Below are 115,343 nucleotides of genomic sequence, written 5' to 3' on the forward strand. Positions count from 1 at the left end.
CTGGTCTGACAACGTTTATAACTTGGTAACCAAACGTGCTAAAGCTTTGAAAGATGCGACTGTTGAGTGGATTGATGGAAACTTGGGTGCCAAAACGACGATGAAATATCCATCTGTTTACCTAGATGGAGAAGGTGCGCGTGGGACTATGCTTTCGATTGCCTTTGCCAATGCAGGGCAACACCAAGATACTGGTGCCAAGATGATCCACAATGCTCCACATACGAGCTCGTCTATCGTCTCTAAATCAATCGCTAAAGGCGGTGGTAAGGTAGACTACCGTGGACAAGTGACTTTCAACAAGAACTCTAAGAAATCTGTTTCTCACATCGAGTGTGATACCATTATCATGGATGACTTGTCAGCATCAGATACCATTCCATTTAATGAAATCCACAACTCGCAAGTTGCGCTTGAGCACGAAGCCAAGGTTTCTAAGATTTCAGAAGAACAACTCTATTACCTCATGAGTCGTGGCTTGTCAGAATCTGAAGCAACTGAGATGATTGTCATGGGATTTGTAGAGCCCTTCACCAAAGAACTTCCAATGGAGTATGCAGTTGAGCTTAACCGCTTGATTAGCTATGAAATGGAAGGATCAGTAGGATAAGGGCAAAAAGGAGACGCAAATGGGATTCTTAAAAAATTATTTGGTAATATTGAGAAAGCGAATAAAGGCGAAATTTCTGCCGAGGAAATTGTTCCACCTTTCACAATTGATCTAGCAGAAGAAGCAGATGATTATTGGAGACAAATGGAACAAAATCTCCTTATAAACGCTGTCAAGGCTGTTGGTGGTCCCGATGCGGTAGAACGTGCTTTTGTTCTTACCAATTTTAAGAAAAATCAAGAAACCTTTGAGCTCTTTTATCAGGTAGATGGTCAATTACTTTCTTGGCGAGAGATGGACGCAAGTGCTGTAGATAAAATCAGCAATCAACTTCTTCCACAAGCATCAGAAGTTGCCCAAGCAGTAAATGAAAATTATGAAGAGGCAAATGTACCAGTAATCCAGTACGCTATGCTTCAGTTTGAAACTGCAACCATGGCTTGGTTTGGACGGAAGCTTACAACAGCTTCTCCTGAAGCTCAATTGACTTTTGAAGAATTGGTATCTGGTTGGCGCGCTATTTTGGAAAAAGAAATATCAAATCGTCCATTAGATAGTGACCGTCCTTTCCCATACTACGAAATTTAAAGAACTGATAAGTAATCATTATGAATAAAAACTGAGCAAATTCTAAATTTGTTCAGTTTTTTTGATACAATTTTATAAATATTCACAAAAACCATTATTTATGGTAAAATAAAACAATTATAGTTAGTGGAGATGAAGAATGAATATTTTTAGAACAAAAGACTTCAGTCTAAGTAAAACAGAGATGCATCGTCATTTAAAATTATGGGATTTAATTCTCTTGGGAATTGGTGCCATGGTAGGAACAGGTATCTTTACTATTACAGGAACAGCTGCAGCAACATTAGCGGGTCCTGCCCTTGTTGTATCTATCGGAATTTCAGCTATCTGTGTTTCCTTATCGGCGCTCTTTTTTGCAGAATTTGCTTCTCGTGTTCCAGCAACTGGTGGGGCATATAGTTATTTATATGTGGTTTTGGGAGAATTTCCAGCCTGGATTGCAGGTTGGCTAACTATCATGGAATTTATGACAGCAGTCTCTGGTGTGGCTTCAGGTTGGGCTGCCTATTTTAAGGGTTAGCTTAGTCATTACGGAATTACCTTGCCACAAGCCTTTAATGGAACTTTTAATCCTGAGCATGGTACTTATATTGATTTTTTGCCAATTTTAGTAATTATGCTTGTTACAGCAGTCGTCCTCATGAATTCGAAAGCAGCTCTTCGTTTTAATTCTATTCTTGTTGTTTTAAAATTTTCTGCTCTTGCCTTATTTATCCTAGTTGGTATTTGGTACATTAAACCTGAAAATTGGTCAGATTTTGCACCATTTGGTTTTGGTCAGATTTATGGAGGAAGCACTGGAATTATGGCAGGTGCTTCACTCATGTTCTTTGGATTCTTAGGTTTTGAGTCCATTTCTATGGCAGTTGATGAAATTCAAAATCCACAAAAGAATATTCCACGTGGGATTGTTTTATCATTAATCATTGTAACTATTCTATATGCCATGGTTACCTTGATATTGACAGGTATCGTTCACTATAGCAAGCTCAATGTTGATGATGCAGTGGCTTTTGCGCTGAGAAGTATCGGTATTGGTTGGGCAGCTAATTATGTTTCACTTGTTGCAATTTTTACCTTGATTACGGTATGTATTTCAATGACCTATGCCTTGTCACGAATGATTTATAGCTTGGCCCGCGATGGACTATTGCCTCAAAGCTTCAAACAAGTAACCAAGATTAGTCGCGTTCCAAAGAATGCAACCATTTTAACAGGTGGAGTTTCAGCGATTGCAGCGGGTATCTTCCCTTTGGCAAGTATCGCAGCTTTTCTCAATATCTGTACCTTAGCCTATCTTATTCTCTTAGCCTATGGAATTATCAAATTGAGAAAAGATAAGGGTATGCCCAAAGAGGGAGAATTTAAAACGCCCTTGGTTCCTTTTCTACCAATCTTATCGATTCTGATTTGTCTGTCCTTTATGCTTCAATACAATCTTGAAACTTGGATAGCATTTGTATTAGCCTTAGTAGTAGGAGTTATTACTTACTTTACTTATGGCTATAAGCATTCGATTGTAGCTGAAAATGAATAAAGAAAAATCGCGAGTTATCGCGATTTTTTTATAATTTTTCATTGACGAATCGGATGAAGCGATTCCACCAAACTTTTAAGAAGAAGGCTTTCTCTACATTTTTATCAGAAATCATTTCAAAGGTTGGTTTGTCAGTGGTGATATAACCTTGACCAACTAAGTCCTTGTCATCATAGGTCAGATGTCCAACGACTGTACCTGCTTCAAGTGGTGCAGTATGCTCAGTACTATCAGGTGTGTAAGTAACAGATGACTGTGCTCGACTACCGAGACGCTGAACAATTTTTATATCTTCTTTAGCAACTGCTGTAACCGTATCTTGCTTTCCGTCATAAACTGGAGATTTGCTATCTTGGTAGCTTTCTCCTTGATTGACGATTGTTTGAAGAGCGAAATTAGATGAGATATAATCTAGAAGAGCTGAAGTTGCTGTGAAACGAGCGTAGGGATTGGTATCTTGGTTGTCAGCGTTAAGGACAACTGTAATGATTCGCATTCCTTTTTCTACAGTTGTTCCGACAAAGGATGCTCCAGCTTTATCAGTCGTACCAGTTTTAAGACCATCAACACCACCACGATAGGCAGGTAATCCCTCTAACATATAGTTTGTAGAATGAATAGTCATCCCTGCAAAAGTAGAAGAAGGTTTCTTGGTGATTTCTAAAACCTGTGGGTATTTGAGGATAAGATTACGAGCGACAACTGCAACATCATAGGCACTCATCTTGTTTTCGTCATCTTTCTTAGAGCCAGGATAGATATTATCTCCAAGAGTTTCATTATTTAGACCAGTTGAATTGACGAGGGTAGCATCTTGAATTCCCCATTCAAGAAGTTTGGCTTTCATCATATCGACAAAGTCTTTTTCCGATCCAGCAACCTTTTCTGCCAACGCGATAGCTGCACTATTGGCACTAGATACCAATGTTGCTTCTAACAACTCTTCAACAGTATAGTTACGAGCTTCCATAGGAACGTTACTTGCCGCAGAATTGGTTGTCAACTGGTAGGGATAATCTGAAATTTCTACCGGAGTGGAAAGAGTGATTTTCCCTTGTTCTAGGGCCTCATAGACCAAGTAAACAGTTAGCAACTTACTGATAGAGGCAATCTCTACAGGTTGAGTGGCATCTTTTTCATATAAAATCTTACCAGTATTAGCTTCAACAGCGATGGCGTGTTTTGCTGCGACATCAAAATCCTGAGCAAAAACAGTAGTAGCCGAACCAAATGAAATAAGTGTTAGTAATGTTAAAAATAATTTCTTCATAGTAATTGTATTCTATCATAAAGACAAAAAATATTCTTGTTTTTATAATGAAGGTTATCAATCTTTTTGGAAATATGGTAAAATAGGAAAAAGAGGAGGTGGCTTATGTTTCGGAGAAATAAATTGTTCTTCTGGACCACTGAGATATTATTAATTACCTTAATTTTCTACTTATGGAGAGAAATGGGTGCTATTATTACACCGTTTGTAAGTGTCGTAAATACAATCATGATTCCCTTTTTACTAGGTGGATTTCTATACTACTTAACAAATCCAATCGTCATCTTTTTAGAGAAGGAATGTCGCATTAATCGAATCATTGGGATTTTGTTAACCCTTTGTGTCCTCATTGGTTCTCTGGTGATAGGTGTAGTATATCTTTTACCGATTTTAATCAATCAGTTGAGTAGTTTGATTAATTCTAGCCAAGGTATTTATGGTAGACTCCAAGATTTAGTAATAGAATTATCAAAATATCCTGCTTTTCAAGAGCTAGATATTCAACAAACAATCCAACAATTAAATCTTTCCTACATCGATATTTTACAGAATATCTTGAATAGTGTGACAAATAGTGTGGGAAGTGTCCTTTCAGCTTTGGTAAGCACTGTTTTAATTATCATTATGACACCGGTTTTCTTGATTTATTTCCTTTTAGATGGTCATAAATTCTTACCGATGCTAGAAAGAACTATTTTAAAGCGAGACAAACTTAATATATCTGGCTTAATAACAAACTTGAATGAGACTATTTCCCGTTACATAAGTGGAGTATCAATCGATGCATTCATTATCGGGTGTTTGGCTTTTATCGGTTATAGTGTGATTGGCTTAAAATATGCATTAGTATTTGCTATTTTCTCAGGTTTAGCAAATTTGATTCCTTATGTTGGACCGAGTATTGGACTAATTCCGATGATTATTTCAAATCTGTTTACGGATCCTCAAAAGATGATTATAGCAGTTATCTATATGCTGATTATCCAACAAGTAGATGGGAATATCCTATACCCTCGTATTGTTGGTGGAGTCATGAAAGTTCATCCGATTACAATTCTCGTGCTATTATTGTTGTCAAGTAATATCTATGGTGTCGTAGGTATGATCGTTGCCGTTCCTACCTACTCAATTCTCAAAGAAATATCCAAATTCCTAGTCCGACTTTATGAAAAACATAAAGAAGTACAAGAAGTGGTAGAAAAATAAAGATTTTAAAAAGAAACGGATTCATCTGTTTCTTTTTTTATCAATAAATCGACAACTTATAGTAAGAACAAGAATAATTAATAAAAACTTTGTAAAACACTTGCAATTTAGCTAAAATTTGATAAAATAGTAAGGAAAGTTAGACTGTATTGCCTACTGTCTATCTATAAAATATATTTTATTGGAGGCTTTTACTCAAATGGCAAAAGAAAAATACGATCGTAGTAAACCACACGTTAACATTGGTACTATCGGACACGTTGACCACGGTAAAACTACCCTAACTGCAGCTATCACAACTGTTTTGGCACGTCGCTTGCCTTCAGCAGTTAACCAACCTAAAGACTATGCGTCTATCGATGCTGCTCCAGAAGAACGCGAACGCGGTATCACTATCAACACTGCGCACGTTGAGTACGAAACTGAAAAACGTCACTATGCTCACATCGACGCTCCAGGACACGCGGACTACGTTAAAAACATGATCACTGGTGCCGCTCAAATGGATGGAGCTATCCTTGTAGTAGCTTCAACTGACGGACCAATGCCACAAACTCGTGAGCACATCCTTCTTTCACGTCAGGTTGGTGTTAAACACCTTATCGTCTTCATGAACAAGATCGACTTGGTTGACGACGAAGAATTGCTTGAATTGGTTGAAATGGAAATCCGTGACCTTCTTTCAGAATACGACTTCCCAGGTGACGATCTTCCAGTTATCCAAGGTTCAGCTCTTAAAGCTCTTGAAGGTGACTCTAAATACGAAGACATCATCATGGAATTGATGAACACTGTTGATGAGTACATTCCAGAACCAGAACGTGACACTGACAAACCATTGCTTCTTCCAGTCGAGGACGTATTCTCAATCACTGGACGTGGTACAGTTGCTTCAGGACGTATCGACCGTGGTACTGTTCGTGTCAACGATGAAATCGAAATCGTTGGTATTAAAGAAGAAACTTCAAAAGCAGTTGTTACTGGTGTTGAAATGTTCCGTAAACAACTTGACGAAGGTCTTGCAGGAGATAACGTAGGTGTCCTTCTTCGTGGTGTTCAACGTGACGAAATCGAACGTGGACAAGTTATCGCTAAACCAGGTTCAATCAACCCACACACTAAATTCAAAGGTGAAGTTTACATCCTTACTAAAGAAGAAGGTGGACGTCACACTCCATTCTTCAATAACTACCGCCCACAATTCTACTTCCGTACTACTGACGTTACAGGGTCAATCGAACTTCCAGCAGGTACTGAAATGGTAATGCCAGGTGATAACGTGACAATCGACGTTGAGTTGATCCACCCAATCGCCGTAGAACAAGGTACTACATTCTCTATCCGTGAGGGTGGACGTACTGTTGGTTCAGGTATGGTTACAGAAATCGAAGCTTAATTCGATTTAGTTCCCAGAAGAACAATTATTTAAGTCAGACATTAAAAGAATCTTGCTATGCAAGGTTCTTTTTTTCTAGTTACACAAAGACAAAATAAGACAGTATGATAGTTGATTAGGAATATAGAAACTTAATTAAATAAATATCTTATTTATTAACGAATGTATATCCAAGTTTTTCAGAATAAATTTTTATTAGGTTAAAAAGCTTTTCACAAATGCCTGTTTTTTTGATAGAATAGAAGGAAGAAAAAAAGAAATGAGTTCGTCATGTCAAAAGGATTTTTAGTCTCTTTAGAGGGGCCAGAGGGAGCTGGTAAAACGAGTGTGCTTGAAGCTATCCTTCCTTTGTTAGAAGAAAAGAATATTGAGTTTTTAACAACACGTGAGCCAGGTGGTGTTTTGATTGGTGAGAAGATTCGAGAAGTCATTTTAGATCCTAGTCATACTCAGATGGATCCAAAGACAGAGTTGCTTCTCTATATTGCAAGTCGTAGACAGCACCTAGTAGAGAAGGTCTTGCCAGCACTTGCAGCTGGAAAATTGGTCATCATGGATCGTTTTATTGATAGTTCAGTTGCTTATCAAGGCTTTGGTCGTGGTTTGGATATTGAAGCTATTGACTGGCTCAATCAATTTGCGACAGATGGTCTTAAACCAGATTTGACACTTTATTTTGATGTTGAAGTGGAGAAGGGGCTTGAAAGAATCGCGGCAAATAGCGATCGCGAAGTCAATCGTTTAGATTTGGAAGGTTTAGACCTGCACAGAAAAGTTCGTCAAGGCTATCTTTCTCTTCTTAAGAAAGATGGTGAACGCATTGCTAAAATCGATGCAAGTTTACCGCTAGTTCAAGTTGTTGAAAATACTAAACAAGTTTTGTTTGACAGAATGGGGCTGACAGAATGAATCAAGAGCAATTAAAAGCTTGTCAACCACAGCAATTTGACCGTTTTGTTCACATCTTAGAACAAAGACAGCTGAATCATGCCTATCTCTTTTCAGGGTATTTCGGAAGCATGGAGATGGCCTTATTTCTGTCTAAGAGTCTATTTTGTACAGATAAGCAGGGTGTCTTACCTTGTGAGTCTTGCCGAAATTGTAAGTTGATTGATCAGGAAGAATTTCCTGATGTCACTATTATTCGTCCGGTAAATCAAATCATTAAAACAGAACGAATCCGAGAATTAGTTGGCCAGTTTTCTCAATCAGGAATCGAAAATCAACGTCAGGTTTTTATTATTGAACAAGCAGAAAAAATGCATGCCAATGCCGCCAATTCACTACTAAAGGTCATTGAAGAACCGCAAAGTGAAACCTATATTTTCTTCTTAACCAATGATCAAGAGCAGATGTTACCAACTATCCGAAGCCGGACTCAAAATTTCCAATTTAAGAAGCAAGTCGAAAGCCTTAGGAATCAACTTGAACAAGCAGGATTGGTCAAAAATAAAGCAATGCTTTTAGCTGAATTTAGTCAATCGCAAGCAGAAGCCGAAAAACTGACAAATCAAACAAGTTTTTGGACTCTAGTTGAAGAAAGTGAACGATTCTATTCTTGGTTAGATGCTGGGAAAAAGGAATCTTATTTACAGGTCTCAAAATTAGCTAGTTTAGCAGATGACAAAGAAAAACAAGACCAAGTTTTTAGAATTTTAGAAGTTTTAGCAGGCCAAGAGATTCAAAAAAATGCAGCACGTACAATATTGCAAAACCTTCTCAAAGCCAGAAAAATGTGGAAAGCAAATGTGTCTTTCCAGAATTCTTTGGAATACCTAGTTTTACAATAAAATGAACATGAAGACAGAAAAAGAAAGGGCTGTTCATGAACAAGAAAGAATTATTTGATGCCTTAGATGATTTTTCTCAACAGTTGTTGGCAACCTTGGCAGATGTCGAAGCCATCAAAAAAAATCTCAAGAGTGTTGTAGAAGAGAATACAGCTCTTCGCTTAGAAAACGATAAACTGAGAGAGCGCTTGAGTGAGGAAGAAGAAACAGCTCCAACTAAGACCAAGCATGTTAGAGAAAACGTGAGCCGAATCTATGACGACGGTTTTCATGTGTGTCGCGACTTTTATGGCCAACGTCGTGAACAAGATGCAGAATGTATGTTTTGTGATGAATTGTTGTTTAGGGAGTAAGCATGCAGATTCAAAAAAGTTTTAAAGGGCAGTCACCTTACGGTAAGTTATATCTCGTCGCAACTCCGATTGGGAATCTAGAGGATATGACCTTTCGTGCTATTCAGACTTTGAAAGAAGTGGACTGGATTGCTGCCGAGGATACTCGTAATACTGGTCTATTGCTCAAGCACTTCGATATTTCAACTAAACAATTCAGTTTTCATGAGCATAATGCCAAGGAAAAGATTCCTGATTTGATTGGTTGGTTGAAACAAGGTCAAAATATTGCTCAGGTCTCGGATGCTGGTCTACCTAGCATTTCTGACCCAGGTCATGATTTAGTCAAGGCGGCAATTGAAGAAGATATAGCAGTTGTCACAGTTCCAGGTGCTAGCGCAGGAATTTCTGCCTTGATTGCCAGTGGTTTAGCTCCACAACCCCACATTTTTTATGGATTCTTACCTCGAAAATCGGGACAACAAAAGCAATTTTTCGAATCAAAAAAAGAGTATCCTGAGACCCAGATTTTCTATGAATCTCCACATCGTGTGGCTGATACTCTAGAAAATATGCTAGAGGTCTACGGTGATCGTTCAGTTGTCTTAGTTCGAGAATTGACTAAGATTTTTGAAGAATACCAACGGGGGAATATTACAGAGTTACTAGAAAGCATATCTGAAACACCGCTCAAGGGCGAGTGCCTTCTCATCGTAGAAGGTGCTAGTCAAGAAGTAGAAGATAAGGATGAAGAAGATTTATTCTCTGAAATACAAAATCGTATCCAAGAAGGTGTTAAGAAAAATCAAGCCATTAAGGAAGTTGCTAAAATATATCAGTGGAACAAAAGCCAGCTCTATGCATCTTATCATGAATGGGAAGAGAATCAATCGGATGACTAAACAGGGAAGTTTGCCTTCTTCCCTTTTTTTGTTATACTAGTAAAAGAAAAATTAGAAAGATTTGTGGGTGTCAAACAGTCCAGTAGCTTGTTTTTATTTGGACCTAGGTTCCACCCAAAGAGGTATTAGTGTCGTGTCTCAATCTTATATTAATGTTATCGGAGCAGGTTTAGCGGGGTCTGAAGCTGCTTACCAAATCGCAGAGCGTGGTATTCCAGTTAAACTCTATGAAATGCGTGGTGTCAAATCAACACCTCAGCATAAAACAGATAATTTTGCAGAATTAGTGTGTTCCAACTCATTACGAGGAGATGCTCTTACAAATGCTGTCGGGCTCCTTAAGGAAGAAATGCGTCGTCTTGGTTCTGTGATTTTAGAATCGGCAGAAGCAACGCGTGTTCCTGCTGGTGGTGCTCTCGCGGTTGACCGTGATGGTTTCTCTCAAATGGTTACTGAAAAGATTGCCAATCATCCTTTGATTGAGGTCGTTCGTGACGAAATCACAGAATTGCCAACAGATGCTATTACAGTTGTAGCAACTGGTCCTTTAACAAGTGATGCTCTTGCTGAGAAAATTCATGCACTCAATGGAGGAGATGGTTTTTATTTCTACGATGCTGCAGCTCCAATCGTAGACGTCAATACCATTGATATGAATAAGGTCTACCTAAAGTCTCGTTATGATAAAGGAGAAGCAGCTTATCTCAATGCTCCAATGACCAAGCAAGAGTTTATGGATTTCCATGAAGCTTTGGTCAATGCAGAAGAAGCACCCCTTAATTCTTTTGAAAAAGAAAAGTACTTTGAAGGGTGTATGCCAATTGAAGTTATGGCTAAACGTGGCATTAAAACCATGCTTTATGGCCCTATGAAACCAGTTGGTCTAGAATATCCAGAAGACTATAAAGGACCTCGTGATGGCGACTTTAAAACTCCTTACGCAGTCGTTCAGCTTCGTCAAGATAATGCGGCGGGAAGTCTCTACAATATCGTGGGATTCCAGACTCACCTCAAATGGGGAGAGCAGAAGCGTGTCTTCCAAATGATTCCAGGTCTTGAAAATGCCGAGTTTGTCCGTTATGGCGTTATGCACCGCAATTCTTATATGGATTCTCCAAATCTTCTTGAGCAAACATATCGTTCTAAGAAACAGCCAAATCTTTTCTTTGCTGGTCAGATGACGGGCGTGGAAGGTTATGTTGAATCAGCAGCATCAGGGTTAGTAGCAGGTATAAACGCAGCTCGTCTTTTCAAGGGAGAAAGCGAAGCTATTTTCCCAGAGACTACAGCTATTGGTAGTTTAGCTCATTATATTACGCATGCTGATAGCAAACACTTCCAACCTATGAATGTAAACTTTGGTATTATCAAGGAATTAGAAGGTGAACGAATCCGTGATAAAAAGACTCGTTATGAGAAAATCGCAGAGCGTGCATTGTCCGATTTAGAGAAATTTTTATCTGTCTAATTTTTTTGAAAGAATTGCTCATGATACTATAAAAATCTTTGAAATTGTGATAAAATAGGTAGGATAAAAAAAGGAGAGAGAAAATGGTAGAACCTAAGTATAAACGTATCTTAATCAAGCTATCTGGTGAAGCCCTTGCTGGCGAACGTGGTGTCGGGATTGATATCAAAACTGTTCAAAGTATGGCTCAAGAAATCAAGGAAGTTCACGAGTTAGGAATTGAAATTGCCTTGGTTATCGGAGGTGGAAACCTTTGGCGTGGCGAACCTGCAGCAGAAGCTGGTATGGATCGCGTTCAGGCAGATTACACTGGAATGCTTGGGACAGTTATGAATGCTCTTGTGATGGCAGACTCATTGCAACAAGCTGGAGTTGATACTCGTGTACAAACAGCCATTGCTATGCAACAAGTAGCAGAACCTTATATTCGTGGACGTGCCCTTCGTCACCTCGAAAAAGGTCGTATCGTTATCTTTGGTGCAGGAATCGGTTCACCATATTTCTCAACAGATACTACAGCAGCTCTTCGTGCAGCTGAAATTGAAGCAGACGCTATTTTGATGGCTAAGAATGGTGTAGACGGTGTCTACAATGCAGATCCTAAGAAAGATAAGACTGCTGTTAAATTTGAAGAATTGACTCACCGTGATGTTATCAATAAAGGCCTTGGTATCATGGATTCAACAGCTTCAACGATTTCAATGGATAACGACATCGACTTGGTAGTCTTTAATATGAACCAACCTGGTAATATCAAACGTGTTGTATTTGGTGAAAATATCGGTACAACAGTTTCAAACAATATCGAAGAAAAGGAATAGGAAAAATTATGGCTAACGCAATTGTAGAAAAAGCTAAAGAGAGAATGACTCAATCTCACCACTCACTTGCTCGTGAATTTGGTGGTATCCGTGCAGGTCGTGCTAACGCTAGCTTGCTTGACCGTATTACTGTTGAATACTATGGTGTCGAAACACCTCTTAACCAAATCGCTTCTATCACAATTCCTGAAGCGCGTGTCTTGTTGGTAACACCATTTGATAAATCTTCATTGAAGGATATCGAGCGTGCTTTGAACGCTTCAGATCTTGGTATTACACCAGCTAACGATGGTTCTGTTATTCGCTTGGTTATCCCAGCTCTTACAGAAGAAACTCGTCGCGATCTCGCTAAAGAAGTGAAAAAAGTTGGTGAAAATGCTAAAGTAGCTATCCGTAATATCCGTCGTGACGCTATGGATGAAGCTAAAAAACAAGAAAAAGCTAAAGAAATCACTGAAGATGAATTGAAGACTCTTGAAAAAGATATTCAAAAAGCCACAGACGATGCTGTTAAACACATCGACGAGATGACTGCCAATAAAGAAAAAGAAATCTTGGAAGTCTAAGAAATAAACAGAAAAACTCAGTTGGCATTGCTGGCTGAGTTTTATTCGAAAGAAGGAAACATGAATACAAATCTTGCAAGTTTTATCGTTGGACTTGTCATCGATGAAAATGACCGTTTTTACTTTGTTCAAAAGGATGGTCAAACATACGCTCTTGCTAAGGAAGAAGATCAGCATACAGTTGGTGATAATGTTAAAGGTTTTGCCTACACAGACATGAAGCAAAAACTTCGCTTGACAACTCAAGAAGTGACTGCAACTCAAGATCAATTTGGTTGGGGAACGGTAACAGAGGTTCGTAAGGATTTAGGTGTTTTTGTTGATACAGGGCTTCCTGACAAGGAAGTCGTTGTGTCACTGGATATCCTACCTGAACTGAAAGAGCTTTGGCCTAAGAAGGGCGATAAACTTTATATTCGTCTAGAAGTAGATAAGAAAGACCGTATCTGGGGAGTTTTGGCTTATCAGGAAGACTTCCAACGTTTGGCACGTCCAGCATACAACAACATGCAAAATCAGAACTGGCCTGCAATCGTTTATCGTCTTAAGTTATCAGGAACTTTTGTCTATCTACCAGAAAACAACATGCTTGGATTTATCCATCCAAGTGAGCGCTATGCAGAGCCACGTTTGGGCCAAGTGTTAGATGTGCGTGTCATTGGTTTCCGTGAAGTTGACCGAACGCTTAATCTATCGCTAAAACCTCGCTCTTTTGAGATGTTAGAAAATGATGCACAAATGATTCTGACTTACTTGGAAAGTAATGGTGGATTTATGACCTTAAATGACAAATCATCACCAGATGACATCAAGGCTACCTTTGGTATTTCTAAAGGTCAGTTTAAAAAAGCTCTTGGTGGTTTAATGAAAGCTGGAAAGATTAAACAAGACCAATTTGGTACAGAGTTAATTTAGGGAGGCTTATGCGAAAATCATTTTATACTTGGCTTATGACAGAGCGTAATCCTAAAAGTCATAGTCCCAAAGCAAATTTAGCGGATCTTGCCTTTGAGGAGTCAGCCTTCCCAAAACATACGGATGATTTCGATCAGGTGAGCCGATTTTTAGAAGAACATGCTAGTTTTTCCTTTAATATGGGAGACTTCGATCGTATCTGGCAAGAATATTTAGAACATTAAAAAGGGCATTGGTGTTAAGGATAGCAATTTCTAATTGCCTTTGCTATAATAAAAAGAAATTAAAGAGTTAGAGAGGTTCTTTATTTGAAGGAACATTCAATAGACATTCAGTTAAGTCATCCAGATGACCTGTTTCATCTTTTTGGTTCCAATGAACGCTATCTTCGCTTGATGGAGGATGAGTTAGATGTTATCATCCATGCTCGTACAGAGATTGTACAAGTCTTGGGAGAGGAGTCTTCTTGTGAAGAAGCACGACAAGTAATTCAAGCCTTGATGGTCTTGGTCAATCGTGGCATGACAGTAGGAACTCCGGATGTGGTGACAGCCATCAATATGGTTAGAAACAATGAAATCGATAAGTTTGTTGCCCTCTATGAAGAAGAGATTATCAAAGACAATACTGGTAAGCCGATACGTGTAAAGACACTAGGTCAAAAACTTTATGTAGATAGTGTTAAGAACCATGATGTGACCTTCGGGATTGGGCCAGCGGGGACAGGTAAGACCTTCCTAGCAGTGACCTTGGCTGTTACAGCTCTCAAACGTGGCCAAGTCAAGCGTATTATCCTGACTCGTCCAGCAGTAGAAGCTGGAGAAAGCCTAGGATTTCTACCTGGTGATTTGAAAGAAAAAGTAGACCCTTATCTTCGACCAGTCTATGACGCCTTGTACCAAATTCTTGGGAAGGACCAAACAACTCGTCTCATGGAGAGAGAAATTATTGAGATTGCGCCTTTGGCCTACATGCGTGGACGTACCTTGGATGATGCCTTTGTCATCTTGGATGAAGCCCAAAATACAACCATCATGCAGATGAAGATGTTCTTGACACGTCTTGGATTCAATTCTAAAATGATTGTCAATGGGGATATTAGCCAGATTGACCTACCACGTAATGTTAAATCAGGTTTGATTGATGCCCAGGAAAAACTTAAGAACATTCACCAGATTGACTTCGTTCATTTTTCAGCTAAGGATGTGGTTCGCCATCCAGTCGTTGCTCAGATTATCAGAGCCTATGAACCTCGACCTGTCAAAGCTGAAGAAAATCAAGAAGAAACAGAATAAAGAAAAAGAGCAGTTGAAAAACTGCTCTTAATTTTTTGAATTTCTTATTAGACAAGTTCACTGATAGGTGTGAAGTCACGTTCTAAACCTTCAGCAACTGGTTGGCTGGTGAGTTGACCTTGATAAGTTGTTACACCTTCAAGCAAGCCTGCGTCTTCAAGGATTGCTTTCTTAAATCCTTTTCCTGCCAAGGCTTCGATATATGGAAGAGTCACATTTGTAAGGGCGATAGTAGAAGTACGAGCAACTGCTCCAGGAATGTTAGCAACTGCATAGTGGAGAACACCGTGTTTTTCATAGACAGGCTCATCATGGGTTGTCACACGGTCAGCTGTTGCAATAACACCACCTTGGTCTACAGCAACGTCTACGATGACAGAACCAGGACGCATTTGTTGAACCATGTCATCTGTCACTAATTTTGGAGCTTTGGCACCAGGAATCAATACTGCACCGATAACAACGTCTGCTTCACGCACACTTGCTTCGATATTAAATGGGTTAGACATGAGTGTTTGGATTTGGTGACCAAAGACATCTTCAAGTTCAGAGAGACGTTTAGCGCTGATATCAAGAATAGTTACTTGAGCTCCTAAACCAAGAGCGATACGTGCTGCGTGTGTACCAACGACACCACCACCGATAATGGTTACTTTTCCTTTTGGTACACCTGGGACACCACCTAAAAGAACTCCAGAACCACCAGCTTGTTTCGTCAAGAAGTGAGCTCCGATTTGGACAGCCATACGACCTGCAACCTCACTCATTGGAACCAATAGAGGAAGTTGACCTTCAGTATTGCGTACAGTTTCATAAGCAACACCAGTTGTTTTCGCTGCAAGCATAGCATCCGCTAATTCTGGGGCTGCTGCCATGTGCAAGTAGGTGAAGAGAAGTAAATCGTCACGCAAGAACTGGTACTCACTAGCAAGGGGTTCCTTGACTTTAACAACTAACTCTGCAGCCCAGGCTTCAGCAGCAGTTGCGACAATCTCAGCTCCTTGCTTTTCATAGTCAGCATCAGCAAAACCAGATCCAAGTCCAGCATTTGTTTCAATGAGGACTCGGTGACCACGACCGACAAGACTCTGTACACCAGCAGGTGTCAAAGCAACACGATTTTCATTGTTTTTAATTTCCTTTGGAATTCCAATTAACATAGAGATTAGCTCCTTATTTAACATCTAGGTTCTTATACGAAATCATCACAGGAAGAACCCAGTCTTTTCTTGTGATGTTCTTATTTTATATGAAACCGCTATAAATTGCAAGAAAAACTTGTAAACCTATTTCTTTTATGTTATTCTTTTACCAACTTATTTTAGGAGGTACAATCATGGAATTATTATTTATCAAACTAGCGAAGCATCAAATTATCGAAACAGAACGCTTAGTACTTAGACCAGTAACACTTGATGATGCAGAAGCCATGTTTGAATATGCTTCAGACAAGGAAAATACACGCTACACTTTTCCAACCAATCAAAGTCTGGAGGAAACCAAGAATAATATTGCCCAGTTTTATTTAGCCAATCCATTGGGCCGATGGGGAATTGAACTAAAAAGTACTGGAGAGTTTATTGGAACTATTGACCTGCACAAGTTGGATACTGTTCTTAAGAAGGCAACCATTGGTTATATTATCAATCAAAAATATTGGAATCAAGGTTTGACAACTGAAGCCAATCGAGCTGTAATTGAACTGGCTTTTGAAAAGATAGGAATGAATAAGTTAGATGCCTTTCATGATAAGGATAATCCCGCATCAGGAAAGGTCATGGAGAAATCAGGAATGCGTTTCTCTCACGAAGAACCATATGCTAGAATGGATAAAAATGAACCTGGAAGATTCGTAACAGATGTCCATTATGTCTTGACCAAAGAAGAATATTTTGCAAATAAGTAAGCAGTTGAAAAGTTTTTTCAGCTGTTTTTTCTTTCTCTTACGAATAAGCTAAGAGAGGAGAAGATATGGAAGAACTTATTGAGAAAATCAAAGAATATAAAATCATTGTCATCTGTGCTAGTTTGGGCTTGGTCTTAGGTGGATTTTTCCTCCTAAAACCAGTCGCTCAAACGCCTGCTAAGGAGAGTAATTTGCAGACTGAAGTTGTAGCTGTTTCAAAGGATTCGACGGATGAAAAGGAAGATAAAAATCAGAAGGAAGAAGTAGTGGAGCAAGATCTAATTACTGTCGATGTCAAAGGTGCTGTTAAATCACCTGGAATCTATGATTTGCCAGTTGGAAGTCGTATCAATGATGCTGTCCAGAAAGCGGGTGGATTAACAGATAATGCAGACAGTAAGTCTATCAATCTTGCCCAGAGAATTAGTGATGAAGCACTTGTTTATGTTCCGACTAAGGAAGAAGCTACCAACCAAGAGCCACATTCAAATGCTTCCAACACCAAAGAAAACAAGAAAGTCAATCTCAATAAAGCCAGTTTAGAAGAACTTAAACAAGTCAAGGGGTTGGGAGCCAAACGTGCTCAGGATATCATCGACCACCGTGAGTCTAACGGTAAGTTTAAGTCAGTTGATGAACTCAAAAAGGTTTCTGGTATTGGTGCAAAAACGATAGAAAAGTTAAAAGAGTATGTCACAGTGGATTAGTCGATTTCCCATCCCCAAAATCTATCTCAGTTTTCTCCTGCTTTGGCTCTACTATGCTATCTTTTCAGCAAGCTTTTTAGCACTTTTGGGCTTTGTCTTTTTACTGCTTTGTCTCTTTTTTCAATTTCCATGGAAGACTGTGGTCAAGGTTCTCTTTGTTTGTGGACTATTTGGTAGCTGGTTTATATTTCAAAAATGGCAACAAGAAGAAGCGAGTCAACATCTTGTTGACTCCGTTAATACGGTACGAATCTTGCCTGATACTATCAAGGTGAACGGTGATAGTCTAGCCTTTCGTGGGAAGGCTGATGGCAGACTCTTTCAGGTCTATTATAAATTCCAGTCAGAGGCTGAAAAGGAAAGGTTTAAAGAGTTATCTGAACTGCACGAGATAGTAATAAAAGGAAAGCTAGCTATTCCTCAAGGAGCAAATAATTTTGCTGGATTTGATTATCGAAACTATCTCAAAACACAGGGAATTTATCAGACCTTAACTATATCAGAAATTGTCGAATTAAAGAAAGCATCCAGCTGGGATATAGGAGAAAATCTATCCAGCCTGCGGAGAAAAGCAGTTGTCTGGATAAAAAGGAATTTTCCTGACCCCATGCGTAATTATATGACAGGTCTTTTATTAGGGCACTTGGACACCGACTTTGAGGAAATGAATGAACTCTATTCAAGTCTAGGGATTATTCACCTTTTTGCTTTGTCAGGGATGCAGGTTGGTTTCTTCATGAATGCTTTTAAAAAGTCACTCTTACGATTAGGTTTGACGCAAGAGAAGTTCAAATGGCTTGCCTATCCCTTTTCTTTGGTCTATGCAGGTTTGACAGGGTTCTCAGCTTCTGTTATTCGTAGTCTCTTACAAAAACTTTTGGCTCAACATGGCTTCAAGGGGCTGGATAACTTTGCTTTGACAGTCCTTGTCTTGTTCATCGTGATGCCGAATTTCTTCCTAACTGCTGGTGGAGTACTCTCCTGTGCCTATGCCTTTATCCTGACCATGACTGGTGAAGAAGTAGGAGGAATAAAAGGTCTGGTGAGAGAAAGTTTCATTATTTCCTTAGGAATCCTGCCAATTTTATCATTCTATTTTTCTGAATTTCAACCTTGGTCCATACTCTTAACCTTTGTCTTTTCTTTTTTATTTGACATGGTCTTGTTACCACTTTTATCAATGCTCTTCTGTCTGTCATGGATATATCCTATTACCCAGTTTAACTTTCTCTTTGAATGGCTAGAGAACATCATACGATATGTTTCTCAGCTATCTACTAGACCCTTTATTTTTGGTCAACCTAATCTCTGGGTTTTGGTATGTCTATTAGTCTCTTTGGCGCTGATTTATGATTATCGTAAAAATTTGAAGAAAGCGCCTTTGCTTATCCTTTTTATCGTTTCCCTTTTCTTAGTAACCAAACATCCACTGGAAAATGAAATCACAGTCCTAGACATGGAGCAGGGACGGAGCATTTTCCTAAGAGACATGACAGGAAAGACAATATTACTGGATGTCGGTGAAAAGTTAGCAGTTGAGAAAAAAGAAGCTTGGCAGGAGAAAGTCACCTCGAGTGTTGCCAAACGGAGTTTAATTCCCTATCTGAAAAGTAGAGGAGTGGCAAAGATTGATCAGCTTGTTTTAACGGATAGTGAACCTAAGCAGCTAGACCATCTACTAGAAATTAGTAAAGCCTTCAATCTTGGAGAGATTCTAGTAACTGAAGAAACTCTTTCTAAAAGAGAATTTATGGATAAATTAAAGGAAAGTAACTTGAAAGTGCGTCCTATTAAAACAGGAGAGCAGTTAGTTATTTTTGGGAGTAGTTTAGAAGTAATCGAAAATCAAAACAGTGATAGTAAAACCTCAATAGCCATGTATGGAAAACTACTAAATCAAACTTTTCTAGTCACTGGAAATATAGAGGAGAAGTTCTTAAACAAGTCTTATCCAAAAATCCAAGCAGATGTAGTGCTAACTCATCAGCAAGCATCGAAGAAAAAGACAGATGTCGAAGTCTTCGAAATATTTCATCCTAAAATCACTGTCGTTTCTGTAGACAAGAAGAAAAAATTTAAAGAAAAAAATGGGGAGAACAACCATGAATATGGGAATTCGATTTACAAAACGGATCAAAAGGGGGCCGTTCGTTTTAAAGGTTGGAGTGCTTGGCAAATAGAAACAGTTCGCTGAGCTTAGCTTTTCAAGAAAATTAAAATTGTCTAAACAATCAATCAAAACTTGATTTTAGAACCTTTTTGCTATAAAATGGTAAAGATTAGTGTCAAACTTTTATATTGTAAATAGGAGAAAACATGACAAAAACTTTGAAACGTCCTGAGGTTCTATCACCTGCAGGAACACTTGAAAAACTAAAAGTAGCTGTTCAATATGGAGCAGATGCTGTCTTTATCGGTGGTCAGGCCTATGGTCTTCGTAGCCGCGCGGGTAACTTCACTTTCGAACAAATGGAAGAAGGAGTACAGTTCGCGGCTAAGTATGGAGCTAAGGTATATGTGGCTGCCAATATGGTTATGCACGAGGGAAATGAAGAAGGGGCCGGCGAATGGTTCCGTAAATTACGTGATATTGGGATTGCAGCGGTTATCGTGTCTGATCCAGCCTTGATTATGATTGCTGCAACAGAAGCACCAGGACTTGAAATCCACCTTTCAACACAAGCAAGTGCGACCAACTATGAAACTCTAGAATTCTGGAAAGAACTTGGCTTGACGCGTGTCGTTTTGGCGCGTGAGGTTTCTATGGAAGAATTGGCAGAGATTCGCAAACGTACAGATGTTGAGATAGAAGCCTTCGTTCATGGAGCTATGTGTATCTCATACTCTGGTCGTTGTACTCTATCAAACCACATGAGCATGCGTGATGCCAACCGTGGTGGATGTTCACAATCTTGCCGTTGGAAATATGACCTTTACGATATGCCGTTCGGTAAGGAACGTAAGAGTCTCAAGGGAGAAATTCCTGAAGAATTCTCTATGTCTGCGGTCGATATGTCTATGATTGACCATATCCCAGATATGATTGAAAATGGTGTGGACAGTTTGAAGATTGAGGGCCGTATGAAGTCTATCCACTATGTTTCAACAGTAACAAACTGCTACAAGGCTGCTGTTGATGCCTATCTTGAGAGCCCTGAAAAGTTTGAAGCTATTAAGCAAGACTTGATTGATGAAATGTGGAAGGTTGCCCAACGTGAGTTGGCTACAGGTTTCTACTACGGAACACCATCTGAAAATGAGCAACTTTTCGGAGCTCGTCGTAAGATTCCAGAATACAAGTTTGTTGCTGAAGTAGTAGCTTATGATGCTGCGACTCAGACTGCAACCATTCGCCAACGCAACGTTATCAACGAAGGTGACCAAGTTGAATTCTACGGTCCAGGTTTCCGTCATTTTGAGACTTATATAGAAGACCTTCACGATGCTAAAGGAAATAAAATCGATCGTGCCCCAAATCCAATGGAACTTTTGACTATCAAGGTTCCTCAACCAGTAGAAGCTGGTGACATGGTACGTGCTTTGAAAGAAGGTCTCATCAATCTTTACAAAGAAGATGGAACAAGCGTCACAGTTCGTGCCTAGATAAGGAAAAAGAATGGTTCAAGCTCATGGCTTACTAGTAGATCATGAAAGCAGATGTGTTCATTACCATAGTGATAAGGATATCGTAGCACTTCAGTGCTATGAGTGTCAGAAATACTATGCCTGTTATCAGTGTCATAATGAACTGGAGTCGCACATATTTTCTCCCTATCCTTTAAATCTGAAAGAGGATAGACCTGTCTTATGTGGATCCTGTGGGAAAATACTAACGTATGAGGAGTATACAGAGACGGGCACTTGTCCATTTTGTAATGCTGCATTTAATCCAGCTTGTCAAAATCATTACTCAATTTATTTCAGATAAGAACTGACAAATCCGAGTTGTAAAACTCGGTTTTTTTATTTTCAGAAAACAAGGAAAGGTAGCGAAAGTGGTATGAAAAGACAATAAAATTTTCTATATAATTGTCTTGAAAATCGTAAAATTAGAAATAAATGATTCGAAACGCTTTCATTACTAGTAAAAAGTTGACAAAAGCAAATTTTAGGACTAAACTAGGGAGGTAAATTTAATTTAAAAAAGGAGAATTCGTCATGAATTTAACATTTTTCGGTCTATGTCTTGCCTGTATGGGTGTATCTCTTGCAGAAGGATTTTTGATGAACGGTTTGTTCAAATCTGCAGCACGCCAACCAGATATCATCCCTCAATTGCGTAGTTTGATGATCATGGGGATTGCCTTTATCGAAGGAACATTCTTTGTAACCCTAGCGATGTCATTTGTCATTAAATAGACAACTCTATTTAGAAATGGAGGTGTCAAACCATGGAAGAAAGTTTGAATCCAACCGTTAATATTGGACCAATATCCTTTGATTTGACCCTGCTTGCCATGTCTCTTGTAACTGTTTTGATGGTTTTTGCCTTTGTCTACTGGGCAAGTCGAAAAATGACCATCCGTCCAAAGGGCAAACAAAATGCTCTTGAGATGATTTATGACTTTGTGATTGGTTTTACCAAACCAAACATTGGAGAATCATACATCAAGGACTATTCCTTGTTTCTGTTTTCTCTATTTCTGTTTATCTTGGTAGCCAACAATATTGGCTTAATGGCAAAAGTACAAACAACAAACGGTTATAACTTGTGGACTTCCCCAACAGCTAACCTTGGATACGATTTATCCCTCTCATTATTGATCACTTTGATCGCTCATGTAGAAGGAGTTCGTCGTAGAGGCGTTAAAGAATATTTGAAAGCATTTGTTACACCTGGCTTTATGACTCCGATGAACATTTTAGAAGAGTTCACCAATTTTGCTTCCTTGGCGATTCGGATCTACGGAAATATTTTTGCCGGTGAGGTCTTAGCTGGATTGCTATTGGCCTTGTCACAAAATGCTTTGTATTGGTATCCTTTTGCCTTTATCGCAAACATGTTATGGACAGCCTTTTCAATTTTCATTTCATGTATTCAGGCTTATGTATTTACCATGTTGTCATCAATGTACATTGGTAAAAAAATAAATGAAGGGGAAGAGTAAGTAGAGGAGGATTAGAAGATGGATTTAACTATTAGTACCATTATCGGTGACTTTATTCTTATCGCTGGTTCCTTCCTTTTATTGATCTTTTTAGTGAAGAAATATGCTTGGGGAAATATTTCCAGCATCTTAGATGAACGTGCTGAAAAGATTTCTTCAGATATTGATGGTGCCGAAGAAGCCCGTAAAAAGGCTGAGGAACTAGCTAGCAAACGTGAAGCTGAGTTAGCAGGTAGCCGTACCGAAGCTAAAACGATTATCGAGAATGCAAAGGGAACTGCTGAGAAAAGTAGAGCCGATATTTTAGCCGAAGCTAAACTTGAAGCAGGGCGCTTAAAAGAAAAAGCCAACCAAGAAATTGCTCAAAATAAAGCTGAAGCTTTACAAAGTGTTAAGGGAGATGTAGCTGACTTAACAATCAGCCTAGCTGAGAAAATTCTCTCTAAAAACCTTGACAGTCAGGCCCATAAAGAACTCATTGATCAGTATATCGATCAGCTAGGAGAAGCTTAATGGACAAAAAGACTTTAAAGGTAATTGAAAAATACAGCATGCCTTTTGTCCAATTGGTGATTGAAAAAGGAGAAGAAGACTCTATTTTTTCAGACTTGACTCAAATCAAGCAAGTTGCTGAAGAAACTGGCTTACCTATTTTTTTAGCGCAAGTGGAAGTAGATGAGTTGGATAAAGAAAAAACAGTTCGTTTTTTCCAAGGTTCTGTGTCACCTTTAATGCAAAACTTTATCGAGGTTATACTTTACAATCATCGATCCAATCTTTTTTATGATGTGATTGTAGATTGCTTGAATCGTCTTGAAAAAGAAACCAATCGTTTTGAAGTGACTATTTTGTCTGCACATCCTTTGACTGACGAACAGAAAGAACGACTAATTCCTCTCATCGAGAAAAAGATGTCTCTAAAAGTTCGTAGCATTAAGGAAAAAATTGACGATAGTTTAATCGGTGGTTTTGTTATTTTTGCCAATCACAAGACAATTGATGTGAGTATTAAACAACAACTTAAAGTTGTTAAGGAAAATTTGAAATAGAAAGTGGTGTTCTTTTGGCAATTAACGCACAAGAAATCAGCGCTTTAATTAAGCAACAAATTGAAAATTTCAAACCCAATTTTGATGTGACTGAAACAGGTGTTGTAACCTATATTGGTGACGGGATTGCGCGTGCTCATGGTCTTGAAAATGCCATGAGTGGTGAGCTGTTGATTTTTGAAAATGGCTCTTATGGTATGGCGCAAAACTTGGAATCAACAGATGTCGGTATTATCATCCTTGGGGACTTTACAGATATCCGTGAAGGCGACACCATTCGTCGTACAGGGAAAATCATGGAAGTTCCAGTTGGTGATAGCTTGATTGGACGTGTTGTCGATCCCCTTGGTCGTCCAGTGGATGGTTTGGGGCCAATCAACACAGATAAGACTCGTCCAGTTGAAGCACCAGCTCCTGGTGTCATGCAACGTAAGTCTGTATCAGAACCATTGCAAACAGGTTTGAAAGCTATTGACGCCCTTGTTCCAATCGGTCGTGGCCAACGTGAATTGATCATCGGTGACCGTCAAACAGGGAAGACAACTATCGCTATTGACGCTATCTTGAACCAAAAAGGTCAAGATATGATTTGTATCTATGTAGCGATTGGACAAAAAGAATCAACAGTTCGTACACAAGTAGAAACACTTCGTCAGTACGGTGCCTTGGATTACACAATCGTTGTGACAGCCTCAGCTTCACAACCTTCTCCATTGCTTTTCCTTGCTCCTTATGCAGGGGTCGCTATGGCAGAAGAGTTCATGTACCAAGGGAAGCATGTGTTAATCGTTTATGATGACCTATCTAAACAAGCGGTAGCTTATCGTGAACTTTCTCTCTTGCTCCGTCGTCCACCAGGTCGTGAGGCCTTCCCAGGGGATGTCTTCTACCTTCACAGCCGTCTACTTGAGCGTTCTGCTAAAGTTTCAGATGAGCTTGGTGGTGGATCTATCACGGCTCTTCCATTTATCGAGACCCAAGCAGGAGATATCTCAGCTTATATCGCGACAAACGTAATCTCTATTACGGATGGACAAATCTTCTTAAGCGATAGTCTCTTTAATGCTGGTATTCGTCCAGCTATTGATGCGGGTTCTTCTGTATCTCGTGTTGGTGGTTCTGCTCAGATTAAAGCCATGAAGAAGGTTGCTGGTACTCTTCGTATCGACCTTGCTTCATACCGAGAGTTGGAAGCCTTCACTAAATTTGGTTCAGACTTGGATGCAGCTACACAGGCTAAATTGAACCGTGGTCGTCGTACTGTAGAAGTATTGAAACAACCTGTTCATAAACCACTACCTGTTGAGAAACAAGTAACCATCCTGTATGCCTTGACTCATGGATTCTTGGATACTGTATCAGTAGATGATATTGTTCGTTTTGAGGAAGAATTCCATGCCTTCTTTGATGCGCAACATCCAGAGATTTTGGAAACTATTCGTGAAACAAAAGACTTGCCAGATGAAGCAGTCTTGGATGCTGCGATTACCGAGTTTCTCAACCAATCCAGCTTCCAATAAGAATAGAGGTGTCAGATGGCAGTATCTCTAAATGATATTAAAACAAAAATCGCCTCAACGAAAAATACTAGTCAAATTACTAACGCCATGCAGATGGTTTCTGCAGCTAAGTTAGGTCGTTCTGAAGAAGCTGCACGCAACTTCCAGATTTATGCTCAAAAAGTCCGTAAACTCCTTACAGATATCCTTCATGGAGATGGTGCTGGCGGATCAACGAATCCAATGTTGATTAGTCGCCCTGTCAAAAAAACAGGCTATATCGTCATTACATCTGACCGTGGTCTCGTTGGAGGATATAACTCTTCAATCTTGAAGGCAGTTATGGAACTGCAGCAAGAATACCATCCTTCAGGTGATGATTTTGAAGTCATCTGTATCGGTGGTATGGGAGCAGACTTCTTTAAAGCTCGTGGTATTCAGCCAATTTATGAATTGCGTGGTCTAGCCAGTCAACCAAGCTTCGATGAAGTTCATAAGATTATTTCAAAAACCATTGAAATGTATCAAAATGAACTTTTCGATGAGCTCTATGTTTGCTACAACCACCACGTGAATACACTGACAAGTCAAATGCGTGTGGAGCAGATGCTTCCAATTGTCGACTTGGACCCAAATGAAGCAGATGATAACTATAGCTTGACATTTGAGCTTGAAACAAGTCGAGAAGAAATCTTGGAACAACTATTGCCACAGTTTGCAGAAAGTATGATTTACGGTGCTATTATTGATGCTAAGACAGCTGAAAATGCGGCAGGGATGACGGCTATGCAAACCGCTACAGATAATGCTAAAAAAGTTATCAATGATTTGACTATCCAGTATAACCGTGCCAGACAGGCGGCGATTACACAAGAAATTACAGAAATCGTAGCAGGAGCTAGTGCCTTAGAATAGGCTCTAGTCCAGCTCGTATGAAAATGAACTTATACTCAATGAAAATCAAAGAGTAAACTAGGAAGCTAGCCGCAGGCTGTACTTGAGTACGGTAAGGCGACGCTGACGTGGTTTGAATTTGATTTTCGAAGAGTATTAGGACCTAGTTGAGCTAGGAACCGACAGTATCTTATACAGAATAGGAGAAGTAGATGAGTTCAGGTAAAATTGCTCAGGTTATCGGTCCTGTTGTAGACGTCATGTTTGCAGCAGGTGAGAAACTACCAGAGATTAATAATGCACTTGTCGTCTACAAAAATGACGAAAGAAAAACAAAAATCGTCCTTGAAGTAGCCTTGGAGTTGGGAGATGGTATGATTCGTACCATCGCTATGGAATCAACTGATGGCTTGACCCGTGGTTTGGAAGTATTGGACACAGGCCGTCCAATCTCAGTACCAGTTGGGAAAGAAACTCTAGGACGTGTCTTCAACGTTTTGGGAGATACCATTGACTTGGAAGCTCCTTTTGGTGAAGATGCAGAGCGTCAGCCAATTCATAAAAAAGCACCAACTTTTGATGAATTGTCTACCTCTTCAGAAATTCTAGAAACAGGGATCAAGGTTATCGACCTTCTCGCCCCTTACCTTAAAGGTGGTAAGGTCGGACTCTTCGGTGGTGCCGGAGTTGGTAAGACCGTATTGATCCAAGAATTGATTCACAACATTGCCCAAGAACACGGTGGTATCTCAGTATTTACTGGTGTTGGGGAACGTACTCGTGAAGGGAATGACCTTTACTGGGAAATGAAAGAATCAGGCGTTATCGAAAAAACAGCCATGGTATTTGGTCAGATGAATGAGCCACCAGGAGCACGTATGCGTGTTGCTCTTACTGGTTTGACAATCGCTGAATACTTCCGTGATGTAGAAGGTCAAGACGTTCTTCTCTTCATTGACAACATTTTCCGTTTCACACAAGCTGGTTCAGAAGTATCTGCCCTTTTGGGTCGTATGCCATCAGCCGTTGGTTATCAGCCAACCCTCGCAACAGAAATGGGTCAATTGCAAGAACGTATCACGTCAACCAAGAAGGGTTCTGTAACCTCTATCCAGGCTATCTATGTGCCAGCGGATGACTATACTGACCCAGCGCCAGCAACAGCCTTCGCTCACTTGGACTCAACAACTAACTTGGAACGTAAATTGGTTCAATTGGGGATTTACCCAGCCGTTGACCCTCTTGCTTCAAGCTCACGTGCCTTGGCACCTGAAATTGTTGGAGAAGAGCACTATGCAGTAGCTGCTGAAGTGAAACGTGTTCTTCAACGTTACCATGAGTTGCAAGATATTATTGCCATCCTTGGTATGGATGAACTTTCTGACGAAGAAAAGACTTTGGTTGCTCGTGCACGTCGTATTCAGTTCTTCTTGTCACAAAACTTCAACGTTGCGGAACAATTTACAGGTCAACCAGGATCTTATGTTCCAGTAGCTGAAACTGTTCGTGGCTTCAAGGAAATTCTTGACGGTAAATATGATCATTTGCCAGAAGATGCCTTCCGTGGAGTAGGTTCAATCGAAGATGTTATTGCTAAGGCTGAAAAAATGGGATTTTAAGAGGTGATCTATGGCACATTTAACTGTCCAGATCGTGACACCAGATGGCCTCGTCTATGATCACCATGCCAGCTTTGTATCGGTACGAACTCTGGATGGTGAGATGGGGATCTTGCCACGACATGAAAATATGATTGCGGTTCTAGCAGTTGATGAAGTAAAGGTAAAACGAATCGATGATGATACTCATGTGAACTGGATTGCAGTAAACGGAGGAATCATTGAGATTGCTAATAATGTCATTACCATTATTGCTGACTCAGCTGAACGTGCGCGCGATATTGATGTTAGTCGTGCAGAACGTGCTAAACTTCGTGCAGAACGTGAAATCGAAGAAGCACAAGACAAACACTTAATCGACCAAGAGCGCCGTGCTAAAATTGCATTGCAACGTGCTATTAACCGTATCAATGTCGGAAATAAATTATAAAATAAAAAATGAACTTGTTAAATCAAGTTCATTTTTTATTATTTCTTATTTAGTGAAACTTATGCAGACTGCTTCAGGAACCTGAAATTCATTAGAGAGTTCTGCCAGTCTACCAGTCTCAGGATTGCGCTTAAAGACAGTCGCATTATCAGAATCCTGGTGAACAGCGATAAGGAATTCTTGGTCAGGTGACAAATCAAAATCACGTGGATTATTCCCATTGGTTGGAACAATCTCTAATAATTCCAAGCTTCCATCTGCTAAAATGCTATAAACAGCGATAGAATCATGGCCTCGATTAGAAGCGTAGATGAATTTGCCATCTTTAGAAAGACGAATAGCCGCAGTACCATTAAAGCCACTATAGTCATCTGGTAAGGTTGAAATGACCTGCATTTGTTCAAATTCTCCGACTCCATCGTAAATCAAAACTTCAATCGTACTGTTGAGTTCACAGATGAGATAAGCAATCTTGTAGTGGTGGTGGAAAACAAGGTGACGAGCACCAGCACCAGGATTACAATTATAAGTTGCTAGTCTAGTCAACTTTCCTTCTAGATTGATATCATAGGTAATGACCTCGTCAGTACCTAAGTCACAAGTTACCAAATATTGGTCTGGTGTTAAATCTGTGTAGTGTACGTGGGGAGAAGCTTGGTTTTCATGTGGACCATGGCCAGTGTGTTGAACTTTGTCTGCCAATTCAAGACTGCCATCTTCTTTACGTTTATAGACTAGAACTTGACCTTTATGATAGTTAGCGCCATAGACTAGACTCCGTGTCTCATCGACTGCAACATAGCAGTGAGGAGCACCTTCTTCAACGACGTGATTCAGGAGGACACCATCAGTTTTATATGCTGCGATTCCACCTTTGTCATCATGGCTTCCGACAGTATAGAGATGCTGATGCTGATCAAAGGCTAGGTAGGTTGGACTTGGCTCGGTTGCAAATAGTTCTAGATTTGAGAGTTTGCCAGTCTCAGTATCAAAATCAGCCTTGTAAATCCCTTGAGAAATACGTCGTGTATAGGTTCCAAAATATACTATTTCTTTCATATTCATACCTCTAGAAAAAGATAATTCAATTATAACATAAAAAGGCCTGCTAGATGAAAAATCTAGGTCAGAAAAAACAGCTCTTCCCTTGTCAAGAAGACAAATTTATCCCTTGCTAAAAGACTATAAAAAACCCTTATTTTTCTTAAAACATGATATAATGTTAGGACAAAGGAAAGGAAGAAAAAATGGAACAAAAAGAGAAACACTTTACCTTATCTTGGTTTTTTAAATGGTTTTTAGACAATAAAGCGATCACTGTTTTCTTGGTGACCTTGTTATTAGGTCTCAATATTTTTATTCTCAGTAAAATTAGCTTTTTATTTTTCCCAGTTATAGACTTTTTATCAGTAGTGATGTTGCCGGTTATCTTATCGGGTCTACTTTTTTACCTCTTGAATCCACTAGTAGATCTGATGGAGAAGTACAGGATTAACCGTGTCTTAGCCATTAGTATTATCTTCGTCATTATTGCAATACTCTTGATTATTGGACTAGCCGTTGCAATTCCAAACCTTCAACGTCAAGTAGTAATTTTTGCGCAAAATGTCCCAAGTTATCTCGAGGATGCTGATAGAGTCATTAATGACCTTGTAACCAAGCGTTTGCCAGATGACTTTAGACCCCAACTGGAGCAAGTTTTAGCTAATTTTTCAACACAAGCAACTGCTTGGGCAAGTAATATTTCTTCTAAAGCTGTTAACTGGGTAAGTGCTCTTATCAGTGGAACGTCACAGGTCATTGTCGCTCTGATCATCATGCCATTTATGCTCTTTTATCTCCTTCGAGATGGAAAAGGACTTAGAGACTATATTACTCAATTCTTACCAAATAAATTGAGAGAACCAGTAGGTAAGGTTCTATCAGATGTGAACCAACAACTTGCTAACTACGTTAGAGGACAAATTACGGTCGCTGTAATCGTAGCTATCATGTTTATTATCTTCTTTAAGATAATTGGGCTTCGATATGCAGTAGCGCTTGGTGTTACTGCAGGTATTCTCAATTTAGTTCCTTATCTAGGTAGTTTTCTTGCAATGATTCCAGCCCTTGTTTTGGGTTTGATTGCTGGTCCTGTTATGCTCTTAAAAGTTATTATCGTTTTCATTGTAGAGCAAACTATTGAAGGACGTTTTGTTTCTCCACTGATTTTGGGTAGTCAATTAAATATTCACCCAATTACCATTCTTTTTGTACTATTAACTTCAGGATCCATGTTTGGTATTTGGGGTGTATTGCTAGGTATTCCAATCTACGCTTCCGCAAAAGTAGTCATCTCAGAAATTTTTGATTGGTACAAAGAAATTAGTGGACTTTATGAACCGGTAGAGGAGACTGATAGTGAACAATAGTCAACAAATGCTCGAAGCTTTAGAACAACAAGATTTATCAAAAGCAGAATCTTTTTTCCAAAAAGCCCTAGAGGAAGATTCAGATGAAGTTCTTCTTGAACTTGCCGCATATCTCGAAGGGATTGGTTTCTTCCCGCAAGCTTCACAAATCTACGAGAAATTAGCACCGCAGTTTCCAGAAGTCTATATCAATTTAGCTGCCATAGCTGGTGAAGATGGACTTATCGAAGAAGCTTTTGATTACTTAGAGAATATTGGTCCGGAAAGTGAATGGTACGTATCAGCTCTTGCCTTAAAAGCAGATTTATATCAAATGGAAGGATTGACAGATGTTGCGCGTGAGAAGCTCCTAGAAGCTCGTAGCTACACTGATGACCCTCTCCTAATATTTGGACTAGCCGAGCTAGATAGCGAGCTAGGAAACGATTTAGAAGCCATTAAAGGCTATGCTCAATTAGATAATCGTGTTATCTATGATCAAACTGGAATTTCGACTTATCAGAGAATTGGTCTTGCTTATGCGCGTTTAGGTCAGTTTGAATCTGCAATAGAATTTCTAGAAAAAGCCTTAGAATTAGAATATGATGACCAAACAGCCTTTGAGCTTGCAAGTCTCTATTTCGACCAAGAGGACTACCAAAAAGCAACTTTATTCTTTAAACAATTGGATGCTATTTCACCAGATTTTGAAGGATATGAGTACGGATATGGTCAAGCGTTGCATAAAGAGCATCAAACAGAAGAGGCTCTTAAAATAGCTCAACAAGGATTGTCAAAAAATCCTTTTGAAACTCGGCTCTTACTCCTTGCTTCTCAGCTATCTTATGAGTTGCATCAACCTGAGCAAGCAGAAGCTTATCTGCTACAAGCACAAGAGAACGCTGATGACCAAGAAGAAATTTTGCTACGCTTAGCAACTATCTACCAAGAACAAGAAAGATACGAAGATATTCTAGCTTTAACAGTCTATGAACCTGAGAACCTCTTGACTAAATGGATGATTGCACGAAGCTATCAAGAGACTGAAGAATTGGATGCAGCCTATGATCTCTATAAGGAACTTGCTACTGAACTCAAGGATAATCCAGAGTTTTTGGAACAATTTATTTATTTGTTAAGAGAGTTAGGTAAGATAGAGGAAGCTAAAGACTCCATTCAAACCTATCTACAATTAGTACCCGATGATTTACAAATGCAAGATTTGTATGATTATTTATCTTAAATACAAAAGAAAATCACCAAGCATAGGTGATTTTCTTTTTTTATTAAAAAGAAGTGTAAATTGCCTTAAATTTAGGCGGATATAGTATGAATTTTTGATAATTTTTTGATATAATTGTTGTAGTTATAAGTGAATAATCAACATTAGTAAAAATAGAAAGATTGGAAATATGACAAAAGTAAAAATTGTAACGGATTCTTCGGTTACTATTGAACCAGAAGTGGTTAAAGAATTTGATATTACTATTGTTCCACTATCTGTAATGATTGATAGTGTCCTGTATTCGGATGCAGATCTTGAAGAAGGAGAATTTCTTCGCTTGATGCAAGCTAGTAAAAATCTTCCTAAGACTAGTCAACCACCAGTGGGACTCTTTGCAGAAATTTTTGATGATTTGGGTAAGGATGGTAGTCAGATTCTAGCTATTCACATGTCCCATGCTTTATCAGGAACTGTTGAAGCGGCTCGTCAAGGAGCAAGTTTATCAACAGCAGATGTTACTGTTTTGGATAGTTCATTCACAGATCAGGCATTGAAGTTCCAAGTTGTAGAAGCTGCTAAACTAGCTCAAGAAGGAAAAAACCTTGAAGCCATTCTAGAGCATGTAGAGGACGTAAAAAATAACACTGAACTCTACATCGGTGTTTCAACTTTAGAAAATCTTGTAAAAGGTGGTCGCATTGGTCGTGTTACTGGTTTGTTGAGCTCTTTACTGAATATTCGAGTAGTCATGCAGATGAAAGATAATGAATTGCAACCGATTGTCAAAGGACGTGGTTCAAAAACCTTTAAGAAATGGTTGGATGAGTTAGTAGCCACTCTATCAAATCGTTCAATAGCTGAGATTGGAATTTCTTATGCAGGGACTAATGAATTTGCAAACGAGATGAGAGCTGTTCTACAACCTTACGTTGAAAAACCGATTTCAGTCCTAGAAACAGGCTCAATTATCCAAACTCACACCGGGGAAAACGCCTGGGCGATCTTAATTCGCTATAATTCCTAAAAAAATTGAGAAAAATCAATAAAAACGTGTTTTTGACTTGACCTAAAAGGAATTTTAGGTTATGATTATAAGTGTTAATTAGAAATAATTTTGGAGGATTCATTAACATGGCAAACAAACAAGATTTGATCGCTAAAGTAGCAGAAGCTACAGAATTGACTAAGAAAGATTCAGCAGCAGCAGTTGACGCTGTATTCGCAGCTGTAACTGAATTCCTTTCAGCTGGTGAAAAAGTTCAATTGATCGGTTTTGGTAACTTCGAAGTTCGTAAACGTGCAGCTCGTAAAGGTCGCAACCCACAAACTGGTAAAGAAATCAAAATCAAAGCTTCTAAAGTTCCAGCATTCAAAGCTGGTAAAGCTCTTAAAGAAGCAGTTAAATAATGATTTTATAAAAAACCTATTAATCAAGCGTCAAGCTTGGTTAGTAGGTTTTTTTGTTTTATAGAGGACTTGTTACGAAAGTAGAAGTAGAAATAAGAATTAGGACCATTATAAGCTATAAAAAAATTAAAGCTTGAAAAAATAAAAGAAACAAAAAAACAACTCCGAATCGAAGTTGTTTTCGTTTAACCGTATACAAGTGATGCGGTTGATTATTTGAGACCGTATTTTTTGTTGAAACGATCCACGCGTCCATCTGCTTGAGTGAACTTTTGACGTCCAGTGTAGAATGGGTGTGAGTCTGATGAAATTTCCACACGGATCAATGGGTAAGTTTCGCCTTCGAACTCAACTGTTTCGCTAGAGCGTTTTGTTGAACCGCTAAGGAATTTGTAACCAGTAGTTGTGTCCATGAAGACAACTGGGCGATATTCTGGATGGATATCTTTTTTCATTTTGCAATATTTCCTTTCTGCCATGGTCTCTTTGCGAGCCATAGATTGTTACCATACTAGTCTATCAGATTCTGAAAAGTTTGGCAAGCTTTTTATCTATTTTTCAGCAAGTTTTTTAATTTTTGGTAGATGAGCTCATTCTCTTCTAAACTATAGGAATTAGCTCCACTAGCAAGAGGATGCCCACCGCCATCATGTTCTTTTGCAACTTCATTGATTGGGACAAATTTACTGCGAAGACGTACGCGGTAGTGACCATCTGCTTGCTCCACAAAGATTCCCCAAAGGCTAATAGTATCAATACGGCCTGGAGCTCCAACGATGGCTGCTGTTTCCGCATCAGTAACGTCGTATTTCCTCAAGATTTCTTGAGTCAGAATAACACGTGCAGCACCATTTTCATCAACTTCTAAGTGGTCATAAACATAACCTTGGAGTTTGGCAATCTTAAAGCTCATAGTATCCATTTTACGTGTCAATTCAGCGTAGTCAAAGTTATGTTCTCTGAGTTGACTTGCTATACGAAGGGTACGAGCAGAGGTAGAAGGGTAGAGGAAGCGACCTGTATCACCGATAATACCGGCACAGAGCATTTTTGCAGCATAGTCGGATAATTCAAGATTAGTTGCTTCAGCAAAGAGAGCAATCATCTCACTCGCACTACTAGAGTTAGTATCTACCCAAACAAGATCGCCGTAAACTTCGTCATTTGGATGGTGGTCAATTTTGATAATTGTCTCGGCATTAAGATAACGTTTATCATCAATACGTGCTGTGTTTGCTGTATCACAGATAATGGCAAGTGCACCTTGATAGTCTGTGTCCTCTACCTGATCCATTTTAGCAAGCCAAGTTAAGGTTGGTTCATTAAAACCAACTACTTTTATCGTTTTTTCTGGAAAATGATGCTCAAGCAAGGCTTTTAAACCTACCTGACTCCCCAGAGCGTCAGGATCTGGTTTCATATGACGGTGGATGATAATAGTATTGTATGCTTTGATTTTTTCTAAAATTTGGTGACAAATCTCCATAATGAACCTCAATTCTTTCTCATATCATTGTAGCACAAGAGTTTTTATTTTTAAAATGAAAAAGATGTGATATAATGGAGGAAGATTAATTGAGGAGGACCTTATGGCATTAGCAAAAATTGTATTTGCCAGTATGACCGGTAATACTGAAGAAATCGCTGATATTGTAGCAGATAAATTAAGAGAATGTGGTTTAGAAGTAGATGTTGATGAGTGTATAACCGTTGACGCTTCAGACTTTTTAGAAGCAGACATCGCCATTGTCGCAACCTATACCTACGGAGATGGAGAATTACCAGATGAGATGATGGACTTCTACGAAGATCTAGCAGACCTCAACTTGAGCGGTAAAATCTATGGTGTAGTCGGATCAGGTGATACTTTCTACGATGAATTCTGTAAAGCTGTTGATGACTTCGACCGAGTATTTATCGCCACTGGAGCTGAAAAGGGTTCAGAGTGCGTTAAAGTTGACCTTTCTGCAGAGGAAGAAGATATTGAACGCTTGGAGCAATTCGCAGAAGAATTAGCTGCTAAAGTAGGATAAGCATGAAGTGCACTGATGAAAATTGTCAGTGCAGTTTTTATTAAGCAGGATTAGGACTTTACTAGCCTATTTAGTACTTTTTTTGTACAATAGTTCAATTAAAAAAGGAGACTCTATGGATTTAGATAATATTCGACAAGAAATCGATAAAATCGATGACCAGATCGTTCAACTTTTAGAAGAGAGGATGCATTTAGTTGAAGGAGTAGTTGCCTATAAAAAAGCTTCAGGAAAACCTATTCTAGATACTAAAAGAGAAGAAGTTATCTTTGAAAAAGTCAAAAATCGTGTAGGCAATAAAAAATACGAAGATACAATTGTTGAGACTTTTTCAGATATTCTCAAACGTTCACGTGATTATCAGGATAAAACGATCAAATGAAAAAAGAAAAATTTTACCCTCTAGGAATCTTTCTAGCTGGTATGCTGGGAGGAATTGTGCGTTTTCAGATTTCGAGATGGTTGCCATCTAGTCCAGACTTCCCTTGGGGAACACTAGTAGTCAACTATTTAGGAATTTTTTGCCTTGTCTACCTTGTAAAAGGTTATCTGGTTTATAAGGGAAGTAGTAAAGGTACTATTCTAGCGCTTGGAACAGGATTCTGTGGTGGTTTAACGACATTTTCTAGTCTCCTATTAGATGCTGTGAAATTACTGGACACAGGGCGGTACCTTAGTTTGGTGACCTATTTGCTTTTGAGCATCGGCGGTGGGCTTCTATTTGCTTATTGTCTAGGGAGGAAGAAATGGTAGTATTTTATCTAGCGCTTGCTTGTGGACTGGGTGCTCTTGTGCGTTATTTCTTTTCACGTTATAATCAGGGTTCAGTGCTACCACTAGGAACACTCATAGCTAATCTTCTAGGTTGTTTTTTGATTGGATTATTTTATAATCATGTGGAATCAAAAGAAGTCTATCTTATTCTTGCAACTGGTTTTTGTGGTGGTTTGACTACTTTCTCAACTTTGAATGATGAACTCCAAAGACTGATCAATGACAAGAAGGCATTTTATAGTTATTTATTATTAACCTACTTGCTTGGTTTTCTTGCAATTTTTTTGGGAATTTTGCTTTAAATTTCTTTACTTTTTCTAGGAAATTTGATAAACTGTATCTTGTGTGTAATGGACGCACAAAAATACAGTTTATCCGCTGAGGAAGTTTCCTCAAGATTGACAAAGATAGGAGAATAAAATGAATCCATTAATCCAAAGCTTGACTGAAGGTCAACTTCGTACAGATATCCCTTCATTCCGTCCTGGTGACACTGTTCGTGTACACGCGAAAGTTGTCGAAGGAAACCGTGAACGTGTTCAGATCTTTGAAGGTGTTGTTATTGCACGTAAAGGTGCTGGCATCTCAGAAAACTACACAGTTCGTAAAATCTCTAACGGTGTAGGTGTTGAACGTATCTTCCCAATCCACACTCCACGTGTTGAAAAGATCGAAGTTGTTCGTTACGGTAAAGTACGTCGTGCGAAATTGTACTACTTGCGTGCTCTTCAAGGTAAGGCAGCTCGTATCAAAGAAATCCGTCGTTAATTCGATGAACAAAACTCTGCTGCAAGGCAGGGTTTTTCTCTAGCTCCCTTAGTTCAATGGATATAACAACTCCCTCCTAAGGAGTAGTTGCAGGTTCGATTCCTGCAGGGGGCAGAACAAGAAACAAAAACACTGGATAACCAGTGTTTTTTCTTTGACCAAATTTTGAACCATTCATAAGATATCCATGGTGTGTTATAATGGACATAGAATGTTCAGGAGAAAAAGATGAAAAAAGGTTTATTAATTGGCTGTTTATCCATAGTTATACTATTTGTAATGTTCATAATCCTTAGTCCTATTCTTGCAATGATGGATATGTGGGGTCTATTTGCCCATGCAAGTCGGAATGAACTTGAGCAAGCTGTACATCGTTCTTATGAGAACTACGGTCTTACAGGTCAGTTTGAGTTAGAAAAATATGAAAAAAACTATACAAGCGTTGGAGGATTTGTTATTCATGGAACATACACTGAAAATATAGATGGTAAAACCTATCAAGCTAATTCCCGTTTTGAATACTATACTCGTCCTTCGGAAAACAAAAAGTATAAAAAGACGGATGCAGAAGTAGATTATGAACAAAACAAAAAAATTTATCAGGCTTTTCCAGAATTAGCTTATTTAGGAATTGAGATTAGTCCAGGTACCAGCGAATTTTTAAAAAAATTGGATACTTCAATAACAGATTCTAAAATGACTGCTTTGAAGTACGAAGGGATTGATTTTCAATTTAATAGTAAATCTGGTAATATCCACCTTTATGATGAAATCTTAGAGGAAAATCAAAGAAATGGACAAGCATTACAAGGGATGTATCCTATGGATGCTCAATATCTTTTCCAAAAAGATATTTTTATACCAGAATTTCAATTTCGATACTACACTCCAGAAGACAAGAAGGATCAGTTATATGATGCCTATCTTGAAGATCTTGAATCGCAAATGAAAGAATTTTTTAACAATCAACCCCTTCCAAGCGGTCTTTATGCTGTAAAGATTGATAGATATGAAGGGGATAAACTTGTCAATAATAGCGGTGGCTATTATGTGAAGATTGAGAATCATCAAGTTGTAAAGTTTATCAAAGATTTACAGCAGGAGTCACTGAACTAATGCTTTTCAGCTGTATAGAGTTTAGAGAAAAGAGGTAATATATCAGAAGTCCCAAGAAGAATACCTTCGACTAAAAAAAGAATATAAAATTCGCTTAGTCTTAGTAATAGTTCTATTCGTATTATTTTCTATCCTAAGTATCTTGCTCATCATAAATCTCAATAGATTTATCCCACTAGGCGCGACAGCCATGGCTACAGTTGTGCCATTTAACCATTTTTTACTCGTTCCACTTTGGGAAGAGAAAAAAGCGATTGAAGCAGAGCATCCTGAATGGAAGGACCTTAGTACAAGCGGAGCCAAGATCCCTTCGATAGAAGCGAGTAAGCGAAACATAGCAACTGTTGGGAGCGTTGTTGCCTTGTTCTTCTCGTTTGCTTTACTCTATAGGCCTGCTAAGGTATACCAGAAGGTATCTACTGCCGATGAACTAAAGAACCTTCCCAAGATTGAGAACAAGGACATTCCTAAACTGGATAATAAAAAAATTCCAAAAATAAAAAGGGAATCAGAAGAATAATCCGTAATTTAAAACACCCCAGGAGTTAGTTTTTGATATCTAACTTCTGAGGTGTTTTTTATATTCTAATAATGTTACAAGACCCAAGTACGGATAGCATGGGCTACACCAGATTCGTCATTTGTTTTGGTGATGTATTTGGCGATTTTTTTGAGTTCTGGGTTTCCGTTTTCCATAACAACGGGATTACCAACGACTGCTAGCATGGCACGGTCATTTTCTTCATCCCCAATCGCCATGGTTTCATCCTTACTTAGTCCAAGTTTCTCAGCTAGGTGAGTGATAGCAGATCCCTTGTCTACATCCTTTTTAAGGAGTTCTAGGTAAAATGGAGCAGATTTGTTGATAGAGTATCGCTCGTAAAATGTTGCTGGAATCTTTTCAATAGCAGCATCGAGAATCTCTGGTTCGTCGATAAACATACATTTGACGATTTCTTTATCAGCCATCTCTTCAGGTGTACGGTAAAAAATTGGCATGCTGACGAGAGTTGACTCGTGTACGGTGTATTTTCCGATATTGCGATTGGCAGTGTAAATGCCGTCTTTGGTAATAGCATGCATATGGACTCCCAGTTTACGGCTGAGAAATTCCATATCCAGATAGTCCTCGTAAGTCAAGGATTCACTGATAATCTCATGGCCATTAGCGGTTTCTTGGACAAGGGCACCGTTGAAGGTTACAACATAGTCACCTTCGTCTCTCAACTGCAAGTCGTCAAGCAGTTTGGCAACACCAGCGATGGGGCGTCCTGTTGCAATGACAACCTTGACTCCAGCTGCTTTGGCATCTTGGATAGCTGCAAAAACTTCGGGAGTAATTTCTTTTTTGCTATTAACCAGGGTACCATCAATATCGACGGCGATTAGTTTTATACTCATAAATTTCCTCTGTTATTTCTTATCTGGATTAAAATGATCATTCTCAATCAAATGTGAAAATTGTTGAATGATATTCGTGAAAATACTGTTTTGCTTAAGCATTTCTTTAGGGAAGTAGAAACGGTTGTCACCATGACGGCTTCCTGCAAGAGATTGGACGATAGGAGATAGGCTAGAAAGTTCTGCCAGCTCGCCATTCTTTTGGACAATCTCGATTTGTGTTCTAGGATTTTCAGACTCTGGTCGATAAATATCGTAAGGAAGGTCAAAATTCTTATGAATAGCTGTGTAGTAGTTGGGGTCAAAACCAATTTCTTCTACGAAATTTCGCATGATTTCAAGCTGGTCTTGATCGTCCTCAGAAAAAGTAATAGATTTGAAGACCTTACGGTTGATAAAACGTTGTGATAAGTCAGCCAAAATCTTGTCTGTACTAGTCATCCAGAGTTGGAAATAGGTATTCATAACCCCGTCGTCAAGTGCAAGATAGTCAGATAAGGTCACCTTCTTCTCAAAAAATGGCAGTAGATGAGGGGATGTAAGGGCAAAGAAGTCCTTATTTTCAGGATAGAGCTCCTTAGCACGTTTGAGAAGATTTTGCAGAAGGACTTCCATGGCGCGTGTGGCTGGATGGAAATAAACCTGCATATACATCTGGTAACGACTGAGTACATAATCCTCGATAGCATGCATCCCATTACGCTGAAAGGCAATGCCATATTCAACAGGACGAATGACACGAAGAATACGTGTCAGATCAAACTGGCCATAAAAAGCACCGGTGAAGTAGGAGTCGCGAAGGAGATAGTCCATACGGTCTGCATCAATCTGACTAGAAATGAGCTGAACCACTTGTTTGTTTGGATAAGTGTGATCGATAACGCTGGCTACTTTTTTTGGAAAGTCCGGTGCAACCTGCAAAAGGACCTGATGAATCTCTGTATCAGGGCTTTGGATAATTTCCTGGGTAATTGCCTCATGGTCGGTGTCAAAGAGATTTTCAAAAGTATGAGAGTAGGCACCGTGTCCGAGATCATGTAGAAGAGCCGCAGTCATGGTTAATAGTGACTCGTTAGAATCCCATTCCTCAGGATATTTCTCCTCAAAAATCTTAGTGATTTGACGAGCAATTTCGTAGACACCCAAACAGTGAGAAAAACGACTATGCTCTCCACCATGGAAAGTATAGCTAGATGTCCCAAGCTGTTTGATGCGACGGAGCCGCTGAAATTCTTTGGTATTGATCAGGTCATATATGACTTGATTATTAACGTGGATATAGTTGTGAACTGGGTCACGAAATACTTTTTCATTCATAAGACCATTATAGCAAATTCCTTGCCTTTTTGGTAAAATAGTAGGGATAAGTGAGAAGAAAGAGGAATAGATGTGAAGATTAGAATGAGAAATACCATCAAGTTCGATGAACAATTGGAAGTAATCGATCAACTTTATGATGTTGAATTACGTGAAAAGGGCGATTTTTCCTATCTCCTTTTTTACAATGAAGACCAAGAAAAAGTAGTTTTGAAATTTAATGGGGAGGAACTGGTCATGTCACGTTTCTCAAATCCCAAGACCATCATGCGTTTTCTGAAGGATTATGATAGTTTAGCCTATATTCCAACACCTATGGGACTGCAGGAGTTTATCATCCAAACAAGCCACTATGAAGTTAGTGAAGAGAAGATCGAACTAGCCTATCAACTACAAAACAAAGAAGGAGTTCCATTTGCCAACTACCGTTTAGAAATTACTTGGGGATAAGAAAAAGAGGCTGGGACAAAAGTCCTAGCCTCTCAATTGTCTTTGGATTGTCGAGCAAGACGCAGTGGTTGAGTGGGCTCTACTACGCTGATTTCATCAGCTTTTACAGCCCTACTCAACTGTGCGGAGGTGGGACGACGAAATCGAATTCTAACGAATTACCGATTTCTGCCCCACTCTCATTTGATATACAGTTCCTGATTTTTCAAGACAATTTCACGTACACTTGCAAATTTCTTAAGTTTTTTAAGCTCTTCTGGATGTGTCACAAGAGTGATGACATAGCCTTCTTTACCCATGCGTCCTGTACGACCCGCACGGTGAGTGTAAGTTTCCTTGTCTCTAGGGACGTCAAAGTTAATCACGCATTCCAAGCTATCAATGTCTATACCACGAGCGAGAAGGTCTGTCGCAAGAAGTAAGGTCAGTTGATTATCTTTGAATTTTTCTAGAATAACTTTTCTAAATTTAACGTTGACATCGCTAGCTAGCGAAACTGCTAAAACATCACGATATTGTAATTTTTCCTCTGCACTTCCAAGGTCTGACAAGCTATTAAAGAAGACAAGACCACGGAAATCTTCAACCTGTGCCAGTTTACGAAGCATATCTACTCTGTGACGTTGGTCTACTTGCATGTAGAAGTGTTGAATATTGTCTAACTTTTGGTCTGATAGATCAATGATGCGCGTGTTAGGTGCAATCTTATCTTGGTCAAATTTGGTAGTGGCACTCATGTAAATAAGTTGATGGTCACGAGGTGCATAGTGGGTAATCTTTTCTACAAAGTGGATTTGAGAATCATCTAGCAACTGGTCGAATTCATCAAGAATGATTGTTTCCACGTTCATCATCTTGATTTTTTTCAATTTGACTAGTTCAAAGATACGACCAGGTGTTCCAATCAGAATTTCTGGTCCTTTTTTAAGTCGTTCAATTTGGCGTTTCTGGCTCGAACCGGATAGAAATAGCTGAGCTGTTAATCCGATGGCCTCACCCCAGGTTTTAGTGACTTCAAAAATTTGTCCAGCAAGTTCAGTATTAGGTGCTAAAATCAATAATTGTTGGGCTTTTTTCTTTTGCAGTTTGAGAAGACTAGGTAGGAGATAGGCTAAAGTCTTCCCTGTACCAGTTGGACTGACTCCAAGTAGGTTTTCACCTTCTGTTATAGGTTCAAAAAGTTGAGTTTGAATGGGAGTAAATTCTTGGAATCCCAGTTGATCAATCAATTCTTGCCATTCGGTAGGTAGTTTGGTTTTCATTTTTCTGCCTCAAATCTAATGCCAGCATCTTGGCGCATGGTATAAAGAACTTGATGAACATCTGTTGCATCAGTAAGCCATTGCTGATAGAGAGTCTGGTCTGGTTGGTTAATCATATGTGCAAAAGCAGCAACTTCCTCCGTCATAGTGTGAGGAGCCTGATGGATAGGAAGTTGAACTTCATTTCCTTGATGGTCTGTAAAAATAGCTGATTGGACATGCTCGATTGTATTAAGTGTCAAGGTTCCATCAGTAGTATAAATCTCACAAGGAAGATTAGAAGTGATATTCTTTCCTGCTTTGATGTGTACTTGATAGTTAGGATAGTAGAGCATGCCATCCCCATTTAAATCAATGCTATTATCTAGTTTCTGAGCTTGATAGGTTGCATGAGTCGGTTTTCCAAATAAGCGAACAGCTGCATAAATAGGATAAATACCAAGATCCATAAGTGCACCACCAGCAAAACGGTCTGAAAAAACGTTAGGAGTATCGCAAGCAAGTAGGTTAGGCATCTTAGAAGAATATTTAGCGAAGTTAAAGTCTGCACCAAGAATTTGTTTGTTCGCAAGAAAGTCTTTGATTGTGGCAAAAGCATCTTCATGATAGTTACGTGCTGCTTCTAAGATAAAACATTTATTATCTTTAGCCGTTTGAACTAATTCCTGCCATTCTTGTGGTTGAGTGACAGCTGGTTTTTCAAGGATAACATGTTTTCCAGCAGATAAAGCCATCTTTGCCTGACTAAAATGCAGGGAATTCGGACTAGCAATGTATACCACATCGAATGAATCATTAAAGAAATCATTTAGCTGATCAAATAGCTTAACGCCTTGATACTGTTCAACAAACTTTTCTGCGGTTTCTATTTTTCTAGAATAGACTGCACCCAGTTGAAATTCCCCGCTAGTATGGGCAGCCTCTAGAAAATGATGGCTGATTGAACTAGTTCCTATGATACCAAGTTTTAGCATAGTTACTCCTTTTCCACAAGTAATGATTGATTTCATTATATCATAGAAAGAGCCAACTCGTTTCCTTGAGACAATTCTTTTGCTTTGATACTTCGAAATTTCTAGAAAAAATGGTACAATAGTTACAGTAAATTTAGGAGTTTAGTATGAGATTATTACCTATGAGAAAAATTTCTCGTCATTCAAAAAGATTGGCGCTTTTTTTGACTTTTTGCGCAGGTTATGTCGATGCCTATACGTTTATTGTAAGAGGAAATACCTTAGTTGCTGGGCAAACGGGGAATGTGGTATTTCTATCAGTCGGAATCGTTCAGAGAAATTTGGCTGATGCTGAAATAAAGATATTGACACTTTTATCTTTCATGTTAGGCGTTTTTATGTTGACGATTTACAAGGAAAAACTTCGCATTGTAAAAAAACCCATTCTATCACTTGTTCCATTAGCTATTTTATCATTGATAATCGGCTTTATTCCATTGAGTGTTGATAACATGTTTATTGTTCCGCCTTTGGCTTTTTGTATGGGTCTCGTTACAACAGCTTTTGGAGAGGTTTCTGGAATTGCCTATAACAATGCCTTTATGACGGGAAATATCAAACGCACCATGTTAGCTTTTGGTGAATACGTCCGGACCAAGCATACAGCCTTTTTAATGGAGGGATTGATTTTTGTGAGCCTACTTGTTAGTTTCGTTCTAGGAGTAGTATTTTCAGCTTACTTAACGATTATCTTCAGCGAAAAAACGATTTTAGGTGTCCCCGTCATGATGAGTATTTTTTATCTAAGTATGGTTTTATCTTCTTTGCAAAAAAAGTCTGATAAAAGGCTGAATTTTGAGTGAAAATACTTGTCAAAAATTTGGAATCATGCTATACTTGTAGAGTTGACTATGCACGATCCTGTGCAACCGCACGAACATCGTTGCTCGTCGTATAACAAATTTAAACTTTGTCATTATCGCCTTGCCTAACACAAGTTATGTCTTCGGCTCAATTCCTAGTTTATTCTTTGTTATACTAAGAGCTCTTCTTTTAAGTGGTTCGTCCCACGATGCTAGGCGAGTCTTCACAAAAATTCGGGGAAACCCCAAAAAATCATAGGAGGTGCATAATGAGCACATACGCAATTATCAAAACTGGCGGAAAACAAGTTAAAGTTGAAGTTGGTCAAGCAGTTTACGTTGAAAAATTGAACGTTGAAGCTGGTCAAGAAGTTACTTTTAACGAAGTTGTTCTTGTTGGTGGTGAAAACACTGTTGTCGGAACTCCACTTGTTGCTGGAGCTACTGTAGTTGGAACTGTTGAAAAACAAGGAAAACAAAAGAAAGTTGTTACTTACAAGTACAAACCTAAAAAAGGTAGCCACCGTAAACAAGGTCACCGTCAACCATACACTAAAGTTGTCATCAACGCAATCAACGCTTAATTTTAAGGAGAACACATGATACAAGCAGTCTTTGAGAGAGCCGAAGATGGCGAGCTGAGGAGTGCGGAGATTACTGGACACGCCGAGAGTGGCGAATACGGCCTAGATGTCGTGTGTGCATCGGTTTCTACGCTTGCCATAAACTTTATCAATTCCATTGAGAAATTTGCAGGCTATGAACCAATCTTAGAATTAAACGAAGATGAAGGTGGCTATCTGATGGTTGAAATTCCAAAAGATCTTCCTTCTCACCAGAGAGAAATGACACAATTATTCTTTGAATCATTTTTCTTAGGTATGGCAAACTTATCGGAGAACTCTTCTGAGTTCGTCCAAACCAGAGTTATCACAGAAAACTAACACGGAGGAAAACATTATGTTAAAAATGACTCTTAACAACTTGCAACTTTTCGCCCACAAAAAAGGTGGAGGTTCTACATCAAACGGACGCGATTCACAAGCTAAACGTCTTGGAGCTAAAGCAGCTGACGGACAAACTGTAACTGGTGGATCAATCCTTTACCGTCAACGTGGTACACACATCTATCCAGGTGTAAACGTTGGACGTGGTGGAGACGATACTTTGTTCGCTAAAGTTGAAGGCGTAGTACGTTTCGAACGTAAAGGTCGCGATAAGAAACAGGTTTCTGTTTACCCAATCGCTAAATAAGCATTAAAAAAGGCTTTCCGAGATTTTTGGAAAGCTTTTTTCTTGAACAATATTTGTATCAGTTATTTTTTAAGTTTACTTGAGAAATTGTTTTAAATCAATAAAATCTTAAGGAGCTTATTTGATTTATTATGATAGATAATAAGAAGGAAATATGGTATAATATAGGGTGAGACCTTATGAATAAATAGTGAAAGAGTATAAAAAAAATAATGAAAAAAATAGTCATTAACGGTGGACGTCCATTAAAGGGTGAGATAACCATTAGCGGAGCAAAAAATAGTGTAGTTGCTCTGATTCCTGCTATTATTTTATCAGATGATGTAGTTATTTTGGATTGTGTTCCAGATATCTCCGATGTCGCTAGTTTGATTGATATTATGGAAATTATGGGTGCGAGTGTTAAGCGCTATGATGACGTTCTAGAAATTGATCCTCGTGGTGTTCAAAATAAACCAATGCCATACGGTAAGATTAACAGTCTTCGCGCATCCTATTATTTCTACGGTAGTCTTCTTGGACGTTTTGGTGAAGCAACAGTAGGTTTGCCTGGTGGATGTGACTTGGGTCCTCGTCCTATTGACTTGCACTTGAAAGCTTTTGAAGCTATGGGTGCTAAGACAACCTATGAGGGAGATAATATGAATCTCTCAACTAATGGTTCTAAGTTACAGGGTGCTAGTATTTATATGGATACTGTAAGTGTAGGAGCAACTATTAATACGATGCTTGCAGCAGTAAAAGCTCAAGGACGTACAGTCATTGAAAATGCTGCTCGAGAGCCTGAAATTATTGATGTAGCTACTTTGTTAAATAATATGGGAGCTCATATTCGTGGTGCAGGTACGGATATGATTACTATCGATGGTGTTGAATCTCTACACGGCACACGTCATCAAGTTATTCCAGATCGTATCGAAGCTGGTACTTATATTTCTTTAGCTGCTGCTGTGGGACAAGGAATTCTTATTAACAATGTACTTTATGAACATTTAGAAGGTTTTATTGCGAAACTTGAAGAAATGGGTGTTCATATGACTGTTTCTGAAGATAGTATCTTTGTTGAAGAGCAGAAAAATCTAAAAGCTGTTAATATCAAGACTGCTCCATATCCAGGATTTGCTACAGACCTTCAACAACCGATTACACCACTTTTGTTGAGAGCAGAAGGACGAGGGACACTGATTGATACCATTTATGAAAAACGTGTCAACCATGTCTTTGAATTAGCTAAAATGAACGCAGATATTACAACGACTAATGATCACATTATCTATAAGGGTGGTAATTCTTTACACGGTGCAAGTGTAAGAGCGACTGACTTACGTGCAGGTGCAGCCTTGGTTATTGCTGGATTAATGGCTGAAGGTAGAACAGAAATTACTAGTGTAGAGTTCATCCTACGAGGCTACTCAAATATTATTGAGAAATTACGTAAGCTTGGAGCAGATATTGAGCTAATCGAAGATTAGCCATTTTGAGGAACACAATGAATATCCTGACAAAATTAGCAATGTATTCTTTCTATGAGACGGAACGTTTGTATTTCCGTCCATTCTTTTTTACGGATGTAGATGACTTTCATGCTCTAGCATCAGACCCTGAAAATCTCCAATTTATTTTTCCTACGCAAGCCAGCATTGAGGAAAGTCAATATGCTCTTGCTAACTACTTTATGAAATCACCTTTGGGAATTTGGGCGATTTGTGATAAGAAAGCACAGAAGATGATTGGAGCCATCAAGTTTGAAAAGCTGGATGAAATCCGTAAAGAAGCAGAAATTGGCTATTTTTTAAGGAAAGATTATTGGTCTCAAGGATATATGACGGAAGCAGTGACTAAATTACGCGATTTGTCTATGGATCAGTTTGAATTAAAGCAACTTTCTATTGTGACGCATTTAGAAAATAGTGCTAGTCAAAAGGTTGCACAAAAATCAGGCTTCGTTCTATATCGTCGTTTCAAGGGTAGTGATCGATATACTCGTAAGATGCGGGATTATCTAGAATTTCGCTATACAAAAGGAGAGCTAAATGAGTAAACACCAAGAAATTTTAGCTTATTTAGAAGAATTACCAGTCGGAAAACGGGTCAGTGTTCGAAGTATTTCAAATAGGCTGGGAGTGAGTGATGGTACAGCTTATCGTGCTATCAAAGAAGCTGAAAATAGAGGATTGGTTGAAACACGTCCTCGAAGTGGAACTGTCCGTGTCAAGTCCAAAAAAGTTGCCATTGAGAGATTAACCTTTGCAGAAATTGCAGAAGTCACTGGTTCAGAAGTTTTAGCTGGCCAAGCAGGTTTGGAGAGAGAATTCAGTAAATTCTCCATTGGAGCCATGACAGAAAAAAATATTCTTTCTTATCTTCATGATGGTGGTCTACTTATTGTCGGTGATAGAACACGGATCCAATTATTGGCACTTGAAAATGAAAATGCTGTCTTGGTAACGGGTGGATTTGAAGTTCATAAAGATGTTTTGGATGCTGCTAATAAAAAAAATATCCCAGTGTTACGCAGTAAACATGATACATTTACCATTGCAACCATGATTAACCGAGCTTTGTCAAATGTACAAATAAAGACAGATATTTTAACGGTTGAAAAAATCTATCGCACTTGTCATGAATATGGTTTTTTACAAGAAACGGATACTGTGAAAGATTATTTAGATTTAGTTCGTAAAAATAGAAGTAGTCGATTCCCTGTTATCAATCAGCATAAGGTTGTTGTGGGTGTCGTGACCATGCGTGATGCTGGAGATAAATCACCAGGGACTACCATCGATAAGGTCATGACAAGAACTGTCTACATGACCGGTTTAGCCACAAATATTGCTAACGTGAGCCAAAGAATGATTGCTGAAGATTTTGAAATGGTACCTGTTGTACGGAGCAATCAAACCTTGCTTGGTGTCATAACTAGACGTGATGTCATGGAAAAAATGAGTCGTTCTCAGGTCTCAACTTTACCAACCTTTTCAGAACAGATTGGACAGAAGCTATCTTATCATCATGATGAAGTTGTTATTACAGTCGAACCCTTTATGTTAGAAAAAAATGGTGTTCTGGCTAATGGTGTTCTTTCGGAAATCTTGACTCATATGACGCAAGACTTGGTCGTTAATAGCGGGCGTAACCTTATCATTGAACAAATGTTGATTTACTTCTTACAGGCTGTTCAGATTGATGATGTTCTACGGATTCAAGCTAGAATTATTCATCATACGAGACGATCGGCTATTATTGATTATGACATTTATCTCAATCATCAAATTGTATCAAAAGCAAATGTAACTGTAAAAATTAATTAGAATCTAGGAGAAAACATGATTACATTAAAATCAGCTAGAGAAATCGAAGCTATGGATAAGGCTGGTGATTTTCTTGCAAGTATCCACATTGGCTTGCGTGATATCATTAAGCCAGGTGTTGATATGTGGGAAGTAGAAGAGTATGTTCGCCGTCGTTGTAAAGAAGAGAATTTCCTTCCACTACAGATTGGTGTTGATGGGGCAATGATGGACTATCCATATGCAACCTGCTGTTCGCTCAATGACGAAGTAGCACATGCCTTCCCTCGTCATTATATCCTCAAAGAGGGTGACCTCCTCAAGGTTGATATGGTTCTTGGTGGGCCAATCGCGAAGTCTGACCTCAATGTTTCTAAACTCAATTTTAACAATGTTGAGCAGATGAAAAAATATACTCAAAACTTTACGGGTGGTTTGGCTGATTCTTGTTGGGCATACGCAGTTGGTAAACCATCAGAAGAAGTTAAAAACTTGATGGACGTGACCAAGGAAGCTATGTATAAGGGGATCGAACAAGCTGTTGTTGGCAATCGCATCGGCGATATTGGTGCAGCGATTCAAGAATATGCTGAAAGTCGTGGATACGGCGTTGTTCGTGATCTTGTAGGACACGGTGTTGGACCAACCATGCATGAAGAACCAATGGTTCCAAACTATGGTATCGCAGGTCGTGGCCTTCGCCTTCGTGAAGGTATGGTTTTGACAATCGAACCTATGATTAATACAGGTGATTGGGAAATTGATACAGACATGAAAACAGGCTGGGCTCACAAAACTATCGACGGTGGTCTATCATGTCAGTATGAACACCAGTTTGTTATTACCAAGGATGGACCTGTAATCTTGACAAGTCAAGGTGAAGAAGGAACTTATTAATCAAAAGGGAGCTGAGCTCCTTTTTTTATTTTTAGTTGAAATCAAATTTGCGTAGCAGATATCTTACAAACGTTTTCTTTTATAGTAAAATAAAAGATGACTATATGAAAGAAGGTTCTTAATTGGAAAGTATTATATTTTTTATCTCTGTATTTTTAGCTGGGGTTTTATCTTTTTTCTCACCCTGCATATTTCCTTTATTACCAGTCTATGCAGGTGTTTTGTTAGATGATCAAGAGCAGTCAAAGACATTTCGGTTTTTAGGTAAAGATGTTGCCTGGTCAGGATTAATTCGGACATTCTGTTTTATCGCAGGTATCTCACTAATTTTCTTTATTCTAGGGTTTGGAGCAGGATTTCTCGGCAATTTACTCTATGCTGATTGGTTTCGTTATGTTATGGGTGGTATTATTATCATACTAGGCTTACATCAGATGGAAATCCTTCATTTACGAAAATTAGAGTTCCAAAAAACAGTAAGATTTGATCAAAAACAGTCTAGTAAATATCTATCAGCCTTTCTATTAGGTATCAGCTTCAGCTTTGGTTGGACTCCATGTATTGGTCCAGTTTTAAGTTCAGTTTTAGCATTAGCTGCCTCAGGAGGAAATGGAGCTTTTCAAGGGGCTTTATTAACCCTAATTTATACACTTGGAATGGCGCTTCCATTTTTAGTATTGGCCTTGGCATCAGGTCTGATCATGCCTTATTTTAGTAGAATTAAATCTCACCTACTCTTATTGAAAAGAATTGGTGGTTTACTAATTATTCTCATGGGAATTTTATTAATGTTGGGACAGTTAAATGTCTTATCTGGAATATTAGGATAAAAGGAGTTATCTATGAAAAAAACAATCTATTTTGGACTTAGTTTCTTATCTATCTTTCTTTTGATTGCTTGTGGCAAGGAAGAGAAGGATTCAAGTCAGGAAAACCAAAAGACTCAAACTCAGCAACAAGCAACGGTTAAGCAAATAGCTGTAGGAGCAGAAGCACCGGATTTCACGCTCCAATCGATGGATGGAAAAGAAGTCAAACTATCTGATTTTAAAGGTAAAAAAGTTTATCTAAAATTCTGGGCTTCTTGGTGCGGACCATGTAAAAAAAGTATGCCAGAACTAATGGAACTTGCTGCAAAAGAAGATCGTGATTTTGAAATATTATCTGTTATTGCACCCGGCCTTCAAGGCGAAAAAACGATCGACCAATTTCCAAAATGGTTTGAGGAGCAGGGCTATAAGGATATACCTGTCTTATATGACACTAAGGGAACTACCTTCCAAGCCTATCAGATTCGAAGTATCCCAACTGAATACCTAATTGATTCAAATGGTAAAATTGCTAAGATTCAGTTAGGTGCAATTAGCAATGCAGAAGCTGAAGCAGCTTTTGCACAAATGGATTAACGTTATAAAAAATGTCTAGACTGTTTTGTCTAGACATTTCTTTTTTTTAAAATTAAATTGAATTAGTTTTTAGAAGCAGCTTGGAATTCTGGGTTTTTCCATGCTTCGTCAATAATTTCTTGCAATTCACGAGCAGAAAGTTGCATTTTTTGAGTTTCAGCATCGTTCAATGGGATGTTAACTGGGCGAACGATACCATGCGCACCAACGATAGCTGGTTGACCGATAAAGACGTTTTCAACTCCGTATTGTCCTTCTTGGAAGACTGAAAGTGGAAGAACCGCATTTTCATCATCAAGGATAGCTTTTGTGATACGAGCAAGAGCAACTGCGATACCGTAGTATGTAGCACCTTTTTTGTTGATGATTGAGTAAGCAGCGTCACGAACTGAGATGAAGAGTTCAACAAGATCCGCTTCATTCAAGTCACGGTTAGCTTGTAACCATTGTTCCAATTTAACACCGGCAACGTTAGCGTGTGACCAAACTGCAAATTCAGAGTCACCGTGCTCACCCATGATGTAGGCGTGAACTGAACGAGCATCAACACCGATAGTTTCAGCAAGTGCTTGACGGAAACGAGCTGAGTCAAGTGAAGTACCTGAACCGATAACACGTTCTTTAGGGAATCCTGAGAATTTCCAAGTTGAGTAAGTTAAAATGTCAACTGGGTTAGCAGCAACAAGGAAGATACCGTCAAAACCAGACGCAACAACTTGTTCAACGATTGATTTGTTGATAGCAAGGTTTTTACCAACAAGGTCAAGACGAGTTTCACCTGGTTTTTGTGGAGCACCGGCAGTGATAACTACAAGGTCTGCATCCGCACAGTCTTCGTACTTAGCTGCATAGATTTTTTTAGGTGAAGTAAAAGCTAGCGCGTGGCTAAGGTCTTCGGCATCACCAACTGCTTTTTCAAACAATTGAGGAATTTCAATGATACCAAGTTCTTGTGCAATTCCTTGTGTTACGAGGGCAAAAGCGTAAGATGAACCTACGGCACCGTCACCGACGAGGATAACTTTTTTGTGTTGTTTAGTTGCTGTCATTTGTCTAAACATCTCCTTTATTTTATTAAGGGGGAACCCCATTTGATTTCATTCTATCACTTTTGCTAGGCTTTGTCACGGATATACCTTCGGGATAAATATGTAAACGTTTTACACGTGTTGTTAGACTGTAAAATAGTCCAAACTATGGTATAATATATGTAATTACTAATAGTGAAACGAGGCATTTGTTAATGCAAGATAAAAATTTAGTGAATGTCAATCTGACCAAGGAGATGAAGACTAGCTTTATAGACTACGCCATGAGTGTAATCGTATCGCGTGCTCTTCCTGATGTTCGTGATGGGTTGAAACCTGTTCATCGTCGTATTTTGTACGGAATGAACGAATTAGGAGTTACGCCTGATAAACCTCATAAAAAATCTGCCCGTATTACAGGGGACGTAATGGGTAAATACCACCCACACGGTGATTCATCTATTTACGAGGCTATGGTCCGTATGGCACAATGGTGGAGTTATCGCTACATGCTTGTAGATGGACATGGAAACTTTGGTTCCATGGATGGTGATGGTGCTGCCGCGCAACGTTATACCGAAGCTCGTATGAGCAAGATTGCCCTTGAAATGCTTCGTGATATCAATAAAAATACCGTTGATTTTGTTGATAACTATGATGCCAATGAGCGCGAACCGGTAGTTTTACCAGCTCGTTTCCCAAATCTATTGGTAAATGGTGCTACAGGTATCGCCGTTGGTATGGCGACCAATATTCCACCTCATAATTTAGGTGAAACCATTGATGCTGTTAAACTCGTCATGGATAATCCTGAAGTTACAACTAAAGATTTGATGGAAGTTTTGCCTGGTCCAGATTTTCCAACCGGTGCCCTAGTTATGGGGAAATCAGGTATTCATAAAGCATACGAGACAGGTAAGGGATCTATTGTTCTTCGTTCTCGAACAGAAATCGAGGAAACAAAAACTGGTCGTGAACGTATCGTTGTTACTGAATTCCCATATATGGTCAACAAAACCAAAGTACATGAACATATTGTGCGTCTGGTTCAAGAGAAACGTATTGAAGGAATTACAGCTGTTCGTGATGAATCTAACCGTGAAGGTGTTCGCTTTGTTATTGAAGTTAGACGCGACGCATCAGCTAATGTTATTTTGAACAACTTATTCAAGATGACTCAGATGCAGACTAGCTTTGGTTTTAACATGCTTGCTATCCAAAATGGTGTTCCAAAGATTTTATCGCTTCGCCAAATCTTGGATGCATACATTGAGCACCAAAAAGATGTTGTGACTCGTCGCACTCAATTTGATAAAGAAAAAGCTGAGGCGCGTGCACATATCTTGGAAGGTTTGTTAATTGCTCTGGATCATATTGATGAAGTCATTCGTATCATCCGTGCCAGTGAGACTGATGAAGAAGCTCAATCAGAATTGATGAGCAAGTTCAAGCTATCTGAACGTCAAAGCCAAGCAATCCTAGACATGCGTCTCCGTCGTTTGACTGGCTTGGAGCGTGATAAGATTCAATCTGAATATGATGACCTCATTGCTTTGATTGCCGACTTGGCAGATATTCTTGCAAAACCAGAACGTGTTGCGCAAATTATCAAAGAAGAATTGGATGAAGTGAAGCGCAAATTTGCTGATAAACGTCGCACAGAGTTGATGGTGGGAGAGGTTTTGACGCTCGAAGATGAAGACTTAATTGAAGAATCTGATGTTCTCATCACACTATCGAACAAAGGCTACATCAAACGTTTGGACCAAGATGAGTTCACAGCTCAAAAACGTGGTGGACGTGGCGTACAGGGAACTGGAGTTAAGGACGATGACTTTGTGCGTGAATTGGTTTCTACTAGCACCCATGATCACTTGCTCTTCTTTACCAACAAAGGTCGTGTCTATCGTTTGAAAGGTTATGAAATCCCAGAATATGGTCGTACAGCCAAGGGATTGCCAGTAGTTAACCTCTTGAAACTGGATGAGGGAGAAAGCATCCAAACTATCATTAATGTCGAATCAGAACGTAGTGATGATGCATACATCTTCTTTACGACTCGAGCAGGTATTGTTAAGAGAACTAGCGTTAAAGAATTTGCCAACATTCGTCAAAATGGTCTAAAAGCCTTGAATTTGAAAGATGAGGACGAATTGATTAATGTTCTTCTTACTCAAGAAGATACTGATATCATCATCGGTACTAAGTTAGGCTATGCAGTTCGTTTCAACCAGTCTACTGTTCGTAGCATGAGTCGTAGTGCTACTGGTGTTAAAGGAGTAAATCTTCGTGAAGGCGATGCTGTAGTTGGTGCTAGAGTGATTACCGATCAAGATGAAGTTCTTATCATTACTGAAAAAGGATACGGTAAGCGTACAGTTGCCACTGAATACCCAACTAAAGGTCGTGCTGGTAAAGGTATGAAGACCGCTAATATTACAGATAAGAATGGTCATCTTGCTGGTCTTCTAACAGTAAAAGGTGATGAAGATTTGATGGTTATCACTGATACCGGTGTCATGATTCGAACAAATGTTGCTAATATTTCACAAACTGGACGTTCAACTATGGGAGTAAAAGTTATGCGTCTAGATGAGAATGCTAAAATTGTAACCTTTACAACAGTTGCGGCAGCAGAGAAAGAAGAAGTTGGGACAGAAAACGAAACAGAAAGTGAAGAATAATGTCTCAAAAAAGAATAAAAAGTAAAAAAAATAAGCGTAAGAATCTGCTGATTAATATTTTGGCTGGATTTCTAATCCTTTTGTCTCTAGCTTTGATTTTTAATTCGAAGATACGTGATGCAATTATGATTTGGAATACCAATAAATATCAAGTAAGTCAGGTTTCAAAAGAGGAAATTAAGGAAAATAAAACTGCTACTGGAAATTTTGATTTTGACTCTGTAAAATCTTTATCTTCAGAGGCAGTACTTTCAGCTCAGTGGAATTCCCAACAACTTCCAGTGATTGGGGGTATTTCTATTCCAGAACTTGAAATGAATTTGCCTATTTTTAAGGGGCTGGATAATGTGAACCTGTTCTATGGTGCTGGAACGATGAAAGCTAATCAAGTTATGGGGCAGGGAAATTATTCATTGGCAAGTCACCGTATTTTTACTGGTAAAGATGCAGATCAGAAGCTATTTTCACCCTTAGCACGTGCTACTAATGGAATGTTCATTTATCTAACAGATAAAGAAAAAGTTTATAAATATGAAATAGTAGAAGTTAAAAAGGTAACTCCAGATCGCATCGATGTTATTGAAGACAGAGAAGGGATTGACGAGTTGACTTTAGTAACCTGTGAAGATGCTAATGCTACAGAACGGATAATTGTTAAAGCAAATTTGAAGGAAGTTAAAGACTATTTAGAAGCTTCTCCAGAAATATTGCAATCATTTACTAAACCATATAAACAATTTTATGAATAGTAGAAGAGGTTGGGACAAAAGAGCCCGACCTCATTTTTTATTAGCAATCAAACTTTGACGCGGTAGCTGATTGAACTTTTTGTTCGTCTTTTAGACTCCAAAAAGCTCCTAATCATCCTCGCGGGGCTGGGACTACGAAATCGAGACTTTGTCTATCGATTTCTGTCCCACCGCCTTTTCTTGTCAATTTCAGAAAATAGATAAGGTAAAGACTTTTCAATTTTTCTAAAAAGTAGTATAATGTTTCTATTATAGAAATTTTTAGAAAATTCCAAAAGAGGTTTGTTATGGGATATACAGTTGCTGTTGTTGGTGCTACAGGTGCCGTTGGTGCTCAAATGATCAAAATGTTGGAAGAATCAACTCTTCCAATTGATAAGATTCGCTACCTTGCGTCTGCACGTTCTGCAGGAAAGGTCTTGCAATTCAAGGGTCAAGATGTAACTATTGAAGAAACAACAGAAGAAGCTTTTGAAGGAGTTGATATCGCTCTCTTCTCAGCTGGTGGTTCAACTTCTGCAAAATACGCACCTTATGCTGTTAAAGCTGGGGCAGTAGTAGTAGATAACACTTCTTATTTCCGTCAAAATCCAGATGTGCCATTGGTTGTTCCTGAAGTAAACGCCCATGCTCTTGATGCTCACAACGGGATCATTTCATGTCCTAACTGTTCAACTATTCAAATGATGGTAGCTCTTGAGCCAGTTCGTCAAAAATGGGGCTTAGACCGTATCATCGTTTCAACTTATCAAGCTGTTTCAGGTGCAGGTATGGGAGCCATTCTTGAGACACAACGTGAATTGCGTGAAGTATTGAATGATGGTGTAAATCCACGTGATTTGCATGCGGAAATCTTGCCATCAGGTGGCGATAAGAAACATTATCCAATTGCTTTTAATGCCCTTCCTCAAATTGACGTCTTCACTGATAATGACTACACTTATGAAGAAATGAAGATGACAAACGAAACTAAGAAAATCATGGAAGACGATAGCATTGCCGTTTCAGCAACTTGCGTGCGTATTCCTGTCTTGTCAGCTCACTCTGAGTCTGTTTACATTGAAACAAAAGAAGTAGCACCAATCGATGAAGTCAAAGCTGCTATTGCTGCCTTCCCAGGTGCAGTTCTTGAAGACGATGTTGCTCACCAAATCTATCCTCAAGCAGTCAATGCTGTCGGTTCACGTGATACATTTGTCGGACGTATCCGTAAAGACTTAGATGCTGAAAAAGGGATCCACATGTGGGTAGTATCTGATAACCTTCTCAAGGGTGCTGCTTGGAACTCAGTTCAAATTGCAGAAACCCTTCATGAACGTGGTTTGGTTCGTCCAACTACAGAATTAAAATTTGAATTGAAATAGGGAGCAAAACAGAAATCAGTAACTCGAAGATTTTGATTTCTTCCTCTTATTTTATGTACAGAACAGGAGGCAAAGGCAAGTAAGCCCCAGCCTCTTTCTTATATAGAGAAAGGTTTTTTCTATGTCTTATCAAGATTTAAAAGATTGTAAAATTATCACTGCTTTTATTACCCCTTTTCATGAAGATGGCTCCATAAATTTCGATGCGATACCAAAATTGATTGAACATCTATTGGCACATCATACTGATGGTATTCTCTTGGCAGGGACGACTGCTGAGAGTCCGACTCTTACTCACGATGAGGAGTTGCAGTTGTTTGCAGCTGTTCAGAAGGTTGTTAATGGACGTGTTCCTTTAATTGCTGGTGTTGGTACTAATGATACACGCGACTCTATTGAGTTCGTTAAAGAAGTGGCAGAATTTGGAGGCTTTGCGGCTGGACTCGCAATTGTTCCTTACTACAATAAACCATCTCAAGAAGGAATGTATCAGCACTTTAAGGCTATTGCAGATGCCTCTGATTTGCCAATTATTATCTATAATATTCCAGGTCGTGTAGTAGTTGAGTTGACACCAGAAACCATGCTTCGCTTAGCAGAACATCCAAATATCATTGGTGTCAAGGAATGTACTAGCCTTGCAAATATGGCTTATTTGATTGAGCACAAACCAGAAGAATTCTTGATTTACACTGGTGAAGATGGAGATGCTTTCCATGCTATGAACCTTGGTGCTGACGGGGTTATCTCTGTTGCTTCTCATACCAATGGTGATGAAATGTATGAAATGTTCACTGCGATTGAAGAGAGTGATATGAAGAAAGCGGCAGCTATTCAACGTAAGTTTATTCCCAAGGTTAATGCTCTCTTCTCATACCCAAGTCCTGCACCTGTTAAGGCAGTCCTCAACTATATGGGATTTGAAGCTGGTCCAACCCGCCTCCCATTGGTTCCTGCACCTGAAGAGGATGCTAAACGCATTATTAAGGTTGTTATTGACGGAGACTATGAAGCAACTAAAGCGACTGTCACTGGAGTTCTTCGACCTGATTACTAACATAAGAAAGATAAATAGAAACTTCCTAACAAGTAAAATTGTTGGGAGTTTTTTTCTTTTTCTACGAATATATAAATAGAGAGAGGATGACAAGGAGTTAATAATGAAGATTAAGATTGACAATTTTGAGATTTATAAATTGAAGAAAGCAGGTTTAAGTAATCAGCAGGTTCTGAAAGTACTTCAATACGGAGAAATTTATGATCAGGAATTGAGTTTAGAGAAAATCGCTGAAGTATCGGAGTGTCGTAATCCAGTCGTTTTTATGGAGCGGTACCATAAACTGACTTTTGAAAGCATGGAACGTCTCCAGAAAGAATTTGAAAAGTTCCCATCATTTTCAATTTTGGATGATGTTTATCCCATTTCACTCAGTGAAATTTATGATGCACCTGTATTGCTTTTTTATAAAGGAGATTTAAATCTCTTGAAATTACCCAAGGTTGCTGTTGTTGGTAGTCGCTCTTGTAGTCAAACCGGAACCAAATCAGTCCGTAAAATCATTGAAGAATTGGAAAATGAATTAGTTGTGGTGAGTGGACTTGCTAGAGGAATTGATACAGCAGCCCATATGTCTGTTCTACAAACTGGGGGCAAAACGATTGGCATTATTGGGACTGGTTTAGATGTCTATTATCCACGCTCCAATAAACGCCTTCAAGAATATATTGGAGAACATCATTTAGTACTAAGTGAGTACGGTCCAGGAGAAGAACCTTTGAAATATCACTTTCCTGCCAGAAATCGAATTATTGCGGGATTGTGTCGAGGAGTCATCGTTGCAGAAGCTAAAATAAGATCTGGTAGCTTAATCACTTGTGAGCGTGCCATGGAGGAAGGTAGAGATGTCTTTGCGATTCCAGGTTCCATTTTAGATGGACGCTCAGACGGCTGTCATCATTTAATCCAAGAAGGAGCAAAGTTGGCAACATGTGGGCAGGATATACTAGCAGAATTTGAATTTTAATAAATGAAATGATTTCATTTAGCAAACTTTTCTTCTATTATATGGGTGTTATGTCTTGACAGGTTTTTAAAAATGGTTTACACTTTATAAAGTTTAATTACTTTGAGAAGGTGTGATACTGTGGTAACGGCAACCAAAAAGAAAAAATCAACAAGTAAAAAAAATCTTGTAATCGTGGAGTCGCCTGCTAAGGCGAAAACGATTGAAAAATATCTAGGACGTAATTATAAGGTTTTAGCCAGCGTAGGACATATACGTGATTTGAAAAAATCCAGTATGTCAGTTGACGTGGAAAATAATTACGAACCGCAATATATCAATATTCGTGGGAAAGGTCCTCTCATCAATGATTTGAAAAAAGAAGCTAAGAAAGCCGATAAAGTCTTTCTTGCAAGTGACCCGGACCGGGAAGGGGAGGCTATTTCATGGCATTTAGCGCATATTTTAGATCTAGACGAGAATGACACCAACCGTGTTGTTTTCAACGAGATTACCAAAGATGCAGTAAAAAATGCCTTTAAAGAACCTCGTAAAATCAATATGGATTTGGTCGATGCCCAACAAGCCCGTCGTGTTTTGGACCGTTTAGTGGGGTATTCAATTTCACCAATTCTTTGGAAAAAGGTTAAAAAAGGCTTATCAGCAGGACGTGTTCAGTCTGTTGCTCTTAAGCTAATCATTGATCGTGAAAATGAAATTAATGCCTTCCAACCAGAAGAATATTGGACGATTGATGGTGTCTTTAAAAAAGGTACCAAGCAATTCCAAGCTTCTTTTTATGGAATGAATGGCAAGAAGATGAAGTTGACTACCAATGATGAAGTCAAAAAAGTTTTATCTCATTTGAACAGCAAGGATTTTACAGTTGATCAAGTAGATAAAAAGGAAAGAAAGCGTAATGCTCCTCTTCCATATACAACGTCTTCTATGCAGATGGATGCTGCTAACAAGATTAATTTCCGTACTAGAAAGACGATGATGGTTGCTCAGCAACTCTATGAAGGAATCAATATTGGTACAGGTGTCCAAGGTTTGATCACCTATATGCGTACGGATTCTACTCGTATCAGTCCAGTTGCTCAGAATGAAGCAGCAAGTTACATCAATGAACGTTTTGGTAGTAAGTATTCTAAACATGGTAGCAAGGTGAAAAATGCCTCTGGCGCTCAAGACGCCCACGAAGCTATTCGTCCTTCAAGTGTCTTTAATACACCTGAGAAAATTGCTAAGTATTTGGATAAAGACCAGCTAAAACTTTATACCCTTATCTGGAACCGCTTTGTAGCGAGTCAAATGACTGGTGCAATTTTTGATACCATGGCTGTTAAACTTTCGCAAAATGGTGTTCAATTCGCGGCGAATGGTAGTCAGGTTAAGTTTGATGGTTATTTAGCCATTTACAACGATTCTGATAAAAATAAGATGCTGCCTGATATGGAAGTAGGAGATGTGGTCAAACAGGTTAATAGCAAACCTGAACAACATTTCACACAACCACCGGCACGTTATTCTGAGGCTACTTTGATTAAGACCTTGGAAGAAAACGGAGTTGGACGCCCATCTACCTATGCTCCAACCATTGAAACAATCCAAAAACGTTATTATGTAAGACTAGCATCTAAACGCTTTGAACCAACTGATTTAGGACAAGTCGTTAACAAGCTGATTGTTGAATACTTCCCAGACATTGTTAACGTGAAGTTTACCGCTGAAATGGAAGGTAAACTGGATGATGTTGAGGTCGGAAAAGAAGAGTGGCAACGGGTTATTGATGAATTTTACAAACCATTCTCTAAAGAGGTTGCAAAAGCTGAAGCAGAGATGGAAAAAATTCAAATCAAGGATGAGCCAGCTGGATTTGACTGTGAAGTTTGTGGCAGTCCTATGGTGATTAAGATTGGACGCTTCGGTAAGTTTTACGCATGTAGCAATTTCCCAGATTGTCGACATACACAAGCTATTGTCAAAGAAGTCGGTGTTACATGTCCAAATTGTCATCAAGGGCAAATCATCGAACGCAAAACCAAACGTAATCGTATTTTCTATGGATGCAATCGTTATCCAGAATGTGAGTTTACCTCTTGGGATAAACCTGTTGGACGTGATTGTCCTAAATGTGGTCATTTCCTCATGGAGAAAAAAATCCGTGGTGGCGGAAAACAGATTGTATGTAGCAATGGTGACTACGAGGAAGAGAAGATTAAATAAAAATAATTAGGGCTGAAATGATAATTTCAGCTCTTTTTAATTTAAACTTGACAGAACTCATCATTTTATGGGAAACTAGAAGAAGATTATTCTTACTTAGGAGTAGATATGCGCATCATTTATCTCAGTATCGGATTCATTTCACTAGCTTTGGCAATCGTTGGAGTTGTCTTGCCACTATTACCGACAACACCCTTTCTCTTGTTGTCAATAGCTTGTTTTTCAAAATCTTCTAAACGTTTTGAAGATTGGCTCTATCATACCAAGCTCTACCAAACTTATGTTGCGGACTTTAGAGAAACTAAGTCTATTGCGCGTGAACGTAAGAAAAAGATTATCGTATCGATTTATATTTTGATGGGAATCTCCATTTATTTTGCTCCGCTCTTACCTGTAAAAATTGCTTTAGGCTGCTTAACAGTATTTATAACCTATTATCTCTTTAAGGTAATTCCAGATAAAGAATAGCTAAAAAAGTCATGATTTTCCTTGATAAAAAGTAGGGGTTACTTAAAACAATATGATATAATAATATCAAAGAAACCTTCAAGGAGTATCAAATGATTTACGAATTTTGTGCTGAAAATGTTACCTTGCTTGAAAAGGCTATGCAAGCTGGAGCTCGCCGTATTGAACTCTGTGATAATTTAGCGGTTGGTGGAACGACACCAAGCTACGGAGTAACCAAGACAGCTGTTGAACTTGCATCAAACTACGACACGACTATCATGACGATGATTCGTCCACGTGGTGGTGACTTTGTTTACAATGACCTCGAGATTGCTATTATGCTCGAGGATATACGTCTAACTGCTCAGGCAGGTAGCCAGGGGGTTGTCTTTGGTGCCTTAACAGCAGATAATAAATTGGATAAGACTAACCTTGAAAAGTTGATTGCTGCATCTAAAGGTATGGAGATTGTCTTCCATATGGCTTTCGATGACTTACGTGACCAAGATCAACTAGAAGCTATTGATTGGCTCAGCCAGGCTGGTGTAACACGTATTTTGACTCGAGCAGGTGTATCTGGCGATTCGTTAGAGAAACGTTTTACTCACTACCGCAGAATTCTAGAACATGCTGCAGGAAAAATTGAAATATTACCTGGAGGAGGGATTGATATGGACAACCGTCAAACCTTTATTGACCAACTGGGTGTGACACAATTACATGGAACTAAGGTTGTCTTTTAAAAAATAGAAAGGAACTGCTAGCTTTTGGTAGCAGTTTTCACTTATGTTTGAAATTTTTAAGGCCTATCAGTTTAATAGTAAAAAGGCTAAAGAGTATGGATTTATAGAAAATCAAGGTGTATGGACCTATAGTTCGACTATCTTGCAGGGTGATTTTCTTATGAAGATTACAGTTGAGGATGGGGACTTAAGTTTTCAAGTTTATGACCAGGAAACTGGTGAACTATATCCTCAAGTCCACATGGAAAGTATGAGAGGTACTTTTGTTGGAACTGTTCGAGAGGCTTGTTTAGAAGTTCTTTATGGCATTCGAAAGGCTTGTTTTGAGGTACAGGAATTTCTCTGTCCACAGACCAAGAGAATCATGGCGCTTGTTCAAGAAAAGTATGGCAAACAGCTGGAATATCTATGGGAGAAATCACCTGATACGGCTGTTTTGCGCCATGAAGATAATCAGAAGTGGTATGCTATTTTAATGAGAATTCCTTGGAATAGGCTAGATAAGGGGAGAGAAGGGCTAGTGGAAGCAGTCAACCTCAAACACGATCAAGTAGCTGACTTGCTTTCACAAAACGGGATTTATCCAGCCTTTCATATGAATAAACGCTATTGGATTAGTCTTCCACTCGATGATACTCTAACTGACGAAAAGGTCCTTGAATTATTTGAGAGAAGTTGGTTCTTGACTTCTAAGAAATAAATAAATATATTTGAGTTTTCAAATACTTTCAATTCGCAAAATATTCTTTATTGAAGAAATTTTCAGAAAATATTGGATTTTTTCTTGACAAGTTATTTTTCCTATGCTAGAATACTAAACAAGACATCAAACAAAGGAGAAAGCCAAACATGAAAACAGCTAAGTTTAATCAATTTGCTTTGTTGTTGAGGTACTCGGACTAGTGCAAAAGCATTAGTCCTGTTTGGCTTACCAAGCGGGAGTAAATCAACATCTCGCTTGGAACTCCGAGCGAGATGTTTTTTCTATATCGAAAATGTGAAGGGAGAATTCTCATGCGTGTAATTGAGTTTTTAGATACCAGTCTCCGAGATGGTGAGCAGACACCAGGTGTCAATTTTTCAATAAAGGAAAAGGTTGCTATAGCAAAACAGCTAGAGAAATGGGGAATCTCAGCAATTGAAGCTGGTTTTCCAGCTGCTAGTCCAGATTCATTTACAGCTGTTCAAGAAATTGCTAAGGCTATGAAAAAAACAGCCGTGACAGGCTTAGCTCGTTCTGTTAAATCAGACATTGACGCTTGTTATGAAGCACTTAAAGATGCAAAGTATCCTCAAATTCACGTCTTTATCGCTACCAGTCCGATTCATCGTAAGTATAAGCTCAATAAGAGTAAGGAAGAGATTTTGGAAGCGATCAGTGAACATGTTTCCTATGCCCGGAGGAAGTTTGAAGTAGTAGAATTCTCTCCAGAGGATGCGACTAGAACTGAGCTGGACTTTCTCCTACAAGTCGTTCAAACTGCAGTCGATGCGGGTGCGACTTATATCAATATTCCTGATACAGTAGGTTTTACAACTCCAGATGAATACGGAAGCATCTTTAAATATTTGATTGACAATGTCCAAACAGACCGTCAGATTATCTATTCTCCTCACTGTCATGATGACCTCGGAATGGCAGTAGCAAATAGCCTCGCTGCTGTTAAGAATGGTGCAGGACGTGTCGAAGGAACCATTAACGGGATCGGAGAACGAGCTGGGAATGCTGCTTTAGAAGAAATAGCAGTAGCTCTCAATATTCGCCAAGATTATTACCAAGCAGAGACAAGTATTGTCCTAAACGAAACCATCAATACTTCTGAAATGGTTTCTCGCTTTTCAGGAATTCCAGTTCCTAAAAATAAGGCAGTTGTCGGTGGAAATGCCTTCTCTCATGAATCAGGTATTCACCAAGACGGAGTTCTTAAAAACCCACTTACCTATGAAATTATTACACCTGAATTGGTGGGTGTTAAAAGTAATAGTCTTCCGCTTGGAAAATTGTCAGGTCGCCATGCCTTTGTAGAAAAACTGAGAGAACTGACCTTAGACTTCACAGAAGAGGATATCAAGTCACTCTTTGACAAATTCAAATCACTTGCAGATAAGAAGCAAGAAATCACAGACGCCGATATTCGAGCTCTGGTAGCTGGAACCATGGTTGAAAACCCAGAAGGCTTTCACTTTGATGATTTACAACTTCAAACTCATGCGGAAAATGAAATCGAAGCGACTGTCAGATTGGCTAATTTGGATGGTGAGAAAGTCGACTTTAATGCGACTGGACAAGGTTCTGTTGAAGCTATCTTTAACGCTGTTGACAAGTTCTTTAATCAATCTGTTCGCCTGGTATCCTACACCATTGATGCGGTAACGGATGGTATAGACGCTCAGGCAAGGGTTTTGGTTACCGTTGAAAATAGAGAAACAGAAACAATCTTTAACGCAGCCGGAATTGATTTCGATGTGTTGAAGGCTTCAGCTATTGCCTACATCAATGCCAATACTTTTGTTCAAAAAGAGAATACCGGAGAGATAGGTCCAAATGTTTCCTATCGCGACATGCCTAGTCTTTAAAGGAGAATACCATGACAAAGAAAATTGTTGCCCTAGCAGGTGATGGGATTGGACCAGAAATCATGGAAGCTGGTTTAGAAGTTCTAGCATCTATAGCCAAAAAAACAGACTTTGACTTTGAGATAGTCAGACAACCTTTTGGCGGTGCAGGAATTGATGCCACAGGACACCCTTTACCAGAAGCAACACTCAAGGCTGCTAGGGAAGCGGACGCTATCCTCCTTGCTGCAATCGGTAGTCCTCAGTATGATAATGCTACAGTTCGACCCGAACAAGGGCTTTTGGCACTCCGCAAGGAACTTAATCTTTATGCCAATATTCGTCCAGTTAAAATTATTGATAGTCTTAAGCACTTATCGCCTCTCAAACCTGAACGAATTGCTTGTGTTGACTTTCTTGTAGTACGTGAGTTGACAGGTGGGATTTACTTTGGTGATCATATCCTTGAAGACCGAAAAGCGCGTGATATCAACGACTATAGCTATGAGGAGGTAGAGCGGATTATTCGTAAGGCTTTTGAAATCGCAAGAAGTCGGAGAAAAATCCTGACCAGTATTGATAAGCAAAATGTTTTGGCGACCTCAAAACTTTGGCGAAGAGTGGCTGGGGAAGTCGCAAAGGATTATCCCGACGTAACCTTGGAGCACCAGCTAGTCGACTCAGCTGCCATGCTCATGATTACCAATCCTGCCAAGTTTGATGTTATAGTGACAGAGAATCTTTTCGGAGATATCCTCTCGGATGAGTCAAGTGTTCTATCTGGTACACTTGGGGTTATGCCATCAGCCAGTCACTCTGAGAATGGACCGAGTCTCTATGAACCCATTCATGGTTCGGCGCCTGATATAGCAGGCCTAGGAATCGCCAACCCTATTTCTATGATTTTATCAGTTGCTATGATGTTGCGAGATAGTTTTGGACGATATGAGGATGCGGAGCGTATCGAGCGTGCTGTTGAAGCAACTTTGGCTGCCGGAATTTTAACGAGAGATATAGGAGGACAGGCTTCGACCAAGGAAATGACGGAAGCCATCATTGAAAGATTATGAAGATAAATCAAGGAATTACTTTTGCTATTTTGATTTGGAATCTATTGGTATTTATGATTTATGGTATTGACAAATCCAAAGCAAGAAAAGGTGCTTGGCGCATCCCTGAAAAATATTTATTATCATTTGCATTCTTGTGTGGTGGTTTTGGTGCTTGGTTGGCAGGTGTTACCTTTCATCACAAGACTAGAAAATGGTATTTTAAAACGGTTTGGTTCCTAGGAATAGTGACTACACTAGTAGCTTTGTATTTGATATGGAGGTAATGAATGACAGAACAATCGATTTTTGATAAATTATGGGACCTCCATGTGATTACAGGAGAAGAAGGACAGCCTCAACTCATGTATGTAGATCAGCACTATATTCACGAGGTGACCAGTCCTCAAGCTTTTCAAGGATTGCGAGATGCAGGACGCAGATTGAGACGACCAGATTTAACATTTGGGACCTTTGACCACAATGTCCCGACGGTCAATATATATGATATTCGAGATGTAATATCCAAAGCACAGATTGATAAGTTAGCTGAAAATGTTGAAGAGTTTGGAATCGAACATGCTGCCCACGGTTCAGAAAAACAAGGTATCGTTCATATGGTTGGTCCAGAAACAGGAAGAACACAACCTGGGAAATTCATTGTCTGTGGTGATAGCCATACTGCAACTCACGGAGCTTTTGGAGCGATTGCCTTCGGTATTGGAACCAGTGAGGTTGAACATGTCTTTGCTACTCAAACCATTTGGCAGGTTAAACCCAAGAAAATGTTGGTAGAATTTACTGGTGTCCCTAAAAAAGGAGTCTATTCTAAGGATTTCATCTTAGCCTTGATTGCCAAGTACGGTGTTGCTTGTGGTGTTGGCTACGTGGTGGAGTATCGAGGTCAGGCCATTGATGCACTTAGCATGGAAGAGCGTATGACTATCTGCAATATGTCCATCGAATTTGGTTCCAAAATGGGAATCATGAATCCAGATCAGACCACTTTTGCCTATCTAAAAGGACGAGAGTGCGTTCCCAAGGATTTTGATGCAGCAGTAGCTGATTGGAAAAGACTGGTTAGTGATGAAGATGCCGTTTATGATAAGGTTATTCGTTTGGATGTCTCAGAATTGGCTCCTATGGTGACTTGGGGTACTAATCCCGCTATGGGTGTTGACTTTGATTCTAGCTTCCCAGAAATAAAGGATATGAATGATGAACGAGCCTATCATTACATGGATTTGCAACCAGGTCAAAAACCAGCAGATATCCAACTAGGCTATGTCTTTATTGGTTCTTGTACCAACGCTAGACTTAGTGATTTGCAACTGGCGGCTCGCTTTGTAGAAGGGAAGAAGATCGCCCCTAACTTAACAGCTATTGTGGTACCTGGTTCTCGACCAGTCAAGCGAGCTGCTGAGAAGTTGGGCTTGGACAAGGTTTTTCTAGATGCTGGTTTTGAATGGAGAGACCCAGGGTGTTCTATGTGTCTAGGAATGAATCCTGATAAAGTACCAGATGGTGTTCATTGTGCCTCAACTAGCAACCGTAACTTTGAAGATCGACAGGGCTTTGGTGCTAAGACTCATCTCTGTAGTCCAGCTATGGCAGCTGCGGCAGCAATCGCAGGGCGATTCGTAGATGTACGGCAAATGCCAGAAGCTCAGTAAGGAGAGGATATGGAGAAATTTACAGTTTATACAGGAACAACCGTTCCTCTCATGAATGATAACATCGACACCGACCAAATTCTTCCCAAACAGTTTCTGAAGTTGATTGACAAGAAAGGCTTTGGTAAGTACCTCATGTATGCTTGGCGTTATCTGGATGATAACTACACTGAGGATCCAGATTTTGTCTTTAATCGGCCAGACTACCGTAAGGCTACTATCCTTATCACGGGAGATAACTTCGGGGCTGGTTCTTCGAGGGAGCACGCAGCTTGGGCATTAGCAGATTATGGTTTTAAGGTCGTAATTGCAGGATCTTTCGGTGACATTCATTACAATAATGAACTCAATAATGGCATGTTGCCAATTGTTCAACCAAGGGAAGTTAGAGAAAAACTCGCCCAGCTCCAACCAACTGATCAAGTGACGGTTGACTTGGAACAACAAACAATCATCTCACCAGTTGGGGAATTCACTTTCGAAATTGATAACGAATGGAAACACAAGCTCTTAAATGGTTTGGATGATATCGGTATTACCATGCAGTACGAAGATTTAATTGCTGCTTATGAAAAACAACGCCCAGCCTACTGGCAGGATTAGAAAAAATATAGAAAAGGAAATAGAACTATGACAAAACACATTCAATGGGACGGAACACTTTCACAAGAAGGCTACGACATTTTAAAAGGTGAGGGCGGATGTATCGTTTGTCCTACTAAAGTCGGTTACATTATCATGACTAGTGACAAGGCTGGACTTGAGCGTAAGTTTGAAGCCAAAGAACGTAACCGTAACAAACCAGGTGTTGTCCTCTGTGGTAGCATGGACGAGCTATGCGCTTTAGCACAGCTAAATCCTGAAATCGAAGCTTTCTATCAAAAACATTGGGACGAAGATATTCTCCTTGGTTGTATTCTTCCTTGGAAACCAGAAGCTTTTGAAAAATTGAAAGCATACGGTGATGGACGTGAAGAACTCATGACAGACGTTCGTGGTACTAGCTGTTTTGTCATCAAGTTTGGTAAAGCTGGTGAACAATTAGCTGCCAAACTTTGGGAAGAAGGGAAAATGGTCTACGCTTCATCTGCAAACCCTTCTGGAAAAGGAAATCGTGGTAAAGTGGAAGGAATTGGGGAGCGTATCGAAGGAGCAGTGGATCTTGTCATCGAAGCAGACGACTATGTTGCTTCAATCCAGCCAGACAAAACAGTTGAAACTCGCTACGAGCAAGGTGTGATGGTGTCTATGGTTGATAAAGACGGCAAGCTCATTCCAGAACAAGGTGGAGCACGTTCAACTTCACCAGCACCAGTTGTGATTCGTAAAGGACTTGACATCGATAAAATCATGATGCATCTGTCAGAAACCTTTAACTCATGGGACTACCGTCAAGGGGAGTATTATTAAGACTAAACATAAATTAGAGAGTCTATAAACTCTCTATTTTTTGTGAAATAACGAGTAAAATCCGAACATAATAATTTTAATGTTTCAAAATGTTTGACAAAAACTTTACCTTAGTTTATAATCTTTAAAGGAAACGTCGGAAAAGACGTAGTGATGCGAAAGCATAGGTAGGTCATTATAAAAGAAACGAGACATCGAAATGTTAAACGAATTTCCGATTTTTGACTATGAAGATATTCAGCTAATTCCTAATAAGTGTGTTCTTAAAAGTCGTGCAGAAGCTGACACACAGGTGACACTAGGGAAGTACACCTTTAAATTACCAGTTGTTCCTTCAAATATGCAAACTATCTTGGATGAAGATGTTGCAGAACAACTTGCAAAAGGTGGTTATTTCTATATCATGCATCGCTTCGATGAAGCTGGACGCATTCCTTTTGTAAAACGCATGCATGAAAAAGGGTTGATTGCTTCTATCTCTGTTGGTGTTAAGGATTATGAGTATGACTTTGTTAGTCAATTAAAGGAAGATGCCCCAGAGTATATCACTATTGATATCGCTCATGGACATGCCGACAGTGTGATTTCAATGATTCAGCACATTAAGAAAGAATTGCCAGATACCTTTGTCATCGCTGGTAACGTTGGTACTCCCGAGGCAGTTCGTGAACTTGAAAATGCTGGAGCAGACGCTACTAAGGTCGGGATCGGTCCAGGTAAAGTATGTATTACTAAGGTTAAAACTGGTTTTGGTACTGGTGGTTGGCAGTTAGCTGCCCTTCGCTGGTGTGCGAAAGCTGCGCGTAAACCGATTATTGCTGATGGTGGTATCCGTACACACGGAGATATTGCCAAGTCAATCCGCTTTGGTGCAAGTATGGTTATGATTGGTTCTTTATTTGCAGGCCATATCGAAAGCCCTGGTAAAACTGTCGAAGTCGATGGTAAACAATTTAAAGAATACTATGGTTCTGCTTCAGAATACCAAAAAGGTGCCTATAAGAATGTCGAAGGCAAGAAAATTCTTCTTCCTGCCAAAGGACACTTACAAGATACCCTAACTGAGATGGAACAAGATTTGCAAAGTTCGATTTCTTATGCTGGAGGTCGAAAGGTAGCTGATCTTAGACATGTAGATTATGTGATTGTGAAGAACTCTATCTGGAATGGAGATGCTCACTAAAAATATGATTACTTATTTATGTCGCGAATTGGCGTGGCGTTTCTACAAGGTACCGTAAATACCTAACAATGAGTAAGTCGAAGAGAGATAAAAGAATCAGGGATATCTGTTTCAATCTTTCTAAGGGGCTTACTATGTAAGTCCCTTTTTATTTCGGAGGTTATTGTGAAATTACTAGAGGAACGTATTTTAAAAGATGGGAATATTCTAGGTGAGAATATTCTTAAGGTGGATTCTTTCTTGACTCACCAAGTGGATTTTTCCTTAATGCGCGAGATTGGTCGCACCTTTGCAGAATATTTTAAAAATGCAGGTATTACCAAAGTCGTAACCATTGAAGCATCAGGAATCGCTCCAGCTCTATATGTTGCAGAACAATTAGATGTACCTATGATTTTTGCTAAGAAGGCAAAAAATATTACCATGAATGAAGGAATTTTAACTGCAGAAGTATTTTCTTTCACTAAACAAGTTACTAGTACCGTATCCATTGCAGGGAAGTTCTTATCTCCTGGAGATAAAGTATTAATTATTGATGATTTCTTGGCTAATGGTCAAGCAGCTAAAGGTTTGATTCAGATTATCGAACAAGCTGGTGCTACAGTCGAGGCCGTCGGGATTGTGATTGAAAAATCTTTCCAAGATGGTCGTGAACTGTTAGAAAAATCAGGTCATCAGGTCGTATCACTTGCTCGTTTAGAGCGTTTTGAAAATGGAAGAGTTATCTTCAAGGAGGCAGACATCTAATGAATCAAAAAGAAAATCACTCAAAAGCAGCCGTATTGGGCTTGCAACACTTACTTGCTATGTACTCAGGTTCAATCCTGGTACCAATCATGATTGCAGGTGCCCTAGGTTACTCACCTCAACAACTGACATACCTTATCTCTACAGATATCTTTATGTGTGGGGTCGCAACTCTCTTACAATTGCAACTTAATAAATATTTTGGTGTTGGTTTACCTATTGTTCTTGGGGTAGCCTTCCAGTCTGTTGCTCCACTTATTATGATTGGACAAAGTCACGGTAGTGGTGCTATGTTTGGTGCCTTGATTGCTTCTGGTATTTATGTCGTTCTTGTAGCTGGCGTATTTTCTAAGGTTGCCAATCTTTTCCCTTCAATCGTAACAGGTTCTGTCATTACAACAATTGGTTTAACTTTGATTCCTGTAGCTATCGGAAATATGGGAAATAACGTCGAAAAACCAACGGGACAAAGTTTGGCATTAGCAACAATCACTATTCTCATCATTCTTTTGGTCAATATCTTTACAAAAGGATTCATTAAGTCAATTTCTATTTTGATTGGTTTGATTGCAGGTACTATCATCGCTGCGACTATGGGCTTGGTTGATTTCTCTCCAGTAGCAGAAGCTCCACTTGTTCATATCCCAACTCCATTCTACTTTGGTGCTCCACAATTTGAGATTTCTTCTATTGTAATGATGTGTATTATCGCTACTGTATCAATGGTAGAATCAACTGGTGTATATCTTGCCCTTTCTGATATTACTAAAGATCCAATTGATAGCACTCGTCTCCGTAATGGTTATCGTGCTGAAGGTCTTGCTGTTTTACTTGGTGGACTTTTCAATACCTTCCCTTATACAGGTTTTTCTCAAAACGTTGGTTTGGTGAAACTTTCAGGTATTCGTACACGTTTGCCGATCTACTATGCTGCAGGTTTTCTTATCTTACTTGGTCTCTTGCCTAAGTTTGGTGCCTTGGCACAGATTATCCCTAGCCCTGTTCTAGGTGGAGCCATGCTCGTCATGTTCGGTTTCGTTTCACTTCAAGGGATGCAAATCTTGTCTCGTGTGGACTTCGAACATAATGAACACAATTTTCTCATTGCAGCAGTTTCTATTGCTGCTGGGGTTGGATTAAACGGAAGCAACCTCTTCAATACTATACCAACAGAATTACAGATGTTCTTCTCAAATGGTATCGTCATTGCAAGTACAGTGGCCATCATTTTAAACGCTATTTTGAATCGGAAAAAATAAAAATAAGTGAGAAGGATAGAAATATCCTTCTCATTTTGTTTTTTAGAGCTTGAGTATTGTTTCTATGGTCCTTTTTATGGTAAAATGGTTCTATGAATGAAAGAATGAAAGAGCTCGTTGAGTTGCTCAATCGCTATGCGACAGAGTATTATACAAGTGATAATCCATCTGTATCTGATAGTGAATATGATCGTCTTTATCGTGAATTGGTAGAGTTAGAAAAAGCTCATCCAGAGCAAGTCTTGCCAGATAGTCCAACCCACCGTGTTGGCGGTAAGATTCTAGATGGATTTGAAAAATATAGCCATCAGTATCCTCTCTATAGTTTGCAGGATGCTTTTTCACGTGAAGAACTCGATGCCTTTGATGCGCGTGTTCGTAAAGAATTGGATGATGTTACTTATATCTGTGAGTTGAAAATTGATGGTTTATCGATTTCCTTGACTTATGAGCAAGGAATTTTTGTTGCTGGAGCTACTCGTGGTGATGGTTCAGTCGGTGAGAATATCACAGAAAATCTCAAACGTGTCAAGGACATTCCTTTATCCTTACCAGAGAAATTAGATATCACTGTTCGTGGTGAATGTTATATGCCAAGAGCTTCTTTCAATCAAGTCAATCTTGCTCGTCAAGAAAACGGGGAGCCGGAGTTTGCTAATCCACGAAATGCTGCTGCAGGAACCCTTCGCCAGTTAGACACAGGAATAGTAGCTAAGCGTAATCTTGCAACTTTCCTCTATCAGGAAGCAAGTCCTTCAACTAGAGACAGCCAAGAGAAGGTTTTAAATCATCTGGAACAGTTGGGCTTTGTGGTTAACCCTAGACGACTATTAGCCCACAGCATGGACGAAGTTTGGGAATTTATCCAAGAAGTAGGTCAAGAAAGAGACCAATTGCCATATGATATCGACGGTGTCGTGATTAAGGTCAATGATCTAGCTGGTCAAGAGCAGCTTGGATTTACAGTCAAAGCACCAAAATGGGCAGTCGCTTATAAGTTCCCTGCAGAAGAAAAAGAAGCGAAACTTCTTTCGGTTGACTGGACAGTTGGTCGTACGGGAGTTGTAACTCCGACTGCTAATCTTACCCCGGTGCAATTGGCAGGTACAACAGTTAGTCGTGCAACCCTGCATAATGTAGACTATATCGCTGAAAAGGATATCCGCAAGGATGATACAGTCATTGTCTACAAGGCAGGCGATATTATTCCCGCTGTTTTACGAGTGGTTGAGTCTAAGCGAGTGTCTGAGGAGAAACTAGATATTCCAACAAACTGTCCAAGTTGTGAGAGCAAGCTGTTACACTTTGAAGATGAGGTGGCTCTTCGTTGTATAAACCCACGTTGTCCAGCTCAAATCAAGGAAGGTCTAATTCACTTCGCATCCCGTGACGCCATGAATATTTCTGGCCTTGGTCCATCAATCGTAGAAAAATTATTTGCCGCCAATTTAGTTAAAGATGTTGCGGATATTTATCGCTTAACTGTGGAAGATTTTCTCTTGTTAGACGGCATCAAGGAGAAATCAGCTCAAAAACTTTACCAGGCTATTCAAGCTTCTAAAGAAAATTCTGCTGAAAAACTTTTGTTTGGTTTAGGGATTCGTCATGTTGGAAGCAAGGCAAGTCAGTTACTCTTACAACATTTCCATTCAATCGAATCACTTGCACAAGCAAATCCTGAAGAAGTAGCAAGCATCGAAAGTTTGGGAAATGTCATTGCTCAAAGTCTCCAATCTTATTTTGAGACTGAGGGTGCAAAAATTCTTTTAAGTGAATTGAAAGAATTAGGTGTTAATCTAGATTATAAAGGACAGGTCGTTGCAGCAGATGCTGCCTTATCAGGTCTAACTGTCGTATTGACAGGGAAACTTGAACGTCTTACTCGCTCGGAAGCCAAAAGTAAGCTCGAAAATCTTGGTGCCAAGGTAACGGGTAGCGTATCGAAGAAGACTGACCTTGTGGTAGCTGGAGCAGATGCAGGAAGCAAACTCCAAAAAGCACAAGAACTTGGAATTGAGATTCGAGATGAAGCTTGGTTGGAGAGTTTGTAAGGAATACACAGTCTAGAATAATCATCTATCATTTCTTGCTTCTATCCAAATAAGTGAATCAAGAAATGTTACTATATAAATTAATAATTAGAAATTAGGGAAAAACATGTACAATTATCCTGTACTTATTCATTATCATCGTAAGGATGAAGCATATCAGAGTTGCAACTTTAGTAAATGGCCAGCTGATTCAGTAGAGTTTGTTAAAGAGCAAGAATACTTTGGAGATAAATTTTCATTTACCCAATCAAGTGAAACACCTCTTGAACAAATGGTGTTTACAGTTGATAAAGATGGAGTAAGCAAAGAATATCCTATCCGATTCAATCATTATCCACTCTTAACAGAAGTTTGGATTTTAGATGGAGATGCCACCGTTTATTATTCTGAAAACCCAGCCATTGCAAGTCCACACTATAAAGATCAAAATCCATTTGCTTTTGATAAAGCGATTAACAGTGCTAGTTTTGATCACCACTGGGGTTACCAAGGAGAGTTGGGATGCCAGGTTTCCGAAGAAGAAACAAGCTTTAAACTTTGGTCACCAACAGCAACAACTGTACAAGTTGTAGTTTATGAATCAGCAAGTAATGATGCGGCTATCCTAAAGACTTATGAAATGCAACGTGGTAACAGTTATTCATATAGTCACAAGGATAATACAATTGGCGTTTGGAATTTGACAGTTCCTGAAAGTCTTGCTGGTCGTGCCTATCAATATCAGATTAATTTTCCACATCATCAATCATTGACACGTGATCCATATACCATTGCGACAAGTCCAGATGGCAAACGTTCAGCGATTCTTTCAGAAAAAGAACGTCAAGTTGAAGGTTTTGAAGTTAAGAATGGAACGGAAGCTACTTGGCGATTGGAAAATTCTTGTAAAGCGGTTGTTTACGAAATGCACATTCGTGACTTGACTAAGTCTGAAACTTCTGGTGTTGCTCCAGAATTAAGAGGAACATTCTTAGGTGCTGCCCAGACTGGAACAGTCAATCACTTCGGTCAGTCTACTGCATTTGACTATATCAAGGAACTTGGTGTTAACTATGTTCAACTGCAACCAATTGCTGATCGTCACAAAGAGTATGATGCAGATGGAAATGTGACCTATAACTGGGGCTATGACCCACAGAACTACAATGCACCAGAAACTAGCATGTCTACAAATCCAAACGATCCAGGTCAAGTTATCCGCGATTTGAAGACGATGATTCAAGCTTATCATGATGCTGGAATCGGCGTTATCATGGATGTGGTATACAACCATACGTTTTCAACTGTTGATGCCCCATTCCAAACAACCGTTCCAGACTATTATTACCGAATGAACCGCGATGGAAGTTATCAAAATGGTACTGGTGTAGGAAACGAGACTGCTAGTGAACACGAAATGTTCCGTAAGTATATGATTGATTCACTGCTTTATTGGGTGAATGAGTTTAATATTGATGGTTTCCGCTTTGACTTGATGGGAATTCATGATGTTAAAACGATGCAGATGATTCGTTGGGCTTTGGATGAAGTCGATCCTAAAATCATCCTTTATGGAGAAGGGTGGGATATGGGAACTGGTCTTGCTCCTTATGATAAGGCTAAGAAAGACAATGCCTATCAATTACCTAATATTGGATTTTTCAATGATGATCAACGTAATGCGATTAAGGGTGCTGAAGTTTACGGTGATATCAAATCAGGCTTCGTAAGTGGTGCTGCCACTGAACCAATTGTTGCCAAAGCTATCCTTGGTAGTCGTGAACTAGGCTCTTATCTAAGCCCTAACCAGGTTGTCAACTATGTAGAAGCCCATGATAACTATAACTTGCATGATTTATTAGCGACACTTCATCCAACAGAAGACCAAGCAAGTATCATGAAAAAGGTAGAAACAGCAACTGCAATGAATCTACTCATGCAAGGCATCTCCTTTATGGAACTTGGTCAAGAGTTTGGACGTACCAAACTGGTTGCTACAGGTGAAAACGGTGAGTTGACTCATGATGATCGCGAACGTGCTATGAACAGTTACAATGCTCCAGACGCTGTTAACCAGGTAGACTGGGACTTAATCAATGAACGTCAAGAAAGCATTGAATTTATTCGTCAGATTATAGGTCTTAAAACAAAGACTAGTGCCTTTTCATACCCTACATACGAGGAAGTATACCGTCACGTCTTTGTTCACACAGCTATTGAAAATAGTGGCTGGATTGTCTATGAGATTCAGGGAACTAAAGAACATTTCTTGGTTGTATTTAATGCCAAAGGTGCATCTTTCTATTATGAAAATGCTGGAAATCTAGAAATGTTGGTTACAAATAGTCGTTCAAACCAAGAAAATACTCTTGATAATGTGAGCGTTGCAGTTATGAATGTTTTAGTTTAAAAAAAATAAAACTCAAGATTAATCTTGAGTTTTTTTATATATAAATTTGTCCTAATAAAAAATATGGGAATATTACTAAAAATAGTTGAAAATTTCAGAAAATTTGATAAAATTGTACTTAAGATACTTTATCCGAACAAAAAGTTTTATTCATGAAAATAATGTTAAGTTTTTAAAGTATCTGTTTTGCAAAATTAGCATTGAAAAAAATATTGTAAGTGATTTAATGCTACAAAAACTGATATCAAGGTAGAATATCAATAAATACTGAAAATTTAAGAAATGTCAAGATAATTACTTGAAGATTTTCTAAAAAATATTTATGATAATTCGGAAATTGGTTGAAAGTTTTCTTAAAAGATAGTATAATAGAAATATAGAAAACGCTTACAATATAAAGGGGGATTTATGGATACATTAGAAGCTTTAAGAACTTTTACAACAGGCGAAAATTTCCATCTTCAGCACTATTTGGGCGCACATCGTGAGGAGAAAGACGGGGAATGGGGTTACACATTCCGTGTTTGGGCTCCAAATGCGCAGGCTGTTCATCTAGTCGGTGATTTCACGAATTGGGTTGAAAATCAAATCCCTATGGTTCGAAACGAATCTGGAGTTTGGGAAGTTTTTACAACTTTTGCCCAAGAAGGTCAGATTTATAAATATCATATCACACGGGCTAATGGTCATCAGCTTATGAAGATTGATCCTTTAGCTGTTCGGTATGAAGCACGTCCAGGAACAGGGGCAGTGTTAACAGAAATTCCAGAAAAGAAATGGAAGGATGGACTTTGGTTAGCTCGTAGAAAACGTTTGGGATTCTTCGAAAGGCCAGTTAATATTTACGAAGCACACGCTGGTTCGTGGAAACGAAATCCAGATGGAACTCCATATAGTTTTGCTCAATTAAAAGAAGAGTTGATCCCTTACTTAGTTGAAATGAACTACACTCATATTGAGTTTATGCCTTTGATGGCTCACCCGCTAGGTTTGAGTTGGGGCTATCAACTGATGGGATATTTCGGTTTAGAACATTCTTACGGAAGACCAGAAGAGTTTCAAGACTTTGTTGAGGAGTGTCACTTAAACAATATCGGTGTTATCGTGGACTGGGTTCCAGGTCACTTCACAATCAATGACGATGCCTTAGCCTACTATGATGGAACTCCGACTTTTGAATATCAAGACCATAACAAAGCTCATAACTATGGTTGGGGGGCATTAAACTTCGACTTAGGGAAAAACGAAGTACAGTCTTTCCTAATTTCTAGCATTAAGTTCTGGATTGATTTTTATCATTTAGATGGTATCCGTGTTGATGCCGTAAGTAATATCCTTTATCTTGATTATGATAATGCACCTTGGACACCAAATAAAGACGGTGGAAATCTTAACTACGAAGGCTATTATTTCCTTCAGCGTTTAAATACTGTTATTAAGCTAGCTCACCCTGATGTCATGATGATTGCAGAAGAAAGCTCTTCGGCAACTAAAATAACAGGTCCGAAAGAGATAGGTGGTCTTGGATTTGACTACAAGTGGAACATGGGCTGGATGAATGATATCTTACGTTTCTACGAAGAAGATCCAATTTACCGCAAGTATGATTTTAACCTAGTAACCTTCAGTTTTATGTATGTCTTTAATGAAAATTATCTCCTACCATTCTCACATGATGAGGTTGTACATGGTAAGAAGAGTATGATGCATAAGATGTGGGGGGATCGTTATAATCAATTTGCAGGCCTTAGAAATCTTTATACTTATCAAATTTGTCACCCTGGTAAGAAATTACTCTTTATGGGTAGCGAATTCGGTCAATTCTTAGAGTGGAAATCAGAAGAGCAATTAGAATGGTCAAACCTTGAAGATCCAATGAATGCCAAGATGAAATCCTTCACATCTCAGTTGAATCAACTTTATAAGGACCACCGTTGTCTTTGGGAAATTGATACAAGCTATGATGGAATTGAAATTATCGATGCAGATAATAGAGATCAGAGTGTTCTTTCCTTTATTCGTAAAGGAAAGAAAGGCGAGATGCTAGTCTGTGTCTTTAATATGGCACCAGTCGAACGACCTGATTTCACAATTGGACTGCCAGTTGCAGGTGTGTATGAAGAAATTTGGAATACAGAGTTGGAACAATGGGGAGGTGTTTGGAAAGAACACAACCAAACTGTTCAAACTCAAGAAGGGTTATGGAAGGATTATGAGCAGACTTTGACTTTTACCTTGCCAGCTTTGGGGGCAAGTATCTGGAAAATCAAACGTCGCTTGAAACCCGCTAAAAAAGAATCAAATAAATCTCAAAAAGGAGTAGAAAATGAAGAATGAAATGCTAGCTTTAATCCTTGCCGGTGGGCAAGGAACTCGTCTCGGTAAACTCACTCAAAGCATTGCAAAACCTGCTGTGCAATTTGGTGGGCGCTATCGTATCATTGACTTTGCTCTTTCTAACTGTGCCAACTCTGGTATCCATAATGTTGGGGTTATTACACAGTATCAACCACTAGCTCTCAACAGCCACATAGGTAATGGTTCTAGTTGGGGTCTTGATGTAATTGATTCAGGTGTTTCTATCCTTCAACCTTACTCTGCAAGTGAAGGAAATCGTTGGTTTGAAGGTACAAGTCATGCGATTTACCAAAATATTGACTATATCGATAGCATTAATCCTGAGTATGTTTTGATTCTTTCAGGAGACCATATCTACAAGATGGACTACGATGATATGCTCCAATCACACAAGGATAACAATGCCAGCTTGACAGTAGCTGTCTTGGATGTACCACTAAAAGAAGCTAGTCGTTTCGGTATCATGAATACAGATGCTAATAATCGCATTGTTGAATTCGAAGAAAAACCTGCCCAACCAAAATCAACCAAGGCATCAATGGGGATTTATATCTTTGACTGGAAACGACTTCGCAACATGCTAGTTGCAGCTGAAAAGGCTAACCTAGATATGTCTGATTTCGGAAAGAATGTTATTCCAAATTATCTTGAGACAGGTGAAAGTGTCTATGCTTATGAATTTAATGGATACTGGAAGGATGTTGGTACAATCGAATCTCTTTGGGAAGCAAATATGGAATACATCTCTCCAGAAAATGCTCTAGATAGCCGAAATCGTCAATGGAAAATTTATTCTCGTAACCTTATCGCTCCACCAAACTTCCTTGGAGAATTTGCTCAAGTAGAAGACTCTCTAGTAGTAGATGGATGTTACGTGAATGGTACTGTAAAACATTCCATTCTTTCTACAGCTGCTCAAGTTCGTAAGGGAGCAGAAGTTGTTGATTCTGTCATCATGAGTGGAGCAGTTATCGGTAGAGGTGCTAAAATTACACGTGCAATCATCGGTGAAGGTGCAATTATTGCCGATGGTGTTGAAATTGATGGTACAGAAGAAGTACAAGTAGTCGGATATAACGAAGTAGTGGGGGTAGCAACAGATGAAGATTGATAAATATTCAGCGATTTTAGGAAATACCGTTGGTTTCCATGATATGTCAACCTTGACAAGTAACCGTCCAGTGGCAAGTTTGCCATTTGGAGGAAAGTATCGTTTGATTGACTTCCCACTCTCAAGTTTAGCAAATGCTGGTGTTCGAAGTGTCTTTGGAATCTTCCAACAAGATAACATCAGCTCTGTATTTGACCACATTCGTTCAGGACGTGAATGGGGCTTGAATACCCTTCTTAGCCACTACTATCTTGGAATCTACAATACTCGTGTGGAAAGTAGTACTGTTGGTAAAGAGTATTATCAACAACTCTTGACTTATTTAAAACGTTCTGGATCTAACCAAACGGTTTCCTTGAACTGTGACGTTTTGGTAAATATTGATCTTACTCAGGTTTTCCATTTGCATAATACTACAAAATCTCCTATTACGGTTGTTTATAAGAAACTACCTAAAAAGGATATTTCAGAAGTAAATGCTATCCTAGATATTGATGAAACTGACCACGTGCTCTCTCACAAACTCTTCGATAAAAAAGCTGAACAAGAATACTACAACATGTCAACGGATATCTTTGTTGTAGATACTCAATGGTTGATTGAACGTCTGGAACAAGAAGCTCAGAAAGAACACCCAGAAAAACTACGTTATGTTCTACGTGACTTAGCAGTAGAATCAGGTGCTTTTGCATACGAGTATACTGGTTACTTGGCAAATATTCATTCTGTAGAAACATACTACCAAGCCAATATTGATATGCTTGATCTGCATAAATTCTACTCTCTATTCTCTCCAAATCAAAAGATTCACACAAAGGTGAAAAACGAAGAACCAACTTATTATGCACCTGGTTGTGAAGTAAATACTTCGCAGTTTGCTTCTGGTAGTATTGTCGAAGGTAAGGTTGTTCGTTCAGTTGTTTCACGTAATGTTCAAATTCATAAAGATAGCTTAGTTAAAGAATCTATTGTTTTCCCTCGTGTTGTCATTGGTGAAGGTGCTCAAGTTGAGTATGCAATTATTGATAAGGGTGCTGAAGTAGCTGATGGAGTTGTTATTCGTGGTACAGCAGAAAATCCTGTTGTCATCAAAAAAGGTGAAAAAGTAACAGAGGACATTCTTTCATGAAAATTTTATTTGTAGCAGCCGAAGGAGCCCCTTTTTCTAAAACAGGTGGCTTGGGAGATGTTATCGGGGCTCTTCCAAAATCATTAGTTAAAGCTGGTCATGAAGTTGCTGTTATACTGCCATACTATGACATGGTGGAAGCCAAGTTTGGTGATCAAATTGAAGATGTTCTTCAATTTGAAGTATACGTTGGTTGGCGTAGACAATTTTGTGGCATTAAGAAGACTGTTCTAAATGGTGTTACTTTCTACTTTATTGACAACCAGTATTATTTCTTCCGTGGTCATGTGTATGGTGATTTCGATGATGGTGAACGTTTTGCCTTCTTCCAACTTGCGGCTCTGGAAGCTATGGAGCGTATTGGATTTATCCCAGATGTTCTTCATGCTCATGATTATCATACAGCTATGATTCCTTTCTTGTTGAAGGAAAAATACAGATGGATTCAAGCCTATCAAAACATTAAGACTGTCTTAACAATCCATAATTTGGAATTCCAAGGCCAATTCTCTGAAGGTATGCTTTGGGATTTGTTCCGAGTTGGATTTGAACGCTATGCGGATGGTACAGTTCGTTGGAATGACTGCCTGAACTGGATGAAGGCTGGTATCCTCTATGCAGATCGTGTATCTACTGTATCGCCAAGCTATGCTTATGAAATCATGACAACAGAGTTTGGTTGTGGCTTGGATCAGATTTTACGAATGGAGTCTGGTAAGGTTTCTGGTATTGTAAATGGAATCGATACGGATCTTTATAATCCAGAAACGGATCCTTTGTTGGATTATCATTTTAATAAATCAGACCTATCAGGAAAAGCTCAGAATAAAGCTAAACTTCAGGAGAAAGTTGGTCTTCCAGTTCGTCCTGATGTTCCAATGATTGGTATTGTGTCGCGTTTGACAAGACAGAAAGGTTTTGATGTCGTCGTTGAAGGTTTGCATCGTATGCTTCAAGAAGATGTTCAAATCGTTCTCTTGGGTACAGGTGATCCTGGTTTTGAACAAGCCTTCTCATGGTTTGGTCAAGTATTCCCAGATAAACTTTCTGCCAATATTACCTTTGATGTCAAGCTAGCACAGGAAATTTATGCATCCTGTGATATTTTCCTCATGCCAAGTCGTTTTGAACCTTGTGGACTTTCTCAAATGATGGCTATGCGCTATGGTACTTTACCACTTGTTCATGAGGTAGGTGGTTTGAGAGATACTGTTCAGCCGTTCAATCCGATAGAAGGAACTGGTACAGGATTTAGTTTTAACAACTTGACGCCATACTGGCTTAACTGGGCTCTTCAAACTGCTTTGGATGTTTACTATAACCATCCTGACGTTTGGAAAAACATGCAAGTCCAAGCAATGGAATGTGACTTCTCTTGGGATACAGCTTGTCAGTCTTACCTTGATTTGTATCACAGCTTAGCAAATTAAATAAATAAAATCGTATGATGCTTTCATACGATTTTTTGAGATAATAAAGTAAGGATTATAAATGAAAACAATCAACGGTCTCTGTGTGCTCGATGTTGATGGAACTCTGATAGAAGAAGAGGTTATTGATTTATTAGGGAAAGAGGCAGAGTGCGAAGAAGAAGTAGCCCTGCTAACAGCTCAAGCTATGAGAGGAGAATTAGACTTCGAAGCAAGTTTAAAAAGACGTGTTTCTCTTCTTAAAGGTCTCTCTATCAATGTTTTTGATAAGATTTATCATGAGCTTCATCTTAGTAAAAATGCTGCCCAGTTTATAAAAGTTCTTCAAGAAAATCAGATAGAAGTCGGTTTAGTATCAGGTGGATTTACCACTATTGTAGAAAGATTAGCAAAAGATTTAGGGATTTCATTATTTACTGCTAATCAACTGGAAATCAAAGATGATCATTTAACTGGCAATCTAATTGGTCCTATTATAAGCAGAGAAGTAAAAGAAGAGAGACTTATAAGGTGGGCTAAAGAATTACAAGTGCCATTTGATAGAACGATTGCAATCGGTGATGGAGCTAATGACTTAAAAATGCTTAAAAGTGCAGGACTTGGAATAGCCTTTTGTGCCAAGAATATTGTAAAAAAAGAAATAAATTTTCAGGTAGATGAGAGAGATTTTGGGAAAGTTTTGGAAATGATAGACTTCCTTTAGATAGAAAGAGGAATCAAAATGAAAGTTGTTATCGCGCCGGACTCCTTCAAGGAGAGTCTTCCTGCAAACGAAGTAGCAGAAGCTATAAAAAGAGGATTTAAAAGGGTGATACCAGATGCTGAATGTCTACTTTTACCTGTTGGTGATGGAGGTGAAGGAACAGTAGACGCCATTAAAAGTTCTCTAGGTTTGGAAGAAAAAAGAGTCCAGGTAACTGGACCTTTTGGTGATGAGGTTTTGATGTCTTACTTTCAAAAAAGAGAATTAGCTCTATTTGAAGTTGCAAATTTAGTAGGTCTTGCTAAAATCCCTTTTGATAAACGTAATCCTCTAGAGATTCAAACAAAGGGAATTGGTCAACTTATTCTCCATTTGATAGAACAAGGAATCAAAGATATCTACGTTGGTGTCGGTGGTACGGCTAGTAACGATGGTGGAATTGGCATTGCTGCTGGACTCGGATATCAATTTTATGATGAAAATGGAATTGAACTGGAGGCTTGTGGCCAGTCCTTGTTTGAAATTAGTCATATTTCGAAAGATAAAGCCTCATCTGTTCCTGCAGATATTCGTATCAAAATTTTAGCGGATGTGTCCAATCCTCTCTGTGGACCTCATGGAGCCACCTATACATTTGGGAAACAAAAGGGATTGGATCCATCTAAATTTAAAGAAGTTGATGCTGCTATTAAAGACCTCTATAGTAAAGTTGGACCCAAAATATTAAAATTAGATGGTGCAGGAGCAGGTGGTGGAATTGCCGCTGGCTTGTGTGCCTTCGCAGGAGCAGAGATTGTATCTGGTATTCAAACTTGTTTGGATTTGATAAACTTCGATCAAAAAGTTACTGATGCAGACCTAGTTATCGTTGGCGAAGGTAGACTGGACTCGCAAAGTCTAGCTGGAAAGGCGCCAATTGGAGTAGCAAAAAGAACACCAAATGGTGTTCCAGTTCTTGCTATTTGTGGTAGTTTATCAGAGGATTTACCACCCTTACCATTTGAGAATATAGTCGCAGCTTTTTCCATACTTGAAAAAAGCGAACCGTTAGCAGACAGTCTAAAAAAAGCAGCTGTTTATCTAGAAAATACAGCTGCAAGTATCGCACGAATCATGTCTTTGAGATAGAGTTAACCAAACCATTTTTTCCAGAGAGAAGTAGGAACTTTCGTCTCTTTCTCTTGCCACAAGTCTGAAAAGGCCTTTCTGAGGTCTTTTTCACTTGTTTGAACCGGAACATCGCTATGGATAACCAGTCCGAAAGGAGAAGAGTTATGATCTTCAGAAACGATAGTTGCTTGGCAGTCAGCATCTTTGGCTTGTTTTAAATAATAGACCTGTTTGTCAAATACTACTTGAGGAGAAATTTTGACAAATAGAGGTTCGGTTTCTTTTTTAAAAGTCTCTAAAATTGTTAAAAATGCCTTTTGAAATTTGACATCATTCGCAGTAGCGAGTTCAGCGTAGCCAAGAACACGTTCTTCAAAGGTACCAAGAAAACGTCTTTGTTCGTCTGGATTTAACTTAAGTCCACCATTGGCTTTTTCTAATATTTGTTTAGATATATCAGTCATAAATATAGTATATCATAAAAGTCTATAGATAAGGCGGAAAAGAAAGCGATTACTTAACAAAGTTAAGGAAAATTTGCACAAAGATAACGTTTTTTCTTGAAAAAGGTATCTTTTTGATGTATCATAGAGGTGTAAAATAATTTAACTCAAAGGAGAGTAAAAAATGTCAATTATTACTGATGTTTACGCTCGCGAAGTCCTAGACTCACGCGGTAACCCAACACTTGAAGTAGAAGTTTACACTGAATCAGGTGCTTTCGGACGTGGTATGGTTCCATCAGGAGCTTCTACTGGTGAACACGAAGCAGTTGAACTTCGCGACGGTGACAAATCTCGTTACGGTGGTCTTGGTACACAAAAAGCTGTTGACAACGTTAACAACATCATTGCTGAAGCAATTATCGGCTACGATGTACGTGACCAACAAGCTATCGACCGTGCTATGATCGCTCTTGACGGTACTCCTAACAAAGGTAAATTGGGTGCAAACGCAATCCTTGGTGTGTCTATCGCTGTAGCCCGCGCTGCTGCTGACTACCTTGAAATCCCACTTTACAGCTATCTTGGTGGATTCAACACTAAAGTTCTTCCAACTCCAATGATGAACATCATCAATGGTGGATCTCACTCAGATGCTCCAATCGCTTTCCAAGAATTCATGATCGTACCTGCTGGTGCACCTACATTCAAAGAAGCTCTTCGTTGGGGTGCTGAAATCTTCCACGCACTTAAGAAAATCCTTAAATCACGTGGTTTGGAAACTGCCGTAGGTGACGAAGGTGGATTTGCTCCTCGTTTCGACGGAACTGAAGATGGTGTAGAAACAATCCTTGCTGCTATCGAAGCTGCTGGTTATGTTCCAGGTAAAGATGTATTTATCGGATTTGACTGTGCATCATCAGAATTCTACGATAAAGAACGCAAAGTTTACGATTACACTAAATTCGAAGGTGAAGGAGCTGCTGTCCGTACTGCTGCTGAACAAATCGACTACCTTGAAGAATTGGTAAACAAATACCCAATCATCACTATCGAAGATGGTATGGACGAAAACGACTGGGACGGTTGGAAAGCTCTTACTGAACGTCTTGGTGGTAAAGTTCAATTGGTTGGTGACGACTTCTTCGTAACAAACACTGACTACCTTTCACGTGGTATCGAAGAAGGTGCTGCTAACTCAATCCTTATCAAAGTTAACCAAATCGGTACTCTTACTGAAACATTCGACGCTATCGAAATGGCGAAAGAAGCTGGTTACACTGCCGTTGTATCACACCGTTCAGGTGAAACTGAAGATTCAACAATCGCTGACATCGCAGTTGCAACAAACGCAGGACAAATCAAGACTGGTTCACTTTCACGTACAGACCGTATCGCTAAATACAACCAATTGCTTCGCATCGAAGATCAACTTGGTGAAGTAGCTGAATACCGTGGATTGAAATCATTCTACAACTTGAAAAAATAATCTAGTTCAGTGAACTAATGAAAGCCCTTGGATTTTTCCAAGGGCTTTTGTATATTATAAGACAAGCTCAAAGAAATCCAGTCTTGTTTTCGTATTCTAGAGGTGAAATGAGAGATTTTTAAACGGTTTTTTGGTATAATAATACCCAGGAAAAACTAGAGAAAGAAGGAGGTTGAGATGGAAAAGTATTTATCGGTAACAACTTTGACTAAGTATCTGAAAATGAAATTCGATAAAGACCCATACTTGGAGAGGGTCTATTTAACTGGTCAGGTTTCTAACTTCCGGAAGCGTCCAACTCATCAATATTTTTCTCTAAAAGATGATCGAGCTGTAATCCAAGCGACTATTTGGTCAGGTATTTATCAGAAACTAGGTTTTGATTTGGAAGAAGGGATGAAGATCAATGTTATCGGTCGTGTCCAAGTATATGAACCAAGTGGGAGCTACTCTATCATCATTGAAAAGGCAGAGCCTGATGGCGTAGGGGCTCTTGCGATTCAGTTCGAACAATTAAAAAAGAAATTATCAGAAGAAGGCCTTTTTCAAGAACGCTTTAAACAAGCAATCCCTCAGTTTGCAAAACGTATCGGGGTTGTAACTAGTCGTAGTGGTGCTGTTATACAGGATATTATTACTACCGTTAGCAGACGTTTCCCAGGAGTTGAGATTGTTTTATATCCTACCAAGGTACAAGGCGAAGGGGCAGCAGAGGAGATTGCCCGTAACATTGCTAGAGCTAATGAACGAGAAGACTTGGATGTTCTTATCATTGGTCGTGGTGGTGGATCAATTGAGGATCTTTGGGCTTTTAACGAAGAGATTGTAGTGCGTTCTATCTTTGAATCTCGTTTACCGATTATTTCAAGTGTTGGTCACGAAACGGATGTAACCTTGGCTGATTTTGTTGCCGACAAGAGAGCAGCAACACCAACTGCTGCAGCAGAGTTAGCTACACCTGTGACTAAGTTAGATCTACTGACCTACCTTAAAAATCAAGAGAAACGAATGGCTACTGCTGTACAAAATACTTTATCAAAGAAAAAAGAAGCCTTGAGAGGGCTTAGTCAATCAGTCATCTTCAGGCAACCAGAGCGTTTATATGATGGATATCTGCAACGCTTGGATCAGTTAATGCTTCGACTGAAGCAGGGATTGAATGGTGAGTTAGTTAGAAATCAACAGAAGGTTCAAGCTCAAATTCACCGTTTGGAGCAATTATCGCTAAATGTCAAGATTCAGCGCTACCAAGATCGTATTCAACAGTTACAAAAATTAATGCGTAGCCAGATGGCTGTGATTTATGATGCCAAGGTTGCTGAAGTAAAACGCTTGTCAGAAGCTTTACTCATGTTAGATACGAGTCGTATCGTAGCAAGGGGTTATGCGATTGTTAAAAAAGAGGATACCGTGGTATCTTCAGCAAATGATTTGAAAAAAAATGACCAGGTGATGTTGATGATGCGAGATGGTCATGTAGAATTAGAGGTTAAAGATGTCAAAACAGAAGAAATTTGAAGATAATTTAGCAGAGCTTGAGACTATTGTTCAGAGTTTAGAAAATGGTGAAATTGCTTTAGAAGATGCTATTACTGCATTTCAAAAAGGAATGGTTCTTTCAAAAGAATTGCAAGCAACACTTGATAAAGCAGAAAAGACCTTGGTTAAAGTCATGCAAGAAGATGGAACAGAAAGCAAACTTCTATGAACAAGCAAGAAAAATTAGCTTTGGTTGAGTCAGCTCTTGAGGAGTTTTATGGAGACCAGCAATTAGCTGCTAATCTCAGAGAAGCTGTTCTCTATTCTATCCATGCAGGTGGTAAACGAATTCGTCCTTATCTACTTTTAGAAGTTTTGGAGTCTTTGCAGGTGCCAATCACCTTAGCTCATGCCCAGGTTGCAGCAGCGCTTGAGATGATTCACACAGGAAGCTTAATTCATGATGATCTTCCTGCTATGGATGATGATGATTTTCGTCGTGGGCGTTTAACCAACCATAAGAAGTTTGGTGAAGCACTAGCAATTTTAGCTGGCGATGCCCTCTTTTTAGATCCTTATGCTTTGATAGCGCAAGCAGACTTGCCAAATGAAATTAAGGTAGATTTAATAGCTTCTTTGTCCCTTTCTTCTGGAAGTATGGGGATGGTCGCTGGCCAAGTTTTGGATATGGAAGGTGAAGGTAAACATTTAAACCTAGAAGAACTTCAGACCATCCATGCTAATAAAACGGGTAAACTCTTAGCTTTCCCTTTTCAAGCGGCAGGAGTTATTGCAGGATTGGATAAAAATCTTCAAAAACAGTTGAAAACAGTTGGAGAGCTGATTGGGCTTGCTTTTCAAGTGAGAGATGATATCCTTGATGTTACTGCTAGTTTTGAGGAAATTGGTAAAACACCACAAAAAGATTTGCAAGCTGAGAAATCAACCTATCCTGCTTTGTTAGGATTGGATGAGGCAAAAGTTTTTTGTAACCGAACTTTGGATCAGGCTAATGAAAAATTAGACGTGATTAGCCAATTAGTCGACTTTGATAAAGAACCAATTGTAAAAATAGTAGAAAGTTTGAGAATCAATGCCTAAGGAAAGAGTAGATGTACTTGCCTACAAACAAGGTTTATTTGAAACAAGAGAACAGGCTAAGCGGGGCGTAATGGCTGGATTAGTGATTGCAGTCCTTAATGGTGAGCGTTTTGATAAACCAGGAGAAAAAATTCCTGATGATACTGAATTAAAACTCAAGGGTGAGAAACTCAAGTATGTTAGTCGAGGTGGCTTGAAACTTGAGAAGGCTTTAGAAAAATTTGAAATATCAGTTGAAGGCAAAACAACCATTGATATTGGCGCTTCAACAGGAGGCTTTACGGATGTCATGCTGCAAAATGGTGCAAAACTGGTTTATGCCGTTGATGTTGGGACCAATCAGCTAGCCTGGAAATTACGCCAAGATGAGCGTGTCGTTAGCATGGAACAGTTTAATTTTCGTTATGCTGAAAAGACTGATTTTGAACAAGAACCTAGTTTTGCAAGTATAGACGTGAGTTTTATTTCTTTGAGTCTCATTTTACCAGCTCTACATAGAATATTGGCCAATCAAGGGGAAGTTGTTGCACTTATAAAACCACAGTTTGAAGCAGGGCGAGAACAAATTGGAAAAAATGGTATTATCAGAGATGCCAAAGTTCACCAAAATGTTTTAGAATCAGTTACTAAAATGGCAGTTGATGAAGGATTCTCAGTCTTAGGATTGGATTTCTCTCCTATTCAAGGTGGACACGGAAATATTGAGTTTCTTGCTTATTTACGTAAAGAAGAACATACAAGCAACCAAGTAGTTTCTGAAATAGAACAAGTAGTAGAAAAAGCACATAGAGAGTTTAAAGATGAATAAAAAAGAAAGACTTGAAAAAATTAGAAGATTTGTGACTGACTATCAAATCGGTACACAAGAAGAAATCGTTGAACACTTGAGAGAAGCAGGCATCTCTGCTACTCAAGCAACTGTTTCACGTGATATCAAAGAATTAGGGATTGTAAAAATTCCTTTGAAAGACAATACATATGTCTATGAATTACCAAAGTCAGTAGTTAAAAGTTTACAGTTAGCTGAGAACAATATCGAAAGTTTCGAAAGAATGGGTAATCTCATCAACTTAGATGTTATTCCTGGGAATACAATTTTTGTTAAAAGTCAATTGACTCAAACATTTTCGGATATGATTTTTAGCTGTTTAGCAGATGATAACTCAATTTTAATTGTGGCGCGAACTGAAGAAGCAGCTGTAGAGATTGTTGAACAAGTTAAAAAGTGGTAGGACCTTATGTTACTTGAAATTTCAATTAAAAACTTTGCCATCATTGAGGCTATTTCACTTAATTTTGAGAAGGGAATGACAGTTCTGACTGGGGAAACCGGTGCTGGGAAGTCTATCATCATCGATGCTATGAATATGATGCTGGGAGCCAGAGCCACAACGGACGTTATTCGTCATGGTGCTCCTAAGGCTGAAATCGAAGGTCTTTTCTCGGTTGAAAATAGTCATGCTTTGCAAATGATTTTTGATGAGCAAGGAATAGAGCTAGGCGATGAAATCATCATCCGTCGTGAAATTTTACAAAACGGGCGTAGTGTTAGTCGTGTCAATGGACAGATGGTTAATCTATCTGTTCTTCGCTCAATTGGACAGTATCTTGTGGATATCCATGGGCAACATGATCAAGAAGAGTTAATGCGTCCCCAATTGCACATTCAGATGCTTGATGGGTTTGGTGATGCAGATTTTCTGGAACTGAAGCAAGCCTACCAGACAAACTTTGATGCTTATCGTAAAAAGCGCAAGAAACTTCTTGAGATTAAGAAAAATCAAGAAGAGCACAAGGCTCGTATTGAAATGTTGGAATTTCAGATGGCTGAAATTGAATCTGCGTCCTTACAGCCAGGTGAAGACCTCAAACTAAACCAAGATCGAGATAAACTTTTAAATCATAAAAATATTGCTGACACGTTGACTAATGCTTATACAATGTTAGATAATGAAGAATTTTCAAGTCTAGCTAACGTTCGTTCAGCAATGAATGATATGGAAAGTTTAGAAGAGTATGATGTAGAATATCGTGAAATTTCTACTTCCTTATCTGAATCTTATTATGTTCTAGAAGATGTTACTAAACGTTTAGAGGATATTATTGAAAGTCTTGATTTCGACGGTAATCGTCTCATGCAGATTGAAAGCCGTTTAGATCTCATTCACGCCATTACACGTAAGTATGGTGGGAATGTTGACGATGTCTTGATGTACTTTGCTAAAATCACAGAAGAATACAACCTTTTGACTGGCAATCATTTATCTTCAGATGATATGGAAGCAGAACTCAAAAAATTGGAAGTAAGTCTAGTTGACTTAGCAACTAAGCTTGCATCTGCTCGACATAACTTAGCTCAACAATTAGAAATTGAGATACAGCAAGAACTCAAAGACCTTTATATGGATAAGGCTCGATTTCAGGTTCAATTTACTAAAGGTAAGTTTACTCGCGAAGGAAATGAAAGTGTTGAATTTTACATCTCCACCAACCCTGGAGAAGACTTTAAACCATTGGTTAAAGTAGCTTCTGGAGGAGAGTTGTCTCGCCTCATGTTGGCGATCAAGTCTGCTTTTTCTCGTAAGGAAGGTAAGACCAGTATTGTATTCGATGAAGTGGACACAGGAGTTTCAGGTCGTGTAGCTCAAGCAATCGCTCAAAAGATTCATAAAATTGGTCAGAATGGTCAAGTATTAGCTATATCTCATCTTCCTCAAGTCATTGCGATCGCAGATTATCAGTTCTTTATTGAAAAGATTAGTAATGACCATTCAACTGTTTCAACAGTTCGCTTGTTGACAGTTGAAGAAAGGGTGGAAGAAGTTGCTAAAATGTTGGCTGGTGAGAATGTGACTGAAGCAGCACTTAGTCAAGCGAGAGAATTGTTACAAAGTAAGGAGAAATAAATGACAGACTATTATGTTATTGGAGATGTCCATGGGAAAGCAGGAATGCTCGATGACCTTCTTAAAACATGGGATGGTAAGACTCAATTACTCTTTCTTGGAGATTTGATTGATAGAGGAGAAGATAGTCGTCGTGTTCTTGAAATGGTCAAAGACTTGGTAGAAAATCAAGGAGCGATTTGCATTTCAGGAAATCACGAGTACATGTTTTTAACTTGGTTGGATAATCCTGAAGAAAGCTATGACCACTATCGTCGTAATGGTGGGGATACAACTATTAATTCTATTTTGGGGCGTCCACTGGATGCACCAGTAGATGGAGTCGCAGATGCTAAGCGTGTTGAAGCGGAAGCAGCCGACTTAGTAGAATTTATCCGTCAAATGCCTTTTGTCATTGAAACTGATCAGTATATCTTTGTTCATGCGGGAATTGATCTAACCTTGGATGATTGGCATGAAACTACAGATTACAAGAAAGTCTGGCTCAGAAAACCATTCCACGAAGCAGTTAATCATACAGGAAAAACAATTGTTTTTGGTCATACACCAGTCTACGGACTTTTGGAACAAAAACCAGGAACTGCAGAACTTTGGATGACAGAAGATGGAAAGATTGGAATGGATGGAGGAGCTGTCTATGGTGGTGTCCTTCATGGAATTATCTTTACTGACCAAGGTATGACAGACCACTATTTCATCGAAAATGACGGCTTTGTTGCTGAAGATTAATACTCTCTACAGGGTATTATGGTCTTGTCAAAAACATAAAAACAATTTATAATTAATAGATACCCTGAAAGGAAGAGAATCTTGAATTTAGAAGAATTGAAAAAACGTCAGGAGAAGATCCGAAACTTTTCCATTATCGCGCATATTGACCATGGGAAGTCAACATTGGCGGACCGTATTTTGGAGGCTACAGAGACGGTTTCTAGTCGTGAAATGCAAGCTCAGCTTCTTGATAGTATGGACCTAGAGAGAGAGCGTGGGATTACTATCAAACTGAATGCCATTGAGCTTAATTATACGGCTAAGGATGGTGAGACTTATATCTTTCACTTGATTGACACACCGGGACACGTGGACTTCACTTATGAGGTATCACGTTCTCTAGCTGCTTGTGAGGGTGCTATCTTAGTAGTCGATGCCGCCCAAGGAATTGAGGCTCAAACACTGGCAAACGTCTATCTTGCTTTAGATAATGATTTGGAAATCCTTCCAGTTATCAATAAAATTGACCTACCAGCAGCAGATCCAGAGCGCGTGCGTACAGAAATTGAAGATGTCATCGGTCTGGATGCTAGTGAGGCTGTATTAGCTTCAGCAAAAGCTGGGATTGGAATTGAAGATATTTTAGAGCAAATTGTAGAAAAAGTTCCAGCACCAACTGGTGATGTATCAGCACCATTAAAAGCTTTGATTTTTGACTCAGTTTATGATGCTTATCGTGGTGTTATCCTCCAAGTTCGTGTCATGGATGGAGTTGTTAAGCCTGGTGATAAGATTCAGCTCATGAGCAATGGTAAAACCTTTGATGTTACTGAGGTCGGAATATTCACACCCAAAGCAGTAGGACGTGACTTCCTTGCGACAGGTGACGTTGGTTATATTGCAGCATCTATCAAAACTGTTCAAGACACTCGTGTCGGTGATACAGTTACCTTGGCGGCGAACCCTGCTTCAGAACCCCTATCTGGATATAAGCAGATGAATCCGATGGTTTTCGCAGGTCTTTATCCAATCGAGTCAAATAAATACAATGACCTTCGTGAAGCCCTTGAAAAATTGCAGTTGAACGATGCTAGTCTTCAGTTTGAACCCGAAACATCGCAAGCTCTTGGTTTTGGTTTCCGTTGTGGATTCTTGGGTCTCCTTCATATGGATGTTATTCAGGAACGTTTGGAACGTGAGTTCAACATTGACTTGATCATGACTGCACCATCCGTTATCTACAAGGTTAATCAGACTGATGGCGAGTCAATGGATGTATCGAATCCATCCGAGTTTCCTGATCCTACTAAAATTGCAACTATTGAAGAACCTTATGTTAAAGCACAAATCATGGTACCACAGGAATTTGTAGGAGCTGTTATGGAACTAGCTCAACGCAAACGTGGTGACTTTGTAACAATGGATTATATTGATGATAATCGTGTTAATGTTATCTATCAAATTCCACTTGCTGAAATTGTCTTTGATTTCTTTGATAAGCTCAAATCTTCAACACGTGGGTACGCAAGTTTTGACTATGAATTGTCAGAGTATCGCCCATCTAAGCTGGTTAAAATGGATATCCTTCTCAATGGAGACAAGGTGGATGCACTCAGCTTTATCGTTCACAAGGACTTTGCTTATGAACGTGGGAAACTCATTGTTGATAAGCTTAAGAAAATTATTCCACGTCAACAGTTTGAGGTTCCAATCCAAGCGGCTATTGGACACAAGATTGTTGCTCGTACAGATATCAAAGCTCTTCGTAAGAACGTTCTTGCCAAGTGTTATGGAGGAGATGTTTCACGTAAACGTAAACTCCTTGAAAAACAAAAAGCTGGTAAGAAACGGATGAAAGCTATCGGTTCAGTAGAAGTACCTCAAGAAGCTTTCCTCAGTGTCTTGAGCATGGATGAAGAATAATTATTTTCTATTATTCTTTTGAATGAATCACAGTTATCTTTTGACACTTATCTTTTCTTTCATTAGAATAGAAGTGAAAGGAGAAGGATCATGAAAAAAATCGTAAGCTTATCTACACTTTTAGTGTGTTGCTTTTGCCTCGCTGCTTGTAATACTTCAAAATCTAAAAAAGAAGTAGCCTCAGAAGCAACAACAGTTCAAGAAACTACTACAGCCCAAGAAACAACAACTGTAGCCGAATCAACGATTGAAGATACCCAAGTAATTGGGTCAGATGCTTATGGCTACGTAAAAGTTCCAAAATCATGGATTCATTTTACAGAAGTTGATGGTGGTGATGATATTCAGTACTGTGATGGAACGGACATCAATATCGTAACTCTAAATACTTTTAAACCAGAGCACCTTGGTGTTAGTGAAAGTGAATATGCTGCTCTCGACGCTGTTCAAGTTTCTACTAGTATCTATCAAACAAAACAACAAAGTAAGGACTTCTCAAAAGTATGGGGTTCTAAGTCAAAAATTGGTGGTTATGATGCTTATGTTGTAAACTGTATTGCAAAAAATGGAAAATATCTGGTTATCTATATCTTTAAATCAGACGATGGTAAGTTTAGATATGTTTCTCTAGAAGGAACACCTGAAGTGTTGAAGGATATGCTTCCTTTGATTGAACAAAGTTGGACTAATAAAAAGGCTTAAAAGGCAGGATTTTTCCTGCTCTTTTTTTATCCAGTTTTATTTAGGATATCAAAAAGATTTCCTGATTAGAGCTTTTTGCAATGAAAAAAGAATGAGTTTTAGTAAATATAATAGTAGATTTATTGTATTTTTGATAATACTGCTAGTTTACAGAATATATTTGACACTTTGTTCTTCTTGCTTTAGAATAGTAGTGAAAGGAGAATTATCATGAAAAAATTGATAACTTTATCTACACTTTTGCTTTGTGGTATCACTCTTGCTGCTTGTAATACAAATACTGGTAAAAAAGATGTAACAGCTGAAACTACCACAATTGTTAAGGGAACTACTAGTCAGGAAACATCAGAAGCTACAACAACCGTTCCAACTAAAGATACACAATGGATTGGATCAGATGATTATGGATACATGAAAGTACCTAAATCTTGGGTTCAAAGTGATGCTGGTGGGAATAATGTTGATTTTATGTTCAGTGATGGTACTGACAAGAATGCTATTTCAGGTAAAAGTATAAATGCAGACGGAAAAGATCTCACTAATTTGCAGACCAATTTTGAACAAAAGATAAAAGAAAATCCTAGATTTACAAATGTTAGAACTGATAAGGGAAATATTGGGGGCTATGATGCTGTCAAAATTTATGCAGATTATAACAATAATAGTAGAAAAGTAGTTATTTGGTTATTTAAGTCGGATGATAATATGATTAGATTAGTTACTCTTGAAGGTAATTTAGAAATCGTAAACGAAATTACTCCAATAGTAGAAGAAAGCTGGACAGTGAAAAAGAATTAAAACTAAAACAGGATATTTATCCTGTTTTTTATTTATTTTCAACCTTTAAAGAATATGTATAAAATCAAACTGTTTACAATCAAACAAAAAAAATAAAAATCAAACAAAATACAACAAAAAAATATTGACAACGGTTTCATATAGTGATATACTTGTATCATAAAAGTTAAATATGAAGGGAGAAGGTCATGGGATTAGATCATTTCTTCAGCAAAGACTTAGTTTTTTGTTTAGAAGCAGATAATCAAGAGCAACTCTTTGATCAAGTTGCAACCCTATTAGAAGAAAAGAAAGTTGTTACGGATACATATCGATCGGCATTGATTGAACGTGAAAAAATGTTCCCAACCGGTTTAGATATGGAATTTCTTGGGAAGGACTTGCCGAATGTAGCAATACCTCACACTGATACGATTCATAATTTAACTGAAAACGTTGTTGTGGTTCGCTTAGCGAAACCAGTAACATTCCACAACATGATTGCTCCTGACAAGGAAGTAGAAGTATCATTACTCTTCTTTATCATCAATAATTCAAGTTCGAGTCAAACTAATATTCTTGCTCAATTGATGGACTTTTTTACAGGTAATGGTCATCTAGAAGCACTTTCTAAGATTACAGAACCAGAAGCTTTGTTCCAGTATATCTTAGAAGCAACTGCTTAAATTCATAAATAAATAGTAAATAAAAAACGGAGGAAATCCAAATGATTAAAATTCTTGCTGCATGTGGTGCAGGTGTCAACTCAAGCCACCAAATTAAAAGCGCCCTAGAAGAAGAGCTCTCAAGCCGTGGTTACGATGTACAGTGTGACGCAGTTATGGTAAAAGATGTCAATGAAGACTTGATTAAAGGTTATGATATCTTCACACCAATTGCTGCAACTGACTTAGGTTTTGACCCTGGTATCCCAGTAGTTGAAGCTGGACCAATCTTGTTCCGTATTCCAGCAATGAGCGCTCCAGTTTATGACAATATTGAAGCAGCAATTAAAGAACACGGATTAAGTTAATTATTATTTTGTAATATTCCATAAAAATAAAGGGAGGAAAAATTATGGATTTCATTATCAATCTAGCCAACGATATCTTTAAACCTATCTTGGCTATGGGTGGCCCAATCATTATGCTGATCATTTTGACAGTATTGGCCTTGCTTTTCGGAGTAAAATTCTCCAAAGCACTTGAAGGTGGTATCAAACTTGCCATCGCACTTACTGGTATCGGTGCTATTATCGGAATGCTTAACGGAGCTTTCTCAGCTTCACTTGCAAAATTCGTTGAAAATACTGGTATTCAATTGAACATCACCGACGTTGGTTGGGCTCCACTTGCTACAATCACTTGGGGTTCTGCTTGGACACTTTACTTCTTGCTCATCATGTTGATTGTCAACGTTGTGATGCTTGCAATGAAGAAAACTGATACACTTGACGTTGATATCTTCGATATCTGGCACTTGTCTATTACAGGTCTTTTGATCAAATGGTACGCTGACAACAATGGAGTTAGCCAAGGAGTTTCACTCTTCATCGCGACTGCAGCAGTTGTTCTTGTTGGGGTTCTTAAAATTATCAACTCTGACTTGATGAAACCAACATTTGACGACCTTCTTAACGCACCAAGTTCATCACCAATGACTTCAACTCACATGAACTACATGATGAACCCAGTTATCATGGTTTTGGATAAGATTTTTGATAAATTCTTCCCAGGTCTTGATAAATACGACTTTGACGCTGCTAAATTGAACAAACGAATCGGTTTTTGGGGATCTAAATTCTTCATCGGTTTCATCCTTGGTATCGTTATCGGTTTGATGGGTACTCCACATCCAGTTGCTGGAGTAGAAGATGCATCTTCATGGGAACTTGTTATTAAAGGTTGGTTGTCACTTGGTTTGACTGCCGGTGTCTGCTTGGAGCTCTTCTCATTGATCGGTTCATGGTTCATCGCAGCCGTAGAACCACTTTCACAAGGTATTACAAACGTTGCTACTAAACGTCTTCAAGGACGTAAATTCAACATCGGTCTTGACTGGCCATTTATCGCTGGTCGTGCTGAAATCTGGGCTTGTGCTAACGTACTTGCACCAATCATGTTGGTTGAAGCAGTGCTTCTTTCAAATGTCGGAAATGGTATCTTGCCACTTGCTGGTATCATCGCTATGGGTGTGACTCCAGCTCTCTTGGTAGTTACTCGTGGTAAATTGCTCCGTATGATTATCTTCGGAACTCTCTTGTTGCCACTCTTCCTTCTTTCAGGTACACTTATCGCACCATTCGCAACTGAACTTGCTAAAGGTGTAGGTGCCTTCCCAGAAGGTGTGAACCAATCACAATTGATTACTCACTCAACTCTTGAAGGACCAATCGAAAAACTATTTGGTTGGGCAATCGGTAACGCTACAACTGGTGATATCAAAGCTATCCTTGGTGCAGTAGTATTCCTTGTATTCTACGTTGGTATCTTTGCATGGTACAGAAAACAAATGATCAAACGTAACGAAGAATACGCAGCAAACGCAAAATAATTTGCTCCTAAAAATGTAAATTGTAAAAACTAGGTTGTCTGTTTCCACTATGGAGCGGTCAGCCTAGTTTTTTTAGAGAATTGGAGGTAAGACTTATGATTGCATTAAAATCAGATCAATTAAATGTTGAGTTTCAAACACTTGGAGGAGCGCTATCCTCTATAAAAGATAAAGATGATGTAGAGTATTTGTGGCAGGGGGATCCAACTTATTGGAGTGGGCAAGCACCCGTATTATTCCCAATATGTGGTTCAGTAAGAAATGATACGGTCCTTTATGATAAGGAAGATGGTAGTCAAAAAAAAGGAAAAATCCCTCGACATGGCTTAGTACGAAAAAAAGATTTTACTTTAGTGGAACAAACAGATAATTCTGTGACATTTGCTATTGAAGATGATGAAGAAATGTATGCAAATTACCCTTATCATTTTCGTTTAGAAATTACTTATACAGTGACTGGGAAAACCATACGTACACAGTATAAAATCTATAATAAAGAATTAGAAAAGAGTATGCCATATTTTATTGGTGGGCATCCTGGTTTTAACTGTCCATTATTAGGTGGTGAAGTGTATGAGGATTACTATCTTGAATTTGAAAAGCCAGAAACATGTACAGTTCCAAAACCTTTCCCAGAAACAGGAATGTTGGATTTCAAAGATAGAAGTTCTTGGTTAAATAATCAAAAAGAAATAGACTTGAATTATGATTTCTTTAGCTATGATGCTGTAACATTAGATGAGTTGGAATCTCGAACAGTAGCTTTGCGTTCACGAAAACATGATAAAGGTTTGAAACTACATTTTAAAGAGTTTCCAAATTTAATTGTATGGTCAACTCTTAATAAAGGCCCATTTATTGCCTTGGAACCATGGTCAGGTTTGTCTACTTCAATAGAAGAAGGAGATAGACTGGAAGATAAGAAAGATGTTAAGATAATAAAACCTAGTGATTTTGATCAGGTTGGATTTGATATCGAGATTTTATAAAAAATAAACAAAAACAAACATAAATTGTTGACTTTTCCAACTAATAGTAGTATATTATGTTTATAAAGAACAATTTGTGTTTATTTTAACAAGATTACTGTTCTGGCTTTTCTCTGAAGAAAGCTTATTAAGAAACGAATAAGATATTTGTTCTTAATTTAAATTATTGTCAACAAAACTACTAGTAACTATTTGAGAAAGGTCTCTTTTAGGCTAGAATCAGAAAGTTTTACTGGTCTATTATAAAAAAGGAGTATACAATATGGCTATTGTTATTGGTGCAGATGCTGCAGGTTTAAGATTGAAAGAAGTTGTAAAAGACTTCTTGGAAAAAGAAAACTTCCACGTAGTGGATGTTACAGCAGAAGGTCAAGACTTCGTTGATGTAACTCTTGCGGTTGCGGAAGAAGTTAAGAAAGAAGAACAAAACCTTGGTATCGTCATTGATGCTTATGGTGCAGGTCCGTTTATGGTTGCTACTAAAATCAAAGGAATGGTTGCTGCAGAAGTATCTGATGAACGTTCAGCTTATATGACTCGCGGTCACAACAACTCACGTATGATTACGATGGGTGCTCAACTTGTTGGTGATGAATTAGCTAAAAACATTGCTAAAGGCTTTGTAAATGGTAAATACGACGGCGGTCGTCACCAAATCAGGGTCGACATGTTGAACAAAATGTGCTAATTTTGATATTGAAAGAAAGGTAAGATAAAAATGAGAATTGCAATTGGATGTGACCACATCGTAACTAATGAAAAAATGGCGGTTTCAGAATTTTTGAAATCAAAAGGACATGAAGTCATCGACTTTGGTACTTATGACCACGCTCGTACTCACTACCCAATCTTTGGTAAAAAAGTTGGTGAAGCAGTAGTTAGTGGCCAAGCTGATCTTGGTGTATGTATCTGTGGTACTGGTGTAGGTATTAATAATGCTGTTAACAAAGTTCCAGGTGTTCGTTCTGCGTTGGTTCGTGATATGACAACAGCTCTTTATGCAAAAGAACAATTGAATGCCAACGTTATCGGATTTGGTGGTAAAATCACTGGTGAATTGCTTATGTGCGATATCATTGAAGCTTTCATCAATGCTGAATACAAACCATCTGAAGAAAATAAAAAATTGATTGCTAAAATCCAACACGTTGAAACTCATAACGATCATCAAACGGATGCAAACTTCTTTACAGAATTCCTTGAAAAATGGGATCGCGGTGAATACCACGACTAAGAGGTGACTCATGATTTTAACAGTCACAATGAACCCATCCATTGATATTTCCTATCCTTTGGATGAATTAAAAATTGACACTGTCAACCGTGTTGTCGATGTTACGAAAACGGCTGGTGGTAAAGGTCTTAACGTTACTCGTGTCCTATCAGAATTTGGTGATTCTGTAGTCGCAACTGGACTTGTTGGTGGTAAACTAGGTGATTTTCTAGTTGAAAATATTGATGATCAAGTTTCGAAACGTTTCTTTTCTATCCAAGGGGAAACTCGTAACTGTATCGCCATTCTACATGGAGAAAACCAAACAGAAATTCTTGAAAAAGGTCCTGAGGTTCAAGAAAAAGAAGGACAAGATTTCTTGGCTTACTTCAAAGAACTTCTTAATACTGTAGAAGTTGTAGCTATTTCAGGTAGTCTACCAGCTGGACTCCCAGTTGATTATTATGCTAGTTTAGTTGAACTTGCTAATAAAGCAGGAAAACCAGTTGTCTTGGACTGTTCAGGAGCAGCTCTTCAGGCTGTTCTTGAATCACAACATAAACCAACGGTAATTAAACCAAATAATGAAGAATTGTCTCAACTTTTGGGAAGAGAAATTTCTAAAGATTTGGATGAATTAAAAGAAGTTCTTCAAGATCCTTTATTTGATGGAATTGAGTGGATTATCGTTTCTCTAGGTGCTAACGGTGCCTTTGCAAAACACGGGGATACTTTTTATAAAGTAGATATTCCAAAAATTCAAGTAGTAAATCCAGTTGGTTCTGGTGATTCTACTGTAGCAGGTATTGCATCAGGTCTTTTCCATAAAGAATCTGATCAAGAATTGTTGACTAAGGCGAATGTCCTTGGTATGCTAAATGCTCAAGAAAAAATGACCGGTCATGTCAATATGGCTAACTATCAAAATTTATTTGACCAATTAATTGTGAAAGAGGTATAAAATGACTTTAACAGAAAATAAACGTGCTTGTTTGAAAAAACTCTCAGATGAAAATGGAATCATCTCAGCTCTTGCATTTGACCAACGTGGCGCTTTGAAACGCCTTATGGCTCAATACCAAACAGAAGAGCCTATAGTAGCTCAAATGGAAGAACTCAAAGTTTTGGTAGCAGATGAATTGACTAAATACGCTTCATCAATGCTTCTTGACCCTGAATATGGTCTTCCTGCTACAAAAGCACTTGCTCCAAATGCAGGTCTTCTCCTTGCTTATGAAAAAACAGGATATGACACAACAAGTACAAAACGTTTGCCAGACTGCTTGGATGTTTGGTCTGCAAAACGCATTAAAGAACAAGGTGCAGATGCTGTTAAGTTCTTGCTTTACTATGATGTAGATAGCTCTGACGAACTTAACCAACAAAAACAAGCATACATCGAACGTATTGGTTCTGAGTGTGTGGCTGAAGACATTCCATTCTTCCTTGAAATCTTGGCTTACGATGAAAAGATTGCTGATGCAGGTTCTGCAGAATACGCTAAAGTAAAACCACATAAGGTTATCGGTGCTATGAAGGTCTTCTCAGACCCACGTTTCAACATTGATGTCTTGAAAGTGGAAGTTCCAGTTAACGTGAAATACGTTGAAGGCTTTGGTGATGGAGAAATCGTTCATACACGTGAAGAAGCAGCTGCTTTCTTCAAAGCGCAAGATGAAGCAACTAACCTTCCATACATCTACTTGAGTGCAGGTGTATCCGCTAAGCTCTTCCAAGAAACTCTTGTATTTGCCCACGAATCAGGTGCAAACTTCAATGGTGTTCTTTGTGGACGTGCTACATGGGCAGGATCAGTTGAAGCTTACATCAAAGATGGTGAAGCAGCAGCTCGCGAATGGCTTCGTACAACAGGATTTGAAAACATTGATGAACTTAACAAGGTTCTTCAAACAACAGCTACTTCATGGACTGAACGTGTGTAAACTTCCCCCTTTATATCCTAAAACCTAGTAAAAAAACTTTAAAACATTTTAAAAAAGTTGTATGTAAAGGTTTACAAAAAATCATTCTTGTGATATACTAAAGTCACAAGTTAATACAAAGTGAGTGTTACTAAGTAATATTAGGCATGATCACAGATGACTCAGATGTATATTTTCTGAGTTCATTTGTGGTCATTTTTTATGCTCACAAAACTTAAATAATAGGGCAAGGAGGTTGCCATGTATCGGATATTAAATCCAATGAATAACAATGTTTCTCTTGTGCGTAATAGCAAGGGAGAGGAGTTGATCGTAATTGGTAAGGGTATTTCATTCGGTAAGAAGAAGGGAGATTTGATTTCTGAGGATCAGGTTGAAAAAATTTTTCGGATGAAAACGGAAGAGTCGCGAGAAAATTTTATGGCTCTTCTCAAGGATGTACCGCTTGATTTTATTACGGTTACTTATGAAATAATTGATAATCTTTCTAAAAAATATCAATATCCTGTCCAAGAGTACCTATACGTCACTCTGACAGACCATATCTATTGTTCTTATCAGGCTATTAGTCAAGGACGCTATAAGGATAGTAACTTGCCTGACATTTCTGCCAAATATCCTATCGCTTTTCAAATTGCACAAGAAGCTTTTGAAATTTATCGTCAAAAACTGACAGAAAATTTTCCTGAAGACGAAATCATTCGTATCGCTTATCATTTCATAAACGCCGAAGGTGAGAATGAAGTCGAAGTTGTTGAGTCGATTGATAAGAGAAAGGAAATTTTAAAGAGGGTTGAAAGCGTTTTGAAGAGTTATAAAATCCAGCGAACACCTGAAAATAATAATTTCTACGATCGCTTTATGATTCATCTCAATTATTTCTTGGATTATCTGGATCGTAGTCGCGATGATAATCAATCCTTGCTCGATATGGAAGAACATATAAAGAATACCTATCCAGAAGCATTCGAGATTGGTAGCAAAATTTATGAAGTCATTGCACAGGAAACTGGTCTTGACCTCTACAAGAGTGAACGAGTTTATCTTGTTCTACACATTCAACGTTTATTGTCATAACATCTATTAAAAAAATATAAGGAGAATTCTATCATGAATAGAGAAGAAGTAACATTGTTAGGTTTTGAAATCGTAGCCTATGCTGGCGATGCTCGTTCAAAATTATTGGAAGCTTTGAAGGCTGCTGAAGCTGGTGATTTTGCGAAAGCGGATAGCTTAGTTGAGGAAGCTGGTAGCTGTATCGCTGAAGCACACCACGCGCAAACGAGTCTTTTAACCAAGGAAGCTGCAGGTGATGATTTGGCTTATAGTGTGACCATGATGCACGGTCAAGATCACTTGATGACAACTATTTTGTTAAAAGATTTGATGCACCACTTAATTGAACTTTATAAAAGAGGAGCTAAATAATGAATAAGTTAATTGCCTATATCGAGAAAGGGAAGCCTTTCTTTGAAAAGCTATCTCGAAATATCTATCTTCGTGCTATTCGTGATGGATTTATCGCTGGAATGCCAGTCATTCTCTTCTCAAGTATTTTTATCTTGATTGCCTTTGTTCCAAACTCTTGGGGATTTAAATGGTCTGATGAAGTTGTAGCACTTTTGATGAAACCCTACAGCTATTCAATGGGGATTCTAGCACTTTTGGTAGCTGGAACCACTGCTAAATCTTTAACAGACTCAGTTAACCGTAGTATGGAGAAAACCAATCAAATCAACTATATGTCAACGCTCTTAGCAGCTATTGTTGGTTTGCTGATGTTGGCGGCTGACCCAATCGAGGGTGGCTTTGCAACTGGTTTCCTTGGAACAAAAGGGTTGCTTTCAGCCTTCCTGGCAGCTTTTGTAACTGTAGCTATCTATAAGGTTTGTGTGAAGAACAACGTTACTATTCGCATGCCTGACGAAGTTCCACCAAATATCTCACAAGTCTTTAAAGACGTTATTCCATTTACGCTTTCAGTTGTTTCTCTGTATGCTCTTGACTTGCTCGCTCGTCAATTTGTTGGTGCAAGCGTTGCAGAATCAATCGGTAAATTCTTTGCTCCATTATTCTCAGCAGCAGACGGTTATCTTGGTATTACTATTATCTTTGGTGCTTTTGCCTTCTTCTGGTTTGTCGGTATTCACGGCCCATCTATCGTTGAACCTGCGATTGCAGCGATCACTTATGCAAATGCCGAAGTCAACTTGAACCTTCTTCAACAAGGTATGCACGCTGATAAGATCCTTACATCTGGTACACAAATGTTTATCGTCACTATGGGTGGTACAGGTGCAACACTTGTAGTTCCATTCATGTTTATGTGGTTATGTAAATCAAAACGAAATCGTGCTATTGGACGTGCTTCAGTAGTTCCTACATTCTTCGGTGTAAATGAACCAATCTTGTTTGGTGCACCACTTGTTTTGAACCCAATCTTCTTTATCCCATTCATCTTTGCACCAATTGCAAACGTATGGATCTTTAAGTTCTTTATTGAAACACTTGGCATGAACTCATTTACTGCCAACCTTCCATGGACTACACCAGGACCTCTTGGTATTGTTCTTGGTACAAACTTCCAGTTCTTGTCATTTGCTCTTGCAGCATTGTTAATCGTAGTGGATATTGCAATCTACTATCCATTCCTTAAAGTTTATGACGAACAAATTCTTGAAGAAGAACGTTCTGGTAAAGCCAACGATGAATTAAAAGAAAAAGTAGCTGCAAACTTTAATACTGCTAAAGCTGATGCTATCCTTGAAAAAGCTGGAGTAGAATCAGCACAAAATACAATTACAGAAGAAACCAACGTACTCGTTCTCTGTGCAGGTGGTGGAACAAGTGGACTTCTTGCCAATGCCTTGAACAAAGCGGCAGCAGAATACAAGGTGCCAGTTAAAGCTGCAGCGGGTGGCTATGGAGCCCACCGTGAAATGTTGCCAGAATTTGATTTGGTTATCTTGGCACCACAGGTCGCGTCAAACTATGAGGACATGAAGGCTGAAACAGATAAACTTGGAATCAAATTGGCTAAGACTGAAGGAGCTCAATACATCAAGTTGACTCGTGATGGACAAGGTGCTCTAGCCTTTGTTCAAGCGCAATTCGATTAATGTTAGGGATTTTATAATAGTCTCCTAACATTACGGAAATCTACAGATTTTCCTTATAGTCATAAATTTGTTTTCCCCCCTTATATCACATAATTAGTGGCATAACAAAGAAGTGAGATGGAGATGGATGGTTCACTAACTCCTCTACACTCACTTTTCATTTTATTCAATCAAGAAAAAGGTGAAAAAATGACAAAAACACTCCCTAAAGACTTTATTTTTGGCGGCGCGACAGCTGCCTATCAAGCAGAAGGAGCTACTCATACTGATGGGAAAGGTCCTGTTGCTTGGGACAAATATCTTGCTGATAACTATTGGTATACAGCTGAACCGGCTAGTGATTTCTACCATAAATATCCAGTAGATCTTCAATTAGCTGAGGAATACGGCGTCAATGGTATTCGGATTTCCATTGCTTGGTCACGTATTTTCCCAACTGGATATGGTGAGGTAAATCCTAAAGGTGTCGAGTTCTACCATAACTTATTTGCTGAATGCCACAAACGCCACGTAGAACCCTTTGTTACTCTTCATCACTTTGATACACCAGAAGCTCTTCACTCAAATGGAGACTTCTTGAATCGTGAAAATATCCAACACTTTGTAGATTATGCGGCCTTCTGTTTTGAAGAATTCCCAGAAGTCAACTACTGGACAACCTTCAATGAAATTGGCCCAATCGGTGACGGTCAATACTTGGTCGGTAAATTCCCTCCAGGGATTCAGTATGACCTTGCCAAAGTTTTCCAATCACACCACAATATGATGGTTTCACATGCGCGTGCTGTAAAATTGTATAAAGACAAAGGCTACAAAGGTGAAATCGGGGTTGTTCATGCCCTTCCAACTAAGTATCCATTGGATCCTAAAAATCCTGCAGACGTACGTGCAGCTGAGTTGGAAGATATCATCCACAACAAATTTATTCTAGATGCAACCTACCTTGGACACTATTCTGAAAAAACTATGGAAGGGGTCCATCACATCTTAACTGTCAATGGTGGTAGCTTGGATCTTCGTGAGGAAGACTTTGCGGCACTTGAAGCAGCTAAGGATCTGAATGACTTCCTTGGAATTAACTACTACATGAGTGATTGGATGGAATCATTTGATGGTGAAACTGAAATCATCCACAACGGTAAAGGGGAGAAAGGAAGCTCTAAGTACCAAATTAAAGGTGTTGGTCGTCGTGTAGCTCCTGACTATGTTCCTCGTACTGACTGGGACTGGATCATTTATCCTCAAGGGCTATATGACCAGATCATGCGCGTGAAAAATGACTATCCAAACTATAAGAAAATCTACATCACTGAAAACGGACTTGGATACAAAGATGAGTTTGTGGACAACACTGTTTACGATGATGGCCGTATTGATTATGTGAAACAACACTTGGAAGTCTTGTCTGATGCTATAGCAGATGGAGCAAACGTAAAAGGTTACTTTATCTGGTCGTTGATGGATGTCTTTTCATGGTCAAATGGTTACGAAAAACGTTACGGTCTCTTCTATGTAGATTTCGAAACTCAAGAACGTTACCCGAAAAAATCAGCTTATTGGTATAAGAAAGTAGCTGAAACAGGCCTTATCGATTAAATGTATAAAAAAAGTCTCACCATTGGTGAGACTTTTTAAGGTGTTGATTTAATAATTTTTGTTTGTTTGGATAAAGCTTTTAGGGTTTCATCGCTAAGTTTTGAATCGGAGATAATAGTATCGATATCTGCAATATTATAAAAAGTATAAAAATCAAACTTATCAAATTTACTATGGTCAGCAAGAAGAATCTTCTTATTAGAATTATTTAATGCTAGTTTTTGAACGTCACCTTCATCTTCACTAAAAGTAGCAATCGCATGATCTTTTATACCATTACAACTAACAAAAGCTTTAGAAAATTGAAGACTTTCGATGTCTTGGAGAGTCAAAGTACCAACAAAAGCGCCAGTGATTTCTCGATAATTTCCACCAATTAGAATTAAATCTGTGAGTTTTCGTTCATTCAAGATAATGAAAACAGGTAGGCTATTGGTAACCACACGAATATTATCAATTGGAAGTTCACGAGCAAAGAACTCAAGAGTAGTTCCAGGACCGATAAAAATCGTTTCTCTTTCTTCAACTAAGTGACCGGCAAATCGAGCAATCTCTTGCTTTTCGGCGATTTGCAAGCCTTGTTTTTCGATATTAGAGCGTTCGTTTGCTAATAGAGAGCCTGAACGAAGCTTTTCAGCACCTCCGTGCACTCGAACAAGTAAATCCTTGTCAGCTAGCTCTTGTAGATAACGCCGAGCTGTCATATCCGAGATATCTAAACGACTCATAATTTCTTTGACAGTGATTGTTCCTTTGGTATTGACAATATCTAAAATCAAATCAAGTTTCTCTTGTTTTAGCATTGAATCACCCCCTGTATCTAATATCATTTTATCATATTTTAAACACTGAAGCAACTTAAAGGAAACAAAAATAAACAAAAACAAAAGAACATCTTAGTCCAAAACAAACAGAGATGTTCTTTTTTTTAAAAATTAATCTAATCCGTAGTTATAATCATCGTCTTGCATGGCTTCGACTTCACCAAGTAGATATCCGTTACCAACTTGAGAGAAGAAGTCGTGGTTGGATGTACCAGTTGAAATTCCATTCATAACAATTGGGTTTACATCGTCAGCTGAGTCAGGGAAGAGAGGGTCTTGCCCCAGATTCATAAGAGCTTTGTTGGCGTTGTAACGTAGGAAGGTTTTAACTTCTTCAGTCCATCCAACACCATCATAAAGGCTTTCGGTATAACCTTCTTCATTTTCATACAGTGTGTAGAGAAGGTCGTACATCCAATCCTTTAATTTTTCTTGCTCTTCTTCAGGTAATTCGTTGAAACCAAGTTGGAATTTATAACCGATATAAGTACCGTGAACAGACTCATCACGAATGATCAACTTAATGATTTCAGCAACGTTAGCCAATTTGTTATTACCAAGGTAGTAGAGTGGTGTAAAGAAACCAGAATAGAAGAGGAAGGTTTCAAGGAATACACTGGCTACTTTCTTTTCCAGAGGAGTACCATTGAGGTAAATTTCATTGATGATTTGTGCTTTTTTCTGAAGATATGGATTCGTATCAGTCCACTCAAAAATTTCTTCAATTTCAGATTTGGTATTTAAAGTTGAAAAGATTGAAGAATAAGACTTAGCGTGAACAGATTCCATAAATTGGATATTGTTAAAAACAGCTTCTTCGTGAGGAGTACGGATATCAGCACGGAGCGCATTTACCCCAGTTTCAGATTGCATGGTATCCAAAAGTGTCAAACCACCAAAGACTTTTCCTACCAAGTCTTTTTCCTGATTTGATAACTTTCTCCAGTCATCTAAGTCATTAGATAAAGGAATACGAGTATCTAACCAAAATTGTTCGGTTAGTTTTTCCCATGTTGATTTATCGATGACATCTTCGATGGCATTCCAGTTAATGGCTTTGTAGTAAGTTTCCATTACAAATCTCTTTCTTTTGATTTAATTAAATAAAATGATGATGAATCTTGTATCATTTTAGGTTTGGTCTACCGCACAAAAAGTCGGTAACTCGACTTTTTGTTATTACCTAATAGTATAGATGTTCTAAGTAAGTCCTTAAATCACACAGCTTTCACATTGGTTAGCACCAACTTCACCGCCGTCATCTGTATAGGTACGAACGTAGTAGATAGACTTTATTCCCTTGTTAAAGGCGTAGTTACGAAGGATAGACAAGTCACGTGTTGTTTGTTTGTTTTCTGACTTCCATTCGTAAAGTCCTGTTGGGATATCACTGCGCATAAAGAGAGTGAGAGAAAGTCCTTGGTCTACGTGCTCAGTAGCCGCAGCATAAACATCAATGACTTTACGCATATCCATGTCATAAGCAGAAGTGTAGTAAGGAATCGTTTCAGTTGACAATCCTGCAGCAGGATAATAGATCTTACCGATTTTCTTCTCTTGGCGTTCTTCAATACGTTGAGTGATTGGGTGGATAGAAGCAGAAACATCGTTGATGTAACTGATAGAACCATTTGGTGCTACAGCAAGGCGGTTTTGGTGGTAAAGTCCATCTGCCTTAACTTTATCACGAAGTTCAGCCCAGTCAGCAGCAGTTGGGATAAAGATACCTTCAAAAAGCTCTTTAACACGATCAGATTTCGGTACAAACTCACCACTTGTGTACTTATCAAAGTAGCTTCCGTTTGCGTAGTCAGATTTTTCAAAGTTATGGAAGGTAACACCACGTTCACGCGCAATATTATTTGATTCTACCAAAGTCCAGTAGTTCAAAAGCATGAAGTAGATGCTTGTGAATTCAACCGATTCAGGTGATCCGTATTCGATTAATTGTTGAGCAAGATAGCTGTGAAGTCCCATAGCTCCAAGTCCAAATGTATGAGCTTTGCTGTTTCCGTGGTCGATTGTAGGAACTGCGACGATGTGAGAACTATCTGTAACGAAAGTCAAAGCACGTACCATAGCTCGGATAGAACGACCAAAGTCAGGTGATGTCATCATGTTGACTACGTTTGTTGAACCAAGGTTACATGAAACGTCCGTACCCATTTTAAGGAATTCTTGCGCATCGTTGATAAGACTTGGTTCTTGGACTTGAAGAATTTCTGAACACAAGTTACTCATGATAATCTTACCATCGACAGGATTTGCACGGTTAGCAGTATCGATATTGACAACATAAGGATAGCCAGATTCTTGTTGCAATTTAGAAATTTCTGTTTCCAAATCACGGGCCTTAATTTTTGTCTTACGGATGTTTGGATTTGCCACCAATTCATCGTATTTTTCTGTGATATCGATGTAGTTAAAAGGTACACCATACTCTTTTTCAACAGAATAAGGACTGAAGAGGTACATTTCCTCATTCTTACGTGCTAATTCGTAGAATTTATCTGGAACCACAACACCAAGTGAAAGAGTCTTGACACGAACTTTTTCATCAGCATTTTCTTTCTTAGTAGAAAGGAAAGCAATAATGTCTGGGTGGAAGACGTTAAGGTAAACAACCCCAGCCCCTTGACGTTGACCCAATTGGTTAGAGTAAGAGAAGCTGTCTTCGAAAAGCTTCATAACTGGTACGACACCAGAAGCAGCACCTTCATACCCTTTGATAGGTGCTCCAGCTTCACGAAGGTTGCTGAGGGAAATTCCGACACCACCACCGATACGTGAAAGTTGAAGAGCTGAGTTGATAGAACGTCCAATAGAGTTCATATCATCTGTTACCTGAATCAAGAAACAGGATACCAATTCACCACGACGTGCACGGCCCGCATTCAAGAAAGAAGGTGTAGCTGGCTGGTAACGCTGGTGGATGATTTCATTGGCAATATCAATTGCGATAGCTTCGTCACCATCAGCAAAGTAAAGAGCGTTAAAGAAGACACGGTCTTCCATGCTCTCAAGATAGTACTCTCCGTCATTAGTTTTCAAGGCATATTGATTGTAAAACTTGTATGCTGCCATGAAAGACTTGAATTGGAAGTTTTGATCCTTAATAAATTGGTAAAGCTCTTCTAAGAATTCTGAACGATATTTCTTGATAAACGCTGTTTCGATATAATCTTGTTTAATAAGGTAATCGATTTTATCAGTGATAGAATCAAAAACCATAGAATTTGGTACAACATTTTCTTTAAAGAAAGCGTCCAAGGCTTCTTTGTCTTTGTGGAGCATGATTTGTCCATTAACAGGACGGTTGATTTCATTATTTAGACGGAAGTAAGTTACGTCCTCAAGTTGTTTTAATCCCATAAAATTTCCTTTAATTCATTACAAAAGAAAGGCTTCTAAGATTGACATAGAAGCTTTTAATCCTGATACTTAAGCAAGTTCTTTAAGTTTTGCTGGTTGGAAACCAGAGAAAACTTCAGTTGGTGTTTGAATGATAGGAGCAGCGCTGAAGCCTAGCTCTTTAACTTGTTCAATAAATTCAGGTTGTTCATCAAGATTGATTTCGCGATATGCGATGTTGTTACTATCTAAGAATCGTTTGGTCATTTTACATTGAACACAATTGTTTTTAGAATAAACGGTTACCATTCTGTAACTCCTCTTTCAAAATTTAATTACTTCTTAAGTATATCAGAAAAAAAATCTTTGTCAACGAAGAAAAACTAAATATTGTAGATTTTTTTCAGATGAGAGTTATCCGAACACAATATATAGTGATTGTAAAAAATCAAACCCATAAATAACAGCGTTTTCTAAATGTTAAAATTTTAAAAAACTATATGATGTATTTTGATACATAAAATAGAAGATTTTCAGCAAGTTATCTGAAAGGAAAAAGAAGAAATCCCATAAAATACTTGAAAAAAATCCTAGAAGGTGATATAATACCAAATTGTAAGGGTTATCAGATATAACTCAAAAAGAAAACATTTAAAGGAGAGTCAAATTATGGCTTCTAAAGATTTCCACGTAGTGGCAGAAACAGGTATTCACGCACGTCCAGCAACATTGTTGGTACAAACTGCTAGCAAATTTGCTTCAGATATTACTCTTGAGTACAAAGGTAAATCAGTTAACCTTAAATCTATCATGGGTGTTATGAGCCTTGGTGTTGGTCAAGGTGCTGACGTTACGATCAGTGCTGAAGGTGCAGACGCTGATGATGCTATCGCTGCTATCTCAGAAACAATGGAAAAAGAAGGATTGGCATAAGGATATGACAGAAATGCTTAAAGGAATCGCAGCATCTGATGGTGTTGCAGTTGCTAAAGCATATCTACTCGTTCAACCGGATTTATCATTCGAGACTATTACAGTCGAAGATACAAATGCAGAAGAGGCTCGTTTGGATGTTGCTCTTGAAGCTTCTCAAAACGAGCTTTCTCTTATCCGCGAGAAGGCTGTAGGTACGCTTGGTGAAGAAGCGGCGCAAGTATTTGACGCTCACTTGATGGTTCTTGCTGACCCTGAATTGATCGGTCAGATTAAAGAAACAATTCGTGCAAAGAAAGTAAATGCAGAAGCAGGTCTGAAAGAAGTTACAGACATGTTTATCACTATCTTCGAAGGAATGGAAGACAACCCATACATGCAAGAACGTGCAGCGGATATTCGCGACGTTACCAAACGTGTTTTGGCAAATCTTCTTGGCAAGAAATTGCCAAACCCAGCTTCAATCAATGAAGAAGTGATTGTGATTGCGCACGACTTGACTCCGTCTGATACTGCTCAATTGGACAAAAACTTTGTAAAAGCTTTTGTAACAAACATTGGTGGACGTACAAGCCACTCAGCTATCATGGCTCGTACACTTGAAATAGCTGCTGTATTGGGTACAAACAACATCACTGAACTTGTAAAAGATGGTGATGTTTTGGCTGTTTCAGGTATTTCAGGTGAAGTCGTAATCAACCCAACTGAAGAACAAATTGCAGAATTCAAAGCAGCTGGTGAAGCTTACGCTAAACAAAAAGCTGAATGGGCTCTTTTGAAAGATGCTAAAACTGTTACTGCAGATGGTAAACACTTTGAGTTGGCAGCTAATATCGGTACACCAAAAGACGTTGAAGGTGTGAACGAAAATGGTGCTGAAGCTGTTGGTCTCTACCGTACAGAATTCTTGTACATGGACTCTCAAGACTTCCCTACAGAAGACGATCAATATGAAGCCTACAAAGCAGTTCTTGAAGGTATGAACGGTAAACCTGTTGTCGTTCGTACAATGGATATCGGTGGGGATAAGGAACTTCCTTACTTCGATCTTCCTAAAGAAATGAACCCATTCTTGGGTTACCGTGCTTTGCGTATTTCTATTTCTGAAACTGGTAACCAGATGTTCCGTACTCAATTACGTGCTTTGCTTCGTGCATCTGTTCACGGTAAATTACGTATCATGTTCCCAATGGTTGCTTTGTTGAAAGAGTTCCGTACTGCTAAAGGTATTCTTGAAGAAGAAAAAGCAAAATTGCTTGCTGAAGGTGTTGCTGTTGCGGATGATATCCAAGTTGGTATCATGATTGAAATCCCAGCTGCAGCTATGCTTGCAGACCAATTTGCCAAAGAAGTTGATTTCTTCTCAATTGGTACAAACGACTTGATCCAATATACAATGGCTGCTGACCGTATGAACGAACAAGTTTCATACCTTTACCAACCATATAACCCATCGATCCTTCGTTTGATTAACAACGTAATCAAAGCAGCTCACGCTGAAGGTAAATGGGCTGGTATGTGTGGTGAAATGGCTGGTGACCAAACTGCTGTTCCACTCCTTGTCGGAATGGGCTTGGATGAGTTCTCTATGTCAGCTACTTCAGTACTTCGTACACGTAGCTTGATGAAGAAACTTGACACAGCTAAGATGCAAGAATACGCTAACCGTGCTCTTACTGAATGTTCAACAATGGAAGAAGTTCTTGAACTTTCTAAAGAATACGTTAACTTTGATTAAAAACATTAAAACCTTGTAGAACTAAATTACAAGGTTTTTTCTACTCTAATTTGAAAAGTCCACCTGTAAATTTTTCTAAAAATATGGTAAAATAGACAAAGGAAAAATACGGAGGCAACTATGCAAAACAGACCAATCATTATCGGAGTAACAGGGGGATCTGGTGGAGGAAAAACCAGTGTTTCTAAGGCAATCTTATCCCATTTTCCAAATGAAAAAATTGCCATGATTGAGCATGATTCCTACTATAAAGATCAATCTCATCTAACCTTTGAAGAACGTATTAAGACTAATTATGACCATCCTTTTGCTTTTGATACTGACTTGATGATTGCGCAAATCAAAGAATTGTTGGCAGGACGTCCTGTTGATATTCCTACCTATGATTATGCTGCCCATACAAGAAGCTCGAAAACCTATCGTCAAGAACCACAAGACGTATTTATAGTGGAAGGAATCTTGGTTTTGGAAGACAAACGTCTTCGTGATTTGATGGATATCAAGATTTTTGTGGACACTGATGATGATGTTCGTATCATCCGTCGTATTAAACGCGATATGGAAGAACGTGGTCGTAGTTTGGATAGCGTCATTGATCAGTACCTTGGAGTCGTAAAACCTATGTATCATCAATTTATCGAGCCAACAAAGCGTTATGCAGATATCGTTATTCCAGAAGGAGTGTCAAATACAGTAGCAATTGATTTACTGACAACAAAGATTGAAAAGATTTTAGAAGAGGCTCGTTTAGCCCAGTAATAGAAATAAAAAACTGTATCAAGAGATACAGTTTTTATTGTTTAATTTTTTCAAGTTTCGGAACAATGACGAGAGTTAAAGCAGCCGAGATAATTAATTCTGCGATTGAATTTGTTGAGATAACAGTCGCTAATAGTTTTTGAATATTTCCATCAAAAACATTACCAAAGAGAAAGAAGATACCGCCTAAGACAAAAACTGTATTCGTGAGTGAGCCAAGTGCACCTGCAAAGATGAGTCCAGCTCTTCCTTTTAGTAGTTTATAGACGAAATAAGGGGTCAAACCGATTAAGATACGAGGAACAATTGCGATCACAACTGAATAAAAGTTACCATTTGGTACAAATGGTGAGAAGAGATAGCTTGTTGGCAGGATTGTGAGAGTATTAACCGTTAAGCTAAGCATTCCCATCAAGAAACCTAAGGTTGCGCCGATTCTTGGTCCGTAGATAATACTTGCAATAATTACTGGAATGTGAACGATGGTTGGTTTGATTGGAAAGGGAAGTATATTAAATAAAATTGAGCTTAGTAAATGAATAACAATCATAATGGCAAAAAAGATAGCGATTGGAGCAATATTAGAGCGTTTGTTCATGAATTTTATCCTTTATTTCTTGTAAAATAGTTTCGAGATCTGCGAGAGCACCACGACCTGTATCCCCACAGGCC

Annotated in this window: 118 protein-coding genes, 1 tRNA gene, 1 pseudogene, 1 riboswitch and 1 other annotated feature (2 of these 122 cut by a window edge); of the genes and pseudogenes, 103 read left to right on the plus strand and 17 right to left on the minus strand. The window is 38.8% G+C overall.

Annotated elements, in window-relative coordinates; all coding sequences use genetic code 11:
- The 3 genes and pseudogenes from sufB to LG369_RS03220 all read left to right on the plus strand — a co-directional run.
- Positions 1–610, plus strand: the final stretch of a protein-coding gene (sufB, locus tag LG369_RS03210) for a Fe-S cluster assembly protein SufB (protein ID WP_000797046.1). The gene continues 803 nt to the left of window position 1, outside the view; only the last 610 of its 1,413 coding nucleotides appear in the window; its start codon lies off the left edge, out of view; the stop codon is at positions 608–610.
- Between the two features lie 24 nt (positions 611–634).
- Positions 635–1,198, plus strand: coding sequence for a hypothetical protein (locus LG369_RS03215; RefSeq protein ID WP_225750491.1), 564 nt, complete (start codon positions 635–637; stop codon positions 1,196–1,198).
- 139 nt (positions 1,199–1,337) lie between these two features.
- Positions 1,338–2,735, plus strand: a pseudogene (locus LG369_RS03220) (APC family permease).
- Between the two features lie 28 nt (positions 2,736–2,763).
- Here the strand turns inward: LG369_RS03220 and pbp3 are convergent.
- Positions 2,764–4,005: a D-alanyl-D-alanine carboxypeptidase PBP3 gene (pbp3, locus tag LG369_RS03225; protein ID WP_225750220.1), complete on the minus strand. Its 1,242-nt coding sequence runs from the start codon at positions 4,003–4,005 to the stop codon at positions 2,764–2,766.
- 105 nt (positions 4,006–4,110) lie between these two features.
- Here pbp3 and LG369_RS03230 point away from each other — a divergent pair, with 105 nt between their 5' ends.
- The 12 genes from LG369_RS03230 to LG369_RS03285 all read left to right on the plus strand — a co-directional run bounded on the left by LG369_RS03230 (position 4,111) and on the right by LG369_RS03285 (position 14,696).
- Entirely contained in the window at positions 4,111–5,211 is a 1,101-nt protein-coding gene (locus LG369_RS03230) for an AI-2E family transporter (RefSeq protein ID WP_070677189.1), read from the plus strand.
- A 199-nt stretch (positions 5,212–5,410) separates the two neighbouring features.
- Entirely contained in the window at positions 5,411–6,607 is a 1,197-nt protein-coding gene (tuf, locus tag LG369_RS03235) for an elongation factor Tu (protein ID WP_004253262.1), read from the plus strand.
- Positions 6,608–6,877: 270 nt separating this feature from the next.
- Positions 6,878–7,516, plus strand: a complete 639-nt coding sequence (gene tmk / locus LG369_RS03240) for a dTMP kinase (protein WP_225750221.1) — start codon at positions 6,878–6,880, stop codon at positions 7,514–7,516.
- Positions 7,513–8,397 (plus strand): DNA polymerase III subunit delta', encoded by an 885-nt coding sequence (locus tag LG369_RS03245; RefSeq protein WP_225750222.1) that lies wholly within the window; start codon positions 7,513–7,515, stop codon positions 8,395–8,397. The genes tmk and LG369_RS03245 overlap by 4 nt, the downstream gene beginning before the upstream one ends.
- 35 nt (positions 8,398–8,432) lie before the next feature.
- The gene (gene yabA / locus LG369_RS03250) at positions 8,433–8,750 is read left to right on the plus strand and encodes a DNA replication initiation control protein YabA (protein WP_004253267.1); all 318 of its coding nucleotides are present in this window, start codon (positions 8,433–8,435) and stop codon (positions 8,748–8,750) included.
- A gap of 2 nt (positions 8,751–8,752) precedes the next feature.
- On the plus strand, positions 8,753–9,631 hold the full coding sequence (gene rsmI, locus LG369_RS03255; protein WP_225750223.1) for a 16S rRNA (cytidine(1402)-2'-O)-methyltransferase: 879 nt from the start codon (positions 8,753–8,755) through the stop codon (positions 9,629–9,631).
- Positions 9,632–9,764: 133 nt separating this feature from the next.
- Positions 9,765–11,099: a methylenetetrahydrofolate--tRNA-(uracil(54)-C(5))-methyltransferase (FADH(2)-oxidizing) TrmFO gene (trmFO, locus tag LG369_RS03260; protein WP_225750224.1), complete on the plus strand. Its 1,335-nt coding sequence runs from the start codon at positions 9,765–9,767 to the stop codon at positions 11,097–11,099.
- A gap of 83 nt (positions 11,100–11,182) precedes the next feature.
- On the plus strand, positions 11,183–11,920 hold the full coding sequence (gene pyrH / locus LG369_RS03265) for a UMP kinase (RefSeq protein ID WP_225750225.1): 738 nt from the start codon (positions 11,183–11,185) through the stop codon (positions 11,918–11,920).
- A gap of 8 nt (positions 11,921–11,928) precedes the next feature.
- Positions 11,929–12,486, plus strand: coding sequence for a ribosome recycling factor (frr, locus tag LG369_RS03270; protein ID WP_178894893.1), 558 nt, complete (start codon positions 11,929–11,931; stop codon positions 12,484–12,486).
- 60 nt (positions 12,487–12,546) lie between these two features.
- A complete protein-coding gene (gene cvfB, locus LG369_RS03275) occupies positions 12,547–13,401 on the plus strand; it encodes an RNA-binding virulence regulatory protein CvfB (protein WP_225750226.1) in 855 nt (284 codons plus the stop codon).
- Positions 13,402–13,409: 8 nt separating this feature from the next.
- Positions 13,410–13,625 carry a YozE family protein gene (locus tag LG369_RS03280; protein WP_004253287.1) on the plus strand — a complete coding sequence of 72 codons (216 nt, stop codon included), beginning with the start codon at positions 13,410–13,412 and terminating at the stop codon, positions 13,623–13,625.
- Positions 13,626–13,709: 84 nt separating this feature from the next.
- Positions 13,710–14,696: a PhoH family protein gene (locus tag LG369_RS03285; protein WP_004253290.1), complete on the plus strand. Its 987-nt coding sequence runs from the start codon at positions 13,710–13,712 to the stop codon at positions 14,694–14,696.
- A gap of 47 nt (positions 14,697–14,743) precedes the next feature.
- On the opposite strand, the gene ald is transcribed toward LG369_RS03285, so the two are convergent.
- Positions 14,744–15,856, minus strand: coding sequence for an alanine dehydrogenase (gene ald / locus LG369_RS03290; protein WP_036757336.1), 1,113 nt, complete (start codon positions 15,854–15,856; stop codon positions 14,744–14,746).
- A gap of 176 nt (positions 15,857–16,032) precedes the next feature.
- On the opposite strand from ald, the gene LG369_RS03295 reads away from it, so the two are divergent.
- From LG369_RS03295 to LG369_RS03355, 13 genes are all read left to right on the plus strand, one after another.
- Positions 16,033–16,602, plus strand: a complete 570-nt coding sequence (locus LG369_RS03295; protein WP_006155692.1) for a GNAT family N-acetyltransferase — start codon at positions 16,033–16,035, stop codon at positions 16,600–16,602.
- Between the two features lie 65 nt (positions 16,603–16,667).
- Positions 16,668–17,309: a helix-hairpin-helix domain-containing protein gene (locus LG369_RS03300; RefSeq protein ID WP_225750227.1), complete on the plus strand. Its 642-nt coding sequence runs from the start codon at positions 16,668–16,670 to the stop codon at positions 17,307–17,309.
- Positions 17,293–19,503, plus strand: a complete 2,211-nt coding sequence (locus LG369_RS03305) for a ComEC/Rec2 family competence protein (RefSeq protein ID WP_225750228.1) — start codon at positions 17,293–17,295, stop codon at positions 19,501–19,503. The genes LG369_RS03300 and LG369_RS03305 overlap by 17 nt, the downstream gene beginning before the upstream one ends.
- 122 nt (positions 19,504–19,625) lie before the next feature.
- Positions 19,626–20,912, plus strand: a complete 1,287-nt coding sequence (locus tag LG369_RS03310; protein WP_006148665.1) for a peptidase U32 family protein — start codon at positions 19,626–19,628, stop codon at positions 20,910–20,912.
- A gap of 13 nt (positions 20,913–20,925) precedes the next feature.
- Positions 20,926–21,237, plus strand: coding sequence for a CHY zinc finger protein (locus LG369_RS03315; RefSeq protein WP_225750229.1), 312 nt, complete (start codon positions 20,926–20,928; stop codon positions 21,235–21,237).
- 230 nt (positions 21,238–21,467) lie between these two features.
- Complete coding sequence (locus LG369_RS03320; protein ID WP_001054551.1) at positions 21,468–21,668, plus strand: F0F1 ATP synthase subunit C; 201 nt, start codon at positions 21,468–21,470, stop codon at positions 21,666–21,668.
- A gap of 32 nt (positions 21,669–21,700) precedes the next feature.
- Positions 21,701–22,417 (plus strand): F0F1 ATP synthase subunit A, encoded by a 717-nt coding sequence (gene atpB, locus LG369_RS03325; protein ID WP_049495745.1) that lies wholly within the window; start codon positions 21,701–21,703, stop codon positions 22,415–22,417.
- A gap of 18 nt (positions 22,418–22,435) precedes the next feature.
- On the plus strand, positions 22,436–22,930 hold the full coding sequence (gene atpF / locus LG369_RS03330; protein ID WP_214261795.1) for a F0F1 ATP synthase subunit B: 495 nt from the start codon (positions 22,436–22,438) through the stop codon (positions 22,928–22,930).
- Positions 22,930–23,466: a F0F1 ATP synthase subunit delta gene (locus LG369_RS03335; protein WP_225750230.1), complete on the plus strand. Its 537-nt coding sequence runs from the start codon at positions 22,930–22,932 to the stop codon at positions 23,464–23,466. The genes atpF and LG369_RS03335 overlap by 1 nt, the downstream gene beginning before the upstream one ends.
- 14 nt (positions 23,467–23,480) lie before the next feature.
- Positions 23,481–24,986, plus strand: a complete 1,506-nt coding sequence (gene atpA / locus LG369_RS03340; RefSeq protein WP_225750231.1) for a F0F1 ATP synthase subunit alpha — start codon at positions 23,481–23,483, stop codon at positions 24,984–24,986.
- Between the two features lie 15 nt (positions 24,987–25,001).
- Complete coding sequence (locus LG369_RS03345; RefSeq protein WP_070677221.1) at positions 25,002–25,880, plus strand: F0F1 ATP synthase subunit gamma; 879 nt, start codon at positions 25,002–25,004, stop codon at positions 25,878–25,880.
- A 191-nt stretch (positions 25,881–26,071) separates the two neighbouring features.
- Positions 26,072–27,478, plus strand: a complete 1,407-nt coding sequence (atpD, locus tag LG369_RS03350; protein WP_036757320.1) for a F0F1 ATP synthase subunit beta — start codon at positions 26,072–26,074, stop codon at positions 27,476–27,478.
- A 10-nt stretch (positions 27,479–27,488) separates the two neighbouring features.
- On the plus strand, positions 27,489–27,908 hold the full coding sequence (locus tag LG369_RS03355) for a F0F1 ATP synthase subunit epsilon (protein ID WP_006148659.1): 420 nt from the start codon (positions 27,489–27,491) through the stop codon (positions 27,906–27,908).
- 45 nt (positions 27,909–27,953) lie between these two features.
- Here LG369_RS03355 and LG369_RS03360 read toward each other — a convergent pair whose 3' ends face one another.
- Positions 27,954–28,967 carry a lactonase family protein gene (locus LG369_RS03360; protein WP_225750232.1) on the minus strand — a complete coding sequence of 338 codons (1,014 nt, stop codon included), beginning with the start codon at positions 28,965–28,967 and terminating at the stop codon, positions 27,954–27,956.
- 188 nt (positions 28,968–29,155) lie between these two features.
- Here LG369_RS03360 and LG369_RS03365 point away from each other — a divergent pair, with 188 nt between their 5' ends.
- The 4 genes from LG369_RS03365 (at position 29,156) to LG369_RS03380 (ending at position 32,930) form a co-directional block, all read left to right on the plus strand.
- The gene (locus LG369_RS03365; protein WP_225750233.1) at positions 29,156–30,319 is read left to right on the plus strand and encodes an AI-2E family transporter; all 1,164 of its coding nucleotides are present in this window, start codon (positions 29,156–29,158) and stop codon (positions 30,317–30,319) included.
- Positions 30,309–31,541 carry a tetratricopeptide repeat protein gene (locus tag LG369_RS03370; RefSeq protein WP_225750234.1) on the plus strand — a complete coding sequence of 411 codons (1,233 nt, stop codon included), beginning with the start codon at positions 30,309–30,311 and terminating at the stop codon, positions 31,539–31,541. The genes LG369_RS03365 and LG369_RS03370 overlap by 11 nt, the downstream gene beginning before the upstream one ends.
- Before the next feature lie 169 nt (positions 31,542–31,710).
- A complete protein-coding gene (locus LG369_RS03375; protein WP_225750235.1) occupies positions 31,711–32,547 on the plus strand; it encodes a DegV family protein in 837 nt (278 codons plus the stop codon).
- A 107-nt stretch (positions 32,548–32,654) separates the two neighbouring features.
- Positions 32,655–32,930, plus strand: coding sequence for an HU family DNA-binding protein (locus LG369_RS03380; protein ID WP_004253345.1), 276 nt, complete (start codon positions 32,655–32,657; stop codon positions 32,928–32,930).
- 212 nt (positions 32,931–33,142) lie between these two features.
- Here the strand turns inward: LG369_RS03380 and LG369_RS03385 are convergent, their stop codons facing one another.
- Together LG369_RS03385 and LG369_RS03390 are read right to left on the minus strand one after the other, a co-directional pair.
- Complete coding sequence (locus LG369_RS03385; RefSeq protein WP_004253349.1) at positions 33,143–33,385, minus strand: type B 50S ribosomal protein L31; 243 nt, start codon at positions 33,383–33,385, stop codon at positions 33,143–33,145.
- A 92-nt stretch (positions 33,386–33,477) separates the two neighbouring features.
- Positions 33,478–34,416 carry a DHH family phosphoesterase gene (locus LG369_RS03390; RefSeq protein WP_225750236.1) on the minus strand — a complete coding sequence of 313 codons (939 nt, stop codon included), beginning with the start codon at positions 34,414–34,416 and terminating at the stop codon, positions 33,478–33,480.
- A 103-nt stretch (positions 34,417–34,519) separates the two neighbouring features.
- On the opposite strand from LG369_RS03390, the gene LG369_RS03395 reads away from it, so the two are divergent.
- The 8 genes from LG369_RS03395 (at position 34,520) to LG369_RS03430 (ending at position 38,141) form a co-directional block, all read left to right on the plus strand.
- Positions 34,520–34,963, plus strand: a complete 444-nt coding sequence (locus LG369_RS03395) for a flavodoxin (RefSeq protein WP_225750237.1) — start codon at positions 34,520–34,522, stop codon at positions 34,961–34,963.
- 115 nt (positions 34,964–35,078) lie between these two features.
- Positions 35,079–35,345 (plus strand): chorismate mutase, encoded by a 267-nt coding sequence (locus tag LG369_RS03400; protein WP_225750238.1) that lies wholly within the window; start codon positions 35,079–35,081, stop codon positions 35,343–35,345.
- A complete protein-coding gene (gene crcB, locus LG369_RS03405) occupies positions 35,342–35,716 on the plus strand; it encodes a fluoride efflux transporter CrcB (RefSeq protein WP_036757295.1) in 375 nt (124 codons plus the stop codon). The genes LG369_RS03400 and crcB (LG369_RS03405) overlap by 4 nt, the downstream gene beginning before the upstream one ends.
- Positions 35,710–36,039: a fluoride efflux transporter CrcB gene (gene crcB, locus LG369_RS03410; protein ID WP_225750239.1), complete on the plus strand. Its 330-nt coding sequence runs from the start codon at positions 35,710–35,712 to the stop codon at positions 36,037–36,039. Before crcB (LG369_RS03405) ends, crcB (LG369_RS03410) begins: the two co-directional genes overlap by 7 nt.
- A gap of 118 nt (positions 36,040–36,157) precedes the next feature.
- Positions 36,158–36,505 (plus strand): 50S ribosomal protein L19, encoded by a 348-nt coding sequence (gene rplS, locus LG369_RS03415; protein WP_001068670.1) that lies wholly within the window; start codon positions 36,158–36,160, stop codon positions 36,503–36,505.
- 42 nt (positions 36,506–36,547) lie between these two features.
- Positions 36,548–36,619, plus strand: a tRNA-Arg gene (locus tag LG369_RS03420).
- A gap of 114 nt (positions 36,620–36,733) precedes the next feature.
- Positions 36,734–37,621 (plus strand): hypothetical protein, encoded by an 888-nt coding sequence (locus LG369_RS03425; RefSeq protein ID WP_225750240.1) that lies wholly within the window; start codon positions 36,734–36,736, stop codon positions 37,619–37,621.
- Between the two features lie 190 nt (positions 37,622–37,811).
- Positions 37,812–38,141 (plus strand): hypothetical protein, encoded by a 330-nt coding sequence (locus tag LG369_RS03430; protein WP_225750241.1) that lies wholly within the window; start codon positions 37,812–37,814, stop codon positions 38,139–38,141.
- Between the two features lie 74 nt (positions 38,142–38,215).
- Here the strand turns inward: LG369_RS03430 and yidA are convergent, their stop codons facing one another.
- Together yidA and LG369_RS03440 are read right to left on the minus strand one after the other, a co-directional pair.
- Positions 38,216–39,022 carry a sugar-phosphatase gene (gene yidA, locus LG369_RS03435; RefSeq protein WP_225750242.1) on the minus strand — a complete coding sequence of 269 codons (807 nt, stop codon included), beginning with the start codon at positions 39,020–39,022 and terminating at the stop codon, positions 38,216–38,218.
- A gap of 12 nt (positions 39,023–39,034) precedes the next feature.
- Positions 39,035–40,339, minus strand: coding sequence for an HD domain-containing protein (locus LG369_RS03440; RefSeq protein ID WP_225750243.1), 1,305 nt, complete (start codon positions 40,337–40,339; stop codon positions 39,035–39,037).
- A 72-nt stretch (positions 40,340–40,411) separates the two neighbouring features.
- On the opposite strand from LG369_RS03440, the gene LG369_RS03445 reads away from it, so the two are divergent.
- Entirely contained in the window at positions 40,412–40,789 is a 378-nt protein-coding gene (locus LG369_RS03445) for a DUF1934 domain-containing protein (RefSeq protein ID WP_225750244.1), read from the plus strand.
- Positions 40,790–40,968: 179 nt separating this feature from the next.
- On the opposite strand, the gene LG369_RS03450 is transcribed toward LG369_RS03445, so the two are convergent.
- Positions 40,969–42,051: a DEAD/DEAH box helicase gene (locus LG369_RS03450; protein WP_225750245.1), complete on the minus strand. Its 1,083-nt coding sequence runs from the start codon at positions 42,049–42,051 to the stop codon at positions 40,969–40,971.
- Positions 42,048–43,025, minus strand: a complete 978-nt coding sequence (locus tag LG369_RS03455; RefSeq protein ID WP_225750246.1) for a Gfo/Idh/MocA family protein — start codon at positions 43,023–43,025, stop codon at positions 42,048–42,050. The genes LG369_RS03450 and LG369_RS03455 overlap by 4 nt, the downstream gene beginning before the upstream one ends.
- Before the next feature lie 146 nt (positions 43,026–43,171).
- Here LG369_RS03455 and LG369_RS03460 point away from each other — a divergent pair, with 146 nt between their 5' ends.
- From LG369_RS03460 to sdbB, 10 genes are all read left to right on the plus strand, one after another.
- Positions 43,172–43,867 carry a YoaK family protein gene (locus LG369_RS03460; RefSeq protein WP_225750247.1) on the plus strand — a complete coding sequence of 232 codons (696 nt, stop codon included), beginning with the start codon at positions 43,172–43,174 and terminating at the stop codon, positions 43,865–43,867.
- Positions 43,868–43,921: 54 nt separating this feature from the next.
- Positions 43,922–44,101, plus strand: a sequence feature (ribosomal protein L21 leader region).
- A gap of 35 nt (positions 44,102–44,136) precedes the next feature.
- On the plus strand, positions 44,137–44,451 hold the full coding sequence (gene rplU, locus LG369_RS03465) for a 50S ribosomal protein L21 (protein ID WP_000109141.1): 315 nt from the start codon (positions 44,137–44,139) through the stop codon (positions 44,449–44,451).
- A gap of 15 nt (positions 44,452–44,466) precedes the next feature.
- Positions 44,467–44,811, plus strand: a complete 345-nt coding sequence (locus tag LG369_RS03470) for a ribosomal-processing cysteine protease Prp (protein WP_000613699.1) — start codon at positions 44,467–44,469, stop codon at positions 44,809–44,811.
- Positions 44,812–44,827: 16 nt separating this feature from the next.
- Positions 44,828–45,121, plus strand: coding sequence for a 50S ribosomal protein L27 (gene rpmA, locus LG369_RS03475; protein WP_000916509.1), 294 nt, complete (start codon positions 44,828–44,830; stop codon positions 45,119–45,121).
- Between the two features lie 212 nt (positions 45,122–45,333).
- Positions 45,334–46,593 carry a UDP-N-acetylglucosamine 1-carboxyvinyltransferase gene (locus LG369_RS03480; protein ID WP_225750248.1) on the plus strand — a complete coding sequence of 420 codons (1,260 nt, stop codon included), beginning with the start codon at positions 45,334–45,336 and terminating at the stop codon, positions 46,591–46,593.
- Between the two features lie 17 nt (positions 46,594–46,610).
- Positions 46,611–47,162 carry a GNAT family N-acetyltransferase gene (locus LG369_RS03485; RefSeq protein ID WP_225750249.1) on the plus strand — a complete coding sequence of 184 codons (552 nt, stop codon included), beginning with the start codon at positions 46,611–46,613 and terminating at the stop codon, positions 47,160–47,162.
- Entirely contained in the window at positions 47,155–48,432 is a 1,278-nt protein-coding gene (gene spxR, locus LG369_RS03490) for a CBS-HotDog domain-containing transcription factor SpxR (protein WP_036757618.1), read from the plus strand. The genes LG369_RS03485 and spxR overlap by 8 nt, the downstream gene beginning before the upstream one ends.
- A 15-nt stretch (positions 48,433–48,447) precedes the next feature.
- Positions 48,448–49,308, plus strand: a complete 861-nt coding sequence (locus tag LG369_RS03495) for a methionyl aminopeptidase (protein ID WP_045763436.1) — start codon at positions 48,448–48,450, stop codon at positions 49,306–49,308.
- A gap of 122 nt (positions 49,309–49,430) precedes the next feature.
- Positions 49,431–50,138: a thiol-disulfide oxidoreductase-associated membrane protein CcdA2 gene (gene ccdA2 / locus LG369_RS03500; protein WP_225750250.1), complete on the plus strand. Its 708-nt coding sequence runs from the start codon at positions 49,431–49,433 to the stop codon at positions 50,136–50,138.
- Positions 50,139–50,150: 12 nt separating this feature from the next.
- Positions 50,151–50,714 (plus strand): thiol-disulfide oxidoreductase-associated lipoprotein SdbB, encoded by a 564-nt coding sequence (gene sdbB / locus LG369_RS03505; RefSeq protein WP_225750251.1) that lies wholly within the window; start codon positions 50,151–50,153, stop codon positions 50,712–50,714.
- Positions 50,715–50,776: 62 nt separating this feature from the next.
- On the opposite strand, the gene LG369_RS03510 is transcribed toward sdbB, so the two are convergent.
- The gene (locus tag LG369_RS03510) at positions 50,777–51,763 is read right to left on the minus strand and encodes an L-lactate dehydrogenase (protein WP_004253416.1); all 987 of its coding nucleotides are present in this window, start codon (positions 51,761–51,763) and stop codon (positions 50,777–50,779) included.
- Positions 51,764–51,957: 194 nt separating this feature from the next.
- Between LG369_RS03510 and gyrA the strand changes: the two genes are divergently transcribed.
- The 26 genes from gyrA (at position 51,958) to LG369_RS03640 (ending at position 84,140) form a co-directional block, all read left to right on the plus strand.
- A complete protein-coding gene (gyrA, locus tag LG369_RS03515) occupies positions 51,958–54,426 on the plus strand; it encodes a DNA gyrase subunit A (protein WP_225750252.1) in 2,469 nt (822 codons plus the stop codon).
- Positions 54,426–55,175 carry a class A sortase gene (locus tag LG369_RS03520; protein WP_225750253.1) on the plus strand — a complete coding sequence of 250 codons (750 nt, stop codon included), beginning with the start codon at positions 54,426–54,428 and terminating at the stop codon, positions 55,173–55,175. The genes gyrA and LG369_RS03520 overlap by 1 nt, the downstream gene beginning before the upstream one ends.
- Positions 55,176–55,462: 287 nt before the next feature.
- The gene (locus LG369_RS03525) at positions 55,463–56,539 is read left to right on the plus strand and encodes an aspartate-semialdehyde dehydrogenase (protein ID WP_225750254.1); all 1,077 of its coding nucleotides are present in this window, start codon (positions 55,463–55,465) and stop codon (positions 56,537–56,539) included.
- 121 nt (positions 56,540–56,660) lie between these two features.
- Positions 56,661–57,596: a 4-hydroxy-tetrahydrodipicolinate synthase gene (gene dapA, locus LG369_RS03530; RefSeq protein WP_225750255.1), complete on the plus strand. Its 936-nt coding sequence runs from the start codon at positions 56,661–56,663 to the stop codon at positions 57,594–57,596.
- Positions 57,597–57,705: 109 nt separating this feature from the next.
- Complete coding sequence (gene dprA / locus LG369_RS03535; protein ID WP_413252023.1) at positions 57,706–58,563, plus strand: DNA-processing protein DprA; 858 nt, start codon at positions 57,706–57,708, stop codon at positions 58,561–58,563.
- A gap of 120 nt (positions 58,564–58,683) precedes the next feature.
- A complete protein-coding gene (gene topA / locus LG369_RS03540; RefSeq protein WP_225750257.1) occupies positions 58,684–60,771 on the plus strand; it encodes a type I DNA topoisomerase in 2,088 nt (695 codons plus the stop codon).
- Between the two features lie 108 nt (positions 60,772–60,879).
- Positions 60,880–61,239 carry a YbaN family protein gene (locus tag LG369_RS03545; protein WP_225750258.1) on the plus strand — a complete coding sequence of 120 codons (360 nt, stop codon included), beginning with the start codon at positions 60,880–60,882 and terminating at the stop codon, positions 61,237–61,239.
- A 92-nt stretch (positions 61,240–61,331) separates the two neighbouring features.
- A complete protein-coding gene (locus tag LG369_RS03550; RefSeq protein WP_225750259.1) occupies positions 61,332–61,964 on the plus strand; it encodes a copper homeostasis protein CutC in 633 nt (210 codons plus the stop codon).
- Between the two features lie 43 nt (positions 61,965–62,007).
- Positions 62,008–62,664: an MmcQ/YjbR family DNA-binding protein gene (locus LG369_RS03555; RefSeq protein ID WP_225750260.1), complete on the plus strand. Its 657-nt coding sequence runs from the start codon at positions 62,008–62,010 to the stop codon at positions 62,662–62,664.
- 314 nt (positions 62,665–62,978) lie between these two features.
- Positions 62,979–64,541: a 2-isopropylmalate synthase gene (locus LG369_RS03560; RefSeq protein WP_225750261.1), complete on the plus strand. Its 1,563-nt coding sequence runs from the start codon at positions 62,979–62,981 to the stop codon at positions 64,539–64,541.
- An 11-nt stretch (positions 64,542–64,552) separates the two neighbouring features.
- Positions 64,553–65,590, plus strand: coding sequence for a 3-isopropylmalate dehydrogenase (leuB, locus tag LG369_RS03565; protein WP_225750262.1), 1,038 nt, complete (start codon positions 64,553–64,555; stop codon positions 65,588–65,590).
- Positions 65,587–65,856, plus strand: a complete 270-nt coding sequence (locus LG369_RS03570; RefSeq protein WP_006148616.1) for a DUF1294 domain-containing protein — start codon at positions 65,587–65,589, stop codon at positions 65,854–65,856. Before leuB ends, LG369_RS03570 begins: the two co-directional genes overlap by 4 nt.
- 3 nt (positions 65,857–65,859) lie before the next feature.
- The gene (gene leuC / locus LG369_RS03575; protein ID WP_225750263.1) at positions 65,860–67,242 is read left to right on the plus strand and encodes a 3-isopropylmalate dehydratase large subunit; all 1,383 of its coding nucleotides are present in this window, start codon (positions 65,860–65,862) and stop codon (positions 67,240–67,242) included.
- A gap of 9 nt (positions 67,243–67,251) precedes the next feature.
- Positions 67,252–67,845, plus strand: a complete 594-nt coding sequence (gene leuD, locus LG369_RS03580; RefSeq protein ID WP_070677321.1) for a 3-isopropylmalate dehydratase small subunit — start codon at positions 67,252–67,254, stop codon at positions 67,843–67,845.
- Positions 67,846–67,872: 27 nt separating this feature from the next.
- Complete coding sequence (locus tag LG369_RS03585) at positions 67,873–68,652, plus strand: L-threonylcarbamoyladenylate synthase (RefSeq protein WP_070677323.1); 780 nt, start codon at positions 67,873–67,875, stop codon at positions 68,650–68,652.
- Between the two features lie 199 nt (positions 68,653–68,851).
- Positions 68,852–69,835, plus strand: a complete 984-nt coding sequence (guaC, locus tag LG369_RS03590; protein ID WP_225750264.1) for a GMP reductase — start codon at positions 68,852–68,854, stop codon at positions 69,833–69,835.
- Positions 69,828–69,924, plus strand: a riboswitch (purine riboswitch). (Overlaps the previous gene by 8 nt.)
- 76 nt (positions 69,925–70,000) lie before the next feature.
- A complete protein-coding gene (locus LG369_RS03595) occupies positions 70,001–70,582 on the plus strand; it encodes a xanthine phosphoribosyltransferase (RefSeq protein ID WP_225750265.1) in 582 nt (193 codons plus the stop codon).
- Positions 70,582–71,841, plus strand: a complete 1,260-nt coding sequence (locus LG369_RS03600; protein ID WP_225750266.1) for a nucleobase:cation symporter-2 family protein — start codon at positions 70,582–70,584, stop codon at positions 71,839–71,841. Before LG369_RS03595 ends, LG369_RS03600 begins: the two co-directional genes overlap by 1 nt.
- Positions 71,842–71,933: 92 nt before the next feature.
- Positions 71,934–73,892, plus strand: coding sequence for an NAD-dependent DNA ligase LigA (gene ligA / locus LG369_RS03605; protein ID WP_225750267.1), 1,959 nt, complete (start codon positions 71,934–71,936; stop codon positions 73,890–73,892).
- A 106-nt stretch (positions 73,893–73,998) separates the two neighbouring features.
- Entirely contained in the window at positions 73,999–76,281 is a 2,283-nt protein-coding gene (gene pulA, locus LG369_RS03610; protein WP_225750268.1) for a type I pullulanase, read from the plus strand.
- A 408-nt stretch (positions 76,282–76,689) separates the two neighbouring features.
- A complete protein-coding gene (gene glgB, locus LG369_RS03615) occupies positions 76,690–78,618 on the plus strand; it encodes a 1,4-alpha-glucan branching protein GlgB (protein WP_225750269.1) in 1,929 nt (642 codons plus the stop codon).
- Positions 78,608–79,750 (plus strand): glucose-1-phosphate adenylyltransferase, encoded by a 1,143-nt coding sequence (locus LG369_RS03620; protein WP_074324142.1) that lies wholly within the window; start codon positions 78,608–78,610, stop codon positions 79,748–79,750. The genes glgB and LG369_RS03620 overlap by 11 nt, the downstream gene beginning before the upstream one ends.
- Complete coding sequence (gene glgD, locus LG369_RS03625) at positions 79,740–80,879, plus strand: glucose-1-phosphate adenylyltransferase subunit GlgD (RefSeq protein WP_225750270.1); 1,140 nt, start codon at positions 79,740–79,742, stop codon at positions 80,877–80,879. The genes LG369_RS03620 and glgD overlap by 11 nt, the downstream gene beginning before the upstream one ends.
- On the plus strand, positions 80,876–82,309 hold the full coding sequence (glgA, locus tag LG369_RS03630) for a glycogen synthase GlgA (protein ID WP_225750271.1): 1,434 nt from the start codon (positions 80,876–80,878) through the stop codon (positions 82,307–82,309). Before glgD ends, glgA begins: the two co-directional genes overlap by 4 nt.
- Before the next feature lie 61 nt (positions 82,310–82,370).
- On the plus strand, positions 82,371–83,012 hold the full coding sequence (gene serB / locus LG369_RS03635) for a phosphoserine phosphatase SerB (protein ID WP_225750272.1): 642 nt from the start codon (positions 82,371–82,373) through the stop codon (positions 83,010–83,012).
- Between the two features lie 18 nt (positions 83,013–83,030).
- Positions 83,031–84,140, plus strand: a complete 1,110-nt coding sequence (locus tag LG369_RS03640; protein ID WP_225750273.1) for a glycerate kinase — start codon at positions 83,031–83,033, stop codon at positions 84,138–84,140.
- A gap of 2 nt (positions 84,141–84,142) precedes the next feature.
- Here LG369_RS03640 and LG369_RS03645 read toward each other — a convergent pair whose 3' ends face one another.
- Positions 84,143–84,586, minus strand: a complete 444-nt coding sequence (locus LG369_RS03645) for a DUF1694 domain-containing protein (protein ID WP_049496428.1) — start codon at positions 84,584–84,586, stop codon at positions 84,143–84,145.
- A 163-nt stretch (positions 84,587–84,749) separates the two neighbouring features.
- Here LG369_RS03645 and eno point away from each other — a divergent pair, with 163 nt between their 5' ends.
- From eno to lacG, 23 genes are all read left to right on the plus strand, one after another.
- Entirely contained in the window at positions 84,750–86,054 is a 1,305-nt protein-coding gene (eno, locus tag LG369_RS03650) for a surface-displayed alpha-enolase (RefSeq protein WP_225750274.1), read from the plus strand.
- 177 nt (positions 86,055–86,231) lie between these two features.
- Positions 86,232–87,572 carry an exodeoxyribonuclease VII large subunit gene (xseA, locus tag LG369_RS03655; RefSeq protein ID WP_225750275.1) on the plus strand — a complete coding sequence of 447 codons (1,341 nt, stop codon included), beginning with the start codon at positions 86,232–86,234 and terminating at the stop codon, positions 87,570–87,572.
- Positions 87,550–87,762: an exodeoxyribonuclease VII small subunit gene (locus LG369_RS03660; protein WP_225750276.1), complete on the plus strand. Its 213-nt coding sequence runs from the start codon at positions 87,550–87,552 to the stop codon at positions 87,760–87,762. The genes xseA and LG369_RS03660 overlap by 23 nt, the downstream gene beginning before the upstream one ends.
- Complete coding sequence (locus LG369_RS03665; RefSeq protein ID WP_225750277.1) at positions 87,759–88,634, plus strand: polyprenyl synthetase family protein; 876 nt, start codon at positions 87,759–87,761, stop codon at positions 88,632–88,634. The genes LG369_RS03660 and LG369_RS03665 overlap by 4 nt, the downstream gene beginning before the upstream one ends.
- Complete coding sequence (locus tag LG369_RS03670; protein ID WP_225750278.1) at positions 88,627–89,442, plus strand: TlyA family RNA methyltransferase; 816 nt, start codon at positions 88,627–88,629, stop codon at positions 89,440–89,442. The genes LG369_RS03665 and LG369_RS03670 overlap by 8 nt, the downstream gene beginning before the upstream one ends.
- Positions 89,435–89,866: an arginine repressor gene (locus LG369_RS03675; protein ID WP_004253525.1), complete on the plus strand. Its 432-nt coding sequence runs from the start codon at positions 89,435–89,437 to the stop codon at positions 89,864–89,866. Before LG369_RS03670 ends, LG369_RS03675 begins: the two co-directional genes overlap by 8 nt.
- Before the next feature lie 6 nt (positions 89,867–89,872).
- Complete coding sequence (gene recN / locus LG369_RS03680; RefSeq protein WP_225750279.1) at positions 89,873–91,540, plus strand: DNA repair protein RecN; 1,668 nt, start codon at positions 89,873–89,875, stop codon at positions 91,538–91,540.
- A complete protein-coding gene (locus tag LG369_RS03685; protein WP_225750280.1) occupies positions 91,541–92,269 on the plus strand; it encodes a metallophosphoesterase family protein in 729 nt (242 codons plus the stop codon).
- 81 nt (positions 92,270–92,350) lie between these two features.
- Entirely contained in the window at positions 92,351–94,174 is a 1,824-nt protein-coding gene (gene lepA / locus LG369_RS03690; RefSeq protein WP_036757546.1) for a translation elongation factor 4, read from the plus strand.
- A 90-nt stretch (positions 94,175–94,264) separates the two neighbouring features.
- Positions 94,265–94,876: a hypothetical protein gene (locus tag LG369_RS03695; RefSeq protein WP_225750281.1), complete on the plus strand. Its 612-nt coding sequence runs from the start codon at positions 94,265–94,267 to the stop codon at positions 94,874–94,876.
- Positions 94,877–95,086: 210 nt separating this feature from the next.
- On the plus strand, positions 95,087–95,674 hold the full coding sequence (locus LG369_RS03700; RefSeq protein ID WP_225750282.1) for a hypothetical protein: 588 nt from the start codon (positions 95,087–95,089) through the stop codon (positions 95,672–95,674).
- A gap of 188 nt (positions 95,675–95,862) precedes the next feature.
- Complete coding sequence (locus tag LG369_RS03705) at positions 95,863–96,339, plus strand: PTS sugar transporter subunit IIA (RefSeq protein ID WP_225750283.1); 477 nt, start codon at positions 95,863–95,865, stop codon at positions 96,337–96,339.
- Between the two features lie 41 nt (positions 96,340–96,380).
- Positions 96,381–96,686 carry a PTS sugar transporter subunit IIB gene (locus LG369_RS03710; RefSeq protein ID WP_006151856.1) on the plus strand — a complete coding sequence of 102 codons (306 nt, stop codon included), beginning with the start codon at positions 96,381–96,383 and terminating at the stop codon, positions 96,684–96,686.
- 44 nt (positions 96,687–96,730) lie between these two features.
- On the plus strand, positions 96,731–98,206 hold the full coding sequence (locus LG369_RS03715) for a PTS galactitol transporter subunit IIC (RefSeq protein WP_225750284.1): 1,476 nt from the start codon (positions 96,731–96,733) through the stop codon (positions 98,204–98,206).
- Positions 98,207–98,301: 95 nt separating this feature from the next.
- Positions 98,302–99,195 carry an aldose 1-epimerase family protein gene (locus tag LG369_RS03720; protein ID WP_225750285.1) on the plus strand — a complete coding sequence of 298 codons (894 nt, stop codon included), beginning with the start codon at positions 98,302–98,304 and terminating at the stop codon, positions 99,193–99,195.
- 262 nt (positions 99,196–99,457) lie between these two features.
- Positions 99,458–99,883 (plus strand): galactose-6-phosphate isomerase subunit LacA, encoded by a 426-nt coding sequence (lacA, locus tag LG369_RS03725; RefSeq protein ID WP_006148584.1) that lies wholly within the window; start codon positions 99,458–99,460, stop codon positions 99,881–99,883.
- 30 nt (positions 99,884–99,913) lie between these two features.
- The gene (lacB, locus tag LG369_RS03730; RefSeq protein WP_001216925.1) at positions 99,914–100,429 is read left to right on the plus strand and encodes a galactose-6-phosphate isomerase subunit LacB; all 516 of its coding nucleotides are present in this window, start codon (positions 99,914–99,916) and stop codon (positions 100,427–100,429) included.
- A 10-nt stretch (positions 100,430–100,439) separates the two neighbouring features.
- Positions 100,440–101,369, plus strand: a complete 930-nt coding sequence (locus tag LG369_RS03735; protein ID WP_225750286.1) for a tagatose-6-phosphate kinase — start codon at positions 100,440–100,442, stop codon at positions 101,367–101,369.
- Position 101,370: 1 nt separating this feature from the next.
- A complete protein-coding gene (gene lacD / locus LG369_RS03740; protein WP_225750287.1) occupies positions 101,371–102,351 on the plus strand; it encodes a tagatose-bisphosphate aldolase in 981 nt (326 codons plus the stop codon).
- A 240-nt stretch (positions 102,352–102,591) separates the two neighbouring features.
- On the plus strand, positions 102,592–103,428 hold the full coding sequence (locus LG369_RS03745; RefSeq protein ID WP_225750288.1) for a PRD domain-containing protein: 837 nt from the start codon (positions 102,592–102,594) through the stop codon (positions 103,426–103,428).
- A 33-nt stretch (positions 103,429–103,461) separates the two neighbouring features.
- Positions 103,462–103,779 carry a PTS lactose/cellobiose transporter subunit IIA gene (locus LG369_RS03750; RefSeq protein ID WP_045763395.1) on the plus strand — a complete coding sequence of 106 codons (318 nt, stop codon included), beginning with the start codon at positions 103,462–103,464 and terminating at the stop codon, positions 103,777–103,779.
- Positions 103,779–105,470 carry a lactose-specific PTS transporter subunit EIIC gene (locus LG369_RS03755; protein ID WP_225750289.1) on the plus strand — a complete coding sequence of 564 codons (1,692 nt, stop codon included), beginning with the start codon at positions 103,779–103,781 and terminating at the stop codon, positions 105,468–105,470. Before LG369_RS03750 ends, LG369_RS03755 begins: the two co-directional genes overlap by 1 nt.
- 189 nt (positions 105,471–105,659) lie before the next feature.
- Positions 105,660–107,066, plus strand: a complete 1,407-nt coding sequence (lacG, locus tag LG369_RS03760) for a 6-phospho-beta-galactosidase (protein ID WP_318779991.1) — start codon at positions 105,660–105,662, stop codon at positions 107,064–107,066.
- 35 nt (positions 107,067–107,101) lie between these two features.
- On the opposite strand, the gene LG369_RS03765 is transcribed toward lacG, so the two are convergent.
- From LG369_RS03765 to nrdH, 4 genes are all read right to left on the minus strand, one after another.
- A complete protein-coding gene (locus LG369_RS03765; protein ID WP_225750291.1) occupies positions 107,102–107,869 on the minus strand; it encodes a DeoR/GlpR family DNA-binding transcription regulator in 768 nt (255 codons plus the stop codon).
- 132 nt (positions 107,870–108,001) lie between these two features.
- Positions 108,002–108,964: a class 1b ribonucleoside-diphosphate reductase subunit beta gene (gene nrdF, locus LG369_RS03770; RefSeq protein ID WP_006151169.1), complete on the minus strand. Its 963-nt coding sequence runs from the start codon at positions 108,962–108,964 to the stop codon at positions 108,002–108,004.
- Positions 108,965–109,102: 138 nt separating this feature from the next.
- The gene (nrdE, locus tag LG369_RS03775; RefSeq protein ID WP_225750292.1) at positions 109,103–111,262 is read right to left on the minus strand and encodes a class 1b ribonucleoside-diphosphate reductase subunit alpha; all 2,160 of its coding nucleotides are present in this window, start codon (positions 111,260–111,262) and stop codon (positions 109,103–109,105) included.
- Positions 111,263–111,331: 69 nt separating this feature from the next.
- Entirely contained in the window at positions 111,332–111,550 is a 219-nt protein-coding gene (nrdH, locus tag LG369_RS03780) for a glutaredoxin-like protein NrdH (protein ID WP_225750293.1), read from the minus strand.
- A 360-nt stretch (positions 111,551–111,910) separates the two neighbouring features.
- Here nrdH and LG369_RS03785 point away from each other — a divergent pair, with 360 nt between their 5' ends.
- The 3 genes from LG369_RS03785 (at position 111,911) to udk (ending at position 114,671) form a co-directional block, all read left to right on the plus strand.
- A complete protein-coding gene (locus tag LG369_RS03785) occupies positions 111,911–112,174 on the plus strand; it encodes a phosphocarrier protein HPr (RefSeq protein ID WP_000146947.1) in 264 nt (87 codons plus the stop codon).
- A 4-nt stretch (positions 112,175–112,178) separates the two neighbouring features.
- Positions 112,179–113,912: a phosphoenolpyruvate--protein phosphotransferase gene (gene ptsP / locus LG369_RS03790; RefSeq protein WP_225750492.1), complete on the plus strand. Its 1,734-nt coding sequence runs from the start codon at positions 112,179–112,181 to the stop codon at positions 113,910–113,912.
- A 120-nt stretch (positions 113,913–114,032) separates the two neighbouring features.
- Entirely contained in the window at positions 114,033–114,671 is a 639-nt protein-coding gene (gene udk, locus LG369_RS03795; RefSeq protein ID WP_070677412.1) for a uridine kinase, read from the plus strand.
- Between the two features lie 34 nt (positions 114,672–114,705).
- On the opposite strand, the gene LG369_RS03800 is transcribed toward udk, so the two are convergent.
- The gene (locus LG369_RS03800) at positions 114,706–115,269 is read right to left on the minus strand and encodes an ECF transporter S component (RefSeq protein WP_225750294.1); all 564 of its coding nucleotides are present in this window, start codon (positions 115,267–115,269) and stop codon (positions 114,706–114,708) included.
- Positions 115,253–115,343, minus strand: the 3' portion of a protein-coding gene (coaC, locus tag LG369_RS03805; RefSeq protein ID WP_225750295.1) for a phosphopantothenoylcysteine decarboxylase. It continues 461 nt past the right edge of the window; only the last 91 of its 552 coding nucleotides appear in the window; the start codon falls outside the window, past its right edge — the gene reads right to left on this strand; its stop codon occupies positions 115,253–115,255. Before coaC ends, LG369_RS03800 begins: the two co-directional genes overlap by 17 nt.

Source organism: Streptococcus sp. Marseille-Q4154, from assembly GCF_916700545.1.
Classification (GTDB): Bacteria; Bacillota; Bacilli; order Lactobacillales; family Streptococcaceae; genus Streptococcus; species Streptococcus infantis_I.

Bases quoted from the DNA above. Each gene is read 5' to 3' on its own strand.
- pbp3 (WP_225750220.1), bottom strand. From the start codon at position 4,005: ATGAAGAAATTATTTTTAACATTACTAACACTTATTTCATTTGGTTCG.
- LG369_RS03230 (WP_070677189.1), top strand. From the start codon at position 4,111: ATGTTTCGGAGAAATAAATTGTTCTTCTGGACCACTGAGATATTATTA.
- tuf (WP_004253262.1), top strand. From the start codon at position 5,411: ATGGCAAAAGAAAAATACGATCGTAGTAAACCACACGTTAACATTGGT.
- tmk (WP_225750221.1), top strand. From the start codon at position 6,878: ATGTCAAAAGGATTTTTAGTCTCTTTAGAGGGGCCAGAGGGAGCTGGT.
- LG369_RS03245 (WP_225750222.1), top strand. From the start codon at position 7,513: ATGAATCAAGAGCAATTAAAAGCTTGTCAACCACAGCAATTTGACCGT.
- yabA (WP_004253267.1), top strand. From the start codon at position 8,433: ATGAACAAGAAAGAATTATTTGATGCCTTAGATGATTTTTCTCAACAG.
- rsmI (WP_225750223.1), top strand. From the start codon at position 8,753: ATGCAGATTCAAAAAAGTTTTAAAGGGCAGTCACCTTACGGTAAGTTA.
- pyrH (WP_225750225.1), top strand. From the start codon at position 11,183: ATGGTAGAACCTAAGTATAAACGTATCTTAATCAAGCTATCTGGTGAA.
- frr (WP_178894893.1), top strand. From the start codon at position 11,929: ATGGCTAACGCAATTGTAGAAAAAGCTAAAGAGAGAATGACTCAATCT.
- cvfB (WP_225750226.1), top strand. From the start codon at position 12,547: ATGAATACAAATCTTGCAAGTTTTATCGTTGGACTTGTCATCGATGAA.
- LG369_RS03280 (WP_004253287.1), top strand. From the start codon at position 13,410: ATGCGAAAATCATTTTATACTTGGCTTATGACAGAGCGTAATCCTAAA.
- ald (WP_036757336.1), bottom strand. From the start codon at position 15,856: ATGTTAATTGGAATTCCAAAGGAAATTAAAAACAATGAAAATCGTGTT.
- LG369_RS03295 (WP_006155692.1), top strand. From the start codon at position 16,033: ATGGAATTATTATTTATCAAACTAGCGAAGCATCAAATTATCGAAACA.
- LG369_RS03300 (WP_225750227.1), top strand. From the start codon at position 16,668: ATGGAAGAACTTATTGAGAAAATCAAAGAATATAAAATCATTGTCATC.
- LG369_RS03305 (WP_225750228.1), top strand. From the start codon at position 17,293: ATGTCACAGTGGATTAGTCGATTTCCCATCCCCAAAATCTATCTCAGT.
- LG369_RS03310 (WP_006148665.1), top strand. From the start codon at position 19,626: ATGACAAAAACTTTGAAACGTCCTGAGGTTCTATCACCTGCAGGAACA.
- LG369_RS03315 (WP_225750229.1), top strand. From the start codon at position 20,926: ATGGTTCAAGCTCATGGCTTACTAGTAGATCATGAAAGCAGATGTGTT.
- LG369_RS03320 (WP_001054551.1), top strand. From the start codon at position 21,468: ATGAATTTAACATTTTTCGGTCTATGTCTTGCCTGTATGGGTGTATCT.
- atpB (WP_049495745.1), top strand. From the start codon at position 21,701: ATGGAAGAAAGTTTGAATCCAACCGTTAATATTGGACCAATATCCTTT.
- atpF (WP_214261795.1), top strand. From the start codon at position 22,436: ATGGATTTAACTATTAGTACCATTATCGGTGACTTTATTCTTATCGCT.
- LG369_RS03335 (WP_225750230.1), top strand. From the start codon at position 22,930: ATGGACAAAAAGACTTTAAAGGTAATTGAAAAATACAGCATGCCTTTT.
- LG369_RS03345 (WP_070677221.1), top strand. From the start codon at position 25,002: ATGGCAGTATCTCTAAATGATATTAAAACAAAAATCGCCTCAACGAAA.
- atpD (WP_036757320.1), top strand. From the start codon at position 26,072: ATGAGTTCAGGTAAAATTGCTCAGGTTATCGGTCCTGTTGTAGACGTC.
- LG369_RS03355 (WP_006148659.1), top strand. From the start codon at position 27,489: ATGGCACATTTAACTGTCCAGATCGTGACACCAGATGGCCTCGTCTAT.
- LG369_RS03360 (WP_225750232.1), bottom strand. From the start codon at position 28,967: ATGAAAGAAATAGTATATTTTGGAACCTATACACGACGTATTTCTCAA.
- LG369_RS03365 (WP_225750233.1), top strand. From the start codon at position 29,156: ATGGAACAAAAAGAGAAACACTTTACCTTATCTTGGTTTTTTAAATGG.
- LG369_RS03375 (WP_225750235.1), top strand. From the start codon at position 31,711: ATGACAAAAGTAAAAATTGTAACGGATTCTTCGGTTACTATTGAACCA.
- LG369_RS03380 (WP_004253345.1), top strand. From the start codon at position 32,655: ATGGCAAACAAACAAGATTTGATCGCTAAAGTAGCAGAAGCTACAGAA.
- LG369_RS03385 (WP_004253349.1), bottom strand. From the start codon at position 33,385: ATGAAAAAAGATATCCATCCAGAATATCGCCCAGTTGTCTTCATGGAC.
- LG369_RS03390 (WP_225750236.1), bottom strand. From the start codon at position 34,416: ATGGAGATTTGTCACCAAATTTTAGAAAAAATCAAAGCATACAATACT.
- LG369_RS03395 (WP_225750237.1), top strand. From the start codon at position 34,520: ATGGCATTAGCAAAAATTGTATTTGCCAGTATGACCGGTAATACTGAA.
- LG369_RS03400 (WP_225750238.1), top strand. From the start codon at position 35,079: ATGGATTTAGATAATATTCGACAAGAAATCGATAAAATCGATGACCAG.
- crcB (WP_036757295.1), top strand. From the start codon at position 35,342: ATGAAAAAAGAAAAATTTTACCCTCTAGGAATCTTTCTAGCTGGTATG.
- crcB (WP_225750239.1), top strand. From the start codon at position 35,710: ATGGTAGTATTTTATCTAGCGCTTGCTTGTGGACTGGGTGCTCTTGTG.
- rplS (WP_001068670.1), top strand. From the start codon at position 36,158: ATGAATCCATTAATCCAAAGCTTGACTGAAGGTCAACTTCGTACAGAT.
- LG369_RS03425 (WP_225750240.1), top strand. From the start codon at position 36,734: ATGAAAAAAGGTTTATTAATTGGCTGTTTATCCATAGTTATACTATTT.
- LG369_RS03430 (WP_225750241.1), top strand. From the start codon at position 37,812: ATGGCTACAGTTGTGCCATTTAACCATTTTTTACTCGTTCCACTTTGG.
- yidA (WP_225750242.1), bottom strand. From the start codon at position 39,022: ATGAGTATAAAACTAATCGCCGTCGATATTGATGGTACCCTGGTTAAT.
- LG369_RS03440 (WP_225750243.1), bottom strand. From the start codon at position 40,339: ATGAATGAAAAAGTATTTCGTGACCCAGTTCACAACTATATCCACGTT.
- LG369_RS03450 (WP_225750245.1), bottom strand. From the start codon at position 42,051: ATGAAAACCAAACTACCTACCGAATGGCAAGAATTGATTGATCAACTG.
- LG369_RS03455 (WP_225750246.1), bottom strand. From the start codon at position 43,025: ATGCTAAAACTTGGTATCATAGGAACTAGTTCAATCAGCCATCATTTT.
- LG369_RS03460 (WP_225750247.1), top strand. From the start codon at position 43,172: ATGAGATTATTACCTATGAGAAAAATTTCTCGTCATTCAAAAAGATTG.
- rplU (WP_000109141.1), top strand. From the start codon at position 44,137: ATGAGCACATACGCAATTATCAAAACTGGCGGAAAACAAGTTAAAGTT.
- LG369_RS03470 (WP_000613699.1), top strand. From the start codon at position 44,467: ATGATACAAGCAGTCTTTGAGAGAGCCGAAGATGGCGAGCTGAGGAGT.
- rpmA (WP_000916509.1), top strand. From the start codon at position 44,828: ATGTTAAAAATGACTCTTAACAACTTGCAACTTTTCGCCCACAAAAAA.
- LG369_RS03480 (WP_225750248.1), top strand. From the start codon at position 45,334: ATGAAAAAAATAGTCATTAACGGTGGACGTCCATTAAAGGGTGAGATA.
- LG369_RS03485 (WP_225750249.1), top strand. From the start codon at position 46,611: ATGAATATCCTGACAAAATTAGCAATGTATTCTTTCTATGAGACGGAA.
- spxR (WP_036757618.1), top strand. From the start codon at position 47,155: ATGAGTAAACACCAAGAAATTTTAGCTTATTTAGAAGAATTACCAGTC.
- LG369_RS03495 (WP_045763436.1), top strand. From the start codon at position 48,448: ATGATTACATTAAAATCAGCTAGAGAAATCGAAGCTATGGATAAGGCT.
- sdbB (WP_225750251.1), top strand. From the start codon at position 50,151: ATGAAAAAAACAATCTATTTTGGACTTAGTTTCTTATCTATCTTTCTT.
- LG369_RS03510 (WP_004253416.1), bottom strand. From the start codon at position 51,763: ATGACAGCAACTAAACAACACAAAAAAGTTATCCTCGTCGGTGACGGT.
- gyrA (WP_225750252.1), top strand. From the start codon at position 51,958: ATGCAAGATAAAAATTTAGTGAATGTCAATCTGACCAAGGAGATGAAG.
- LG369_RS03520 (WP_225750253.1), top strand. From the start codon at position 54,426: ATGTCTCAAAAAAGAATAAAAAGTAAAAAAAATAAGCGTAAGAATCTG.
- LG369_RS03525 (WP_225750254.1), top strand. From the start codon at position 55,463: ATGGGATATACAGTTGCTGTTGTTGGTGCTACAGGTGCCGTTGGTGCT.
- dapA (WP_225750255.1), top strand. From the start codon at position 56,661: ATGTCTTATCAAGATTTAAAAGATTGTAAAATTATCACTGCTTTTATT.
- LG369_RS03545 (WP_225750258.1), top strand. From the start codon at position 60,880: ATGCGCATCATTTATCTCAGTATCGGATTCATTTCACTAGCTTTGGCA.
- LG369_RS03550 (WP_225750259.1), top strand. From the start codon at position 61,332: ATGATTTACGAATTTTGTGCTGAAAATGTTACCTTGCTTGAAAAGGCT.
- LG369_RS03555 (WP_225750260.1), top strand. From the start codon at position 62,008: ATGTTTGAAATTTTTAAGGCCTATCAGTTTAATAGTAAAAAGGCTAAA.
- LG369_RS03560 (WP_225750261.1), top strand. From the start codon at position 62,979: ATGCGTGTAATTGAGTTTTTAGATACCAGTCTCCGAGATGGTGAGCAG.
- leuB (WP_225750262.1), top strand. From the start codon at position 64,553: ATGACAAAGAAAATTGTTGCCCTAGCAGGTGATGGGATTGGACCAGAA.
- LG369_RS03570 (WP_006148616.1), top strand. From the start codon at position 65,587: ATGAAGATAAATCAAGGAATTACTTTTGCTATTTTGATTTGGAATCTA.
- leuC (WP_225750263.1), top strand. From the start codon at position 65,860: ATGACAGAACAATCGATTTTTGATAAATTATGGGACCTCCATGTGATT.
- leuD (WP_070677321.1), top strand. From the start codon at position 67,252: ATGGAGAAATTTACAGTTTATACAGGAACAACCGTTCCTCTCATGAAT.
- LG369_RS03585 (WP_070677323.1), top strand. From the start codon at position 67,873: ATGACAAAACACATTCAATGGGACGGAACACTTTCACAAGAAGGCTAC.
- guaC (WP_225750264.1), top strand. From the start codon at position 68,852: ATGTTAAACGAATTTCCGATTTTTGACTATGAAGATATTCAGCTAATT.
- LG369_RS03600 (WP_225750266.1), top strand. From the start codon at position 70,582: ATGAATCAAAAAGAAAATCACTCAAAAGCAGCCGTATTGGGCTTGCAA.
- ligA (WP_225750267.1), top strand. From the start codon at position 71,934: ATGAATGAAAGAATGAAAGAGCTCGTTGAGTTGCTCAATCGCTATGCG.
- pulA (WP_225750268.1), top strand. From the start codon at position 73,999: ATGTACAATTATCCTGTACTTATTCATTATCATCGTAAGGATGAAGCA.
- glgB (WP_225750269.1), top strand. From the start codon at position 76,690: ATGGATACATTAGAAGCTTTAAGAACTTTTACAACAGGCGAAAATTTC.
- LG369_RS03620 (WP_074324142.1), top strand. From the start codon at position 78,608: ATGAAGAATGAAATGCTAGCTTTAATCCTTGCCGGTGGGCAAGGAACT.
- glgD (WP_225750270.1), top strand. From the start codon at position 79,740: ATGAAGATTGATAAATATTCAGCGATTTTAGGAAATACCGTTGGTTTC.
- glgA (WP_225750271.1), top strand. From the start codon at position 80,876: ATGAAAATTTTATTTGTAGCAGCCGAAGGAGCCCCTTTTTCTAAAACA.
- serB (WP_225750272.1), top strand. From the start codon at position 82,371: ATGAAAACAATCAACGGTCTCTGTGTGCTCGATGTTGATGGAACTCTG.
- LG369_RS03640 (WP_225750273.1), top strand. From the start codon at position 83,031: ATGAAAGTTGTTATCGCGCCGGACTCCTTCAAGGAGAGTCTTCCTGCA.
- LG369_RS03645 (WP_049496428.1), bottom strand. From the start codon at position 84,586: ATGACTGATATATCTAAACAAATATTAGAAAAAGCCAATGGTGGACTT.
- eno (WP_225750274.1), top strand. From the start codon at position 84,750: ATGTCAATTATTACTGATGTTTACGCTCGCGAAGTCCTAGACTCACGC.
- xseA (WP_225750275.1), top strand. From the start codon at position 86,232: ATGGAAAAGTATTTATCGGTAACAACTTTGACTAAGTATCTGAAAATG.
- LG369_RS03660 (WP_225750276.1), top strand. From the start codon at position 87,550: ATGTCAAAACAGAAGAAATTTGAAGATAATTTAGCAGAGCTTGAGACT.
- LG369_RS03665 (WP_225750277.1), top strand. From the start codon at position 87,759: ATGAACAAGCAAGAAAAATTAGCTTTGGTTGAGTCAGCTCTTGAGGAG.
- LG369_RS03670 (WP_225750278.1), top strand. From the start codon at position 88,627: ATGCCTAAGGAAAGAGTAGATGTACTTGCCTACAAACAAGGTTTATTT.
- LG369_RS03675 (WP_004253525.1), top strand. From the start codon at position 89,435: ATGAATAAAAAAGAAAGACTTGAAAAAATTAGAAGATTTGTGACTGAC.
- recN (WP_225750279.1), top strand. From the start codon at position 89,873: ATGTTACTTGAAATTTCAATTAAAAACTTTGCCATCATTGAGGCTATT.
- LG369_RS03685 (WP_225750280.1), top strand. From the start codon at position 91,541: ATGACAGACTATTATGTTATTGGAGATGTCCATGGGAAAGCAGGAATG.
- LG369_RS03695 (WP_225750281.1), top strand. From the start codon at position 94,265: ATGAAAAAAATCGTAAGCTTATCTACACTTTTAGTGTGTTGCTTTTGC.
- LG369_RS03700 (WP_225750282.1), top strand. From the start codon at position 95,087: ATGAAAAAATTGATAACTTTATCTACACTTTTGCTTTGTGGTATCACT.
- LG369_RS03705 (WP_225750283.1), top strand. From the start codon at position 95,863: ATGGGATTAGATCATTTCTTCAGCAAAGACTTAGTTTTTTGTTTAGAA.
- LG369_RS03710 (WP_006151856.1), top strand. From the start codon at position 96,381: ATGATTAAAATTCTTGCTGCATGTGGTGCAGGTGTCAACTCAAGCCAC.
- LG369_RS03715 (WP_225750284.1), top strand. From the start codon at position 96,731: ATGGATTTCATTATCAATCTAGCCAACGATATCTTTAAACCTATCTTG.
- LG369_RS03720 (WP_225750285.1), top strand. From the start codon at position 98,302: ATGATTGCATTAAAATCAGATCAATTAAATGTTGAGTTTCAAACACTT.
- lacA (WP_006148584.1), top strand. From the start codon at position 99,458: ATGGCTATTGTTATTGGTGCAGATGCTGCAGGTTTAAGATTGAAAGAA.
- lacB (WP_001216925.1), top strand. From the start codon at position 99,914: ATGAGAATTGCAATTGGATGTGACCACATCGTAACTAATGAAAAAATG.
- LG369_RS03735 (WP_225750286.1), top strand. From the start codon at position 100,440: ATGATTTTAACAGTCACAATGAACCCATCCATTGATATTTCCTATCCT.
- lacD (WP_225750287.1), top strand. From the start codon at position 101,371: ATGACTTTAACAGAAAATAAACGTGCTTGTTTGAAAAAACTCTCAGAT.
- LG369_RS03745 (WP_225750288.1), top strand. From the start codon at position 102,592: ATGTATCGGATATTAAATCCAATGAATAACAATGTTTCTCTTGTGCGT.
- LG369_RS03750 (WP_045763395.1), top strand. From the start codon at position 103,462: ATGAATAGAGAAGAAGTAACATTGTTAGGTTTTGAAATCGTAGCCTAT.
- LG369_RS03755 (WP_225750289.1), top strand. From the start codon at position 103,779: ATGAATAAGTTAATTGCCTATATCGAGAAAGGGAAGCCTTTCTTTGAA.
- lacG (WP_318779991.1), top strand. From the start codon at position 105,660: ATGACAAAAACACTCCCTAAAGACTTTATTTTTGGCGGCGCGACAGCT.
- LG369_RS03765 (WP_225750291.1), bottom strand. From the start codon at position 107,869: ATGCTAAAACAAGAGAAACTTGATTTGATTTTAGATATTGTCAATACC.
- nrdF (WP_006151169.1), bottom strand. From the start codon at position 108,964: ATGGAAACTTACTACAAAGCCATTAACTGGAATGCCATCGAAGATGTC.
- nrdE (WP_225750292.1), bottom strand. From the start codon at position 111,262: ATGGGATTAAAACAACTTGAGGACGTAACTTACTTCCGTCTAAATAAT.
- nrdH (WP_225750293.1), bottom strand. From the start codon at position 111,550: ATGGTAACCGTTTATTCTAAAAACAATTGTGTTCAATGTAAAATGACC.
- LG369_RS03785 (WP_000146947.1), top strand. From the start codon at position 111,911: ATGGCTTCTAAAGATTTCCACGTAGTGGCAGAAACAGGTATTCACGCA.
- ptsP (WP_225750492.1), top strand. From the start codon at position 112,179: ATGACAGAAATGCTTAAAGGAATCGCAGCATCTGATGGTGTTGCAGTT.
- udk (WP_070677412.1), top strand. From the start codon at position 114,033: ATGCAAAACAGACCAATCATTATCGGAGTAACAGGGGGATCTGGTGGA.
- LG369_RS03800 (WP_225750294.1), bottom strand. From the start codon at position 115,269: ATGAACAAACGCTCTAATATTGCTCCAATCGCTATCTTTTTTGCCATT.